The organism is Bacillus massilinigeriensis, assembly GCF_900111815.1.
Classification (GTDB): Bacteria; Bacillota; Bacilli; order Bacillales; family Cytobacillaceae; genus Mesobacillus_C; species Mesobacillus_C mediterraneensis.
Genome location: NZ_LT630004.1, coordinates 1455010 through 1570352 on the forward strand (window position 1 = coordinate 1455010; position 115343 = coordinate 1570352).

Genomic DNA, 115343 nt, shown 5'->3' on the forward strand with positions numbered 1-115343 from the left:
TTCTTATTTGTCCAAAACTGATCATCTCTTGAAATCTGCTGGTTCCGTTGTTGGTCTAAATATTTTCATTTCCCTACTTGCAGGGCTCGTTATTTTTCCAGCAGTTTTTGCATTAGGCTTTGAACCAGATTCAGGTCCGGGACTTATTTTTGTTGTCCTTCCTGCTGTATTTAATAAAATGGCATTTGGCACCGTATTTCTTGCAATTTTTCTTGTACTTCTGTTGTTTGCAACGCTTACTTCGGCATTTTCCATTTTGGAAATCCTTGTTGCAGCAGTAATAAAGGATAATAAAGAAATACGGAGAAAAGTTGCTTGGATTTCGGGTATTACAATCTTTATCGTAGGCATACCGAGCGCTTTGTCCTTTGGCGTTCTTTCACATGTATTCATTGCTGGTAAATCAATCTTTGACTTTGCGGATTTTATCACAAGCAATATTGGTATGCCACTAGGGGCATTGTTCATTTCTCTTTTTGTTGGTTACAGGCTCCCTAGAAACATTGTAAAAGAAGAACTGAAACAGGGAGCTAAAGGACTTGGAATACTTTTTGATATATGGTATTTTGCCATTCGATATATCGTTCCTATAGGAATCATTCTTGTCTTTTTACAATCTTTTAATTTAATCTAGAAAAGAAAGCTGAGCAGCCTATAACGGCTGCTTCTTCTATTTTACGATTCTTAAATTTTCTAAAGGGAACATGACAGCCTGACACTTTCCAACCAAACGGTCTTCTTCAATCAACCCAAGTCCGTTACGGCTGTCCATACTTTTTATTCGATTATCACCCATTACAAAATAATGTCCTTTAGGCACGATTACCTTTTTTAAATTCCCAGTAAGCAGTAAACCCATTTCTTCGGCTGCCTTTTTATTCTCTTCAAGATATGGCTCTCGTTTCAGTTCTCCGTTAATGAGCAACTGATCATTTTCCATTTTAATATGGTCTCCTGGAAGGCCAATCACTCTTTTGACATAGTTTTTATTATCTCCTTTAATAATGACAATATCACCTCGTTGGAGATTGTCTGCGCTAACCAACCTATTTACAACAATTCTCTCTTTATGATGCAAGGTTGGTTCCATAGAGGCACCTTTCACAGTATAGGGAGCAAAGATATAGTTTTTTATTATCCATGCAAGCAGAAAGGCGAGAATCAGTACTCTTATCCATTCCCATAAAGCTAAAGATAACCTGTTCGTCATGAAGGAGCCTCCATCCGTTTTTATTTATCTTAACATAAAATTCCATAAAGAAAAAAGTTGAATGGAAAATTCCCTCATAATTCTTCTCTTTTCTTAGCATACTCTACATGATGTATCCTTTTATAACAGCAATAACGGATATGACATTTGTCATATTAAGAGCATGACAGGTGCTACTGCAAAGATTTCTTTTTATCAACTATCATTACAGTAATAACAACCAAATAGGAAGGGGAATTTAATATCGCAATGACGGACCAAAATTTGAAGAATTTAAGAAAACAGGTAGCCCCTTATGAGAAATCGGAAATGAAAAACAGTATTTGGCAAGTCATCAATACGCTGGGACCGTTCTTTCTTCTCTGGTATCTTGCATATAAAAGTTTGTCTGTATCCTATCAATTGACACTACTGCTTGGAATAGCCGCAGCAGGATTTGTAATTCGAACGTTTATCATTTTTCATGACTGCTGCCATCACTCCTTCTTTAAAAATAGGAAAGCAAACAGAGTACTTGGAACAATAACAGGAATTCTTACCCTCTTTCCGTACAGCAGATGGGGACATGAACATTCCGTCCATCATGCGACAAGCAGCAACCTTGATAAACGTGGTACAGGCGATATATGGATGATGACAGTAGAAGAGTATATGCAAGCATCTGTATGGAAGCGAATTGCTTACAGGCTTTATAGAAATCCGATTGTCATGTTTGGTATCGGACCAATTTATCTTGTGCTTATAAGCAACCGTTTCAATCGAAAAGACGCCAAAATGAATGAGCGGTTGAATACCTACTTGACAAATATAGGGATTGTCCTAGTTGTTGCTCTCCTTATTTCTGTAATTGGCTTGAAAGCATTTTTGCTTGTGGAGGTACCTATTTTCCTTGTTTCTGGTTCTCTCGGCATCTGGCTTTTTTATGTACAGCATACATTTGAAGATTCCTACTTTGAAGCGGATGAAGAATGGGAATATGTTAAAGCTGCAGTCGAAGGGAGTTCTTTCTACAAGCTTCCGAAAGTTTTGCAGTGGGTGACCGGGAATATCGGCTTTCACCATGTGCATCATCTTAGCCCGCGCGTTCCCAACTATAAACTGGAAGAAGCCCATAATAATTCAGCACCATTGCAGAAGGTTCCAACCATTACATTGAAAACAAGTCTTACATCTCTAAGATTCCGCTTATGGGATGAAGAAAACAAAAGGTTTGTGGGATATAAGGCTGTCAAAATGATGGTACAAAATGGTGTTCCAAGAAAAGCATAGCACTAATCGGGCCTGGCCCTCTTATTTTGAGGGGCTAGGCCATTATTTTATGGTAAAATATAGTTGCCATAATACTTGGCGAATCGTTTTGTTTGAAAGGATTTTTCTATGAAAAAAAAGCTTTCACTATTAAAAAAAAGTTATGGTAGCTCCCCTTATTTTTGGGCTGTATTAAGCATTCTGCCTTTTTATTTCATTTTCCAATCTTCATCAACAATGGAAATGGCTGTTGGTCTGCTTCTAACATTACTATTTTTCATTACATACCGGTTTGCCTTTCTTTCAAAAAAATGGCCGGTATTCTTATGGTCTTTCATTCTAATCGGAATTTCTATCAGCTCTGTTTTCTTATTTAATTATGTGTATTTTGCTTTCTACATCGCCTATTATATTGGGAATATCCGGAACAGAGGAGCTTTTTTCACCATATATGTTGCTCATTTACTGGCAACTACGGTAGCGATCAATTATAAGTTAGTAGTGGAGGAAGAAGTATTCCTGGCTCAAATCCCGTTCATTATTATAATTGGCATTTCTATGGTTCTCCTGCCTTTCAGCATTCGTGGCCGAAATGCACGTGGACAGCTTGAAGAAAAGCTTGAATTTGCAAATAAGAGGATTGAGGATCTTGTTAAGCTCGAGGAGCGACAAAGGATTGCAAGAGACTTGCATGATACGTTAGGGCAAAAGCTATCCTTGATTGGATTGAAAAGCGATCTTGCTAGAAGGCTAATATCAAAGGATCCTGAGCAAGCTAAATTGGAACTGTTGGATGTGCAGCAGACAGCAAGAACTGCTCTTAATGAGGTTAGGAAAATGGTTTCAGAGATGCGTGGAATAAGATTGACGGAAGAAGTAGTACGAATACAGCAGATACTTCAAGCAGCTGAAATAGAGTCAGTTCTTAATGAGAAGGATTTTGAAGTAGAGGATATCCCTCTATTGACAGAAAATATTTTAAGCATGTGCCTAAAAGAAGCAGTTACGAATGTCGTCAAACACAGTAAAGCCACAACATGTCACGTCACTATTGATCAATCATCAAATTTTGTCAGGATAATAGTGAAGGACAATGGAAAAGGGGATATCGGCGAAAAAAGCTTTTCCAAGGGAAATGGACTTTCAGGAATGAGGGAACGGCTTGAATTTGTGAATGGAAGCGTTGAAATTTGTCAGCGAGCCGGGACTGAATTAACTATAACTGTTCCAACAATTGCTAGGCAGAAGAAGGAGGGAGAAGTTTGATCCGCATTGTAATAGCAGAAGACCAGCGAATGCTGCTGGGGGCGCTCGGCTCCTTGCTTAATCTAGAAGAAGATATGGAGGTTGTCGGAAAAGCTGCAAATGGAGAAGAAGCTATAAATCTTGTTGAAAAACAAAAACCCGATGTGGTGATAATGGACATAGAAATGCCAGAAAAAACCGGACTAGATGCAGCGGAGGAATTAAGAGATTCAGGTACAAAAGTGATTATCTTGACAACTTTCGCAAGATCTGGTTATTTTCAGCGTGCACTAAAAGCGGGAGTAAAAGGATATTTACTAAAAGACAGTCCTAGTGAGGAACTAGCTAGTTGTATCAGAAGCGTCATGACAGGACGAAGAATTTTTGCTCCAGAGCTGGTGGATGATATGTACAGCGAAGAAAATCCTTTGACGGACCGAGAAATGATGTGTTTAAAACTTGTAGCAGAGGGAAAGACGACAAAAGAAATAGCAGAAGAACTAATGATTACGAATGGGACTGTAAGAAACTATATTTCCACGATTCTAGATAAATTGGAAGTAACCAACCGAATTGAAGCCATTACCAAATCGAAGGAAAAGGGTTGGTTCAAATAAAAATGAATTAGCAGCAGGGAGAAATTTCCCTGCCTTCTTTTATTTATCATGATCCGTCATTCTTAGCTTTTTTAAAATAATTTTTTCTAGGAATGACCAAGGCAGAATGGATTTTAAACCAATTGTCTGTTTTATCCCCTTTCCTATGGGATAGCGGAATTTGGGGCGTTTCGCAGAAGTTGCAATCATAACAATCAGATCAGCAATTTCTTGTGGATCACCATGACTACTCTTCCTTTTATTTATGAAATGGAGAATTGCTTCGTTATAAATGTGATAGGATGAGTTTTCCGAATTCCTAGTTTGGTCGATAGCTGACCAGATATTTGTTTTATAAGATCCTGGTTCGAGGATGCTTACATCTATTCCAAAAGGCAATAGTTCCAGACGCAGACTTTCACTGTATCCTTCAAGTGCATGTTTTGATGCAGTATAAGCACTTAGACCTGGAAAACCGACTTTTCCACTTATGCTCCCCATGTTGATAATACGCCCTTTTTTTTGCGCCTTCATATAAGGTAGTGCCAATTGGGTAATGGAAATGACTCCAAATACGTTGGTTTCAAACTGTCTTCTATAATCGTCAATGGAAAGTTCTTCACTGAATCCCCCAAGCGCAAATCCTGCATTATTGACAAGGACTTCAATATTGCTCATTTCTTTCATCTTGTTTTTTAGTTGAAATATTGATTGGGAACAGGTTACATCGCAGTGTTGAATAGCAATGGAACCTAAAACACCTCTTTTTTGTGCTTCCAAAAGAAGGTTCTTTTCCTTTTCTTCATTCCTGACAGTCGCGAGGACTTGAAAACCTGCTTGTGCCAGGCCTAGTGCAGTTAGAAGGCCAAATCCACTTGATGCACCTGTAACAATTGCTGCTTTTTTGTTCATGCTTTCTCCCTTTTTATTTATTTTGTGATTTTATCATAACTTAATTTTCAATGTAAAAGGGAGAGGCTAGTGAAAAATAATGATGATAAGAAGGCTTGATCTAGCGGAACTACCAAGTCTTAATACGCATTCTAGTTTTAGAAGTTCTTCCTAGCCCTTATTGCCTCAATCATGGTAATTTTTAACACTAATTTTTTTTACTCTTCATGCTTTCCGATGCAGCGCTCACATTCATAAAGGAATGATTCATGTTTTTCCTTTATCTCACAGCCGCATTCACGGCATTCTTTCTTCAATCCTGTATGCATCAATGTTATTCCTCCATTCAGTTGTAATTTACACTTATTGTACTATAACAGATAAATAAAATAAACACTGTTATATAAATTAATTTATACTTTTCTGTAAATGTTTCTCTTGTTGGACTTGCACGGTTGGACTAAAATCATGCAACGGTCTAAAAAATGAGACATCAAAAGCTCCTGAACAGTTTGTCCAGGAGCTGTAATACATCAGGCGGATTTTCTTTGCGATAACAAAAAAAACAGCCTTATGTAAAGGCGGAGGTGATTTTTTAAGTCTGGCAATCAATCGCACTTAGCCATATCCATTATTGCTAATGCAAGTGCATCCGTATTTCCTTCATAAAGGTGGAAGTTTAAGGAATGTTTTAAGTGGTTGAATTGACATTCTGACTGATCGCATTCATGAAATTTTGCAGACCAATGGATATCAGGAATTGCAACAATGCAACTGCCATCAGCTGTCTTATGCATGAACACCTCTGATAGCTTATTGCCCGAAATGTTTATTTTCTCATGAGAATGGATCATGTTTTGTCGAACCCCTCCCCCTTGTGGTTATAGCTTCATTATATCCTTTGTCAAGAGGAAAAACTAGATAAAATTCATAAAAACACTGGAAAACCCTACAAAAGATAGAGAGAATTGCCGATATATTTTCTTCTTTCTCGAAATATGCCGAACTATATATAAAGAATAGAAAATAATCTAAAAAATGGTAAAATATTATGGCAGGTATTTATACTTAGTGATACCATACTTATTAAGAAAACAATTAGGAGCGCTATATGGAAATTATCGATTTGCATTGTGATGTATTATTGAAGCTTCAGTACGGCAAAGGAAATATTCGCTTTTCGAATGATGCACGATTAGATGCCAATAAAGATAGACTTAAAGAAGGTAAAGTGAAAATCCAGGCTTTTGCTATTTTTATCGACCCAAAAGTCAAGCAAGAAAAAAAGTGGGACGCAGCATTACAACAAATAGAGCTTTTTCATAAAGAGGTGTTAGGAAAGAATTCAGAAATGAAACTGCTGAAATCTTGGAAGGATTTTTCTTCTCTAAAAGAGCACGATATTGGTGCTTTTCTTACATTGGAAGGAGTGGATCCAATTGGAAACGACCTAGCAAAGCTCGAGCAACTTCATAAAAATGGTGTCCTTTCAGTGGGTCTAACATGGAATCATGCGAATCTTGCAGCAGATGGGGCAGGAGAGCCTCGAGGAGCGGGTCTGACAATGTTCGGCAAAGAAATTGTAAACTATAATAACCGTAACCGTATTTTTACAGATGTTTCTCACTTAAGCGACAAGGCGTTTTGGGATGTCTTTGAAACAGCAGATTACCTGATTGCTAGCCACTCAAACAGCAGGCAACTTTGTAATCATCAACGAAACCTGACAGACAGCCAAGCATCTGCACTTTTCAGGAAGGATGGTATGCTTCATATTGTTTTCCATCCACCTTTTCTATGTTATTCGGAAAAAGCGGATATTCAAGATATCATACGCCACATTGATTATTTTTGCTCACTTGGAGGAGTAAAAAACCTTGGGTTTGGATCAGATTTTGATGGTATTTCAACTCACGTAGCAGAACTGGAAAATGCATCCAAATACCAGAATCTTATCAATGAATTACTAAAATACTTTTCAGAAGAGGAAGTCAGAGGATTTGCGAGCAGAAATTTCTTCGAACACCTTCCAAGGTAAAAATGGATTATATGAGAGCACATAAAACTCGAGAGAGAGGAGAGGAAGCGAATAGATGGAAAGAACAATTATTAAAAATCCAGCAGTACTAGAAGAGCTTTTGGGAAAGCCTAGCGAAGTAGTGAGCAATAAAGCCATTCCATTTATTGATCGCCATTGCAGGGAGTTCATCTCCCATTCTCCATTCCTGGTTATAGCTACTGCTGATTCGTCAGGACGTACAGACGCTTCGCCAAGGGGAGATAAACCGGGGTTTGTAAAAGTATTGGATGACCATACAATAATTATTCCTGAGAGAAAAGGGAATAAGCGAATGGATACATTGCGAAACATTCTGCAAAATCCCCGAGTCGGTTTAATATTCTTTATTCCAAACTTAGGGGAGACCCTCCGAGTGAATGGAACTGCAATTATATTTCAAGATGAAGGATTATCCGAAGACTTAGCTGTTAATGGAAAAAGGCCAGAAGTGCTAATAGAAATTAGGGTGGAAGAGGCTTTTATCCATTGTGCGAAAGCAATCATCCGCTCTAGCCTATGGATATCTGACAGTTGGCCATCCCCTGAGGAACTTCCTTCGGCAGCAAATATACTTGCTGATCATGTAGGAATGAAAGGGGTATCCCAAGAATCAATTGAAAAAAATCTTAAAACTTCCTATGTTGAGCGGCTTTATTGATTTAACTTTATGAAAGAAAATCTCTTTTTAATGGATGTTTTTGCCTGTTTGCTTACAAAATGGTAAATTGGTATATGAAGAGCTGTATTGGACGAACAAAAGCAAAAGACTGAAAACCTTCAAAAATGTTATTCATAAAAAGGAGGCTCTCAATAGCACTTTATAAGAGTGCCTCCTTGTAAATTGTATCGAGTTTTTTAAACTCAGTATCTCATTTTCCCCAGAATTTCCACCAAGCACTTTGACCATCTTTAGCAGAGGCGGTTTCTCGGAATGTCAGGACGAGATTTTTGAAAACTTCGTCTCTTTGCTGAATTTCTTGACGAAATTGTTCCCGCTCCATTTTCAATGATTCTATATAGTATTCACGATCCATAAGGAGCTGTTCATTTAATGAGCTAAGCTCCTGATTGATCGTTTCTTTGCTTTCAGACAAATAATCAGTCATCAGTCGAAATTCTTCGCTTGTTTCCTCCATCCTAGAAGACAAGGCGGCCATTTCTTCAGAAGCTCCCTCCGAAAGCTTTGTAACCTTTGCTGAAAGGGTCGTCATTTCCTTTGAAGTTCCGTTTGCAAGCTTATGAATCGAAGTAGCAAGAGAAGCTATCTGCTTATTCGTTCCAGTAGAAAGCTTTGAAACATTTTCGGAGAGCACTGCAACATCCTTTGAGCTGCCTTTTGAAAGTTTCACAAGATTGTCCGCAAGCTTTTCGAGTTGCTTTTTCGTAACAGAAGTTATTTTTGTCAAGTTGTCTGTAAGCGTAGAAAACTCTCTTTTTGTTCCTTTTGATAAGAAGGAAACCTGGTCAGCTAGTGCGCCAACACGCTCGGTTGCTGCTGCTGCTTTTGTGACTCCCGCCGATACTGTTACGAACATTTCGGAAGTTCTTTCGGAACTTTCTTTTATTTGTTCCGTTAACTTCCCGACCTCCTTTTTCGTTTTCATGTTCGAACGTTGTATAGACATGGAGAGTGCTTTTACCGTTTCCATTGAACCTGTGGTTATCTCCTTTTTAACTTCCTCGACTAGTTCTTCCTTTCCAGATTTCAATTCCTTTCTGATCCCTGAGATCAAATCAAGTTTGTAATTTTCCAGCGCATCAAAAAGTAAATCCATATTCATTTCCAACGGTGTCGCAATTATATCTTGGGGAGTTTCTACTCCTTTCGGAGTGGGGGGAACTGCCGTCATTTCATTTTGACTTGATTTATTTTCCATCGTGGCATGCTTTTGCATGAGTTCACGAATCATTTCTTTGCTCAAGTTTTTGCTTCTCATTTCTTTGATTGTTTTTAAATCTTCAATTTCTTTATCCGTATAAAACCTAGCTCCCTGTCTCGTCCTTGGGATAACTAACAACCCGTTCAAGTCCTTTTCCCATTGTCTAATCGTTCCGGATGGTACATTTATTTTTCGTGATACTTCTTTTATCGTATACGCTTTTACATATTGAAAGTCTTTCATTTCGCCAACCCTTTCTGTTTTAAAAATAATGAAATGCTACCCATATTGCCATGTTATTGTATTCACCGCAGCAGCCCCATTTTTCCTGCAACCTGACAAAAGCTGTCAAAAGAAGTGGGCTTTCACCACAAGGAGGAAGAATACAACAGTTGCATTGTTTTTTAGACAGAAAGTTCAGGGAAAATGAAAAACAGGTACCATTTCTGGCACCTGTAAAGTGAAAAGATATTTATCCATCTATAAAGTCTTCTGAAAAAGACTCATCCTTTGTAGCATAGTAATTCATGCCGGCAGCAGCTGCAAAAGCAAATCCTAGCATTATCAATGTTGTCATAATGTAACCGCTCCTGTCTTTGTTGTTATTAGTATACTTTTTCCCAGAGCAATAGTACCCTAAACACCCGAAGTGAAATATTTAAATATTTTTACTATTAAACTAACGGGAGTCCACACATGAACTATTATGAAAGATTCGCTACAATATAGGCAGGTATAGTATTTATTATGCCGCAATGGAACACTCGGCTAGGGAGGTGCTTCCTGGTTCGTATTTCCTTATTATCAGGAGGGATTTATATGGGAGAAACAAGGCTTGAGAAAGACTTCCTAGGAACAAAGGAAGTCCCGAGAGGGGCATACTACGGTATCCAGACAATGAGGGCAGTGGAAAACTTCCCAATAACAGGTTATCGGATTCACCAGGAATTGATCACTGCCATGGCGATGGTCAAGAAGGCTGCTGCCAAGGCAAACATGGAAGTAGGAAGATTATATAGCGGCCTAGGAGACGTTATCGTTATAGCTGCTGATGAAATTATTGAGGGGAAATGGCATGATCAGTTCATCGTTGACCCAATACAGGGTGGAGCTGGAACCTCTATCAACATGAACACAAACGAAGTAATCGCTAACAGAGCGCTTGAACTACTCGGGGAAAATAAAGGTGACTATGCAAAACTGAGCCCAAACTCTCATGTTAATATGGCTCAGTCCACTAATGATGCGTTCCCTACAGCAATACATATATCCGTACTAGCATTATTAGAAAAGCTGCTAATCACAATGAAACGAATGCATCAAGTGTTTGAACAGAAAGCGAGAGAATTCGATTCTGTTATCAAAATGGGGCGTACTCACCTTCAGGATGCAGTTCCAATTCGTCTCGGTCAGGAATTTGAGGCTTATAGCAGAGTGCTAGCAAGAGATATCAAAAGGATAGAGGCCACTCGCCAACATCTATATGAAGTTAATATGGGTGCAACAGCAGTAGGCACAGGATTGAATGCGAACCCTGCCTATATTAAGAATGTTGTGGAGCATCTTGCAGAAATTTCAGGATTCCCGCTAGTGAATGCAGAACACCTAGTTGATGCAACACAAAATACAGACGCATATACGGAAGTTTCAGCAACTTTGAAAGTTTGCATGATGAATATGTCTAAAATAGCTAACGACTTAAGATTAATGGCTTCTGGTCCACGTGTTGGCTTCAATGAAATCTTTTTGCCTGCACGTCAGCCTGGTTCTTCCATCATGCCAGGAAAAGTAAATCCTGTTATGGCCGAAGTTATTAATCAGGTTGCTTTTCAGGTGATAGGAAATGACAATACAATCTGTTTGGCATCTGAAGCTGGACAGCTAGAACTCAACGTTATGGAACCGGTACTAGTGTTTAACCTGATCCAGTCTATCAGCATAATGAATAACGGTTTCAATGTTTTTACAGAGCACTGCCTATCAGGAATACAAGCAAACAAGGACAAATTATTGAGTGATGTGGAAAAAAGCGTAGGTATCATTACGGCTGTTAATCCGCATCTAGGTTATGAAACTGTATCTAGAATTGCGAGGGAAGCCATTCTTACAGGTAAATCAGTTCGCGAACTTTGCCTTGCTTACGACGTACTCACAGAGGAAGAGCTTGATTTAATTCTAAATCCTTATGAAATGACTAACCCAGGAATCGCTGGAGAAGAACTACTTAATAAAGAATGATGTAATCAAAACGCGCACAACTCTATTTAGGGCCATGCGCGTTTTTTGTTAAATCAATCCAAGCGATTTTAAACCGTTATAAATACCTGAATCTGTTACTGCGGTTGTTCTTCTATCAGCATACTTGAAAAGGTCAGGGCTGCTATTGCCCATTGCAATCCCGATCCCTGCAAATGAAAGCATTTCTTTGTCATTCATTCCATCTCCAAATGCAATGGTTTCGCTTTGATCAATTCCCAGTCGGTCGATTAGACACTTAATTCCTGTCCCTTTATTTATATTTTTACGAATAACATCATAACAGTGATTCATGTCTTCCACATTTACTTGAGAAAAGTATAGATCACCTTCTTTCCCGAATGATTGTGAGCCATTACCGTTTGTGGTAATGATAGTCATCCCTAGTATGCTACTATAGTCATTTAAGGAGAGGTTTTTGTTTTTCTTCAAATGGAATTTCTGCGCAAATTGCTTGGAGAGAGTTGATTCCCTGTCTGTAAACAAGTTTTTGTCTTCTGTATATAGCACTGCTTCATTGTGCCGTTCTTCTATTATTGCAATTAATTCTTTCACGGTCTCTTCATTCATGGGAGAGGCAAAGACCCTAGTGCCCTCATCGATTCCAAGTGCTCCATTGTAGCCTATGTAGGATGAAATACCTAATTCTTCACCAATTTCCTTTATTTCATGGATCGGCCTCCCAGTTGCTAAAACCGACCTAATCCCTTTTTCTTTCATGATAAATATCGCTTCCTTTGTCGATTCTTCAATCGTATCGTCATGTCTTAGTATAGTGCCATCGATATCAAGAAAAAGCATCCGGTAATTTTTCATTTCTGCATCTCCTTATCCGTGTTTTTTTCGATTTTATTTCTTTCTGGTTACAAAGACCATCGAATACAGGTTTGTTTTACCCAAGCCAGATAGGGGTATGCTAAAACTATCTATATTATTAAAAGAGGGGATGTTTGGCATGCTTTGGACGCTTGTAGGCATTTTAATATTTTTTTGGGTATTAGGTTTAATTTTCAAAATAGCTGGAGGTATTATCCACATTTTGCTAATTGTCGCCTTGCTTATCATTGTTTATAAAGTTATGAAAGGCAGAGTAACAGGCTCTTAAAGCAAATAGAATCTCTGGCCCCTTTAAAGGGGTCTTTTTCAATTAAAGCATGTATAATGGCAAAAACGGTATGGGAGTGGTTGTATGCTTGAGAAAATGATGAAGGTCCTAGAAGAACGGCGTCCGGGAATACTAGGTGGGAACGAATATCAACATTTTTCCGTATTGCTCCCATTGACCGAGGTAAATGGAAATACAGCTGTGTTATTCGAAGTAAGAGCAAACACATTAAGGCGACAGCCGGGTGAGATTTGTTTTCCAGGAGGAAAGATGGACCCTACAGATAGTGATGAAGCCACCTGTGCTGTCAGGGAAACTTGTGAGGAGCTTGGTATCAATCAAAGTGAAGTAAAAAAGCTTGTTCCTCTTGACTATATTGTTTCCCCATTTGGAACGATCATCCATCCTTTTGTTGGTATACTAGAACAAGGAGCAGTTTTCAAACCTAATCCCGAGGAAGTTCAATCTTTTTTCACTGTGCCGCTTGAAACGTTGCTATCGCAAAAACCTGAAAAGCACATGATTCATTTTCATGTTCAGCCTGATGAAGGTTTTCCTTACGATTATATTATAGGCGGAGAAAACTATCAGTGGCAAACAAGGAGAATGGAAGAACACTTTTATTTTCATGACGGAAAGGTGATTTGGGGGTTAACAGCAAGAGTTCTTTCTCATTTTTTAGAGCTCATTCAGGAAAATTGCGTTCAAGCTTAAAAAACATTTGTATTCATATTTATGTTTTCTCTTACGTCTTTCTGATCATGCGTGTTGGCGAGGGTATGCGATCCAATGGACAAACAATGGCGAGAGCCTCACAAGGCAAATGTAAACAATGAAACGATCAATATTTCAGTGATTTTAGGTACCCAATCATAATGGGTGCTTTTTTTCGTGATGTTTCTCAAACGGGAATACGATTAGTTTTGGAGTCGACTGAATATATATAGAAGTGGAGAGGAGGAGAGTAGGATGAAAAAACCACCATCTTTAAAAGCTGGTGATACTGTTGGAGTGATTGCACCAGCTAGCCCTCCAGATGAGGCAAATTTGGAGAGAGGAATAGACTTTTTGCAATCGAAAGGGTTAAAAATTAAAAGAGGGGAATACCTTCTGGATAAGGATGGATATCTAGCTGGTCCAGATGAGGCAAGGATAAAGGATTTACACCGTATGTTTGCTGATGAAGAGGTCAAAGCAATATTTTGTGCAGGCGGAGGTTATGGGGCGGCAAGAATTGCAGCCCATCTTGATTATGAGTTGATCTCTAATCAGCCGAAAATATTTTGGGGCTACAGTGATATCACTTTTTTGCATATAGCACTGCAGCAAAATGCTAACCTTGTGACCTTTCATGGCCCAATGCTTGCATCTGATATTGGCAAACCAGATGCTTCCTCGATATCTAAAAGTTTTTTTCAACAGTTATTTTCCGAGATGCCTCTGGTATACAGTTCAAAGATTTCTCCATTAGAAGTTTTTATTCCTGGGATTGCGGAAGGAACCCTTACAGGAGGAAATCTTACGTTAGTTTCAAGCACACTTGGAACGTCCTTTGAAATTGATACCGAAGGAAAGCTACTATTGCTGGAGGATCTTAATGAGGAACCTAGAGCAGTGGACAGGATGATGAATCAACTGTATATGGCGAAAAAACTTCAGACAGCAGCAGGAATTATCATAGGAGATTTCCTCAATTGCGTTCCGAGACGGAAAGGCAGCACAAGCTTATCGCTTCAGGAAGTGCTTTGTCATTATCTTTCGCTTGCAGGCAGACCTGCTATGGGAGGGTTTTTATTTGGCCATAGCTCTCCAAACATTGGCTTGCCACTTGGGGTGAAGGCGATTTTGAACACAAAAACGAAACAGCTGAAGGTTGATAGTGGAATATCTCTGAAATAACACATAGTAGGTTAATGCAGACATACTGAATCTCCCGAAAACTCTGGGGGTAGGCAAAAGTTCAGAGCATTCGCCAGATAAATGAAAAAGCAACTAAAGAAAGGCGTATACTTGATTACGAAAGAGAAGAAGATGGTATTCATGAACATGTTACCCTAGGCTTTCTTTCCTGACGAAAGACAGTAATGAAGACAAGCTCTATCTAAAGGAATTGAAGGAGGATGGATAGGATGAAAGAAAAATACGAAATTTACCCAATGTTAATTGGTGGAGAATGGGTTGGGCGTGATAGCGAATTTTTAACGGAAGTCGTAAACCCTGCGACAGATAAAGTGATTGGCGCTGTTCCAACAGGTGGAAGTGAAGAAGCTGTCCGGGCTGTAAATGCTGCTCATCAAGCATTTAAGAAATGGTCAAAGAAAACAGCTGATGAAAGATATAAACATTTGATGAAATGGCATTACCTTATTAATGAAAACCGCGAAGAAATCGCAAAAATCTTGACTACCGAACAAGGTAAGCCGCTTAAGGAAGCACTCGGCGAATTAGACTATGCCAATGGTTTTATTTCTTGGTATGCAGAAGAAGGAAAGAGGATTTATGGTGAAACAATACCTGCTTCCCATCCAAACAAGCGAATTCTTGTCAGAAAAGAGCCTGTTGGGGTTATTGCGGCAATAACTCCTTGGAACTTTCCTGCTGCAATGATCACAAGGAAGGTTGCACCTGCGATTGCTGCTGGCTGTACGGCTGTCGTGAAGCCTGCAAATCAAACACCTCTTACTGCTTTAAAGTTGGGTGAACTAGCTATTCAAGCGGGTATCCCTGCGGGAGTTATCAATATCGTCACAGGCAAATCATCAGAAATTGGAGATGCCTGGCTTCATGATTCTCGCATAACAAAACTTACTTTTACAGGGTCAACAGAGGTTGGAAAGCATTTGATGAGGGGAGCAGCTGAAACAGTTAAGAAGGTATCGCTTGAGCTCGGTGGAAATGCACCATTCATCGTTATGGATGATGCAGATATTGCAAAAGCAGCAGCAGGTTTAATACAGTCTAAGTTTCGTAACGCTGGTCAAACTTGTATTTGCACCAACCGTGTCTATGTACAAAAGAGCATTGCTGATGAATTCACCAGTTTGTTCCAAGGTCAATTAGAGAAGTTAAATGTTGGGGACGGACTGGAAGCAGGTGTGGATATTGGTCCGCTTATTGATGAAGCAGCGATTTCGACAGTAAATTCCCTTGTTGAGGATGCCGTTCAAAAAGGTGGGGAAGTTGCGTACACAGGCGAAAAACCTACCGGGAAAGAAGGCAAATTCCTTGCTCCAAGAATTCTTACAAATATTACAGATGACATGCGTTGCATGTCAGAGGAAATTTTCGGACCTGTCGCACCAATTGCCACTTTCGAAACAGAAGAAGAGGTATTAAGAAGAGCGAATAATTCCAACTATGGTCTTGCTGCCTACTTGTTCACAGCCGATTTGAGCAGGGCATTCAGGATGAGTGAATGCTTGGAATATGGAATTATTGGGTTGAACGATGCGCTTCCTTCCGCAGTGCAAGTTCCATTTGGTGGTTATAAGGAAAGTGGACTTGGTCGTGAGGGTGGACATTATGGGATAGAAGAATTCCTTGAAGTAAAATATATTTCGATTGGACTTTAATATATGAAAAAGGTAAGCCGCCCCTGTTTTTAGTGCTGGTTTGGCTTTTTGATCTAAGCGAGAATTGTATGCTAAAAAGGAAGTAACCCCGGTACCACATTTTTCTTGTTTGAAGGGAACTCCATTCGTCTAAATAAGGAAAAAGGGTGATGGAGGGTGCGGAATGGAAATTTCAAAAGCGGCAGAGATGATCAAGAAGGAAAGTTATATCAAAGGGGTAGGGGAAGAAGAGAATATCATTTTGTTGTTAGCAGAGACGAAAGGACTTAACCTTCTGACAGCTAGGCGCTTATTGTATGACAAGAGACCAAATTAAATTTTTTGCCTGAATGCGAAAAAATACAGGCGCATTCTTTTTTTGTATTCCCCAGAAGGACACAAGAAACCGCGATTGGCACCAGGTACTAAATTCGTCCTTTTTTTATTTTGAGAATTATTATTCCAGAAAACTAAAATGGTTGTTGTGGTATAAAGATATAATTATGCCTCCTTTTTGCAAAAAAAGCACCTTTATGATATCCTCGGAAAAATAGATTCACTGATTTTCCGTTACGAAACGAAAGGAGGGGCAGCATTGATGAGGGATGTTACATTGCTGGACATTTTCCATCATCCCATAACGCAAAAGTATGTAAAAAGATCCGGTTTTGCCCACGCGATTGCCGTAGCCTATCATGCTTATTATCTTGCGAAGGAGCATGGCGAAGATGTAGATATTGCGGCAAAAGCTGGCTTTCTCCATGATATCGGCCACTTCACCTGGTATAGAAACGGGAAATGGGATTATGAAACTTACCGAAAAAATGATATCCATGCCATCAAAGGTGCAGAAAGGGCACATAAACTTTTAATACGACTTGGTGAAAACCCAGTAACTGCCAAAACCATTTCTCTCGCAATTTTGTTTCATACAGACTCTTTTTTACCCTCCAATGAAATAGAGCGAACAGAGTTGCAAAAAATTGTTAAACTTGCGGATGAAAAGGATGAAGAAGAAGGCGGACTTCACCATTACCGTCAAATAGATAAAGAGCGCGCAAAAAAGAGCTTGTTGAGACTTGATGCTATGATAGACCACGAAATTACACAGCATGACAGGGCTGCAGAGTAAAAGGCATGGAGACATAATGCATTGTCTCCATGCCTTTTCTGTACATCTTTCATTTTTCATTGCTGAAGCAGTTCTCTTTTTTGTCTAAGTCGATAAAATTTTCGAATATCCTTCAATACAATTTTTAGGACAGAATATGCTGGGATGGCCAGCAAAATTCCAATAAATCCATATAAAGAGCCAGCCGCTAGGAGCAGCAGAATAACTGTCACTGGGTGAAGGTCGAGTCTTCTTCCCATTACTTGCGGAGTGACAAGATTTCCTTCTAGCTGCTGTACTACAGCAAGGATTACCAATACTTTAAATGCCATAACCGGACTATGCAGTAATGCAATGAGAAAAGCAGGGATTATACCCATCACAGGTCCAAAGAATGGAACAATAGTCAATAGCATCGCAAATATTGCTAATATCAAGGCGTATTCCAGGCCTATAATCTTGTATCCAATGTACATTAATACTCCATCTGTAAATGCGATGATGAACTGCCCAGTCACATAAGTAAAAATTGCTTTGTCGATATCCTTCAGAATGCGACTACCTTCTTCCTCATGCTGAGCAGGAACCCATTTAATAATTTTAGGCAAAAGCTTATCATCATCTTTTAAAAAGAAAAAAGCAAGAAAAGGTACTACCACTAATACGGTCGCAATGCTCGTAATCATTGATAGGATTGCAGCTGCATTCTCCCCGAGCTGCTTCGTAAGAGTGCGTCCATACTTATAAGCTTTTTCCTTCAATTCATTACTGTCGATAAAACCTATATGATTTTCCTCCATTGCTTTTTTTGAATCTGTAGCTGCTTGTTCTACTTTTTCCGGGAATTGTTTTGAAATTTGTCCTAATTGATCGCCAAGTACTGAGCCCATCATATAGAAAATCCCATAAAGGATGGATGCAACTATTGTAAAGACAATTAAAATACTCATTACCTTTGGCATTTTTTTCTCGAGCAGCCTGACAGGGGTGCGCAAAATATAATAGAGCAAACCTGATAGAAGGACGGGAAAGAATATCGCAGCAATGAATTCTTGCAATGGCCAGACGAAATAATCGATTTTACCCAACATAAAGATTACAAATAAAACGAGAAGCGTTCCCGTCGCATATTGAAAAAAGGGTTTATGTATCCACATGATTTCCTCCAAAATTAAATAATGATATTCTATTACTTCTTTCCTTTATGATGAAAAGTTAAACCAACTATAAATGCAATCATCTACGGTTAACCAAAGCTTCTCTTCATTACAGAAAAAGACAGCCGCAAAAACGGCTGTCATACTAAAATTGAGAGTTCATATTTTTATAGAAATGTTTATTTGCCTGCCCATTCTTCTACATTCCATACTTTTGTCACCCAATCCTCATAGAAGTCAGGCTCGTGGCTTACAAGCACAATCGTACCTTTATATGCTTTTAAGGCTTTCTTCAATTCTTCCTTCGCTGTCACATCAAGATGGTTGGTTGGTTCATCAAATACAAGCCAGTTACTCTCGTGCATCATAAGCTTACATAAGCGAACCTTCGCCTGTTCTCCCCCGCTGAGCTGATTCAATGGACGGGAAATATGCTCGTTTTTCAACCCGCAGCGGGCAAGTGCTGCTCTAACTTGGTGTTGATCAAGGGAAGGGAATTCATTCCAAACATCATCAATGGGTGTCAGGTTTCCTGCTTTGACTTCCTGTTCAAAATAGGATGGATGAAGGAAATCGCCTCGTTCAATTTTACCGCTTAAAGGCTGGATTTTGCCTAACATGGTTTTCAATAGTGTAGATTTACCAACACCATTCATACCGACAATGGCAATTTTTTCGCCACGTTCTACAGTAATCGATATTTTCGGAAGAAGAGGGTGATCATAACCGATTTCAAAATCTATTCCTTCAAAAACGTACCTACTGCTGCTTCTTGACTCTTTGAATTCGAATGAGGGCTTAATGGCTGTTTCAGGACGATCAATCCTCTCCATCCGATCAAGTTGTTTTTGTCGGCTTTTCGCACGTCCTGTTGTCGAATAACGAGCTTTGTTCTTTGCAATAAACTCTTCTTGCTTTTTAATAAATTCACGTTGCTTCTCATATGCATTGATATGCTGATTTTTGTTCAATTCGGCTAGTTCAAGGAATTTTTCGTATGTCGCAGTGTAGCGAGTAAGCTTGGAAAATTCTAAATGAAAAATGATATTAGAAACCGAATTCATAAATTCAGTATCATGGGAAATTAAAATAAAAGCGTACGGGTATTCTTTCAAATATCCCGATAGCCATCGTATATGCTCCACATCAAGATAGTTTGTCGGTTCGTCAAGAAGAAGAACTTGAGGCTGTTCCAGCAGCAGCTTGGCAAGTAGTACCTTTGTCCGTTGTCCGCCGCTAAGTGCAGCTACATCTCTGTCTAGTCCAATAGCATCAAGTCCTAAACCTCTCGCTGCTTCCTCAACCTTTATATCTAGAGTATAAAACCCTCCCGCATCTAGTTCATCTTGGATTATAGCCATTCTTTCCAGCAGTTCTTCCAATTCCTCTGGAGAAGCTTCACCCATTTTTCCTGTCACTTCATTCAATTCTTCTTCCTTTTTAAAAAGAGGAAGAAAGGCATCACGCAGCACGTCTCGAATCGTTTTTCCTGGAGTCAACACTGTATGCTGGTCGAGATAGCCATATACAACACCCGGTGTCCATTCGACTTTACCAGCATCATGGATGAGCTGGTTTGTAATAATATTCATCAAGGTGGATTTTCCAACACCGTTTGCTCCAACTAAACCAGCATGATCCTCTGCTAGCAGTCTAAAGGATACTTCTTTAAAGAGCGTTCTATCTCCAAAAGTGTGACTTAATTTATCTACAGTTAAAAGGCTCATAATAACATCCTCACTTTAATCTTTAAATACTGAACAGTGTTTTCCATAATAGATGATACTAAATTCACAGCTTACAAGCCAGCACTTTATAGCATGGAACGAGAATACAGGACATCCGATAAAGAAAGATGGCGATATTTATCGAAAATTGAAATTAAAATTATTATTTTAGTGCCAAAATATACCTAGCTTTGATATAATTGTATATAGAAAGGGAGGGGTTGTGATGAAAGCGACAGGTATTGTCAGAAAAACTGATCAACTTGGCAGAATTGTCATCCCCATGGAATTAAGAAAAAAAATGGGCATCCATGAAAATGATCCGCTTGAAATTTTTGTGGATGAAGAGACTATTATCCTTCAAAAGTATCAACCTGATATGACATGTATGGTTACAGGAAAGGTCAGCACCGACAACATTACGCTTGCAGGCGGAAAGATTTGTCTGAGTGATGAAGGGGCGGAACATTTAATGAAAGAACTGCAAGATTATTTGACAACTACAAATTTTCCATCATCATAAATAATAGCACGCCCTGCAAAAAAGCCTTCTCTACGAAGGCTCAGCTTGTGGAGAAAGGCACCTTTATTTCTTCCACAAGCTTTTTTATTTTAATTCCATTTAGCTTTTTTACTGTTTAATATTTCCTTTTCATAAAAAAACAAAGATCGCCACTCACTTTCCTAGCCTTGCTAGGTGTGTGACGATCTTTTTTATATTCTGGCACGCTGCAGTGAGTAGGACCTGCTCACTCGCATTGTGCAATCCCCGTAACCGGCAATAGCGAAGCCCATGCAGTTCTTTTGAATCTGCGAAGCTTCGCTCTACTTTTTCTTTTCTGAACTTATAAAGCATCTTTCCAGAGAGGGAGAGCCTGTTTTGACGAACCTTCTCCTTGAATTCTTCCCACACATGGCGCGTAACAATCTTTTGTGTATTCCTTGATCGGGTACACTCCTTTAGGAGGGGGCATACGGAACATCTCTTTGGATCTGACTTATATTCACGGTAACCTTCTCTTGTCGTTGTACGATAAACTAACTCCTGTCCATTTGGACAAATGTAAACATCTTTCTCTTTATGATAGGTAAACTTCCATTTAGGAAAAAGTCCTTTTGTCGGCTGGTATCTACGATGGGCGATCACTCCAAAAACCTTACGGTCATGAAGTCCTTTACAAATTGGATTTGTTAAATATCCTGAGTCGAGTGCCACTGCTTCTACCTTAAATCCAAAACGATCCATCTGACGGTCAAGCCTAGAAAGATAAGGGACAGAGTCATGGACATTTCCCGGAGTAACATAAGCATCAGTAATGATATTGAACTTCATATCGGTTGTTCGATGATCAAGATAACAGAACATCTCCTGCTTATTTTCCCTGGACATGAAGCCACAATCTGGATCGGTTGTGCTTTTTCGAATTTGTTTGGTCTCTGTCACCTCCTCTCTTTCTTTTAGTGCTTTTTTCCGTGTTGGAATCTATCCTCTTCCACAGCTCTATTGAGTTCTTCTATGTATTCCCGAGTCTCCACTTCGACTTCTTCCCGTGTAAACTTGTGCTTATTGGCATTCGCTTTAAGGTGAGTAGAGTCAGTAAACAGAACTCTTCCACCAACCATTTTATGATTCATGGCTAACAGGACAATCTCATCAAAAATTTCTTGAAAGATATTCGTATCTTTAAAACGGGTTCTTCTATTCCAACTGATGGTCGAGTGGTCCGGCACAGGATCATTGAGCTTCAAGCCAAGAAACCATCGATAGGCTACATTTGTTTGCACTTCCCGTTCTAATCGGCGTTCCGAACGGATGCCATAAAAATAACCAATAAACATCATTTTAAATAGAACTAGTGGATCCGAAGGACGCCCGGTACTCTCGGAATAATAAGGACGCAATTTCTCCCCGATAAAAGAAAAGTCTATGTACTGGTCCACCTTTCTTAAAAAGTGATCCTGGGGAACCAAATCCTCAATTAAAACAAATTCTGCTTCTCCTTGTAATTCCCTTTTCGGTTTGAACATCGCATCCACCATCCTAAGTGTCATATTAATAATATTATATCAAATTAACGCGGTGAATGGTTAAAGAAATCGGATAAAAATTAGGCTGTCGAGAGTTTCTCGACAGCCTGAGCCTTCTCTACGAAGGCTTTTTTGCTATTTTCCTGTATCATTAGAATTTCTGTCACTTTTCTTAAATTCGTCATCTAAAACCGGCTTTTCCTTATCATCATCACCATCAGTATTGCAGCCAGACATTCCCAAGGTTAATAGTGCAGATGCCGTTAAAGCTAAACCGTATTTTCTCCATTTTCGTCTCATATTTCAGCCTCCTGGTTTGTATATCTTATGTTACTATGCCCATCTTTTTGAAGCTTTAGTGGCGAATTATGATCGTACTGGTGGAAGAGGTAGTTTTGACCAATAGCGATTTGCTGTTATAATTGTGTACAGGGACTAATCAATACGCATTTTCCTTTAATATTTTTGTTTTCATGCCGAAATTTAAAGGGAAAATAATATTTTTATGGAATATTACATTGAGTATAGAATGGGCCTATTAGATAAGGTTTCGAAAAAAAGCTATCAGGAAAGGGCAGCGTGTAATGAAGAAACATATACCAAATCTTTTTACGTTCGGGAATTTATTTTGTGGTTATTTATCCATCCATTATATGATGAATGATGATGTTAGGAACGCTACAATTCTGATTTTCATTGCTATCATGCTTGATGCCGTTGACGGAAGGGTTGCCAGGATACTAGGCGTATCTAACCCAATTGGTAAGGAACTGGATTCACTCGCGGATATTGTTTCTTTTGGTGTGGCTCCGGCATTCCTAGTATCTCATACATATTTTAACGACTTTACCATTTATGGGACAATGTTGGCTGGATTGTTTCCAATTTTCGGTTCTTACAGACTTGCTCGCTTTAACATTACATCTTCCGATGAATCACTCAAACATTTCACAGGTATTCCAATAACACTTGCTGGAGGAGTAGTCACGTTCCTTGTAGTGCTTCATCACTATATTCCTTTGGTTATATTTACCGTCCTGTTCTACCTTCTATGTTTCTTGATGGTCAGTACAGTGAAGATACCAAGCTTTAAGAAAGTCGGAATGCCGAAAAACAGCATTTTGATAACATTGTTCATTTTTTATATGTTTTATTTTGCAGCAAAAACAAAGTTTGAGCAGGTTCCTTTCTTCTTTTATGTGGCACTTGGAACCTATATTTTATTCATCATCGTCAGGTATATGAAGGAGAAGGAAACTAGGATTACTTTTATCCGGATGCCGCTGCCAAAACGCCTTAGAATAAAAGGCTTTAAGTTCAGAGGAAAAAAACGAAAGCCGAAATGATTAAGAAGAGGAGCAAATCATTATGCTCCTCTTTTTTATTTTTCCACTTTCCAGATAATAAAGGAAAGCAGATATTTTACCTAAAATGTCCCTCGTGTGTGTACAGCGAGGATTTTTATGTTAAAGTATACATGTTGAATAACTGTGATTACAGTCTTTCACTGTTTTTCTCAGAAGGACAAATGTAATTTAACGAGGAAGGGGATTGGCATGACTAGTAAAAATTTGGATCACTTTTTGAAGGTAAACCTTGCCGACTTGAAAGAAAAAGGTCTTTATAATGTGATTGACCCTCTTGAAAGTCCAAACGGCCCTATGATTACCATTGCTGGAAAGGAATTGATCAACCTATCATCAAACAATTACCTTGGACTTGCAACTGATGACAGATTGAAAGAAGCAGCGATAGATGCAGTGAAAAAGTTTGGAACTGGCGCTGGGGCAGTAAGAACCATAAACGGTACGCTTAAAATTCATTTGGAACTTGAAGAAAAACTGGCTAAATTTAAGAAAACAGAAGCAGCAATTGCTTATCAATCAGGATTCAACTGTAATATGGCAGCCATTTCAGCTGTAATGGACAAAAATGATGCTATTTTATCCGATGAATTAAACCATGCATCCATTATCGATGGATGTCGTTTGTCTAAAGCAAAAATTATTCGTTTTAATCATTCTGATATGGAAGATTTACGAGCACGAGCAAAAGAGGCAAAAGAATCTGGTCTTTACAATAAAATCATGGTAATTACCGATGGTGTTTTCTCGATGGACGGGGACATTGCAAAGCTTCCGGAAATCGTGGAAATCGCAGAGGAATTTGATCTCATCACATACGTTGACGATGCTCATGGATCAGGCGTGTTGGGAGATGGAGCTGGAACGGTTAAACATTTCGGCCTATCCGATAAGATTGATTTTCAAATCGGAACTTTGTCAAAGGCAATTGGAGTAGTAGGTGGATATGTTGCAGGTAAGCAAGATTTGATTGATTGGCTTAAAGTAAGAAGCAGACCGTTTCTTTTTTCCACTTCATTAACACCAGCCGATGTAGCAGCCTGCATTAAAGCGATTGAAATATTAACAGATAGTACTGAACTGAATAAAAAACTTTGGGAGAATGGAGATTATTTGAAAGCTGGACTAAAAAAGCTTGGCTTCAATATTGGCGCCAGTGAAACTCCAATCACGCCATGCATTATTGGTGACGAGGTACAAACCCAGGAATTCAGCAAAAGATTGAACCAAGAAGGTGTCTACGCAAAGTCGATTGTGTTCCCGACAGTCCCTAGAGGGACAGGAAGGGTGAGAAATATGCCTTCTGCTGCCCATACGAAAGAGATGCTGGACAGGGCCATCTCTATATACGAAAAAGTGGGCAAAGAGATGGGCATCATTTAAGGAAATGATTACTTGCAAAAAAGAGAGAATAGGTGGGGGAAATAGTCATGAAAAGAATCATGATTACGGGTGCTCTTGGCCAAATAGGCTCAGAGCTAACGATCAAACTTAGAGATATTTATGGAGCAGATAATGTACTGGCTACCGATATTCGAGAAAATGATAGCGATGCTGCAAAAGGAGGGCCATTTTCCATCTTAGATGTGATGGATGGAAAGAAGATGGCCAGTCTAGCTGAAAACCATAAAGCTGATACGATTATTCATATGGCTGCACTTCTTTCAGCCACAGCGGAAGCCAACCCTGTATTTGCTTGGAATCTTAATATGGGGGGCCTAATGAACGCACTTGAAACCGCTAGGGAACAAAAGTGCCAATTCTTTACGCCAAGCTCTATTGGAGCTTTCGGTCCGAGTACGCCAAAAGATTTGACACCGCAGGATACCGTTCAGAGACCTACGACAATGTATGGTGTGAACAAGGTTGCAGGAGAACTGCTTGCTGATTATTACTATCACCGTTTTGCAGTCGATACACGAGGACTTAGGTTTCCTGGATTGATTTCCTATGTAGCTCCTCCAGGTGGAGGCACAACTGACTATGCGGTAGAAATCTACTATGAAGCAATCAAGAACGGCCGCTATACTTCCTATATTGAGCAAGGAACCTATATGGATATGATGTATATGCCTGATGCCCTAGATGCTATTATTAACTTAATGGAAGCAAGTCCAGAAAAGCTGATACACAGGAACTCGTTTAATGTTTCCGCAATGAGCTTCTCACCAGAGGAAATTTCCGCGGAGATAAAAAAACATATAACTGGATTTGAAATGAGCTACGATGTCGACCCGATTAGGCAAAGTATTGCTGATAGTTGGCCGAATTCCATTGATTCTTCAGCTGCAAAGGAAGAATGGGGCTTTAAAGCTAAATATGACCTATCCTCGATGTCAATCGATATGCTTAATAAATTAAAAGCTAAGCTTGGATAGTGTGAATGAAGAGTGGTTGAGATAATTTCAACCACTTTTTTCTATGAGTAAACATATAATAGGATCCAAAAAAATACTGATTTCTCTAAATAATTATAAGAAACTATTAAGTTTACAACCGTGTTCGGGCTTTGTATTCTCATTATATAAAGAGAATAATAATGGGGGAAGATGAAATGCAAATCATGGGAATCTTAGTTGGATCATTAATTTTGGCTGCTTCCTTTAATCTATTTCTGATTCCACACCATGTCCTCAGTAGCGGACTGAGCGGCATTTCAATGATGATTGGCATGTTGACACCAATGGATACTGGACTTGCTAATTTATTGCTAAACTTACCTTTACTTGTGCTTGGCTATTTTAAGCTAGGCAAAACATTCATTGGGAAGACGATATTATCCGTTATGGTCATTTCGGGCGCGCTTTCTATCATACCAGTATATATGGTGTCCCATAATGATATTCTCTCCTCTATATTCGGTGGCGCTGCAGCTGGCCTCGGTATCGGCATTGTTTTTCGCAGCGGGGGTTCAACAGGCGGGATTGATATTATTGGGATGATTGTTACTAGAAAAAAAGACTTCCCAATTGGAATGCTACTTTCAGTAATGAACGCAGTCATTATTCTGGCGAGCGGTTTCCTGTTTGACTGGGATACTGCACTTACAACCCTTGTCTCCATTTATACAACAGGAAAAGTTATTGACACGGTTTATACACACCATATGAAATTAACCCTCACCATCATAACCGGAAAAGGTGAGGAGATGAAAAAGCAGCTTTTACAAAACATTTACCATGGATTAACGATAATGGATGGAGTCGGGGCTTACTCTAATGAGCGAAGAAATGTCTTATTGACCGTCATTTCCCGTTATGAACTCGCACAGGTGAAAATACTTATTTCGAAAGTTGATCCAACCGCATTCGTCAACATTACGGAAACAGTAGAAATAGTTGGACTTTTTCATAGGGAAACAGGTTGATTTAAAAATAAAGAGTAAGCGAAAAAGGTGAAATTACAATATTTCACCTTTTTTGCTTACTCTTATCAGTTTTCCATCAAAGTCCTGTACTTTGCCGATAATTGCGGCGTAAGTCAGGCCCGCAGCCTTGGCAACATGAACATAGTCTTGTGCTTCTTCAGCAGGAAGTGCAACAAGCAATCCACCTGAAGTAATTGCATCTGTTAATACAAGTTGAACATCAAGAGGAATGTTTTCATAGTGAACATCATCATCGACCCATGAATGGTTGGCTTTCGACCCGCCTGGAACTACACCTTCTCCGGCCAGTTTATAGGCCCCGTCAAGTACCGGAACAGATCCCTCTTCAATATGAAGGGTAACATTGCTTCCTCTCGCCATTTCACTAGCATGTCCAAGAAGTCCAAACCCAGTTACATCCGTTACAGCGTGTGGATGAAAATCAAGCAGCGCTTTTGCAGCTGATTTGTTTAATAGCGCCATCGTCTCTGTCACTGCCTGTTCCTGCTCCTTCGTAACAACCCCTCGCTTGATTCCAGTAGTCAATATTCCGACTCCAAGCGGTTTTGTTAATACAAGAACGTCGCCAGTCTGGGCTCCAACATTTTTCCAAATATTATCTGGATGGGCGATTCCTGTTACGGATAAGCCGAACTTTGGTTCCTGATCATCAACAGAATGACCACCAACAGTTATAGCCCCAGCCTCTTTCACCTTATCACCTGCACCTCGCAGTATCTCGGCCAGCATGTCAGGACCAAGCTTTTTAACGGGATATCCGACTATATTCATTACAGTTTTCGGTTCTCCACCCATTGCGTACACATCGCTAAGCGCGTTTGCGGCAGCAATTTGCCCAAACATATAAGGATCATCAACGATCGGTGTGAAATAATCGACTGTTTGGATCAATGCAATGCTATCTGTCAGCTTATACACACCTGCATCGTCGGAAGTTTCATGTCCCACAAGCAGTTCAGGTACATGGTTTTGTTTTGGTAATAGACGCAAAACTTGCGTCAAGTCCTCAGGACTGATCTTGCATCCTCAGCCAGCTTTCGTGGAAAGGGAAGTCAGGCGGATTTTTTCTAGTTCGCTCAAAGTGTGTCACCTCCAAAAACAAGTATACAGCAGAAGCTATTAGAAAGCATCAAGCATAACGGAAAGATTGAATAAGCTGTTCATATAAGGAAAAAAGCTGAATACATATAGAAGAGAGCTTATCCAAATACTGTTTGGCATGTCGGAATAAATAGCGGGTTGATGATTTTGCGCCACTTTTTCAAGAAAAATGGCCTGGTGATTGCGGGAGGGATCATACAAGGTTTTGGTATGGGTGTTTTCTTGTTCCCGCATTCCATCCCTTCAGGAGGAGCCGGAGGTCTCGCCGTTTTGTTGAATTACTGGGTTGGTATTGATATGAGCATTGCCCTTTGGCTTGTTAATTTTTCGCTGCTTGCCATTGCAGTCCGTTTCCTTGGAAACAGTACTGCCCTATGGACAATGGCATCTATCACAATGACATCTTTATCCGTTTATTTTTTTCAGGAAAATCTTTCCATACCTGAAAGATTTGTTTGGACTGATATCCTGTTCGGGTCTCTCTTTTTAGGTGCTGGTGTAGGTATATTGTTGCGGGAAGGCGTATCGAATGGAGGCATCGGAGTTGTTGCACTCATCATTTCGAATTACAGAAATACGCTTCCAGGGAAACCGCTTTTCTGGATGAACGGAGTTATTTTCCTCCTTACTGCTTCTATCATTAATTGGCAAATTATTATCCAAGCTTTATTAAGTCAATGGATATCGACAAAAGTAGTGGATCTGGTTTGCAGTGCTGACTTTTATGGAACATACACGCTCGGAATGAGGAAAAAATGAAATAGCGGCCGCTATACATATTTATAGCGTACCGCTGATTTTTTCTTTTTCCCGTCGGATTTTGAAACGTGTATCAACAGCAATGAAAGCAACCCAACAACCAGCGTCAGCGAAGCTAGTGAGAGGAACAAGCCTACCCGAGACCAGTCCATTAGCCTTGTCAGAATAGGAGGACCAATTGCAACTCCCAAAAATCTTACCGAACCATACAGAGAAGTAACAAAGCCTCGCCGTTCTTTCCCGACGGAACCTGTTATCAGACTGTTTATACATGGCAGGACTAAGCCTGTTCCTACGCTGCTAAGCACCAATATAAATAAGAAGGGAACAAGCCTTTCCACAAGTGTTAACAATATATAAGAAATAGTCATCAAAACAAAGCCAAGGACAATCAGCCGCTTCATTAAGTACATATTTTTGCCGATTTTGGCTCCTGTAATATAAGATGTAGTCCCCATCACCAAAAGAGGAATAGCTAATATTAACCCTTTGATCACTCCATCGATTCGATACTCTGTTTCAAGAAAATCTGATAAATAAAAGAGGATTCCAAAAAGGGTAAATAGACAAGTCGCACCTGCAAGGTAAGTGGTAAAGAGCCATCTTCCTTCATGCTTAAAAACACTAAGTAACCCCTTAACATAATTCGCAAAGGGAGGCGGCGCCTGTCGGTTTCTTTTTTCTTTTATGAAAACCCATGTAAGAAAAATAGAAATAATACAAAAGACAGGAAAGGCAAAGAATGCTGCATACCAGACGACAAGTCCTAAAAGTGACCCGATGATTGGAGATAGCACTTTTCCGAATCCGTTTGAAGCTTCCACAAGGCCCAAAACCCGACTTTCCTCTCCACCTTTGAATAGGTCTCCCGTAAGTGCCATCGCAATAGGCGCTGTTCCTGCTGCACCGATTCCCTGCAGAATTCTCCCCGCAAGTATCCATATATATGCATTATTCCAAGAAGCGGAGGCAATCCCCGCAAGCAAAGCTCCCGCACCATATAGTACAAGAGCAGGAATGATCACAACTTTTCTGGAAAACCGATCTGACAAATAGCCTAGTATTGGAATAAAAATAGCAGCAGCAATTGAAAAAACAGTGATCGTTAAGCTAACTTGCATTTGGGTCAGTCCTAGTTCCGATTTCATTTGCGGCAGTATTGGAATCAGCATGGAATTACCGAGAGTCATGATTAGGGGAATCGAACCAATCGCGGCAATCGACATACTATTATTTTTTGATGACAATGTATACCAGTCCCTTCATCATTGGACGCTCCCCATTATTTTATATTGAGCGGCGGAGCTACTAGCCACCCTTTTTCTTTCTTTATTTTTAGGAGTTTTTCATGGTACTCGGCTTTCTGTGTATGAAATTCGTTATACATTTCCGTAATGTCTTCACGTATTGCAATGCCCATTATATAACTGCAAAGAACTTTGCCTGCCAGAAGCTCTCTTCCAGTCAATGCAGCAATTTCCGGATCGTTAAATCTTGCCCCAGCAGGAATATCTTCCACATGAACCATAGGTCTATCAGGAGGTGCAGGGGGGAGCCTAATACCGTTTTCCTTAAGAATGGATTCTACCTGTTGTTCCTCCTGTTTAATGCAATTTTCGGATAAATCTCCGAGAAAGACTTTTAAGTCATGATCTCCAGTATGGTTGATAAAGACTTGCAATGTCACGAGAGTAGCTTTAGTGTCAAGTAAATGCGACCACAGGCTGAATACCTCACCTGCATGCAATGGTTCTTCTTTCGGATTACCGCTTAAAATCCCCAAAATCATCCCTCCGTTTATCATCTATCTCCTATTGTTCCTAGATCATAGGTTTTTTATGATAAAAAATTGAGGGAGACGGTTCGTCAGTTGCTTTTTACACCGTAAAGAATACAACCTACACCAAGAAGCACCCAAAAGAGCTTAGCAAACGCAATTTTATCTGCAAGACCAAGTAAACCTATTGTGGTGGTCAATATAAGAATCACTGGGCCGACAAATGCGAGTGATCCGTTTACTATCATTGCTTTGCCAACATCATTTAACTTCAACATCAGAAATGCTGCCATTACTTCGATGGTCCCGGACAACAACCTTAGGAAAGCCATGCCTAGTACTGCTTTTTCGATTAAATTAAACATATAATCCTCCCGGTGTTTTATTCAGTGTATTATATGCAAGGAAAAGGCAGGAAAGGACAAGTGACCCTTCATTTTTCACTTCAAGTGATTTAGGAGGCAAGAGTAAAGTGATATAATGGAGGACATCCATAGTAACAGGAGTTGAAACTGGATGAAACATTTATTGAGACAGCTGCCAGCAGTGCATGAATTGCAAAAGGCACCCCAATTCCTCCATACTTTATCCGATACTGGCTTTCAATCAACAGAGCTTACGAAGACAATAAAGGATTTGCTGACAGAAATACGGGAAGAGTTAAACGAGGGAAAGTGGGAAGGACCTATTCCAGGTACGACAGTTTTTTCCGAGTATATATTTTCGGAGGCCAGAAGTAGGCTTGGAAAGAGAGCGAGTTACACATTAACTAGGGTCATCAATGCCACCGGGACAATCCTCCATACCAATCTCGGAAGGGCAAGATTAAGCCGCAGAGCTTTAGAACATGTTGCGGAAATAGCTGAAAACTACTCTAACCTTGAATACAACTTACAAGAAGGCTCAAGAGGCTCAAGACATCTTCATGCAGAAAAGCTGATCAAAGAAATCACTGGTGCCCAAGCAGCAATGATTGTTAATAATAATGCTGCTGCAGTGTATCTAATATTAAAGGCACTCGCATTTGGAAAAGAAGTAATTGTTTCAAGGGGGCAATTAGTGGAAATAGGAGGAAGCTTCCGCATTTCTTCCATTATGGAAGAGAGCGGTGCAAAACTTATAGAGGTGGGCACAACAAATAAAACGCATTTATTTGATTATGAAAATGCTATTAATGAAGACACAAGCATGCTGCTTAAGGTCCATACAAGCAACTTCCGAATTACTGGTTTCACTAAAACCGTGGAAAGTGATGCGTTAGCCTCCCTTGCAGCGAAACATGATAATATTCTCTTTTACGAAGATTTAGGCAGTGGCGTTCTTTATGACTTTAAGTCAAAAAATATTGGCGAGGAGCCAATCGTCTCCGAAGTACTGAAACAAGGAGCCGATATAGTGTCCTTTAGCGGGGACAAACTCTTTGGAGGTCCTCAGGCAGGAATAATTGCAGGTAGGAAAGAAATCATCGATAAACTAAAAAAGCACCAGTTAGCACGCGTTTTACGGGTAGATAAAATGACACTTGCCGCTCTTGAAGGAACACTAGCTGATTATGTGAAGGGAAAAGAAGGTGTTGCGCAAATTCCCGTTGTCAGAGATTTGCTTAAGGAACCTCATGAATTGAAAGAAACGGGGAATGTTTTCATTCGTCGGTTACAGGAACGAAGCAGTTCTTACTCGGCCACTTTGCGGGAAGATTTTAGCCAAGTAGGTGGAGGAACGATGCCAGATGTTGAATTACCCGCCTACTCAGTGGCACTTTCACATGTTTCTTTGACAGCGGAGGAATTGGCTCGAAAGCTTCGGCTTGAAAATAACCCTCCCATAATTGTAAGAATAAAAAAAGAGGAACTCCTCTTTGATTTTAGGACAGTGGACGAGAGGGAGGAGGAGGAAATTATTCAGGCTTTGACTCGATTAGGCTAAAAAACCAGGGAACAGCTCCCTGGTTTTTTTACATATCGTGTCCGCCACCGTGTTTTTGACGAGTGTGGTTTCGGTTCTTTACTTTTTTCGATCCGCTTAAAGGTGCTGGCTGGCCTGTTTGATCGCCCTTTGGAGCATTTTTTCTCATATCTTTTCCATTGTTTTTATTGGTCATCTTTATCCCTCCTTGTTGTTAGGTTGTTTAGGGCTGGCAGGTTTTATACTGAATAAAAGATTCTTCAGGAGTACAATTTAACATTGTATTACGATCTACATCAGGAGGAACACAACATGCCATACAAGAAAAATAAACAGCAGGCTTTTCAAGCTGCACAACAAGGATATGAAGAAGTCCAAGACCTTTATTTTGAAATAGTCCATGATAGCGCCAGCTATGGCCACCAATTGAAACATGTGAAAAATGAAGTGAATGAAGCATACCAGCAGATTGAAAAAGCGCTTGAAGTTGCTTCGGAAATCCAGCGTAGACAACTGCTGCAATATATGGACGATTTGCAAAAAATCGTAGAAGAAGTCAACGAAAGTTAACAAAAGAAACCGAAGCGAGTTCGTCTCCTTCGGTTCCTTTTGTTCATTTACTGGTTCTTCTTTCTTTTTTTATTGTTTTGCTTTTGTAGTTCTGTTAAAGGTTCATTGGACATTTCTTCGTTATACCCCGTTCCCTTTCCTTGAGCCGCAGCTGCATTCATTCCCGGAATGATGTGGTTCGCCTTTCTCTTGGACAAAAAATTCACCTCCACATATGCTTATCTTTCCCTTTTTATCCTTATACATGTACATCTTTTTACTTTTGCACAATAGCATGAAAAAAGGTAATAGTGCGATTTAATCAAAAATGAAAATGCTAAATACACTGAAAAAGGCTTTTTTAAAGAAAGATGAGATAAAAGTATAAGTTTTTCTTATCAACAACAATAACATTCTTGATATTTACTTATATACTATAATAGAGTAAGATTTTAATTGTAAGGAGAGTTCGAATAGCAAGATATTATGTTCAAACTTTTCGACATTTGCATTTATTTGGTATATGATTATATCGATAAGGGGGTAGATTTATGTCAAATCATGACGTTTTTAACGCCCGCAGCAATTTTGAAATTGACGGAAAACGCTATCATTATTACCGTCTTGCTGCGCTAGAAGAAGCAGGTGCTGGCACTGTATCCAAGCTGCCTTACTCTATTAAAGTATTGCTTGAATCCGTGCTTCGCCAGTATGATGGCCGCGTCATTACAAAAGAGCATGTAGAAAATCTAGCAAAATGGGGAACAAGCGAAGTAAAAGAAATCGATGTACCTTTCAAACCATCCCGAGTTATTCTGCAGGACTTCACGGGAGTTCCGGCAGTAGTCGACCTTGCATCGTTGCGTAAGGCAATGGCGGACCTTGGGGGAGACCCAGACAAAATTAATCCAGAAAAGCCAGTGGACCTAGTAATTGACCATTCTGTCCAAGTGGATAAGTATGGAACTCCAGATGCACTTGATGTTAACATGGAGCTTGAATTTGAAAGAAATGCGGAGCGCTATCAGTTCCTTAGCTGGGCGCAAAAAGCATTTAATAATTATCGTGCTGTTCCTCCTGCAACGGGAATCGTACACCAAGTAAACCTTGAGTTCCTTGCAAACGTTGTCCATGCAGTAGAATCAGAAAATGGCGAATTTGAAGCCTTCCCAGATTCTTTAGTAGGAACAGACTCCCATACAACGATGATCAACGGAATCGGTGTACTTGGATGGGGTGTCGGAGGTATTGAAGCAGAGGCAGGGATGTTAGGACAGCCATCTTACTTCCCAGTACCTGAAGTTGTTGGTGTTAAGCTGACAGGTAATATGCCTAATGGCGCAACAGCGACAGATCTTGCATTGAAAGTAACACAAGTGCTTAGAAGCAAGGGCGTTGTTGGTAAATTTGTAGAATTCTTTGGCCCTGGTGTTGTTACCCTTCCACTTGCAGACCGTGCAACCGTTGCCAACATGGCACCAGAGTATGGAGCAACTTGTGGATTCTTCCCGGTTGATTCGGAAGCGCTAGACTATATGCGTCTAACTGGTCGCACTGAAGAACATATCAAGGTAGTGGAAGCGTATTGCAAAGCGAACGGACTGTTCTTCCATCCTGAAAACGATCCAGTATATACGGATGTTGTAGAAATCAACCTCTCTGAAATTGAGGCAAATCTTTCTGGGCCTAAGCGACCACAAGATTTGATCCCACTATCAGAAATGCAACAAAGCTTCCGTGAAGCCTTGACTGCTCCTGCCGGGAATCAGGGCTTTGGCTTTAACGCGAAAGAAATAAAAAAGGAAACTGTAATTGAGTTTAATAATGGCGATAAAACGGTCATGAAGACTGGCTCCATCGCCATTGCAGCTATCACCAGCTGCACCAATACTTCCAACCCTTATGTTCTTGTAGGAGCAGGGCTTGTTGCGAAAAAAGCGGTTGAGCTTGGAATGGAAGTCCCTAAATTTGTGAAGACATCCCTCGCACCGGGATCAAAGGTCGTTACAGGATATCTCCGCGATTCAGGATTGCTTCCATATCTTGAAACGATTGGTTTTAACCTGGTTGGCTATGGCTGTACAACTTGCATTGGAAATTCAGGACCGTTGCGCCCTGAAATTGAAAAGGCAATTGCAGATGCAGACCTTATGGTCACATCCGTCCTTTCCGGCAACAGAAACTTTGAAGGCCGGATCCATCCGCTTGTTAAAGCAAACTATCTTGCATCGCCTCCTCTTGTAGTGGCTTATGCCCTAGCAGGAACGGTTGATATTGACCTTCAGAACGACCCTATTGGTAAAGATAAAGATGGAAACGATGTATTCTTTAAGGATATTTGGCCATCCACTGCAGAGGTAAATGAAGTAGTACACAAGGTTGTTACACCAGAGCTGTTCCGTCGTGAGTATGAACATGTATTCAGTGATAATGAGCGTTGGAATGAAATCAAAACTAGTAATGAACCGCTATATACATGGGATGAAGAATCAACATACATTGCGAATCCTCCATTCTTTGAAGGGTTGTCACCAGAAGCTGGGGAGGTTGCTCCTCTAGAAAACCTCCGTATTGTCGGTAAATTCGGAGATTCCGTAACAACGGATCATATTTCGCCGGCAGGAGCTATTGGCAAAGATACACCAGCGGGACAATACCTTCGCTCAAAAGGCGTCGAGCCTCGTGATTTCAACTCTTACGGCTCACGTCGTGGAAACCATGAAGTTATGATGCGTGGTACATTTGCAAATATTCGCATCAAAAACCAAATTGCTCCAGGAACAGAAGGCGGATATACAACTTACTGGCCAACTGGCGAAGTCATGTCTATCTATGATGCTTGTATGAAGTATAAAGAGGAAGGCACTGGCTTGATGGTTCTTGCAGGAAAAGATTACGGAATGGGATCTTCCCGTGACTGGGCAGCCAAAGGAACCAATTTGCTTGGTATTAAAACAGTCCTTGCGGAAAGCTTTGAGCGTATTCATCGTTCAAACCTCGTACTGATGGGAGTATTACCGCTCCAATTCAAGGCAGGCGATTCAGCTGAAAGCCTTGGACTCACTGGCAAGGAATCATTTGCTGTAAAGATTGACGAAGAGGTAAGACCACGTGACCATGTTACCGTCACTGCAACATCAGAAGATGGTACTGTCAAAACATTTGATGTTCTTGTCCGCTTTGATTCTGAAGTGGAAATTGACTATTATCGCCATGGCGGTATCCTTCAAATGGTACTGCGCGAAAAACTGAAAAACTAACTAACTAACAGAACCCTGCGAGGATAATCGCAGGGTTTTTGTCATTTTTCTCTCATAGGTATAATATTCACTGAATTCTCATTATTTACTTTCTTAAACTATTGATAAAGAACAGAAATAGAGTATGGTTAAGATAGGGAACAGAAAAGGAGGAAGATTATGATGAATCTTTTTTCAATCGTTGCCAAAAAAGACTTTTTATCATTTGTAGCTGAAAACTCATTGCCCAAAATGGGCCATGCTCCAATTTTTCATATCCATATCCTCTCTCCAAATGAATCCTTTATGATTATGCCGATAAACACCTCGGATAGTGAAGCTGCAGTATCCCTTGCTTCCCAAATGATCAAGGAAGGAAACACCTTACTTCAAACCGCAAAGACAGTTAACATCCATTTCCAACTCGATGCAATTATCGGTGGTACAACAAAAAGGGAGCCAATCTCCTACCATATCGTGCAGAAAGATGGTAGTTTGCAGTCCTTTTATCCGGAGCAAGGAGAGAGCCTTTATTACGCTAGATATGAAGATGATGAATCCAATGCTATGATGATATTAAAGCAAAACCTGATGATGAAAGGAATGTCCAATATTCACCAAGCTCAATCAGCGCAGCTTAGCTTTCTCCAAGCCTATATTGGAGAAAAAGTACCCGCAGAAACAATGCTCGTCGAGAAACCTGCATAACAGAAACCCCATGTTATTAAACACGGGGTTTTTTCAATATTAAAGAGCATACTGCAGAACAAAGCTACTCAAAAACAGCAGTGCAATCATATACAGAGCAGGGGAAATTTCCCGGCCTTTTCCAAGCAGAACCTTTGTGACAGGATATAGGATAAACCCAATCGCCATTCCATCCGCAATGCTATAAGTCAATGGAATCAGGACAATAATCAATAATGCAGGAAAACTCTCTGAAAGGTCATCGAGCGGTATTGCAGTAATTCCCTGGAGCATCAATATCCCAATCAAGATAAGTACTGGAGATACGGCACTTGGAGGAACTAACTTAATGATTGGTATGAGTATTAAGGAGACTAGGAAAAGAACTCCGGTTGTGATACTTGTCAGTCCAGTACGGCCCCCCGCAGTAATTCCTGCAGCGCTCTCGACAGAAGCTACCGTTGGGCTTGTTCCCAATACACCGGAAAACATAGCAATAAGAGCGGTTGCTTCAAGTGCCTTTTTTGACGACTCCGGACGTCCTAATAATTTAGCATGTCCATGAACTAAGCCGATGTTTTCAAAGATTACGACCATTGCAAGGGAAAAGGCTGTAAGCCAAAATACAAAATCGCCTGTTTTAGCCCAAGAAAGCTGGCCAAACACTGAAAAATACTCACCAAAATCAGGCATTTCAAATAGAGGGCCGGTAGCCTTTCCGCCTGTAAACATTAGGGAAAGGGCGGTTGTTATGACGATGCTAAGGAGCAGGTTTCCCTTTACGTTTTTTATGAACAAAACAATTGTAATAATCAGTCCTGCAAATGTTATTATTGCTTCCGGGCTACTAAGATCTCCAATAGCTAAAAGGGTATGTTCTGAGCTGGTGATGATACTGCTATTATCAAACCCAATAAGGATCAAAAGGATACCAATACCAACTGATATAGCCTCTTTTAAAGAATCAGGAATAGCTTTAATAATGATTCTTGCCAAGGGAGTGAATGCAAGAATCGTAAAAATTGTTCCGGCTGCAAATACCATTGCTAGAGCTTCTTGCCAGGCAAAACCTCCAGATTGAACAATCGTATAGGTGAACATTGCATTTAATCCCATGCCAGGGATCAAGAGCATCGGTGTGTTACTCCAAAATCCAATCAAAAGACATCCAACAAATACTGACAAGATTGTGGCTATAATTCCGGCTTCTAGAGGAATGCCAGCAACAGAAAGAATGGTAGAGTTAACCACAATAATATATACAACGGTAATATAAGAGATCAGCCCTGCTGATAACTCTTTCCCTATTGTTGTATTATTTTCATTTATCTTAAAAAAATTCTCCAAGGGGTGATGCTCCTCTCTATAAGGAAAAAATAACAATTAGAACGAATGAAATGATCGTAGCATAGACAAATATCATTTGAAAAATATATAATTTAAATAGAAATTATATATTTTTCGAATGGTGGAAAATAAGATGGATATCAGAAATTTGCGTTATTTCATTGCAATTGCAGAAGAAAAAAACATCACCGCTGCTGCCAATCGCCTACATATTTCGCAGCCTCCTCTCAGCATGCAACTAAAACAGCTGGAAAGCGAGCTGGGCGTCAGGCTGGTTGAAAGGAGCGGGAAGAGATTAGAACTTACAGATAAAGGCCGATTGCTTTATCAGCATGCACTGCATCTTGTCAATTCCCTGGAGGAAGTGAAAAATGAACTCGCAGAAGTAGAAGAAGGAAGAAAAGGGGTGCTGTCAGTCGGAATAAATACTCTTTCCTTCCCAAATTTCTCGAAACTGCTTCATGACTTTCATCTTCAATATCCTCAAGTCACCTTCAAGATAGTTCAAAATGACTCCGCTTTCCTTTCTGAGCAGATTCGAAACCGAAGTATTGAATTAGCACTTATCAGGCTGCCCCTTGAACAAAAGGATCTCACATACCAACACCTTTATAGCGATCCCTTTGTTTTTGTTACAAAAGAAAAGAAGACAGGAACAATTTCATTAAAGGAAACAGCAGGATATCCCATTATCCTTCCAAGTACAGAAGGACTTGGCATTTATCATACGATCGCTGAATCTTTTTCACGGGAGCATTTGACTCCTGTCATTGTTGGGGAATGCTCTGATACAAAAGTATTAATTGAACTTGTATCTGAAGGAATCGGTTCCACATTTCTGCCTAAGTCCGTTTTATCGTCACACAGTCTTGAAGGTCTATTTACTGTGCCATTGGAGGAGCCAGCCATGAACTCCTCGATGGGTATCATCTGGCTGGAAAACCATTTTTTATCCTCTCCTGCTAGGCACTTTATTGATCTTGTTCAAGACAAGAAAAGCGGCGAAACTTACGAGAAAGGGTTCAAATAAAATGGAGATAATAATGATTGGACCTTTCATTATTAAACTAAATTGGATATTCAGCTTAGGGGCAATTTTTTCTGCGTATTATGTAGTTAAATTCAAACTTAGAGAAGAACCAGAGTTCTCCAGTAATTTTCTGGATGTTTGTACGAACGCAGTATTTATAGGAATAATTAGCTCAAAATTATCAAGTTTTCTTTTTGAGATTGAGCAGACCTTAACAGATCCTCTTTCGGTCCTGTTTCTTGCTGGGGGATGGAGAGAATGGTTTGTGGGTATTTTCCTTAGTTTTGCGTATCTGTTTTGGCAATACAAAGAAAAACAATGGCCCCTTGCTTTAACCATTCAGGGATTTGTTTACGGAACTTTCACTTTTGTTCCATCGTACTGGCTTTTTCGAACGCTTTATTTTTTGTTTGTTTAGGGTAAACTATTTTGAACCTAGTTCATTCGGAGGAAAAAATGATTAAAAAACGAATTGTTGTCCTAATATTTCTTCTGTCTTTTCCATTTGTTGCAGGGTTTCCAATAAACGGAGAGGCATACACTATACAAAAAGCACCAAGTTTCAACCTGAAAAATCTTGATGGCAATGAAATAAGCCTCACCGACTACAAAGGGGAAAAAATTTTCCTTAATTTTTGGGCTACATGGTGTCCGCCATGTCGGCAGGAATTGCCTGCTATAGAAAAGCTGTCAAAGGAGAAGAACATACAAGTATTGACAATAAACCTTGACCCAGAAAATAATATTCCAGCTTTTATGAACGCACACAAGCTTTCATTTCCTGTTCTCTTAGATTCATCCGAAAAAGCAAGAAAAGATTATTATATTGTTTCGATACCGACTACGTATCTAGTTGATGAAAAAGGATATCTGGTCAAGCGGCATATAGGTCCAATGAGTTATCAACAAATGCAAAACTTCATAGAAACCCGTGAATGACACTCTTTGAGTGTCATTTTCCATTTCTTTGTCACGAAAGGATTAAATTTTCAAAAAGTTGTAATAATTGCACCCGTTTCAGGGCATAATAACTGTTAATATGATATTAAAGGAAGGTGAGTTTCATGAGAAAACCGAGAAAGCGTTCTTTTGCGGAGTTGGTTCTTGAAAATAAACGGCAAATATTGAATGATCGTGCTGCTTTAGAAAAGCTCGAAGAAAAAATCGAAAAGCGTCTTGGCAAAGCAGAATAAAAGCCTGTTATTTACCATTCATGCGAACCTTCGTGCTGGCAACAATAACAGTGAAGGAGGGATAACATGGGTAATCCTAAAAAGGACAGCAAGCATTATGTTCCTAGCCATCTAGGTACACAACCCCGAGGATTCAGCGGTAATAAAGGAAAGCAAATGCAAGACACTTCCGGTAAGCATGCGCAAGTAATCCAAACAAAAGGGGAATAAATGTTTATCCTATCCCGCCATTTTGGCGGGATTTTTTCTCGCTGTTTTTCGCTTGCATATAACTATTTAAATTTCCTCATACTAATCCTGTACTTTTGAAGGAGGGAATATGATGGGATACACTAAGCCAAACCCTGATGACAGAAGCGATAATGTTGAAAAGCTGCAACAAATGATTCACAACACATTGGATAATATCGAGGAAGCAGAAGAAGCGATCGCTCATTCAAATCAGAAGGACCGCGCAAACATAGAAGCAAAAAATGAGCGCCGACGAGACAGTATTGAGAGTTTCCGTTCGGAAATCAAAGACGAAAACAATGCGAGAAATGGAGAAAACCTTTAAAGGAAAGGACCTGCCGATTAAAGGCGGGTCTTTTTTCGTTTTTGCGAATCTATGTTAAGATACCGATTATAAACTAAATTAAAGAAGGTATATTACATGGCATCAAAGCATCGAGACAGTACGGATATTCAAAATAAAATAAATAGTTGGAAAACAGAACTTAAGCAGTGTGGCACTATATCTGAGGAAGCAGATTTGCTCCTCTTGATTGGCGAGACAGATAGAGAAAAGCAGCCACAACTACTCTCTTCTCTCCTTTCACTCGCCGCTACCTCTAGGCTCAACAAGAGAGGAATCGATGCAGTAGCAGAGAATTGGATGCAATTAGCAACCGAACTAGGCAATGTAAGTATCGAAATTCAGGAAGCACTTGCTGAACAAAAGTGGAGAAGTAAAGCAGATATATTATCAAGCCTCCATTTTCCTCCATTAAGAGAAACGGATAATCGTGCGGCAAAGCAAAATACTGCAGAACACTTCATCAATATTTGCCGAACTTTTCTATCAAAAGGTAACCGCCATCTTCATGATTTGAAAGCATGCGGATCGGAATCTGAAAAGAATGTTCGTCTCATAAGCCTACTTGAGAAAATAATAAAGGAAACTTTCGTTCTTTTGAACGCATCCATTGAATACGAAGCATCCATTTCCGGTGTCTTCCATACTTCTGTTCATTACGAAGAAATGAAAAAAACCCTAAAAGAACTTGGAAAGCTTAAATCGGAATGGAAAAAAGAATTTGAAGCAGTAGAAATACCCCTCTTAGAAGAAACAGGACCATTAGAAGAATTGAACAAAATGATTGGGCTTGCAGCAGTGAAACAGAGGGTAAACGATCATTACAAGTATCTTTCTTATCAAAAGAAAAGAAAAGATCTTGGATACCGGACAAAAGAAGCATTAAATTTAAACATGGTCATAACAGGAAATCCAGGTACAGGGAAAACAACCATTGCTAGGTTGTTGGCTAAAATATATAAAGATTTAGGAGTGCTTTCCAGCTCCGAAGTCATTGAAACAGACCGTTCTCAGCTTGTCGGGGCCTTCGTTGGACAAACGGAGGAAAATGTAAGATGCACTGTGGAAAAAGCGCTTGGCGGTGTGCTTTTTATTGATGAGGCATACAGTCTGAAACGTGAGGGACAATCAGGTAACGATTACGGTCAAACGGCCATCGATACCCTTGTCTCCCTCATGACAAGCTATGAATATGGGGGTAAGTTCGCCGTCATTCTGGCAGGCTACACGGAAGAAATGAGGGCATTTCTTCATACAAACCCTGGGCTTCGCAGTCGTTTTCCAGCGTCATCACAAATTCATCTCCCTGATTATACAGAGGAAGAACTTGTAGCAATTGGTTTACAAATAGCAGAAGAAAACGATTATGTTTTAACATCAAAGGCACGGGAGGAATTAAAGAGAAGAATATCAAGAGAACAGGTGGATGAAACTTTCGGCAATGCGAGAACGGTAAAAAATATAATTAATGATGCCATTTTTAAGAAAGGCTCGAAGGCAGTCCAGTTCTCTACCATTCCCTCGCTATCTGTTCTCGATGCTCAAGATTTCACGTGTGCTTTACCGACCTCTGTAACGAGCCCGAAGAAAGAATTGGAAGCGCTGATAGGGCTTCATGGTGTGAAAGAAGAAGTGAACAACCTTATTGCATTTATACGCATTCAGAAATTCCGCAGGGATCAAGGCTTTCCCGAGGTTCCAATCCAGCTTCACTCTGTTTTCAGTGGTAACCCGGGAACAGGAAAAACCACTGTAGCAAGAATTTATGCTGAGCTGCTCAAAGAATACGGCATGCTTAAGCGTGGTCACATGGTTTCAGCATCAAGAGCGGATTTTGTTGCAGGATATGTTGGCCAGACTGCTGGGAAAACAAGAAAAAAGATAAGGGAAGCTCTAGGCGGTGTCCTTTTTATCGATGAAGCATACTCTCTTCTTGGAGAAAGCGGAGGGGATTATGGCAAGGAGGTAATTGAAACCCTTGTAGAGGAAATGACAAGGCATAATGAAAATCTTGTTGTTATTCTCGCAGGGTATCCTCATGAGATGGACGCTCTTCTTCATTCCAATCCAGGATTAAAATCTCGTTTCAAAAAATATTTTACATTTGAAGACTATACAGCGGAAGAACTGTTCAAAATTATCGAAACAAGAGCCTCCAAATACGGATACATTGTTTCAAGCGAAGCAAAAACGTTTTTACTACAAAACCTTGATAGAGAAAGGAATAACGGAAATGGTCGGTATGCTGTGAATATCTTGGATGAAGCAATTCAAAAGCAAGCATATAGATTGATCAAAGAAAAATGGAGTGAAAACCATGGGGATGATTCATCATTACTAACGGAGCAGGATTTTCATATTGCTTTTAAAAAATTAGGTTGAGGAGGATCGATATGATAATTTCCACAAAGGAAATAGAAGTAAGATATGCAGAGACAGATCAAATGGGAGTCGTATACCATGCTAATTATTTAGTATGGATGGAGCTTGGTCGTACTAGTTTAATTGAAAAGCTCGGCTTCAATTATGCTGAGATGGAAAAGGAAGGTGTTCTCTCACCGGTGATTGATATCCAAGTCAGCTATAAAAAGCCTGTTCGATATGGCGAAAAAGCAATTGTAAAAACTTGGGTATCCGAATATAACGGTATTAAAGTTGTGTACGGATATGAAATCGTCAACGAATCCGGTGAGGTATCTTTGACTGCTTCGTCTTCCCATGTATGTGTAAAAAAAGAAAATTTTCAACCTATTTCTATGAGAAAAGCCTATCCAGACTGGCATGATGCTTACAATAGGGCAAAAGCGCCTGTTGGGGACTGTTGACATTTGGAATTAAAAAACCGAGAGCAACTAAATTGCTCTCGGCATTTTTGTGTGCCCGGCATGGGTACAGGCTCTAAGGTGAAAGTCCTGAACAGTGAAGGCAGTAGTAGCTGTAGCTCAAGACAAGGGTATAAGGGGCGACCCTTATATCTGAAGGAAGTCGGCGGCAAACTTCCGCTCCGAGGAACACGAACCTCATATAAGGCTAGGTGGCATTGGGTGAGTCTGCAAAACAAAACAAAGCCCTTACTGCCGAAGGTGCCACAGAGTAAATGAGGCGGAGACGTGGAAGGAAAGTCTGTACTCTTACCCGGGGAGAACCTGTCGGAATGCCGTACTCATGCGGTAAGCCTATCCGTGAGGGTAGGTTGAACGGCAGGCGTCAGCAGAAGCCATAGTACTTGTCCGCTTAAGAGGATAAGGAAGGGCTGAACCAGTTATGGAAAATAGGGGCTAGGCGAATCTTGCCATTCAGTGAAACAGAAAACAGAGAAACCTGTCTATTGAAAGAAATGGTGAATCCATGGGGGTCAATAGGACAGGGTGGAGAATGGAAGAACACAAACAGAAACCCTATTTACGCAGGAGGTTATATCAATGTTAATGGAACGAATCCTGTCACGGGAAAATCTACTTCATGCGATTAAAAGAGTAGAAAAGAACAAGGGAAAGCATGGAGTGGACGGAATGCCCGTCACCGCTCTGCGCGCACATATCGTGGATAACTGGAGCGAACTGCGCAAATCCCTTGCCGAGGGAACCTATGTCCCTTCCCCCGTCCGTCGAGTCGAAATCCCGAAACCAGACGGCAAAGGGAAAAGGAAATTAGGAATCCCGACCGTGACGGACCGTTTCATTCAACAGGCAATAACCCAGGTGCTTACCAGAATGTACGACCCAGGCTTTTCTGAAAGTAGTTTTGGGTTCCGGCCGAACAGGCGGGCGCACCAGGCAGTCAAACTAGCGCAAAGCTACATGGAAGAAGGATATAGATGGGTGGTAGACATTGACCTCGAAAAGTTCTTCGATAAGGTTAACCACGACAGGTTAATGAGTAAATTAGCCGGGAGAATAGAGGATAAATCCTTACTCCGTTTGATTCGACGATTCCTAACCGCGGGTGTTATGGAAGGCGGACTTCTCAGTCCGAACCAGGAAGGCACTCCGCAAGGAGGACCATTAAGCCCCCTCCTGTCCAATATAGTCCTGGATGAATTGGATAAGGAATTAGAGCGCAGAGGACACAGGTTTGTCAGGTATGCGGATGATTGCAACATCTATGTGAAATCCAAAAGGGCTGGAGAAAGAGTAATGAGAGCAATGACTCATTTTATAGAGGGGAAGCTTAAGCTGAAGGTGAACAAGGAGAAAAGTGCCGTAGACCGACCGTGGAAGAGAAAATTTCTCGGCTTCAGTTTCACAAGCAACCTAAAACCGAAGGTGAGAATATCACCTCAAGCAATAAAACGGTTTAAGGATAAAGCTAGGAAATTGACTAGCAGGCGAAGTTCAATCTCTATGGAGACAAGGATTCATATCCTAAATGAATATCTAGTGGGGTGGGTCAACTATTACCACCTGGCTGATACCCGGTCAGTAATTGTTAGCCTGGAAGGCTGGCTAAATCGAAGAATGCGAATGATTAGGTGGAAGGAATGGAAACTTCCTCGAACCAAAGTCAGGAAACTCATCGAACTGGGTGTACCAAGAGGAAAAGCTTACGAATGGGGAAATACGAGGAAAGCCTATTGGAGAATATCCAAGAGCCCAATTCTTCATAAAACCCTAGGGAAAGCCTACTGGCTTTCCCTAGGGTTAAAAAGTATTTCTGCAAGATATGACATACAGCGTCAGACATAACTGGAACCGCCGTATACGGAACCGTACGTACGGTGGTGTGAGAGGGACGGAGGTTAGTCACCTCCCCCTATCTCTATTTGATTCAGTTCTCTCCTGGTTCCATGGACATTTTCATATGCTCCATGATTTCTTGATATTTTTCTGAAGCATTTGTTAAACCAAAGTGACCCGCATCCTTTAAAGGGACAACTCGATAGTTAGTTTGATGGAAGCTTGAAACAAATGTTGGAAAGAAAGTTGGTTGTGAAATTTTTATAGACGTTTCATTTGAATGTACAGTTTTCGTTAAGTTTACTATTGCTAGCCCGCCGATGTCCTTATAATCCCAAACTTGGCCAGAAAGGAAGTTTCCAAGGGAGTATACAACAAGCGTCCGGTTTCCGTCTTTTCGTTCGATCCAATCCATAGGTTGCAGAACATGGGGGTGGTGCCCAAATATAACATCGACACCTTCATTTGCTATAAATGAGGCAAGCTCTTTTTGTTCTTCACTAGGAAATCTCTGATATTCGTTTCCCCAATGGATGCTCATAACAACTGCATCTGCAGCTTGGCGGGCACGGCCAATTTCTTCGTGCATAGTATTCTTGTCTATCAAATTTACTAAGTATTCTTTTCCATTTGGAACTGGGATGCCATTCGTTCCATACGTATAAGATAAATAGGCTATTTTTACACCTTTCTTTTCAAGAATTCTTAATGTCATTTTGTCCTTTTGATTCTTGAATGCTCCAACATACGGTAGTTTCACTTTTTGATAATAAGCAATCGCATTCTGTATTCCTTTTTCCCCTTTATCGAGGGAGTGATTATTCGCAGTGGATACGATATCTACACCAGAATCAATTAAAGCGTCGCCTGCTTCCTGCGGACTATTAAAAGTCGGATAACTCGACAATCCTATATCTTTGCCGCCAAGAACTGTTTCCTGGTTTGCGAGTAAGATGTCCGGCTTTAATAGCTCATCCTTTACCTCGGAAAGCATTGGCTTGAAGTCATAACTCTCGTTTGATTTGGCATCATTATAAACTCTATCGTGGAGAAGGATGTCACCAACAGCACCAATCGTCACGGTTTGCTGCCATTCTTTTGTGGGAATATCTGCTTTTCTTCCCGGGTTGTTTTGAATTTGCTTTACTTCTTCTCCTTTCTTTTTTTCATTGGCTAGCGGCGCTTGGAAATAAAGAAGGACAGTGCATAGCAACAAAAGGGAAAAGAGAATAATATATCTTATTTTTCGGTCTTTCATATAAAGTCTCCTGTCTTTAATGCTTCCATGTTGAATAACAAAAGGTATATGGTTAGTATAGTACAAAAGCTGACAAAAGAAGTATCTTTAAAATAAAGTTCCGGAAAATGTCTAATAATGTCATAAAAATAAAGGAGGGAACGACCGTGTTTTTTCTTTCAGAAAGTGCTGCATCTGCTGCTTCAGAAGCAATAGACAGAGAAAAACAAGGTGATGAACAGCTTTATTTGCGAGTATCAGTCGGAAAGGGTTGAGGAGGGCCCAAGCTTAATCTGTCTCTGGAAGAGCAGCCATTAAAAACTGATAATGTTATGCTGTCACACGGAATTCAATTGCTGATCAACAAAGAAGATGAAATTTATTTTCACCATTCGATTTTGGATTTTTCATCATTAAGGGGATTTTACCTCGTGCAAAATGAAAGAGACGACGGTCGAAGAAAGTTTTCTACTTAAACCTTTTATCGTATTAAAACAACAGTGGAATCTGGACCGTAACAATCGTACCATAACCCAACTTACTTGATATTTCTAGCTTCCCGCCATGGCTGTCTACAATATTTTTTGAAACAGATAGTCCGATTCCGCTCCCGCGTTCCTTTGTCGTATAGTGGGAATTTGTCACCATCGAGACTGATTCCTCTTTGCTTAAACCGATTCCATTATCTATTACAGTAATGCGGGCAAAGCCGCCTTTCTTCGCAACTTTCATTCTAACTTTGCCACAAGAAGAGCCTTTAGCTTCAACGGCTTCAAATGCATTTCTGACTAGGTTAAAGAGCACCTGGCGAATTTGTCCTTTTTCGCAAAGGATAAAAATTTCTTCGTCAGAGAAATCTGCGGAAAATTGTATATTACGGAGTATCGCTTCACTTTCAAACAAGAATGAAATATCTGCGATTAATAGATGTAAAGACTGCTTTTCATAGCCACTTCTTTCTTGTCGACGAATTCCCAAGTATTCATCAATCAATTCGTTTGTCCGATCTATTTCCTGAAGGAGCAATTCAGCATGTTTTTCCTTACCTAGCGCGATTAAATCTGGTTTCAGCAGCTGTACGAAGCCTCTAATTGCTGTAAGGGGATTGCGGATTTCGTGGGCAATTTGAGATACAGACTGATGGAGTAAAAAGCTGCTCTTCCTGGTAAAATCGTTATCATCAACTGGGGAAAATTTATTCTTGTTCATGGTTTCTCCTTTATGATTGTATTAGCCGAGCAAGGCCATGAAACAATCTATGAAGCTTATTCTGCCCTTATGACAAAAACAGACAACTTAACAGAAAAAGAGCCGGAAAGAATTCCGGCTCTTTAGGATTAGTTTTTCTTTTTTCGTTCCAGCCATGTCACCTTCGGCTCAGCCCCGTTAATGATCCTTCCGATGTTTGCTCTATGACGGTAAAACACAAAGGTCGAAAGGGCGCCCACGACAATTATCAATATCAGGTCTCCATCTACAATTGCATAAACAAGGGTAGCCACTGCTGTGAGCATAGATGAGAGGGAAACAATTTTGGTTACTTTCAGGCTGATAAGAAAGAAAGATAGCATGAATAAAAACATAAGCGGAGAGAACGCCAACAAGATCCCACCTGAGGTAGCGACAGCCTTGCCACCTCGAAAACCAGCAAAGACAGGATACATATGCCCTAGTACAGCAAATACTCCTGCTAGCAGTATGGGCATATCTGGGTAATGAAGAATTATCGGCAAGCATGCTGCCAATGTACCTTTTAGGATATCGGCCAGTGTTACGGCAATCCCAGCTTTTGCTCCTAGCGTTCGGAAAGTGTTCGTCCCGCCTAGATTTCCGCTCCCATGCTCGCGGATATCAACTCCATGAAACAGCTTTCCCCATATAAGACCGGAAGGAATGGAGCCGATCAAATAAGATAGTAAAATAATAAGTGCATAAACTCCCATGATATTTCTCCTTTTTCAATTCTATCGTCATTGTACCACGTTAAAACGAAAACAACATTTGAAAATTCGCCATTAAAAGGCCATCTTTCAGTAAATTTGAAATCCCCATTCCGCTATTGTGTTTGAAACGTACGTTACAGGGAATCAATTAACAGCAGGCCAAAACAGCATATATAAAGGAGCGATAATAATGATGGAAAACAATTCTACCAATGTAAATGAAAGAGTGGAAAAGAAACTAAGCAATCTTGGTGAAGGCCAAAAGGACGAAATTCTTTCCAGCTTTGGACATTTCAAATCCTACCTTAGTGACAAGGTATCCATCGGTGAAAAAATGGGTCTTGACGAAGAACAGCTTGCCAAGGCTGCAGAGAAAACAGCAAACTACTTAGCAAAGCATGAAGAGCCAAGAAATAGTGAAGAGAAACTTCTCCAAGAACTTTGGAAAGTTGGTACGCAGGAAGAACAACATAAGCTAGCGCATCTGCTCGTTAAACTAGTCGGCAAATAACAGTAAAAGGGTGGACAAAAGCAAAGCATCGAAAGGTGCTTTGCTTTTTCATTTTTCTGTAGCGAAGAAATAGATACCTGCTATTTTACCATAGGCTAATTTCTCTTCCAAACCGCTCCTAAGTGGGAAATCATCTGAAAAGCGAAGGATATATTATCCACTTTCCGTAACTTTTTGTTATGATAAGCATGAAAAGAGGAGGTAAAAGATGAAAAGCGATTCACATTGTAAAATGCTGTTGGAACTCTTTGCTGTTTCCTTAAGGCTGGGACTGACTTCCTTTGGTGGTCCAGCGGCGCATATCGGCTATTTTCGTGACGAATATGTAGAGAAAAAGAAATGGCTAGACGAGAAAGAATACGCCGACCTTGTAGCACTGTGTCAGTTTCTTCCGGGACCAGCAAGCAGCCAGGTAGGGATGGGCATTGGAATCATCCGCGCCGGGTTCACGGGTGGTATGGTATCTTTTTTAGGCTTTACACTTCCATCTGCCATACTTCTCGCGTTCTTTGCTGTTTTTATTGGGGTAATTAATCTTGAAAATGCCGGCTGGCTTCACGGCTTGAAACTTGTCGCTGCAGCAGTTGTCCTTCATGCTGTTATTGGAATGGGTAAAAGTTTCTCTTCATCCAAAGCCACAGCGAGCATGACTGTAGCAGCAACTGTTATATCTTTGCTTTGGACTTCACAAATTTCTCAAATTGTGATAATTCTTTTGGCAGCCGTTTTCGGTCTGACTTTTATTAATCAACCGTCAAGAGAGCATGGTTCATCAATGAAACTGCCTGTCAGCAGAAAAATCGGGTTAATCAGTCTTATCCTTTTTGCTGTTTTACTGTTCTTTCTTCCAGTCATTGCTGAAAAAACAGGATTCTTCTACATCAGCATGTTTGACAGTTTTTACAGAAGCGGAGCGCTTGTGTTTGGTGGCGGTCATGTTGTTTTGCCTCTTCTTGAACAAGAAACTGTCCCTGGATTATTGGACCGAGAAACTTTTCTAGCGGGTTATGGTGCAGCACAAGCAGTCCCAGGACCACTTTTCACCTTTGCCTCGTACATCGGCATGGCTGCAGCAGGCTGGAGAGGTATGATGACCTCTACACTCGCTATTTTTTTACCAGCTTTTTTGCTCATCGCAGGGATGCTCCCATTCTGGAATAGTATCCGACAATATAGTCTCGCCGCTAAGGCACTTACAGGAGTAAACGCAGCGGTTGTAGGCATCTTACTTGCTGCACTTATTGACCCAATTGTGATGACTACTATGACGAATAAAGGAGATATATCTTTTGCGGCAATTCTTTACCTTTTGCTCGCTTACTGGAAAGCACCGCCATGGGGAGTAGTTATAATTGGGATAACGTATGGTCATTTATTTTTTTAAAGATCTAAATACGATAAAACATAGGAGTTTTACTATATGAAAACTGTTTTGGCAGCCATCCAGTGGATGGCTTTTATGATTGCAGGCACCATTGTTGCTCCAATTGCAGTAGCAGATTTGTTTCACTTGAGCCCTGCAGATACAGAAGACTTTGTCCAACGCACCATTTTTGTACTTGGAGCCTCCACTTTCTTCCAGGCAATTTTTGGTCATCGACTGCCAATTAATGAAGGACCGGCAGGGTTATGGTGGGGTGTCTTTGCCATTTATGCTAGTCTTGGGGCAACCATGTTTCAGTCAACAACCGAGACGCTGCAGGCGCTTCAGGGGGCCATGATCATAAGCGGGGGAGTCTTCTTCATCCTTAGCCTCTTCAAGCTGATTGAAAAACTTGCCATGTTGTTTACACCAGTAGTTAGCGGCATTTATATAATCCTGCTTATTCTTCAATTAAGCAAATCGTTTTTAAACGGCATGTTTGGGATCGGATACAGAAAAGATGGCCTAGATGTACCTATTGCACTTTTCAGTGTCATGCTTGTACTTTTAACCTTTTATCTTTCCAGACACAAGACAAGGTTGATCAGTCAGTATTCAATTCTTATTAGTTTGGCAGCTGGTTGGATAGCTTTTTCCCTTTTTGGTTTCGGAATAGAGAAAGCCACTCACTCCAATGCCCTTATTCGATTTCCAGAATTACTTTCATTCGGTGACCCAATATTCCATCCGGGTTTAATTTTGACTTCCGCCTTCATTACCTTGCTTCTCGTAACGAACATGCTTGCAAGCATACGAGTAACAGAAGAAGTGCTCAAAAAGCAAGGGGAGACAGTCGATAGTAATCGTTATAGGGCGGGGGGATTCATCGCTGGAATCAACCAACTTCTTGGAGGGATGTTCTCTGCAATCGGTTCAGTTCCTATTTCCGGAGCTGCTGGATTCATTGCTACTACTGGTTTCTCTAAGACCCTTCCTATCGTTTTAAGCTCTTTATTCATCATGGCAGCAAGCTTGAATCCTGCCTTAATGTCCTTTTGTGCCTCTCTGCCAGCACCTGTAGGCTATTCCGTTACCTTCGTTATTTTTTCGAATATGGTTAGAATTGCTTTCTCTGAATTCGATAGAGAAGAAGAAAAGCACCGGACAAGACTAGTCATTGGCGTTTCTCTTTTGAGTGGGACTGGGGCAATGTTCGTAAGCACTTCTGCCTTTACAGAAGTATCCCCAATCCTCACTTCCATTTTAAATAACGGATTAATCTTAGGGACCCTTATTGCAATTTTTGCGGATCAGTGGACTAAAAAATTTGGTAAGAGACTATAAAAAATTCCCGGTAGGATACCGTATTTCGCCTTGGTATTGTTTCACAATACTGATTAATGTCATTGCTCTATGATACATTTACAATGTTGCATAATTTTAGCGTATATTGCCAAATCAGTGTTACAATATACAGCAATACCGTTACAATTATAGGAGACTACAAAAGAAAGGGTGTTGTAGTATGACCATCCATAATCCTTCACGCGGGGAAATAGGAAAGCTGTTGAAAAACGCAAAGAGAATTGCAGTAGTAGGATTAAGTGATAATCCCGAAAGAACGTCGTATATGGTATCGGAAGCAATGCAAAAAGCAGGGTATGAAATAATTCCGGTAAACCCCAATGCTAAGGAGATTTTAGGAGTTCCATCCGTTGGCTCTCTCAAGGAAATCAAAGGGCATGTCGATATCGTTAATGTTTTCCGTCGATCACAATTTCTCCCTGAAATTGCTAGAGAATTTGCCGAAATAGATGCTGATATTTTCTGGGCTCAGCTAGGCGTTGAAAATGAAGAAGCATATGGCTTCTTAAAGGAAAAAGGCTACACTGTCATTATGGATAGGTGTATTAAAGTGGAACATGCTATGACGAAATGAACGAGGAAACTACAGCATTCCTCTCGTTGAAAAAGCCGCCACTCCGTGTTAAACACTATTTAAAAAATGACGGCTTATATTCAAACGATAGGTGTGAGAAAGGATGGTTTAACGGGATAGGCGCAGCCTTTCGCGAAATCCATCCTTTTTCGATTTTTTTTCAGATACGCTCAATAACGACTGCTGAACATCAATCATTCCAAACCCAAAATCATTGTCTTTCCCTCGTCTCCCCAAATCGATGGCAGAGTTTTTAATGATATGTGCAACCTCCTGATTAGACAGTCTTGGATTCGCAGATAAAATAAGACCTGCAAGTGCCGTTACATGCGGTGCCGCCATAGAAGTACCTGAAAGTGAAGCATATCTGCTGCGGAAATAGGTGCTAGGAATTGATACACCTGGAGCAGCAATATCGATATAAGCTCCGTAGTTTGAAAAATCTGCCCGCCCGCCGGTATGATGAACAGCCGAAACGCCCATCACTTCCGGGTAGGCCGCTGGGAAGGAAGGTTGGGCGGAATTGTCATTCCCTGCCGCCGCGACCATTACTGCACCTTTAGAATAAGCATAGCGGACAGCCTTTTTAAGCACTTTAGACGGCTGATAATTTCCAAGGCTAAGATTAATGACATCCGCGCCATGATCAACTGCCCAAATGATTCCTTTAGCAATATCGAAGGTAGAGCCGTATCCGTCTTTTCCCATAGTCTTTACAGGCATAATTTTGTTGTACCAAGTCAATCCTGCTACACCTTCTCGGTTATTCGTTTCTGAAGCAATTATTCCTGCGACATGTGTTCCATGTCCGTTGTCATCAACTGGAGGCTGATCTGGATAAAGTAAATTGTATCCTTTAACCAAGCGGTTTTTTAAATCTGGGTGTTCAAGATCCACGCCTGTGTCGACTACGGCAATCGTGACTTCCTCGCTTCCACGTGATACAATCCAGCCTTTTTCCGCTCCAATTGCAGGGAGATTCCATTGATATTTTTCTTTATATAAAACATCATTGGGCAGCGGGGCAGCATTCTGCATCAAAATATAATGCGGCTCTGCGAAAACTACATTCTTTTTTTGATTAAAAAAAGCTAATAATTGTTCCGTACTGTATGCAGGAGAAGCAAAAAGATAGGTGGAGTGAAAGCTCTTAACTGCTGTTCCTCCAATTTCTTTACATAATTTTTGAATTTCGTCTTCTGTTAGATCATTTGTGAAATTTACAGCGGCTTCATGATCATAAAAATGACTTTTATCTTTCTTGTTATGTTGGATAAAAAGGACATCCGCGCTGTTCTCCAACCTGCTTTTAATTTTTTCTCCCATCTCAATGTTATTAACTTTCGCCATGAGCATGGGTCTTGATTCTGTATACATCTTATCGCTTCTATTTTCATTATTGTGTGTGGTTGTTGTAGGGAGAACAGTAAAAAATCCAAGCGCACATGCTAGAAATAGTAAACCTATTGCCTTCAAAATCATTCACCTCCTTTCTTAGGGTGGAAGTAATCAAAATTTTTAAAGGCGGGAAGATATGGAACAATAAATCAAGGAAGAAATGAGTCATGTTTGTGTATAAAAACCACAAAATTAGTACAAATTCGTGGCCTATCGCCAGATTCAATTTGCCAAATTGAGATTAATCGCTACAATAAAGCATAGTATGATAAAATAAACACACAAGAACATCCGTTCCTATCGTCCTTTTTCCCTTACAGGAAGGGAATAGAGGCATGGAGGATGAATACTTATGAGAAGCATCGACAAATAAAAAAATAATTCGATGCGCTGTATTGAGTTGAAAGGGGTATGTATGTGGCAGTAAAACAATCCTATGAATATAACGATGATGCCATCCAGGTACTCGAAGGCCTGGAAGCAGTCAGGAAAAGACCAGGCATGTATATTGGCAGCACGGATAGCCGCGGGCTTCATCATCTCGTTTATGAAATTGTCGATAATTCAGTTGATGAAGCACTGGCTGGATTTGGCAGTGTCATCACTGTTAAAATACACAATGATAATTCTATTTCCGTTCAAGATAAAGGACGGGGAATGCCAACCGGAATGCATAAACTTGGCAAGCCGACGCCGGAAGTCATCCTAACAGTTCTTCATGCCGGAGGAAAATTCGGTCAAGGGGGCTACAAGACGAGCGGCGGTCTACATGGTGTCGGTGCGTCAGTAGTAAACGCTCTTAGTGAATGGCTTGTAGTAACGATTAAACGAGATGGATCGATTTATGAACAGCGGTTTGAAAAAGGCGGAATTCCTGTTACAACGTTGATGAAAGTCGGAAACACAAACCAAACTGGAACAACCATTCATTTTAAACCTGATTCAGAAATCTTTTCGACGCTCACTTATAATTACGATACCTTATGTGAGCGCCTAAGGGAGTCAGCATTCCTTTTAAAAGGACTAAAAATTGACATCATTGATGAACGTAATGATGTGAGGGAAACTTTCCATTATGAAACAGGCATACAGGCATTTGTAGAGTATTTAAACGAGGAAAAGGATACACTTCATCCAGTAGTCAGCATGGAAGGAGAGAGCGGTGACATCAAAGTGGAGTTTGCATTTCAATTCAACGATGGTTATTCCGAAAACATGCTCTCCTTTGTTAACAATGTACGTACGAAGGATGGAGGCACTCATGAAGTGGGGGCCAAAACGGCGATGACCAGGGCCTTTAACGAATATGCGAGAAAAGCAGGATTGTTAAAGGAAAAAGATAAAAACCTGGATGGAGCAGATATACGCGAAGGGCTCTCCGCCATTGTTTCCGTTAGAATTCCAGAACAAATTCTTCAGTTTGAAGGGCAAACAAAAGGAAAGCTTGGTACAAGTGAGGCTAGGTCAGCTGTTGACTCTGTAGTGTCCGAGCACCTTTCATACTTCCTTGAGGAAAATTCAGAATTTAGTTCTCTTTTGGTGAAAAAATCAATAAAAGCATACCAAGCACGAGAGGCTGCCCGAAAGGCAAGGGAGGACGCGAGGAGCGGAAAGAAGAAAAAACGCTCCGATACAATGCTTTCCGGCAAACTTACTCCAGCACAATCAAAGAACCCAGCAAGAAATGAGTTATACCTTGTTGAAGGTGACTCAGCCGGAGGTTCTGCTAAACAAGGTCGTGACCGAAAATTTCAGGCCGTCCTTCCTCTCAGGGGAAAAGTTATTAATACGGAAAAAGCAAAGCTTCAGGATATCTTCAAAAATGAAGAAATCAATACTATTATCCACGCAATTGGAGCAGGTGTAGGCACTGATTTTTCAGTCGATGATATTAACTATGATAAAGTAGTGATTATGACGGATGCGGACACAGATGGCGCGCACATCCAAGTGTTGTTATTGACATTCTTTTACCGCTATATGAAGCCGCTAATTGAGGAAGGCAAAGTATTTATTGCGTTGCCGCCTTTATATAAAGTAAGTAAAGGATCAGGTAAAAAAGAAGTAATAGAATATGCATGGAGCGACGATGAACTTCAAGGTGCAATCAATAAAATCGGTAAAGGCTACATGATTCAGCGGTACAAGGGACTTGGTGAAATGAACGCAGACCAGCTTTGGGAAACTACCATGAACCCTGAAACGAGGACGCTAATACGTGTAAGAATCGATGATGCTGCAAGAGCAGAACGGCGGGTCACTACATTGATGGGTGATAAAGTAGAGCCGAGAAGAAAATGGATTGAATCCAACGTTGCTTTCGGTTTAGAAGAAGATGGCAATATTTTAGAGAATGAAAATATCATGGTTACTGAGGAGGTTTCCGAAGGATGAGTTCAGCAGAGACATTCAGAGACCTTCCGCTTGAAGATGTCCTCGGCGACAGATTTGGACGCTATAGTAAATATATCATTCAAGAGCGAGCGCTGCCTGATGCTAGAGATGGCTTGAAGCCTGTACAGCGGCGAATATTATACGCAATGTACGCAGAAGGAAACACCCATGAGAGGAATTTCCGAAAATCAGCAAAGACAGTCGGAAATGTTATTGGTAATTATCATCCGCATGGCGATTCCTCTGTATATGATGCAATGGTCAGAATGAGTCAAGACTGGAAGGTTCGCAATCTTCTTGTCGAAATGCATGGTAATAACGGCAGCATCGACGGAGATCCACCTGCGGCTATGCGTTATACGGAAGCCAGGCTTTCCGCAATTTCTTCAGAACTTTTAAGGGATATCGACAAAAATACCGTGGAGTTTATCCCTAACTTTGATGATACTTCGAAAGAGCCGACGGTCCTTCCATCGATGTTCCCTAACCTTCTTGTCAATGGTTCAACAGGAATCTCTGCAGGCTATGCAACGGACATCCCGCCGCATACGCTTGGAGAAGTGATCGATGGAGTGATCATGAGGATTGACAACCCAAATTGTACGGTTGATGATCTTATAACAGCGATAAAGGGTCCAGATTTTCCTACCGGGGGAATCATACAGGGGATTGAAGGTATTAAAAAGGCTTACGAGACAGGCAAAGGAAAAATCGTTATTCGCTGCAAGTCTGAAATTGAAACGATTCGCGGAGGCAGACAGCAAATTGTCGTGACAGAAATTCCTTATGAAGTGAACAAAGCCAATCTTGTCAAAAGAATCGACGAACTTCGCCTCGATCGAAAAGTAGAGGGCATCATGGAAGTTCGGGATGAGACAGATCGCACAGGACTCCGCATAGTTATTGAAATGAAAAAAGATGCAGATGCGGAAGGTGTTCTCCACTTCCTATACAAGAACACAGATTTACAAGTTACATATAACTTCAACATGGTTGCTATATATAAAAAACGGCCAAAACTGATGGGACTCAAGGAATTGCTAGATGCATATGTGGACCATCAAAAAGAAGTAGTGACAAAGCGGTCAGAGCATGATTTGCAAAAAGCGCGTGAACGCCAACATATTGTAAAAGGCCTAATCAAGGCACTTTCCATTCTTGATGAAGTAATTGCTACAATACGGGCATCGAAAGATAAAAAAGATGCCAAGGCTAACCTTGTGAAGGAATTTTCGTTTACAGAAGCTCAATCTGAAGCCATTGTTTCCCTTCAGCTTTATCGTTTAACCAATACTGATGTAACAGCATTAAGGGCTGAGTCAAAGGAACTGGAAAAAAAGATTGAAGATTTGACAGCTATCCTTGCAAGTGAGAAAAAACTCTATTCAGTTATTAAAAAAGAATTGAAAGATGTAAAAAAGAAATTTGCAGATGACAGAAGAACAATGATTGAAGACGAAATTGAAGAAATTAAAATAAATCTTGAAGTAATGGTTGCAAGTGAGGATGTTGTAGTGACCATAACCAAGGATGGTTATATTAAGCGGACAAGCCTGAGGTCGTATGCTGCATCGAATGGACAAGATCTTGCAATGAAGGAGACGGACAGGCTCCTTGAGAAGCTTGAATTGAATACAAAAGATGTCCTCCTTGTATTTACAAGCAAAGGGAATTATCTCTATTTACCTGTCCATGAACTCCCGGATATACGGTGGAAAGACTTAGGACAGCATATCGGAAATATCGTTTCCATCGATAGGGAAGAAGATATCGTTAAGGCAATACCGGTAAAAGACTTTGAAACAAGTGCCTACCTTCTGTTTGTAACCAAAAAGGGCATGGTTAAGAAGACGGAACTAAAAATGTACAAAGCTCAGCGATATTCCAGAGCATTAACCGCAATAAACCTTAAAAAGGATGATTGTGTACTTGATGTTCATCTTACAGAGGGTATGAAAGAAGTATTTCTCGCTACCCATCTCGGTTATGCCCTATGGTTCAGTGAAGAGGAAATCGCTCCTGTCGGGATTAGAGCGGCAGGAGTAAAAGGAATAAATCTAAAAGAAAATGATTATGTCATTGGTGGAAAGGTCTTGGAGCAAGCCTCCAAGTCTGCCGTCGTGATTGCTACCCAACGAGGTGCAGCAAAGAAAATGAAGTTAGCGGAATTCGAGAAATCTACTAGGGCTAAACGGGGCGTTGTCATGCTTCGAGAATTGAAGACTCAACCGCATCGCGTTACAGGCTTTGTAATAGCAGATGCAACTGATATGATTTTTTTCCGTACTTCCAAGGGACAAATTCACCAAACTGTTGCAGCGGATTTCCGATTCAGTGATCGGTACACTAATGGTTCCTTCCTGTTTGATGAGAATGAAAGCGGACAGCTGACATGCATGTGGAAGGAATCAAATACAGAGAAACAAGGAAATGAAAAGTAAATTGTTTTTGGGAAACACTTTTGAAACCTCCTGTAACTTTTGGCAGGAGGTTTTTCCTTGCTTGCTAACGTGTATTATATTATGAGGGTCCATAGTAAATATCCCTAAGGCAAAGAAGGACAAAAAATTATTGTGTTGAGAAAAGAGAGATAATTTGTTATATTTAAAGTTATACTGATATATTACGGCAACAAAGGAGAAATTGAATGAATACTTTTTTAGACTTAACTAATGGCATTATCAACGATTTAAACAATTACCTTTGGACATATGTCCTTATCGCAGTACTCATCGTATTAGGCTTCTATTTTTCTCTTCGGACTAGGTTTGTCCAATTTCGTTATTTTTTCGAGATGTTCCGTATTCTTGGTGACAGAGAAACTGTTTCTGCTGAAGGGAAGCGGGGACTATCCTCATTTCAAGCTTTCTGCATCAGTGCGGCCTCAAGGGTAGGCACTGGAAATCTCGCAGGTGTTGCTACGGCCATTGCCACAGGGGGGCCAGGTGCTGTTTTTTGGATGTGGTTAATTGCTTTTATTGGAGCAGCTTCCAGCTTTATTGAAAGTACTTTAGCACAAATTTATAAAGTGAAGGACAAGGATGAATTCCGCGGAGGGCCTGCCTATTACATGGAACGTGGATTGAACAAACGGTGGATGGGCATCTTGTTTGCAGTAATTATCACGTTTTGCTTCGGGCTTGTCTTCAACTCTGTGCAATCGAATACTATTTCACTTGCATTTAATTCAGCATTCAAAATCGACAAACTTTGGATTGGAATCACGCTCTCTGTACTGACTGCCATTGTTATTTTTGGTGGTGTGAAAAGAATTGCACATGTCTCACAAATCATGGTTCCAATCATGGCTGTCTTATATTTAATCCTTGCACTGATCATTGTTATGATGAATATTGGAGAAGTGCCAAGCATGATTAAGATGATTGTTCAAGATGCATTTGACTTCCGTTCCGCTTCAGGTGGGGTCTTCGGTGCTGCTATTATGATGGGGATCAAACGCGGATTATTCTCCAATGAAGCCGGCATGGGAAGTGCGCCTAATGCCGCGGCTACTGCAGCAGTGTCACACCCTGCAAAACAAGGACTTATCCAAACACTTGGCGTATTCGTCGATACGATTCTTATTTGTTCTGCTACAGCTTTTATCATCATCCTTTCTGGGACAAATACAACGAAAAATTTGGATGGTATCCAGCTTACACAAGCAGCCTTGACCGAGCATGTAGGTTCATGGGCGCCGTCTTTTATTGGCCTAGCTATTTTCCTTTTTGCATTTTCTTCTATAATCGGTAATTACTATTACGGTGAAACTAATATTGAATTTATTAAAAACAGTAAGCCGATCTTGTTCGTCTACCGTCTTGCAGTAATTGGAATGGTTCTTTTTGGTGCTCTAGTTGACTTAAAGATTGTTTGGAACATGGCTGATCTATTCATGGGGATTATGGCTCTAATTAACCTTGCAGCAATCGTCATGCTTGCCAAGATTGCCCTTGCCGCTCTGAAGGATTATCGTGACCAAAGAAGGGAAGGGAAAGATCCCGTATTCTATTCTGATTCTATCCCTGGGCTAACAGGCATAGAAGCCTGGGAGCCTAAACCAAAACATAATTCGGAACAAGAAAAAGCACAATAATTTATAATGAATAATATTAATGCGAAACTACGAAAGAGCAGGGATTTACTCCTTGTTCTTTTTTGCATTTTTCTTCCTGCTTTGGACAGACTAATTACAAAACACCGCTAGGAGGATTGTACATGAAAAAAAGCTTACTTTTTGTATTTCTCCCTTTTCTGCTTTTAACTTTTTTTTGCATGACAGGAGTAAATGCAATAAGTGCATTGGAGGAGCCAAAACTTCTATTTAAAAAGCAAGGAGATGTTACTGGTGATAAAAAAAAGGATACTATTTTATTAAAGGGTATTCCTCATGAAAAGGATTCAGCCTACTTAAAAGCTGTTTTACTTGAGACAATTACTTCGCAAGGAAAAAAGATTACAGTAAAGCTCCCTGGTGGATATGAACCGACTCTATCCCTGAAAGATATGGATCATGATGGGGTAAAAGATCTTTTTGTCAGCATTCCAACAGGTGGAAGCGGGGGACTTGCAAATTACTTCTTATACACATTGAAAGATGGATCTGCAAAAAATATAACTATTCCTGAAACCCTTCAAATTTCCAGTCAGTTTGAGGATAACTATAAAGCATCTATCAAAATTGATCAAACTGGCAAAAAATTCACTGTTGATTTGTCTTCTCGAAAGAAGGAGTATGAACGTCTCGGTATATATCAGGATGGTAAATTAAATGAACCTACAGAGTTAATTGTCCAACCTTTTGGACTATTGAAACCTGTTAAATTACAAAACGGGAGATACGGCTTTAAAGGGTTACAGCAAATAAGCGGTGCTTATCGCGCAGATGTTATTGCAACAGCAGTTTCTTTATGGGAGTACAAGAACGGGGAGTGGGTGCTCTCAAAATCCTATTTAAAGAGAAAAGGAAAGCATTAGGAAAAGATATTACCATTTTAATAACAATTAGGATAGGCGCCTGTCACAAAATCACTTGTTCCAGCATAGGCTAGGATGAGAAAAGAGCTTGCAGGAAAGGAGTTCTTCAGCCTATGAGTAAATTTAATTCCGATAAATTGCACGTCCGCTATTTGCCGCCAGCCTCGTCCTTTTCACCTATTGAAGGAAGAAAATATACATTGACCCACTCGGACAGGACAGGGGAACTGTTCTTGTCAATTGGGGCACGCTTCGACACTGCAGCAATTGACTACACTTTAAGAGATGAAGTGTTGGGTGAGTGGACAACGAGAAATGGTGAGTATTTACTTCTATGTAAGGTACATGTAAACAACGGGGAGTTTGATGAAAAAGTATCAAAAATACGATATATGATATTCAAAAAGGAATTACAAATTGCACTAACAGGAATGATGTATGGAGACAGGCCATTTTTTATTAATCACCCATGGCTTTTAGATTGCCCGATTATTGTCAAATTCGAATCAACACTGCCAGAGTTTCAAGAAGTCAATTATTTTGGAACTCCGAGACAATTATTAAATTTTGCAGCGCAAGGATCTCAGCACATCATCCAAGCATAATAATTGGAAATTCACAGGGGAGTGTTTGTCATAACGATATTATGTAAAGTAATGGATGATAATAGTTCAGACAGTAATTAATATTATAGCTATGCATTACAAACGAATTTTAAAACGTCATGGAGAGTAGTAAGGAAGCAAATGGATAAAGAAAAAATTCCAGGATTAAATGATCGAAATCATTAGAGGGTTTTTGTTTAACAAATCAAAACAGTTAAAATGGATTTTTCTTTCTCGTCTCACTATTATAAGTATACTTAAATATTGAGACGAGAAACGAATTTTATACTATAACTTCCGAGAATATATATTATGTAAACTAAAAAAGAATATTTATTTCTCATTCTTCCCCTATCTCTTATTAATGTCCGGTGAAGAGAATCTGCATACATACTTAATTTAAAGAGATTTTCCTACATTAGTTTTTATTGTTTTGTCCGTATTAAGTTTAATGATTGCAATCTTTAAATCCGTATTTTTCAGAATCCGTAAAATAAACGGATTTCTTGTCTCGTACATCCCTTTTCCTTCCGCTAATTATGTTCACATGTTTACTCTCTAGGTTTTTGTATACCGTATCAAAATCTTTTTCATCGACAGAAAAGGCAATATGCGTATAGGAATTACACTCATTTCGTGGTATATCCTTTTCTACATTCAGCGCAAGCCACATCCCGGCCAAATCGAAATAAGCAGTATTCTGTCCTTTCACGAGTAGTTTGGCATCAAAAACGTCCTGATAAAATTGAATTGATGCCTCCAAGTCAGACACAGAAAAAAGAAAATGATTTAACCCCTTGATCATAATTTACCCCTCTTCAAGATTCTTCTATCAGATTTGTAACTACCCCTCTATCCGTATGTATAATTACTGGAGAGGCAACGGAGGTTTTTGTTGAAAAGAGCCATCGTCTTCCGATAGGAGCTAGCAGAATAAAGGAGCCGTCTTCATACTCTCCCATAAAATTTAATCTGTCTTTTAAATGCAAACTTCCACCATCCCGAACAGGTATTCCTAACGAGGCCATTCTATCTGCAACTTTTTTTATATGGTCGGTAGAAAGGCTAATTTCACTAATATTTAGTACATTATTTATTGTGAAATCGCCTTCTCTGGAGTTAGGCGAGGTCTTCCATCTCGCAATGAATTCCACTATATTTCCTGAAGGATTTTCAAAATAACAAGCATTTGCTTGAGTTTTGCCACCAAAGTCGATTTCATCTTCCCCGTCCTCGATGAGCAATTTTACTCGATCAGAAAGCCACTCTTTTGCTTTTTGAAACATATTAGAATGAATATTAAATGCAAAATGATAATAATGGTGGTTTCCCTTCTCATCCTTAATAAACTGGAGAACACTCTCCCCAATTTGAAAAGAAACTTTGTTCTCCTTTTCCTCCAATACTTCAAATAACAATATCTCACGGTAAAACTTCACGGTCTCCTCAAAATTAGAAATCAATAATTCTACATTTTGGATCTTCATGTTCACCCCTATTTCCTCATTCTTTATAGAATGTAAGTGTCTCTGCTTGGTCCTTCCCCATCTCGGCTTGATACAAGGTGATTTGTTCCGATTCTCTTTTAGGCTGATTTTGGTCCGCATTAAAGCTCTCTTTAAGTGAAATAGTATATTCAGCCTGGCCATCTTCGGATAAAACGATTGCTAAAGTCCCGTATTGCTTTATTTGTTCCCATGAAAAAATCTGGACCTTGCCATCTCGTTTGACAGTAATTCCATCGGACTTGCTGATTACTTCTGATTGGACTCCCTTCCAAGTACCGTAGATAGAAGGCCCAACATTATAATATCCTGCACCATCGCCGCGATCTCCGTATGTACCGATGAATTGCTGTATTTTATTATGATTATCTTTGTATGTTACTGCAGCAACATCGTCTTCAAGCCAATGTACTTTATAATCTGTACCAATTGGTACAGTAAGTCTTTCTTTTGGCAATGCAAAAAGAAGATAGCTGACTCGGTAATAAACAGACTCGCCTGTTTCCTTATTATTTTTGATTAGCAGTACGTTTAAATCGGAGGAAAAACTGATTATGTCTTTTACCTTACTGCTTTCCTTGTAGCCCAGCCAAATATTAGCGAGGGATAAGAATATGATCAGCATGATTCCAGTTCTTTTCGCATTGCGCTTCAATGGAAATAGCAGCAAAAGTCCGACTCCAATAGAAGAGAAAAAAAGGACGTTGATGATGTAAAACAGACCGCTATAGGCGTATTCCAGCCTGAAAGAATGGTTTAAGAAAAAGTAGCACATCTGCAGGATGAAAAGTAAAACCCCTATAAGAAAAAAAGCGTAACCAAGATACTTTCGTACATTACTTGTTAGCACTATCATCCACGTACACCTCCTCTTTAAACTCCCATGTTAAACCGTTATCTTTAGAGATAAACTTCCCCTTTACTTTCGCTCCTTTATAATCACCGTTTTGTCCCTGATTAACAAGCATGGAAAGATGACCTTTTTCTTTTATAGGCATTTCAGCAATGACAAAGATACCAAGATATTCTTGTGGAATATTGATTTGCGATTTACTCCAAGACTTTCCTCCATCCTTGGTAATAAAGAGTTCAGGGTCTGTTGGATTGAGGATCCCATAAGAGAGAAATCCCGTAATTTCATCAATAAATGCACCATCATAAATTAACCTTTCGCTTGGGGAAGGGCTCGTTTCAGTCCAAGTCTCCCCTCCATCTTGGGTTAAGAACACACTTGTCATTTCAGAAGACATCGTCCTGTCACGAGTGAGGATAACATAGCCAAAATCCTTATCTAAAAAAGCGACTTTGCGAAAACGTAAGACAGGATATTGTTCCGTAGGATACTCGGGGATAATAATCTGGCGTTTCCACTCTTTTCCTGCATCCTTTGAAATGAAAAGGTACACCCCTCTGTCACCATATAAAAATGCCGTAAGCGTATTTGATAAAAAATAGCTATTCTGTATGAGTTCGTCTTTGTCACCGTTATACTCCCCATCAAAAAGGCTTTCCTTGTCAACCGGAACAGTAATCCATTCTTTCCCTTTATTGAAAGTGATGCTCAGTGTATTGTTTGTCAATGAATAATCAGTCGTCTCATCAGCATACCTATTCTCTTGTTGTTTATATGGAGGATGGTATGGCTTCATCCTTCCGTTGGAAGAGTGCTTAAAATAATAGTAACTACCAAATATCATAATGAGGAACATGAATGAACTCACGAAAAGCATATATTTTTTCAATTTAAGGACCCCTAAAAGGTTAATTTGTGTTTTAATCGTTACTGCTATTAGATTCCCTACTAATTTACCATTTTTATTATAATAAAGAAAACAAATTTCCAAAAAGAAGGCCTTGCTAGGAAAAACGTCCAAAATAAGGGAAATGGGAAGATGATGTAACACTAGCAATCTTAATCCAATGGACTAATTCGCCACCTGCTATCTAAAAAGCTTTGTTATATGAATCAACGTTAGCAAACCAATAACAATGGAATTCGTGAAAATATAATATATAGTAAAAGACGCAAAAAGCGCCTTTTTTCCTGTTGCTTCACTCAAAAGCATGAGCCATGCAACCTTCGAGCACAAGCTCCCTTTTGCCTTTATCCAGTTCCATGATGGTTAGTGATGTTCCATGAATAAACGGAGGATCCCAGATTCGATCTACCGGTAAATTGCGGCAAAGGAGATATAGCGTTTTGATTACGATACCATGAGTGATAATAAGAACATTCCCCGTATAGCTCGAATGTGAAAGCTCATTCAAAAAAGCATCCAGCCTTGCCATCACATCTAGAAAGCTTTCTCCAGAACCTCCGTCATAAAGTTCCGGCTGGTTATAATAATGATGGTGAAACGATGGATAGCACTCTCTGACTTCTTCATCCGTCATACCCTGCCAGTCTCTCAAGTCTATTTCCATCAGGCGTTCATCTGTTGTAAAAGGCAGATCTCTCCCTTCAGCAATAATCGCTGCACTTTCCAACGTCCTTTCGCTAGGTGAAGAAAAAGCTTTTTCAAAATGAACCTCTTTCAATCGTTCCCTTAACGCAGCAGCGTCAGAGCGACCCTTTTCTGTCAAAGGAGAATCCAATCTCCCTTGTGAGCGTTTTTCAGTATTCCATACAGTTTCCCCATGTCTGACAAAATAACAATGCACCACTTTCACCCCTTCACTGAAACACTATGAAAGAATGTTCCAGCCATTTTTTTCATCTCTTCCTCTAAATCTTGATGATAGACTGCCAAAAAGCAAGTTGAAGGACCCGCAGACTGGTGAAGATTGTGCTCACAGCTGACTTCAGACTCGTGAAAGTTCCTGTTCGAAAACAAGCTATTGAGCTCCGATAATATTCCCTTTGAACCAACAGGAAGGGTGACAACCCCCTTCAACGATGTGATTTTTTTAAACAAATACAGCGGGACTACCTCTTCCTTTCGCTCTGTTACCTTCTCTCCAACAAGGGGAGTCCCAATGACAGCGATCCTTAAATCTTTGTCGTATTCTATATCTGCCGAATCATTTGCTGTCATTTCTCCTAGAACATTAATAGAGAGTGCGGATTGATATAGTGAAAAATTACTTTCACTACTTCCTGTTATTCTTACATTTTTCATTTTAAGTTCATTCAGTCCTTTATTCACCCCTTGGCATACTGCCTCCCATGCTGTTTCGCCACAGAAATTATGAAGCGTAACTGCAAATGGTATCCCTCCAGCAGCGATGACTTCCATAGCCGCTACTCTTAATGAATAATAACCGAGAACCTCGTATGGAACTCTCACTTCATCATTCGGTTTTAATCCAATACCTCCACTGTTGTCACTGCCGATCACAATGCTGTTACCTTCGTTAAACGGAACAATCAGTACATCTCTCATCGCCTGCTCCTTTCTTCGAAGCCAGTACTCTCGATAGCCTTGGAATAATAACTAGCGCGAATACAGTGTTCAGCAATGATGCGATGAAAAGATAAGGGACAAGCCCTTTATACATATTCGTTCCTAACAGAAAATAAAAAGGGAAAGGTGCCACAATGGAATTCCCTAAAAGAAATACGGTCCCGGCGAACCAATGTCTTCCTTTCCGATACAGAAACGAAAAAAGAGCACAGAGAAGCGCCATTTCGAGTGCAATTAAGTAATGAAAAGGTCCCATTACCATCCCTCCGGAAAGAGCCGATAAAAGGTGGCCAATTCCTCCAACAGCCGTTCCTGCCAGTGGGCCGAGAATAGCGGCTGCGAGAAGTGCCGGAAAAGAATCAAGTGCAATACTACCAACAGGTGAAGGAACCTTAATGAATCCCCCAATTACAGAAAGTGCGGAAAACAAGGAAATAAGGATTAATCGCCTAAGATTCTTGTTTGTCATCTTTCCTCTTCCCTCCTCTGAATACTTTGCCGCTTCTGCAATATTCTACATCCTTCACATGCATCCTGAAGTTAATGACTCTTGCCAAAGCAAAAAAGTAATCTGATAGACGATTAAGAAAATGCAAGGAAGTAAGAGGCATATCAGCGTCTTCTTTCATCAAGGATACAACAAGCCTTTCCGCTCTCCTTGTTACCGTTCTGGCAAGATGAATGGAAGCAGCTGCTGGCGTACCGCCTGGAAGGATAAACCGTTCCAATTCGGGAGCTTCTTCTATCAATGTATCAATTCTAGCTTCCAGTGCAGTCACAGCTTCTTTCCCTAGTTTAAGCGGTCTGCTTTTCGAAACATTGGCTAAGTCCCCGCCACAGTCAAAAAGCTCGTGCTGAATCTTTTCTAAATCCTTTAGGATATCGGGAAACAACTCAGGATTTAGCTGAGAAAGCGCTTGACCGACAAAACAGTTTACTTCATCTACCGTTCCATAGGCTTCTACTCTAATATTATCCTTATCAACACGTCCCCCAATGATGCTCGTTTTCCCTGTATCTCCTGTTCTTGTATATAATCTCATGATCATACCTCCTATTTAATCCTCTTGTTTAACCCGTACATAATGAGGTCCGTTCTCTCAGATTTCGCAACTGTTTCCTGATATACCCACCCTGCTGCGTCGCGCCAGTTTCTATCCTCTTTGGATGCAGGGACAATTCCTTTTGTTATATCGCTTGCAATGACTACTGCTTTTCTATTGTGATTACTTTTTTCCCACTCTAGTAGGGAGTGTAGATAGTTCTTCCATCGCTCTCTTGCATGATGCGGGTTAACCATGCTCCATTTTCTAAGCCATAACTCTATCCCAACTAATACAATAGCATCATGATTCAAAAAACCAGTCGAATCTAGTAATTTCTCTCCCTTATAGGCAGATACCCAGATACAATTTTCCTCTGTAAATTGATAAAAGGATTTCACCCATTGTCCTTTGCCGTTGAAACAGCCTCCTGTAACAAAATGCATCTTTCACCCCTCCTTAGCGCCGACCTGTTCCAAACCAATTCATACCCTTTGCCGTAAGGAATTAGCCAGTCCCAAAAATCCTTGCTCTCAGATGCATACTTAGAAAGCAGATAACGGATAACGCCCCCATGAGTAACAATGGCTGCGGAGCTTTTTTCTTCCTCTAAAATTCGCTCGATAGAATCACGCCAAGCGTTTTCGATTCTTGAAGTGAAGTCTTGAAAAGATTCACCGCCTGGTGGCTGATTTGAGTATGGGTTCGCAACCCAACTGCGATATTCCTGGAAGGATTTCAGTTCTTCATAAGTTTTGCATTCCCAATCTCCAAAGCTAAGCTCTCTGTATCCGCGACATTTTATCTTTCTTTGTTCTGGGAAGAGTTTTTCAGCTGTTTTCATACATCTTCCGAGATCGCTAGTGAAAATAAGATCGTATTCTTTTCCACAAAGGGACCATTCTGTGTCTATAAGCTGCGAATCCGTCCAACCAAGATAGGCTTGTCTCTTATTTGCTTCAGTCATCCCGTGACGGAATAATGCAATAACCACAGTGTCATCCATAAGATCAATTCGCTCCCCTCTACTGTCGCTCCAAGAACGTCACCTGTAATACCACCGAACCATTTCTTTACTTTCCTGTTTAAAAACAGAATCATTGCCAAACTTATGATAATAAAAGCGAGTGCTCCTGCCAAAAGATCCTGTGATAACATCAGGAAAGCAAAAAGTACTGCATAAAACGTATATATAACGAAAGTGTCATTTCCTGATGCTTTTTTAAACATCTCTCCAAGTCCGTCTTTTTTGGCAGAAGGAACCGTAATCATCAGCACCCCCATTACCATGCGGCTGCAAAGAGGGATAAATGCAATCAATATATAACTCTCTGGACGTATCATTGTAACGATTTCATAAATAAATAAAAACTTCGCTGCAAGGAGCACAATTACGGATAATACGCCAAATGCACCTGTACGTGGATCTTTCATGATTTCAAGCCGCTTTTCCCGATCACGGTAGGAGAAGAAAGCATCGCTGCAATCAATCCAGCCATCTAAGTGAATTCCTCCTGTCAGCAAAATCCACAACAGCCAAACAATAAAAGAAACAGCCAAGGATGATAAGAAACTATAAGATATCAGCGAATAGAGAAGACCGGAGAAAATCCCGCCAAGCAATAGACCAACAATCGGAAATAACTTCATTGCTTTATTTAAGGTAACACGATCCATCGGCAGCTCGAACGGAACAGGAATGCTTGTGAAAAATTGAATCCCAACGAGAAACCCTTTAAGCATCTTCACATCTGTAACTCCAATGCTCGATAATGCCTTTCAATCTTTCCCAATCCAAGTGTTCTTTCATACCTGCAGCCAAATCATTGTACCGCTGTTCTTTTTGTTCATTCCAAGGCTCCATTTGCTTTTCTTGTAGCCCTTTGTTTACTCGCAGGATATTCAGCCATGCTGTGCGCCATTGATCATTATGGAAAAGGTGGTGAAGATATGTGCCAATCACCCTGCCCCCATCACAGCAATAGCCTTCTTCCTTGCCGGATAGGATTAAAAATGGCGAGGAGTCTCCTTCACTGTATACTGTTTCTCCAAGGTGGATTTCATAACCATCCATAGCAATGTTTCCAAAACCGGCGGCATTATGAAGGTATCCCGTTGCACGCACCGTTTTCTTTTCCTTTGAGAAAGTAGTTTGGCAAGGTATGATTCCAAGTCCTTCTAAGATGGCGCCCGGTGTTCCAGTATCTGTACCGTCTGGATCCTTCAGCAACGTTCCTAGCATTTGATAGCCCCCGCAAATGCCTGTAATAAAGCCGCTCCGCTCATGAAATTTCTTCAACCAATCGCTAATCCCCGAATCATTTAAGAATATTAAATCGTTTAATGTGCTTTTCGTGCCAGGAAGGATGACAGCATCTGGTTCTCCCATTTCCTCTAATTTGCTTACCCAGCGGATAGAGACATCACTTTCTTGATAAAACGGTTCAAAGTCTGTGTAATTTGATATGTATGGAGGCTTGATAATGACGATTTCTATATGGTCACCATTGCTATTTTCCTTTGCAGGAGGAATGGAAAGGGAATCCTCCCCGTCAATTCCGTGTCCTTCCATGTAAGGCAATACGCCCAGCACCGGAATTCCTGTATTCTCTTCCAGCCAGTTGATGCCATCTTCGAAAAGAGACAGATCACCACGAAATTTGTTAATAATTAATCCTCTAACTCTTGATCGTTCCGTCTCTTCCAGCAGGGAAAGGGTACCGACGATACTTGCGAAAACCCCGCCTCGGTCGATATCTGCGACGAGAATGACAGGGACATCAGCCATTTCCGCTACCTTCATATTGACCAATTCACGGTCTTTTAAATTAATTTCTACAGGGCTTCCCGCACCTTCCATGACAATAACGTCATATTCCTCTGTAAGCCTTGCCAGTGCTTTCCCTATTACATCGATTCCCTTTTTATAAAAAGAATGGCGGTAACCTCTTCCAGAAAGCGTCTGAATTGCTTTTCCTAGAAAAACTACTTCAGACTGGCTATCAGACCGAGGCTTTAATAGAATGGGATTCATCCAAACTGTCGCTTCCGTTCTTGCTGCCTCTGCTTGGATTCCTTGTGCACGGCCAATCTCTTTCCCATCGACTGTCACATAGGAATTATTGGACATGTTCTGTGACTTAAATGGCGCTACTCGCACACCTTCATTAGATAAAGCCCGGCAAATCGCAGTAGCAATCAGGCTTTTCCCTACATCAGATCCTGTTCCAACAATCATAATCCCTTTCATTCCACTTCTTCTCCTTTCAGAAATAGCGGCATGCCAAATTCCACAAAATAAACTTGTTGAGCAATCCGCGCTAACTGTTGATGCAAACTACCAAGTGTTCTTGTATATTGAAGGACAAGGCGATTATCCAAAACCGGCTCATGAAAAATGTCATTGCTTACGATGACAAGCCCACCAACCTTGCTGGACAGATTTTTAATACTATTTGCTACCCTGGCTATCAGTTCCTTTTGAAATTCAGCGTCATCCCAATTCTTCTCTTGTTGAAAAAACGCTTCATTGACAAGCGTAGTGAGGCAATCAAGCAGGACAATATCCTTTTCCGTAAATGAGTATTGTAGTCGGTCAAGCCGATACTCTTCCCACGTTCTCCAATGAAATCCGCTTTTTCTTCTGGTTTCCTGGTGGTGCTCTATCCTCCGCTCCATCTCCAGGTCGGTTCGTTTTCCTGGTGCGATATAATGTAGTCTGCTTTCTTCCAACTGTAATGCGTGCCTTGTTGCAATTTTTTCAGCAAAGGAACTTTTTCCGCTCCTTACTCCACCTGTAACTAGAATCAAATTGTTCGATTCCACCATTTTTCTATCCTTTCCATCAGCTCTGTATTGTCCTCTTCTCTTTTAATAGCAAAACGCAGCCAACGTCCATCTAAGCCGGGAAAGTTCACAGTATGCCTCGGTACTAATCCTGCACCCATCAAATAATGAAATAAAGACTCCTTGTTTTCTTCAGAAGGGTCCCTTAAAAGATAGAAATTGATACTCGATGGTGAAAATATCAGGCCGTTTTTCTGATAGAAAGAGAAAAGGCGTTTCCGCTCAGCTGAAATATAATCAACTGTAAGCTGTACATGAGAGCTATTTTCCAGGCAAAGCATTCCAGCATGTTGTGCAATTGCATTGACACTCCAATGCGGCTGATAGGAAGCGATAGATTCTATTATTCTCGAATCTGCAAGGAGATAGCCGAGTCGAATCCCAGGAATTGCAAATATCTTAGTCATAGAACGAAGAAGGATGATATTCGGATTATTCTTCATTGCTGGAACAAGTGACTCATAAGCTTCCAGAAAATCGTAGAAAGCTTCATCAATAATAAAGAGGCAATTATTTCTCCTGCATTCTTCCATCAGTTGCATCACTAGTTCAGCTGAAAAATGCATACCAGTCGGATTATTGGGATTGCAAAGAAACAATGCGTCGTTATATCTTATTTTTTCCTTTAACCCTTCAATTTCTAGCCCCCATGGTTCTTGCTTCATAAAGTAATGCTCAACCTGACAAGAATTCGCACGGCAGGCAGCTTCATATTCCGAGAAAGCTGGTTGGACAATCACAGCTTTTTTTCCTGCAAGCAGCCTTCCAATCAATGAGATTAATTCAGCACCGCCATTTCCAACAAGAACTTGCCCTGGTTCCAAACCTTCTCTTTCAGCAATGAAGGTTTTTAATCTATTCGCCTTAGGGTCAGGGTATTCTAGAATGGAATCATAAAAGGATGACCAGTTTTCTTGCAATACAGCCGGTGGTCCAAGGGGATTAATATTCGCACTGAAATCTTTCATGACTACGGGAGGCTTCATCCCAACAGTTTCATATAGTGTTAACGGATTAGCTCCATGTGGCGGCAAGTTCAATCAGCAGTCCTCCTAACCATAAAATAATGACGAATATCGGTACCGTTCTCGAGACAATCCCGTTCGCTTTCAGGATATGCCCTTTTTCCATGATGAAAGTGGGGTCACCCATCGTCGCTCTGTCAGATTTGATTCCTTTATAATAATTGGTTCCGCCTAGGCGGATTCCAAGGAGAGAAGCAACAGCCGCTTCGCCCCAGCCGCTGTTTGGGCTTGGGTGTTTTTTTGCATCCCGAAGAACAATTCTCCATGCCTTCCGTCTTGTTCCTGTTACGGGCTTTGAAGACAGCATCATGGCAAGTGCTGTCATTCTGCTTGGAATGAAGTTAACAACATCATCGAGCTTTGCAGACGCCCAGCCAAATTCAGCGTATTTTTGATTTTTGTAGCCAACCATCGAGTCACAAGTATTGATTGCCCTGTATACCATTGCAAGTGGTGCTCCACCGAGCAATGCCCAAAACAATGGTGCGGTAATTCCATCGCTTGTATTCTCCGCAATCGTCTCGATGGTACCTCTGACAATTTCCGATTCTTGAAGCTGATCGGTATCACGGCCAACGATATAAGAAAGCTTTTTTCGTGCATTTTCAACATCGCCGCATGCCATAGGCTTATAAACCTCTAATGAAGAAATTTTCAGGCTTTTCTGGGCAATGGCTGTTGTGATAAAAAGACTTTCCACCATGATGCCCGCAACGAGATGGAAAGAGTAGCTGATAGTAATGATGAAATAAGAGATTCCCCAGACTACAACAAGGACAACAAATAACATGATGATACCTTTTTGCTTTTTAAAGGTTCCTTTATTCAGCAGGTTATCGAGCTTTATAATAAGGGAACCCATCCATTTGACAGGATGGGGAAGATTGGGCGGATCGCCAATAATAGAATCGAGGATGACAGCGATTGTCAAGGCAATCAAATGATGGAGTATCATCGGTTATGCCTCCTTCTGCTTTTTCTGATTGCTGCCGATGTCATTTCATACACTCCTTGTCCAATTACTCTACCTAGAGGAGCAATAGGACCTGCATATTGTAAAAATTCACCCTGTTGGGTTGCCGCGACCATGATGCTGTCAGTCGAAGTCCCCGTGGCAATCGTCCCTGTAATTTGATCGATTACATCTAAATCTGCCATTGCTTTTGACTTTGCTTCTGTTGCCGTCATAATGGTTTGGATAAAGGCTTCATCTGACAGCGTACCATTAACAAATATCCATATATTGATCGTACCCGGTTTCATTTCCCCAGAATGGCAGTAACTCCTTGCTGCATCGACACTATTGCCAACCCCCGCTGTAACAACAATCAGCACGGAAAAACCATCATTTTCATAAAAACAGTGACATTCATCTTCCAAAATGACTGCAGTCATCATCCCGATTGTTTCGGATACTTCCAAACCAGAGGAACGTATGTAATCTTTCATATCATTCTTATGATCCATACAAGCATAATTTTTATCAACATGTCTGTTTAAAAAATTTTTGAACCAGCCGTTTCCCGCACCAATAACTCCAGATGCCAGAGTTTTCAATGGGAATGGGGACTTAACAAGAATATGATTTCGTGCAATTTGCAGCATATTGGTTTCTATTACACCTTGAGCTGCATGCCGCTTATCGGGGACCAAAGCTAGCTGCGGAGCCGGCACTGCAGGGTGAGACTGCTTTTTCACGTGCGTCTGATAGACGGAAGAAATGACTTCCTCCTTCAGCACCTCATTCGGCAAACCAATCATTCTTACTTTTCCTTGTTCGAGGAGTAAGAGACGATCACAATATAATCCAGCTAAATTCAAATCATGAAAGATAGATATAACCGTCAATCCCTGCTCTTTCGTCCAGTGCTTCAAAGAATCAAGAAGACTGATTTGAAACGATAAATCCAAATGGTTGGTTGGCTCATCCAAAAGGAGAAATTCTGCCTTCTGGGCAAGTGCTTGGGCAAGGAAAACGCGCTGCTGCTCTCCCCCTGAAAGGCTATGGATGGACTGATTTCGGAAGCGCTGTACTCCCGTCTTTTCCATTACTTTTTCTATATATTCTTTCTCTTCTGCTGAAATCTGGGGAAACAAACCTCTTTGATGGGCATAACGACCAAGCGTCACTATTTCCCTCACAGTGTAAGAAAAATTTTGGGAAGAAAGCTGCGGTAGGATGGCAACTGTTCTTGCCAATTCCTTCGGCGAATAATCCTTAATGGATTTTTCATTGTAACGCACTTCACCTGCTGAAAAAGGAAGGACACCTGTCAACATTTTCAGCAAAGTGGTTTTCCCACTGCCATTTGGCCCTAATATGCCGAAGAACTCCCCTTTTTGGACCTTGAACGAAATGTTCTCCACAACATTACCACTCGTGTAACCGCCGGCCAGCCTATCTACTTTAAGCATGCTTCATTCCTCTTCTTTCTCTTTGTTTTTTCATCAGAATAGCAGCAAAGACTGGTGCACCAACAACGCTTGTGATCACACCAATTGGCAGTTCTACCGGGGAAGCTACCATCCTCGCAGCCAAATCAGCGAGTATAAGGAAGCCGCCTCCTGTTAGGATGGAAAGCGGAAGAAGGTGTTTATGATCTGGTCCCCAAAGCATTCTAGTTAAATGCGGGATAACTAGTCCAACAAAACCAATTGTGCCCGACACCGAAACAGCGGCTCCTGTCAAAATAGATCCGCCAATAAGGATGACTAGCTTCCTGCTTCTAGTATTGACGCCAAGATGGTGTGCCCTTTCTTCTCCTAAAGACAATGCATTTAATTCTCTTCCATTTAAGAGCAGCAACAGTGATCCAAACAGAAAAAACGGCAATAAGAGACTGATATAATTCCACCCTCTCATCGAAACGCTGCCCATAAGCCATCCGATAATCGCTCTGAGTTCATCGCCCGTCAGCGCTATGAATAGAGAAATGACCGCTCCAAGAAAAGAACTAAAGATAATTCCGGTAAGGATGATAGATTCTACTTTCATAGCGGGATCAACAGCCCTGACAAACAGGAGCACTAACATAATGGTGATAAAAGCAAAAACTACACCCATGACTGGAAGCGTGAATCCGCCCGCCCTAGGTATGCTAATACCGAAGAATAGCGTAAGGACAGCACCAACCGATGCTCCTGATGAAACACCAAGCGTATATGGGTCGGCAAGTGGGTTGCGCAATAATCCTTGGAATGCTGCGCCGGCAATGGCAAGACTTGCACCAACAAGGCCTGCCAAGATTACTCTTGGCAGCCTTATATTCATGATGATGTTCGCGTTCATGCTATATGCAGTTGTGTCTACAGGGAGATGAAGAACTTCCCTGCCAATAATGAAAAGGATATCACTTATCGGAATCGAGACAGTACCAATTGATAATGCGAAGAGCATCGAAGCGACGAGAAATATTACAGCGAGGAAGTAGGGACCAGCTCCATTACTTAAAAACTTCAGGGTAAACCGCTTTCGCAAGCTCCTCTACTCCTTCAACAAGTCTTGGACCGGGACGAGCCACTTTGTCCGAATGGACATCCGCTACAGCCTTATTCTTAACAGCATTTATATCCTGCCATCCTGAACGGCTTGTCACGTTCTTGATGGGATCGGATGTATCATATCCATATGTTGTGATAATCGTATCTGGATTGCTTTCTATTACTGCTTCAGGATCTATTTTCGGCCACCCATTCGCTTCTACCGCATTTTTAGCCTGTATTAATCCAAGCATGTCATCAATGAAAGTTTTCTTGCCCGCAGCAACAATATTCGGCGCCGGTGAAACTTCGATGAATACCTTTTTGACTTCACTTTTATCAATAGATTGTGCCTTTTTCTCTATTTCTTGAAGTCTATCTTTCATATCAGCAGTGATTTTCTTTGCCTTATTGTATGTACCCGTTGCTTTCCCAATCATTTCGATGGATTCATATACTGTATCGAAGTTTTCCGCTTCATTGACAATCAAAACAGTTATACCCGCATCGCGCAGCTGGTTGAGCCCTTCTTTTGCATTATGTGCTCCTGAAGCATGTGCAAGGACAAGATCTGGTTTTAAAGAGACAATCTTTTCTACATTAAAATCCCTTTCGCCTATCTTTGTTTTTTTCTTTACTTCTTCAGGATAATTATCAAAGTTGGAAACCCCTACAATCTGTTTATTCAATCCAAGGGAAAAAGCTATTTCGGTATTGCTTGGAATCAGGGACACTATTTTTTGAGGCTTAGACTCTATCGTTACTTTTTTATTAACCCCATCTACAATCGTAACTGGAAAAGATTCATTGCCTTTTGCTTGCTTGTTTTCTTTCTCGCCAGCGCTGTTGCCGCTGCAGCCGGATATTATGAATACCGTAATGAATAGCATTGTAATCAATAGTGGATAGAATTTTTTCACCTGTTGTTCCTCCTAGTATGTTGTAAAAACTATTGAAAAAAGTAAAAACACCTCCTGCATTATGGAGATGTTTGTATTGGAATGCACAAAAATTGCAAGCCTTCCAAACACCCCCTATCCTCGTAGGTTGTTGTGCACTAAGAACTGGCAGGTCTCCTGGCTCAAGGTCATTGCTTCTGGCGCCTTCCCATACATTATGTACAGTGGCGTTTTGCCTAAGCTACCTTTTACAGTGGCGGGACCGCATTGGAATTGCACCAACTTCCCTTTTCAGCCTATGAGATTATTCATAGACACCTGTTCTTTTGATATGGAGTTTTCCACTCACTCCATTATTATACACGAAGGATTTTCGTTAATGGCTAGTTTTTTATCGAATACTCAACCTTTAGACAACCTTCTAGTAAATAGAGGAAGTAATGACATGACACTAAAAAGCAGTCTGATAAGGAAAAGTACCGCTTCTTTGCGGCACTTTTATTGCTTATCCTTTTCATACGCTATAAGGATGATTTCCTTTTCTCCTTCTTCTTGTAGCCTAGATTCAAGCGATTGCACCCTGTCTAATGCTTGTTGTGATAGTCGGGCTGTCCGATATTCCTCTTGGTTTCTCAATTATATCACCACCTTTCATAATTATTGCCAAGAATTACACTGCTCTATACACAATAAACAAAACAGCCTGAGAGTTTGTCACAGGCTGTTTTCGAAAACTTTATTTAACTGGAGGGACATCTTTTCGTACGACGTCAAATAAACCGGAGCCAATAATGTCAAGGGCAGATTGCATCCTTTCAGGGGAAACATTATCGGCAATTGTATCCTGCGGTGTATGGTAGACTTTCTCAATATGATAGACAAGAGGCTCCCAACTATCAACACCCATCCAGATGAATAGCGCTGCAGGTATTCCTGCCCGATGAAATGGAACATGGTCACTAGACCCGAACGTTCCAGGAAGGATGTCAGAATTTCCAAGCCTTGCACCTGCTGACATCGTGGATTCCGTAACAGTATTCCTGCTGCCATCCACTGTCATGGCATAAAGATTTTTTGCCTTATCGTAATTTGTTGCTACCATATCTGGTACAAACACAGCTTCAATATTCTTCTTTTCTTCCTTGCTAAGCTGATCCACATAATGTGTAGAACCAAGCAAACCACGTTCCTCGGAACCAAAGGAAATAAACTTCAAGTCTTTATCCGTATTGTATCCTTTATACACCCTTGCGAGCTCCAACATTAATCCTATACCGGAGGCATTGTCGTTTGCGCCTGGAGCACCAACAACACTATCATGGTGAGCACCAAGAATGACTTCTTTCGTTTCATGAGATTTGGTTTTTGCTTGTTTCGTAGCAATCACGTTCACGGATTGTAAGTTAGAATAATGTTTGGCAGTCAGAGCAACTTCCTTATTTCCTTTTGCTATTTCCTCCTTCAGCCATTGACCGTGAATATAGGAAGCACCATAGACAGGAATTCCAACCTTCTGAGAAAGATTCGGATTGAAGGCTTGTCCGTAATTCCCTCTCCCTCCAATAAGACTTTGCAAGATAACACCCTTGGCACCAGCTTCTTCTGCCAACTTCACTTGTGCACGGTAGTCCGAAACTGTTGCTCCTCTTGGCATCAATACTATTTTTCCTGCAGCATTACTAAAATCTTTTGCATTTTTTCCTTCAGGTACAAAGATAATTTCCCCTTTTACACTCTTCTCACTGATGGACCCGTTTGGAGCTGCTCCCATCTCCCATACCTTTCCGTCCGCCAATCTTACATTCGCAATGAATTGATCTGCAACAGGGAAGTATTGATATTCGACGTCATATCCGTAACTTTTAAGAGTCTTGGCAACATAAGCAGCAGCATTATGTTCTCCATCCAATCCCCCTGGCCTTGTACCAATGATTTCAGATAAATACTTAACATGTCCAATTGCCCTTTCAGCTTCTACCCTAGCGACAATTTTCCGGTCTTGTGAACTCTCAGATTTTCCGGTATCCACTTTTTCCGCTGCATAACCAGCAGATCCAAATGCCAATGACGCTGCCAAAAGTGAAGCAATTACTTTGGAAGTTGTTTTCAACTCAAATCACCCATCCTTTACTAGATTAGTATCATTAACGTGAAGTTATGTATGTTTCTATCAAAAGTGTTCACGTTAAAGAGAATTATAGTAAATCCCTTTGTTCTGAGAAAGGATATTTTATACTAATATTTAAAACATTTTAAATACATAAACTAGGGATAAACTCACACCTTCATACTATCCTGTCGTTATAGTGTTAGAAGCTGCAAAAGAAAATAGGAAAGCTGCAATTATTGAAGAGCAGGGAAATACACTTATTCGGCAGTTTACAGCTTGCAGAATTTTTATGTTGATGTTTAACCTGTTTCAATAAAATTTATTTCATAATGCAATGAATATTGGACATCATATTACATGTGTGCTTACAAAAAACGAGGAGGATACCGATGGACAACACACATTATCTTGCACCACATGAAACCTATGAACTGCATGAACTTTTGACTTTTAAAAACGTTTGTTTGACGAAGGCTACTATGATGGGCGGCATTGCAAAGGATCCTGAGCTAAAAAGTATTTTGCAGGAAGATGTTAGCATGACGCGTGACCAATTGCAACGCATCCAAGAATTCATGACGAACAGGGGAGAGAATCAATGAATGAAAACATGCAGAATTCCAGCGGAATGGGTGCTATGACTGATCAGGTAATTGCAACGGATTTTTTACTTTCGGCAAAAACAGGTGTCAAAAACCTTGCAGTTGCTGTAACGGAAGCTTCCACTCCTGAAGTAAGAGAGGCATTGAAACAGTATTTGAATGATGCTGTGGAGACGCATGAAAGAATTTCAAACTATATGGTGGAGAAAGGCTATTATCATCCTGATAATTTAAAGGAACAGTTAAATGTTGACTTACAAGCAGCTCGGACTGCAATGAACCTGCACCAACAATAATAAAGAAGAAGCTGCAACGGTTGCAGCTTCTTCTTTATTATAGATCTGTTCGCTTTCCTGGCTCGGCTTTTCCATTCGTTTCATTCCCCGTACTTGCAGTATAACCAACCCGATAGTGAAAATCCTTTCTTTTCCGAAGCGCTTTTGGCATTTTATACTGCTCTCCATTTGTTTGAAATTCTCCACCATGAGACATATATTTTCCTCCTCTAGCAAGTCATACTCATCAATGGGAAGCGCGGGTGAAATAAGCAAGCATTAATTATTTTGCAAACTTAATGCACTGGAACCGTAGAATACTTCTTGAAGAAAGCATTTCTATTATTCCCTGTCTGAGACAACGCATCATAAAAAATCTTTCATTATTGGCTTACTTGTAGTCTTTTCTTTTCACAGGGATATCATGACCATTTGCATCATCTATCACTGGCCTGATTTCTCCCTCTGTATAAGCATCGCTAACCTGTTCATGTGTTACTTTTAGTCCCTTTGAAAATGTTCCTTTTTCATCGCCAGCTTCTCCGTTATAACACTGCCCTGCCATTTTAAGGTTCTCTTGTCCTTGTATGTCTTTTGCCAAGATGAACACCTCCCTGCTATTTGGATTTATTCAGCCTGATAAGAATTGGCCCAGCATGTACAGAAAGCAAATTCTCCGGAAAGCCGACAAGCCTGTTCACAATTTCATCGCCACTAAAATACCTGGATTTTCCTGCAGGATTTCACCTCCTGCTTCATTTATTTTTCCCTCCATATAGTTTGTTTATGAACTTTGTTGTTAATTTCTATGGTATGATTTTTTATAACACGAATTTGGAGGAAGAATATATGGATGTCCATAAAGCACTAGCACAGCATGCCAAGAAGCAAAATGAAAAATACAACCGATTTCTTGAACTAGATCAAATGAGGGAAAAATATATCAGTGAAGCAGTCTCTCTTTGTAAGGATGGAAAATTATTCAGCACTGATAATATAAACAGGGTTACAGCCGAAATAAATAATATTGGTCTACGTTTTACACCAGAAAGGAAGTTTGTAACGAAAGAAATGGTGGAAGAGTACACAGCTAGATTGCTCTAGAACAGAAAAAGACCCGTCCGTAGCGGGTCTTTTTCAATATTCTTAGGAATCAGCGTCTTCAACCTTACACTTTTATTAAAATGAGGATAATGTTGGTTTAAAGGGCGATTCCTTTTTCCCTTTTGTGACCTTGATGAAATTTTTTACCTGAAAGAAAATGATAAATGGCAGTACCGCAGAAGAGGATATAAGCTGCACCAATAAGATATAGCTGTCTAAAGCTGATGATCGATGCTGCTGCACCGACAAGGTAGGAACCTAAGCCTATTCCAATATCGAAAATGGATAAGAATGTAGCCGTAGCCATCGCCTTTCGTTTTGGCGGGGCAGATTGAATGGCAATTGTTTGGTAAGTTGGAAAAAGGGTCCCCCATCCTAATCCCGCAAAAGCTGCAGCAAGAAGGAAGAGAATGATGGAATCTGCCATCCCAAGCAATACCATGCCGATTGAAAAAAGCAAAATAGCTGGATAAACAATTACATTTTGGCCATACAAATCATAACATTTTCCCGTAAAAGGACGGGATATCAACAATACAACTGCATAGACAACAAAAAAGTAACTCGAAATGCTGCCAAGTCCAAGTTCCCCCGCGTAAACAGATACGAAAGACAGTATGGACGAATAAGCCAGTGCAAAGAGGCTTCCGGTAATAGCTATAGGAACAGCTGAAGTCTCAAATAAATCTTTCCAAGAAAAAGTAGTTGAAACGTATTCAATTCTGTCTTGTTTTTTCTTGGATTTGATTAGAAGACCAGTAAACAAACAAGCGAGTGCAGAAATTGATGCTAAATCAAGCATTGTACTGACATCCCATTCCTGCATAGCAGTAAGTCCAAGGAATGGGCCAATAACCATTGCGAGTGTGGATGAAAGAACGAAATAGCCCATGCCCTCTCCCCTTCTTGAGTCAGGTATAATGTCAGCAACGATTGAACCGGTGCAAGTGGTAGCCATTCCGAATCCTATTCCATGCAAAAAGCGAACCGCCAACAATGCGGAGATGCTTGAAACAACGAAATATAGTAGTGTTGCTCCAAGAAATAGAAGCAAAGATAAAATAAGGATCTTGCGGTTTCCATATCCTTCAATCCAGCGCCCTGCGAAAGGTCTAATTAAGATGGCCGAAAAAAGAAAAATCGTCGTCATCAACCCTGCTTCCGACTTATTGCCTGCAAGATCATTAACGACGTATATGGGAAGCGTAACAAGTAGAAAATAAAATGTCATGAACAGAAAGAAATTAGTACCTGAAACACTGATAAAATTCCCGGTCCATAATTTAGGCTGACTTTTCATAAAGCTCATCTCCTCTATACTAAATAATGCGCTTAGCCAGGAAGTATTTCGTGACCCTAAGAAATCCAATAGAGAAGAGTATAGCATAAAATCTTCAGTGAAGTAAGGAAATTAACTTGAAATTAACATAAAAGAAAAAAAGCTGCCAAAAGCAGCGCTTCTGGACAGCCTTCCTTTTCCATTTGTATTCTCAAAGCTCTCCTAAAACGCTATAAGGCTTAAGCAAGGAGATCTTGATACTCTTGTCGCCTTCTTAAGTATTCGTCAGCATAGGAACATACTGGGTTAATCTTTTTTCCGGTTTCTCTTGCATATTCTGCTGCTTCCTTCACAAGTAGTCCTGCGTAACCTTTTCCCCTCTCATTTTCCTCAACAATCGTATGGGTAATCGTCATAGTATTTTTATCCTCTTCATACTGAATATATCCTACTTTATCCCCATCTTCCTTTATGATGATAAATTCATTATTTTCTTTTTTTATCTTTGCCAATGAAATCCCTCCCATTAAGGTGTACTATCTTTATTCCCTTTACGTTTATATCTTAATCGCAACTGAGGTAAGTTCAAAAAAAAATACAGCATCATTAGATGCTGCACCACTATTTTTCCGTCTTCTCTTCTACCTTCACTATTCCACGTCCGGCATTACCTTTTTCAAAGTAGCAGATTACTTTATCATTTTTCTCAATATTATTACCGGGTATAATAACATTGCCGTTAAAAGAGATACCTGTTCCATCATTTGCTTTTCCTAGGTAGGTTGTCCCTTCAATTTTTGAAATGGTATATTCTTTTGTAATATATTTTGTTGATCCATCTTTCTCTTCCTCTACAGGTATACCGACTGCTGGCTTAGAACCATTGTACTCAACGAGCAAGAATAAAACTCCAAGCAGAGAGAGAAGGATGATCAGTCTTTTCACCATTGCAATCCCTCCAAATTACTATTGTAAGCAAAAAGAACAGAAAGCGCATCCTTCCATTCTCCCCGGTCACAAGACCTAAAACGGAGGTAAAAGAGAGGGATAAAACGAAATATAAGAGAATTATTGCACAAGAAACTTATCTTCCTTCTTCTAAAACTCTATCACTTTTTCAAGCTTTTCGACAAACACGACGCATTTATGGTCGTCGATAAAATAAATGTACATTTTTTGGCCTTTCTCCTGAAGAAGCTTCTTGAAACGAATAGTTCCTTCAATTTGAAAGTCTTTAGCAAGATTAACGAGCTTTTCCATGATTTGTTCCTTAGATGGTTCGTACACGGAAGCAATTTGGGTTGGTATTGCATCAAAACCAGGAATCTTAAAAGTTATTAGAATAACAGTATCCAAATTATTCAGCTCCTTAATTATAGAAGCTATTCGACGTTATTAGCTTTTTTCCTGCTAATCTGGCACTTCGATTTTTACTAGCCCGTCTACACGGCTACTATCTGAAAAAAAGCAATTACTGTATCGTCTACCTTCAGTCTTACTCCTTCTTCAAGATGCTCTTTTTTTATCACAATCCCCTTCCCATTACGTGACTTTGCATAATATCTGTTTGCACGTACCTCTGTAACTGTAAATTCCACTTTTATATATTTTTCTCTGGTACTGCTTGACGCCTTTTCTGCTTTTCCAAGCGAAATAGCTAACCAAGAAACTAGGCCAAGCATCATGAGCAGCAAAACTAGAATTACCCATCTCAAGGAATCATTCCCCCATTTAAATAAAGTCAACTGCATTATATGCATAGACCCTATTTAAATGACGGGGCTTTTTTCAAAAAACAGCCCCTGCAAAAAGGACTGCTTTTCAGTAATTTTATTCTTCTTCCACCATTTCCGCGAATGCTCTCGACACTTTATTAAACTCTTCCTCCGACTCTATTGCTGCAAGATCATTCTCTTCATCCATTTTCAGAAAAAAAACGTCTATATCTTGATCATCAGCTTGGAGTAAATCTTCCACAAAGCTTACCGCCGCATAGTCCGTCCCATCGATTGATAAGACTGCTAAAACCTCTACTTCCTGATCCTCATTATGGTCATCACTGACTGTAAATATTTCTCCTGCTTCTAGCTTTTCCATTTTGGTACCTCCCATTAATTGAATATATACATGATTCCCCAATAACTGAGGAATCATGCCGTATATTGATAAAAAATAAGAGCAGCTTTACTGATTAAATATTTTATGCTTCATTTTCCTTAACCTGATGGTTATCACCATTTTTAATAAATACGGATTCATTAACATTTTATTGATTGCCTTACCCAATTTTCGATCCCTAATCCACCTATCTGTTTCATAATAGTCAGCAATCCGTGTAAACGCAGCCTTGCGTTCTTCCAAAGCATTTTTCACATCTACATTCAACTCATCATTATATTTACCGATTATTTCCTGTGCGGAATCAGCGCATTGTTTTGCCAGAGCAGCCATATGGGTTACCAAAGATCCTTCTCTCGTCAAATAATAATAAAAACCTTGTGGCATAAGCCATGCCTGTCCGCCTTTCAGCAATATCTCCAAATAAAAAATAAAGTCTTCTCCGTACTTCACATTTTCCTCGTATTGTAAGTGATACTGCAGCAGTATTTCCTTTTTAAAAACGGCTTTCAAAATACCGAGATCCCATGTAATGAACTTTTCCGTTGTTACTTTTGTCGGTTCATTGATAGACAAGTTTTTAAATTCATAATAAGTCTGCCAAGGAGCCTCCTCGGCCTCCCGGATATAAAGCAGATTATCGAAGACAATATCCGCATTCTTACATTCAAGAAAATCTAGCATCTCTTTCAATCTTTCAGGTGCCCACCAGTCATCGCTGTCCAGAATTGCAATATACTCTCCCACTGATAAGCTGATGGCCCTGTTTCTCGAAAAGGATGGCCCTTTATTCTCTTCATTGATAAATGCTTTAATTCGTGAATCCTGATATCCTTTAATAATCTCCATTGTATTGTCGGTCGAACAGTCGTCAACAATAATTACTTCAAAATTCTCATAAGTTTGTTTTAGAATCGAATCAATGCACTTTTTTATGTATTTGCTCGTATTATATGCAGCAATAATTATTGAAACCTTTACAGTCATCTCTTCCTCCTAATTCATACATCAATAGAAAAACTTGTTTTATACAGAATACAATACTTGAAAAATATTGGAAAGTAATTTACATCATATTTAGACATTATTAACAACCATTTTACAAAAGAATGAAATAGGGTCCGTTTCTCTCGGACCCCACAGAAACATTTATTGATAACAAATTTAATAGAAGCAACTGCATCCAACGATTATCAAGAGGATGAAAAGGACAACAATTAAAGCGAATCCGCCTCCAAAACCTGCGCCGTAGCCTCCATAGCCATAACCATAGCCGAAGCAACCCATTCCGAGCACCACCTTTCAAAGTCAGGTTACTAATACAATATGTTTTACCTGCAAATATGTATGGGCAAAAGCGGAAAAGAAGATATTTTAGGCATAAAAAGAATCCGGCCTTTGGCCGGATTCTCTTACTTTCCAATAAACATCTGGGTCCAATGGTTACCCGAAGACTCGTATCCAACACCGATATGGGTAAAATTACGGTTCATAATATTTTGTCGATGGCCTTCGCTGTTCATCCAGGCATTTACAACTTCCTGCGGTGACTGTTGACCTTGTGCAATGTTCTCCCCAGCTGTTGTATAGGAAATTCCTTGGTCCCTCATCATATCAAAGGGAGAACCGTAGGTCGGACTTGTATGGGAGAAATAACCTTTTTGTTGCATATCAACAGACTTCAGTTGAGCTACTTTACTCAATGCTTGCTCTTCCTTCAATGGAGGAAGACCGCTTTTAGATCTCTGTTCATTCGTCAAATCAATAACCTGGCGGACGAACTGGCTATTATTTCCGGGCTGCGCATTTTTTCCTGCATCTGATTTTGGCGGAACAGGAGCATTTTGGTTACCAAGATTAGGTGTTGGAGATGTTCCCCTTGTAAAATCTTCAGGCGGAGGTGCTTGCCCTGCTGTGCCAGTATTTTCTCCAGGCTGACATGGAACAAATTGGTACTTTGCCTCTTGAATTAATACTGCTTTTGTTTGCGGATAACTATCACTGCCTTTTGACGTGTGGTAGCTGGAAATTGAATCGTTTAAATCCATATCATTTTTCTTTTTTCTATCATCAAAAAGATTATCATCACGATTCTTGTTATCCCCATTGTCATTATAATCGCGTGTGAGTGGACCGTTATGATCTATTCCTTCATCTTTGCCATCCCCTGGATTTTCCCGACCAAGAATATTTAACCTGTTATCACGCTCATCCGCGGCATTATTGTTCATTCCACAAGCGGAAGTTCCTAAAAGTACCCCAGCCAATAGCATTGTTCCGGCCGTTTTTTTGAACATTTTGCATTCCTCCTTAAAAAAATCTTATAACAGGAATAGCTTTTCACCGGCCGGTTAGAAATATTGATGGTAATTATCTCAAATCAACTTATGTCTGTAAAAATGGCAGCACTTGCTCTTTATTATTGTGAAATGCATCATATCCATGTTCTACCATATTCTTCAGGAAGACTGGTTCATCGAAGGGTACTTCTCTCCCTAAGTCGTGATTAATCCGTAAGTATCTTTCCCCTAGCATCAATTGACATTGATGAGAAACCGCTTCAGATGATAAATCAAGTGCAAGATCCAACAGTTTCGGTACAGGTTTCATGACGGGTAGAGGCATAGGAAGCCATGATCGTATTCCCCAACTGCCATCCTTGTCATTGGAAAAGTCAATGCATTGTCTGCCTGTTCCTAACGAAAGGATGTTGATATTTTCCACCTTTTCACTAAAACTGTGTATTGCTTCAGTTAGTCCAACAAGAGAAGGATTATTCGCCCAAAGTCCACCATCTGCAGTCATATATTTCCCTTCAAGATGATTTGGGGGGAAATATAACGGAGCAGCACAAGACGATAGAACGGCATCCCATAACTCAAGCTCATGATATTGCTCTATCTCGTCCACTTTACATGACTTAATTACGATAGGATTACCATGTGTTAAATCAACAGCAGGCAAAAGCAGCGGCATTTGAACATCTTTTAGCAACATGTTCCCAAAAGATTTCTTTAGCAGCCTTCTAAGAAACCGATCATTATATACACTTCTGAATATACCCCAATATGCTTGGGCAGTGAAAATTTTTTTGCCGAAGACTATATAATTTTCCAGTAGTGTCTTCATAGGTATTCCAACAGCTATCGATGCTGCAATAATGGCCCCGGTGCTTGTACCTGCAATCATATCGAAGTAATGTGAGGCTGGTTCCTTTTTTTCTTCTTCTAATTGAGCTAAAAAAGAGATTGGAAGTGCTCCCCTGATACCACCACCATCTATGCAAAGAATCCTCATTTCTCACCTTCCAAAAATTATTAGAATACCGACTCACTCACTTTATTAATCCTTCTTTTTCTAAATACTCTTTTGCAACCTCGACAGGCCGCTTTCCTTCCACATTTACACGATAATTCATTGCTCTCATTTCTCTGTCTGAGATTTTACCCGAAAGCTTTTCCAAGGCAGGCTTAATTTCTGGATATTTCTCTAAGGTTTCCTTTCTTAAAAGCGGCGCCCCCTGATACGGTGGAAACAATCCTTTATCGTCTTCAAGAGAGGTCAAATGATATTCTTCTAACTCACTGTCGGTCGAGTATGCATCTACAACGTTAATATCTCCGGATTTTATTGCGGGATATCGAAGCTTTGGCTCCATTGTCGTAACACTCAAAAAGTCAATTCCATAAAGCTTTCGTATCCCTTGATAGCCATCTTGCCGATCATTAAATTCTAAGGTGAATCCCGGTTTCATGATCTTTTGTATTTTTTTCAAGTCAGAAATAGTCTTCAATCCATAACGCTTAGCCATTGAATCCGGGACTGCAAGTGTATATGTGTTGTTGTACTGCATTGGTTCGAGAAGCTCCATCTTATATTTCTCCGCCATTCCCTTACGAGCTTGAAGGTACACCTCTTGAGAATTTGTGCTAATAGCGTTTGTCTTTAAAAATTCGTTAATGGCCGTACCAGTAAATTCTGGATAAATATCTATCTCTCCTGTTTTTAACGCATTAAAAATAAAAGAGGTTTTTCCTAGACCCGGTTTCAATTCCACCTCTATTTCTGTTTCCCCTTCAATCAAAAATTGATACATATTAATCAATATTTCTGGTTCTGACCCGAGTTTGCCAGCTATCACAATCTTTTCTTCCTTCTTTATGGTTATATATGGAAGTACGAGCATAAGCATTGAGACGGAGAAAAGTATACTTGAAATGTACATCACTCTTCTAAACGGAAACTTTTCAAGCTTCCGTAACATAACATCGAAGAAAATAGCTAGCGCAGCTGCAGGAACGGCACCGAGTATAATAAGGTTTGCATCATTGCGATCAAGCCCAAGAAGGATGATATCACCAAGCCCTCCCGCGCCTATTAAAGCGGCAAGCGTCGCTGTACCAATAATCAACACCGTCGCCGTCCTAATTCCTGCCATGATAACAGGCATGGCTAGCGGTAACTCAACCTTCATCAGTCTGCGCATACTGTTCATTCCTAGAGCAGTAGCGGCTTCAATTAGAGATGGGTCAATTCCATTTATCCCAGTATAAGTATTTCTTAATATCGGAAGAAGACTGTAAACTACAAGAGCGATGATTGCAGGCACCCTGCCAATACCCAACAACGGAATCAACAGACCAAGGAGCGCAAGCGAGGGTATTGTCTGGAGAATCGAAGTCATTCCAATAATAGGCTCTGCCAGTCTTTTATTTTTTGTCAAAATGATTCCCAGAGGTATTGCAATTGCAAGGGAGAGAATGAGAGCAGTAAAAGATATTTGCATGTGCTCGATAAGGGCTTTGATTAGCTCGAACTTTCTAGCCGAGAAAGAATTAGCAATTCCAGTCATGAGACTCCCGCTCCTTTTTTAGGAAGTCAACTGCATACTCTAATAGGTTATCTCTTTTCAAAACACCGATAAATTCCCCATCCTTAATCATTCTCACAGCATCTACCTGTTGGAGACAGGATAAGATTTTAGCCGTTCCATCTTCCACACGAACGCTTTTCATTCCTATATATTCATGGTTTCTGTCTGTATGGTTATTCAACAGTGAGAGTCCGTCTAAATGTTTACCCAGCGTCACCATTTCACCAATGAACTCTTTAATAAAAGGTTCTGCCGGAGAGTAAAGCAATTCATCTGGCCTTCCAACTTGGACGATGGCTCCTTCCTTCATCACACATATCCTGTCACCTAGCTTGAAAGCTTCTTTAATATCATGTGTTACAAACACAATAGTCTTCTTAATTTCCCTCTGTAGCTGCAACAGATCATCCTGCAGCTTCTCCCTGCTGATTGGATCTAAGGCGCTGAAAGGCTCATCCATCAGAAGTATATCGGGCTCAGCTGCCAACGCCCTCACTACCCCAACTCTTTGCTGTTGTCCCCCTGATAGCTCCTGTGGTTTTTTTTGCCGATATATACTTGGATCGAGCCCTACCATCATAAGGAGCTCATCAATCCTGACGTCGATTCTCTCTTTTTTCCACTTTCTCAGTTCTGGGACTACCGCGATATTCTCTTCAACTGACATATGTGGAAATAAGGCAATTTGCTGAAGTACATAGCCAATGCGCCAGCGCAACTCATCGATTTTATACTCACTCAACGTTTTCCCATTGATTGTGATGCTACCCTCACTTTGCTCAACAAGCCGGTTTATCATTTTAAGGGTTGTTGTCTTTCCAGAACCACTTGGTCCTACAAGGACAAAAAATTCCCCTTTTTTGATTTCTAGATCCATCGGTCTGATTGCAAACGTTCCATCCGCAAATCTTTTTGTTACATTTTTAAAAATAATAATTTTTCAGCCCTCTTTTCTTGATTATCCTTTTCAAGTAAAAACACTATGTCATTACATTATGAATGAAACAAAAGAGACAATCCACTTCTAGCACCCACCGAAGGAGACAAAAGGTACTGCCCACAAAAAAAGATGCCAGCAATTGCTGACATCTCTATATACATTCAATGTGAACGGATAGAATTGCTCCATCTATCTTTCCTTATAGGGATCCGCTACGGTCAGCTTCCTGAAAAAAGAATGTATCTTCCGTAACTGGTACTGTCCACCCTAATTCATTTTTTTTAAGCCATTCTGTCATTCTTTCGATATCCTTTGAAAAGATCCGATCCTCCTTAATGGATGGAACAACCTTTCTAGCCTCATCGTAAAATTTCCTTGTGACTGGAGACAAACTATCCATTCCCCGGTATTCTGCCGCTTGGAGGGCACAAATGCACTCAATCGCAAGAACCCTGCGAACATTCTGAATAATGCTGTATGCATGCCTAGCTGCAATGGTACCCATGCTGACATGGTCTTCCTGGTTGGCAGAGGAAGGGATGCTGTCAACACTTGCAGGGTGCGCCAACGTCTTGTTTTCAGATACAAGGGATGCAGCAGCGTACTGCATGATCATAGCGCCAGATTGTAGTCCTGGCTGCGGGCTAAGGAATGGCGGAAGATCATTCAACTGCGGGTTGACAAGTCTTTCAATTCTCCGTTCGGATATATTGGCAAACTCTGCGACAGCAATTTTCAGGAAATCCATGCTTATTGCAATCGGTTGGCCATGAAAATTACCGCCTGAAATGACCGTTTCTCCTCCATCAAAAATGAGTGGATTATCGGTAGCTGCATTAATCTCGATTTCCAGCTTTTCTTTTACATAATCAAGAGCCTGCCAAGAAGCTCCATGAACTTGAGGGATGCAGCGCAGAGAGTAAGCATCCTGAACTCTCTTCTCGCCCTGCCTTGTAATAAGCTTACTCCCTGAAAGGATTTTTCGCATCCTTTCTGCAACAGCCATTTGCTGAGGGTATCCTCGCGCCTCATGGATAGCTGGATGGAATGCATCGATGACCCCATGAAGACCTTCCATCGTCATGCTGGCAATATACTCGCTTATAACAGCGATATCATTTGCCTCAATCCAGTTCACAACCCCCATTGCAGTCATCGCCTGCGTCCCGTTGATAAGCGCTAAACCCTCCTTTGCATGGAGAACAATTGGCTCTATCCCTTCCTTTTTCAGCGCAACTTGTGCTTCCATTCTTTCTCCTTTATGGAAAACTTCCCCCTCACCGAGCAAAACAAGCGCGAGATGCGATAGAGGTGCAAGATCTCCAGAAGCTCCTAGCGAACCTTGCTGCGGAATAACCGGATGTATTCCGGCGTTTAGTAAATCGGCTAGTCTTTCGGCGACGATTGGTCTAATGCCAGAAAAACCTTTTAAGAGAGCATTCAACCGCAGAAGTACCATTGTTCTGGAAACGACTTCAGGGAAAGGCTCTCCTAAGCCACAAGCATGAGATCTTATCAGGTTCAGTTGCAAATCATCCACATCATGCTCCGAGATAATCACGTCGCTAAACTTACCGAACCCAGTATTGATTCCATAAATAGTCTTATTTTCCGAAACGATTCTTTCAACTGCAGACCTGCTTTCTTTCACTTTCTGCATGCTGATCGGATTAATTGTAACGACTTCACGGTCATAAGAGACCCGCTTTACTTCTTCAATAGTCAATGTATTTCCGTTCAATTCCAACACTTTTCCATCCCCCTGTTTTTGAAAATTAAAAGAAGCCGACAATGGGACAAATCACCATCATCGCCTCCTACTGACTAATGGACTATAGGCAATGTAAATATTAAATATGATTGATTCCCAGCCCAATTGCTTCATGTTCTGAACCTTTTACGGGTGCCCCGATTGTACCGTAAAATGCTACTGCTATCCATTCGCCTTCCGCTGGATTATCGTAAGGTTTGCCCCGTACAATGGCAAAACGAAGACCCACAGTTCTGCTCATTTCCCCGATCGCAGCCTGTCCTCTCGTAACGCCATTTAACCCTTCAAGAATGGCATGATACAAAGAATGAGTTTCCCTATAGTAATCAGCAGTGATAAGTGAGTTTCTTTTTGCAGCCGTTTCTACCGCCGAAATGACTTTTTGCATATTCATCGAACCAACTTTTCCTTGGCAGAAAGAAAAACTATGCAATGGTAGGTTTAAGGTTGTTAATTCCTCTTCCGAAAGGGAAGCAAGCAAAATAGCTATTTTTCCAATAGCAAGTTTCTTAGTCATACTTTCACCAATTTCCGAAAATTATCTATTCACTAATAACTTATTCCTATTTTATGCTTCTGCTATATGGTTGTCAATATTTTTGGGAAATTTCAGTATATTAACGCACTATTATGCTATTGCAGTAAAGTATTTTCATGCATTTAGAAAGGACATTTAGATTACTTAAACGTTACATTTAAGTAATTACTCTCAACAATCTTTATGTTTAGTCCTCCTATGTAGGGGAAAAATAAATGAAGTTCAAACTGAAGGAGGAAACTTAATGGAATCAAAGAAAACAGTGCTTGGGGCTGCAGCAGCTGGATCCCTGTTATATTTACTTCGAAACAAAGCATCTAGGGAACAATTGACGAATTCACTTCAAGTGGCTGTAAAGAGCGATGGAGTATTAGAACCAAACTGGAGTGGGTATACAAGCAGAGCAGAAGTTCCAAAACAGCAAAAAAACCCTGTAACAGGGTTGCCTTATAAAGGAATTCCGGAAGGAACGAGAGTATGCCTTGGGTCAAAGGGCAAAATAGCATGCATGATTGCCTTCGGGTCATTAGCTATGCTCCTTTTTCCGAAAAAGGCTGCTTCAGAGATAAGGCAAGAGTGGACTAGATAAAATAAAGGCTGCCTCACAACGATCTTACTGGGCAGCCTTTTAATGAAATTTATTATTTCACCGGTCTTGCTCTTATTTCATTTGCTTAAACATATCTTCTAAAAACTGATAAATTAATTGGTATGCCTCTAGGATGGTTAGATCCGGATGAAACCCGGCTACATCGTCAAGGGCAATATTCATATTCCATATTCCCTCATCAGCACTGAACATTAAATCATAAGATAATTTACCTCGTTTTAAATTATCTTCTAGAAAAGCTTCAATGAAAGGACCGAATTTCTTCTGTAGTTGCAGTCCAAGCATGACATCATAATTGCCAAAAACATCGTCACTTTCAAACGAGATCGCGTCTGCTTTAATACTATCAAATAACTCAGATTCTACATAAAGAAATTCCTCTTTATGCTTCTTGAAATAATCGATTCTTTGTTTTAAAAATTCACCGCTTTCTACAGAAAGGACTTCTTCCGTTTCTTTGTTTCCCCGTTCCATGTAGGCCTCGAAAAATTTGCTACCTGTTTCCATATCTTCCACTCCTGCTACTCGATTTCTTTTCACTTGGACGCTTGCTTATGTTCTTCTTCCTACTTGCACTTGCGAAAGCAGTTTTCTGTCGGCTTTTCCTATTTTTATCAAGCTTCCTCTTATCTCCATGTTTCCTATCCTTATCCTTATTATCTGAGATGTCTCGTGAATCTACAGCCTTCTCATTTGGTAACGCACTCTTTTTGTTAATGGTAATTTGGAGTTCTTTCTCTATCGAAACTAGCAGATCCTTGTCCTTTTGAGAGATAAGGGTGATGGCTACGCCTCCCATGCCGGCTCTTCCTGTTCGTCCAATCCTATGCACATAGCTTTGGGCATCTAAAGGAATATCGTAATTGATAACGTGGGTAACTCCCTCCACATCCAGCCCTCTTGCAGCAATATCGGTTGCAACAAGAAGCTGAAATTCCGCTTTCCTAAATCGCTGCATCACCTTTTCCCGCTTTGCTTGTGAAAGGTCACCATGTAGTTCCGCACAAGAGTATCCTTCCGCTGTTAATTGATCAGCAAGTTTTTCCGCTCTGCGCTTTGTACGGCAGAAAATGACTGCCATAAAGGGGCGCTGTTCATTGATGATTCCTTTCAAATCCCCCAATTTTGTTCGATCCGTTGTGTAGACTGCCGTCTGTTTCACACTCTTGGCTGGCCCCTGGGTTGACTCAAGTTGAAGATATTCTGGATTTTTTATGTACTTTTTGGCAAGTTTCCGCACTCCTTCTGGCATTGTGGCTGAAAAAAGCAGCGTTTGTCTTTCCGGTGAAGATGATTCGATAATTTTTTCCACCTCGGATAGAAAGCCGATATGAAGCATTTGATCCGCTTCATCAAGAATAAGAAATCGAAGCTTTTCGAGTTTGAGAGTGCCTCTCCTTAAGTGGTCCAAGATGCGCCCTGGTGTTCCAATTGCAATATCTACGGATTTTTCGAGCTTCTTTAACTGTTTTTCAACATCCTGACCACCGTAAACTGCGAGGACGTTGACATTGGGGCCAGAAAACCTTTTTGTTTCTTCGGTAATTTGTAATGCTAATTCCCTTGTAGGTGTGACAACCAGCGCTTGAATTTCTTGTGCACCTGGTTGAATTCCCTCCAGTATCGGCAGTATGAAAGAGAGTGTCTTACCAGAGCCTGTCATTGCTTGAACAATCAAGTCTGTTCCTTCAAATACTTTTGGGATTGCCGATTCCTGAACAGGCGTCGGAACGCTGATTCCTTCCTTTAAAAGCCTTTCCGTAATATGTTTACCAAGACCTAGCTGCTTGAAATCGTTCAAATGTATCCCTGCTTTCCATTTTTGCCAAGGCAATGATAATACGCGGGAAACCCGCGTATTATCATTGCCTTCAGTTCTATCTTTATTATTTTATCTTTTTCCTTGAAAACATTCCAACCTTCTTTAAAAAAGGTTTTGATAACCATCTTCCCTTGTATTATTTAGCCGATTCACTAACAGAACAAAGCTAGTTATTCCCATTAATCAATCCCGCCATATGAAGAAAGCACCTCCCATTTGGGGAAGGTGCAGTAGTGTTACTTCATACTATGTCTGATTGTTGCTTGAGCTGCTGCAAGTCTTGCTAGCGGCACCCGGTATGGTGAACAGCTCACATAATTAAGACCCGTTTCATAGCAGAACTCAATCGATGTCTTTTCTCCACCATGCTCACCACATATACCAGTTTTTAAGCCCGGTTTCGTGCTCCTTCCAAGTTTGACGCCTATCTCTACAAGCTTGCCGACTCCTTCCCGATCCAGAGCTGCGAAAGGGTTTTCAGGAAGCACTTTATTTTCAATGTATGATTGAAGAAACTTGCCTTCTGCATCGTCACGGCTGTAGCCGAAGGTTGTTTGTGTCAAATCATTCGTTCCAAAGGAGAAGAAATCCGCTTCCTCGGCAATTTGGTCGGAAGTTAAGGCTGCCCTAGGAACTTCGATCATCGTTCCAACCGTAAACTCAATTTTTATGCCTTTTTCTTTCTGAACATCTTCTGCCGCTTTTACAACAACTTCCCTCATTTGTTTTAGCTCATTGACATGTCCTACTAGCGGAATCATCACTTCTGGGGATGTTTCGATTCCTTTTTCTGTAAGTGCTGCTACTGCGTAAAAAATCGCTTTTGCTTGCATCTCATAAATCTCAGGGTGGATCATTCCAAGACGGCATCCACGATGGCCTAGCATCGGATTGAATTCATCAAGCTGACGGACTTTCTTTAACAGCATTTCTTTTTCTGCTAGTTTGGAAGATTGCGGGTCAGTCAGTTTTAATGTTGTTGTTTCCACAATTAATTCTTCCTTATCTGGCAGGAACTCATGCAGCGGAGGATCCAGCAAGCGAATAGTTACCGGGAGACCTTGCATTGCTTCTAGAATGCCTTCAAAATCTCTTTGCTGCATTGGAAGAAGTTTGTCAAGTGCTGATTTTCTCTCTTCATATGAATCTGCAAGTATCATTTCCTGAACTATTGGAATTCGTTTGCTATCCATAAACATATGTTCCGTTCTGCATAGGCCGATTCCTTCTGCACCGAATTCCCTTGCCTTTCCAGTGTCTTCGGGATTGTCTGCATTAGCACGAACACCCAAGTCTCTAATCTCATCTGCCCACGACAGCAATAATTGGAACTCCCGGGATAATTCCGGCTCAATCATCGGTATTTCCCCAAGCATAATTTCGCCTGTTCCACCGTCAATTGTAATAATATCTCCTTCTTTTACAACAGTATCTCCTATAATAAATTCCTTTGCATGCAAATCGATTTTCATTGCTTCGCAGCCACAGATACAAGCCTTCCCCATACCCCGGGCAACAACAGCAGCGTGGCTTGTCATTCCTCCGCGGCTTGTTACGACTGCCTGAGCCGCAACGATTCCATGGATATCATCCGGAGTTGTTTCCTGGCGCACCAGAATAACTCTCTTCCCATCCTTTGAAAGGAGCTCTGCTTCATCCGCATCGAAAACAACAGCACCAGTCGCTGCTCCAGGTGAAGCAGGAAGCCCTTTGGCCAGCTGATTCCTTTCGTGCTTATCATCAATCCTTCTGTGAAGGAGCTGATTCAATGCATCTGGGTCCACGCGTAAAACTGCTTCATTTTTATTTAGAATTTCTTCTTTAACCATTTCCACAGCAATCCTTATTGCTGCCTGGGCTGTTCTTTTTCCGCTTCTCGTCTGAAGAATAAACAGCTTGCCCCGTTCTACAGTAAATTCGATATCTTGCATGTCGCGATAATGCTGTTCTAAGCGACGGCAAGTGTTTGAGAATTGCTCGAAAACTTCTGGCATTTCTTCTTTTAGCGTATTGATTGGTTGTGGCGTACGAATACCAGCAACAACATCTTCGCCTTGAGCATTGATCAGGTACTCACCATATAATGTATGTTCTCCTGTCGAAGGGTTTCGTGTAAAAGCAACTCCAGTACCAGAGTCTCCTCCCATATTCCCGAATACCATACTTTGGATGTTCACTGCTGTTCCGAGGTGGGACGGAATCTTATTTAAACGGCGATAAACAATGGCACGCTGATTATTCCATGAATCAAAAACAGCATTAATAGAAAGGAACATTTGTTCAATAGGATTTTGCGGGAAATCTTTCTTCGTATGTTTCTTGACAATCTTTTTATATCCTTTGATCACTTCCATCCAATCTTCAGCAGTCAATTCTGGATCAGTCGCATATCCTTTTTCTTCCCTAATCTCTTCTAATAACTTTTCAAAATAGTACGTATCAACATCGAGAACAACATCAGAAAACATTTGGATAAAACGACGGTAGGAATCATAGGCAAATCGCGGATTACTTGTTAGTTTCGCCATTCCTTCGACTGTCTCATCATTCATGCCTAGGTTTAGAATCGTATCCATCATTCCAGGCATAGAAAATACTGCACCCGAACGTACTGATACGAGGAGAGGATTTTCTGGGTTTCCGAGCTTTTTTCCTGATTCTTCTTCAAGTATTGCTAAAGCGTCTAAAACTTGATCTTTTACTTCTACTGGTATTTTTTTATCCGCATCATAGTAGGCATTGCAAGCTTGGGTTGAAATGGTAAATCCAAAAGGAACAGGAAGGCTAATCTTTGTCATTTCCGCAAGATTTGCACCTTTACCGCCAAGGATTTCCTTCATTTCACTGTTGCCTTCGTTAAACATATATACAAACTTAGTCATTAATAGGAGCCCCTTTCACTTTTCAAAATATCGAGAATTTGACTTGCTGTCTCTTCTACTGCCTTGTTGGAGACATTAATGATTGGGCAGCCCACCCGCTTCATAATCTTTTCAGCGTAATCGAGTTCTTCTAGTATCCGCTCATAACTTGCGTAATTTGCCTGAGATGTGAGACCAAGCGCTTTTAATCGTTCTTTTCTGATTTCGTTCAGCTTATCAGGTGAAATGATCAGTCCGACAATCTTTCCTTTTGGTACTTTAAAAAGCTCGTCCGGTGGCTTCACCTCTGGTACCAAGGGTACGTTAGCAACTTTGAAACGCTTATGGGCCAAGTACATGGATAGCGGGGTTTTTGAAGTTCTGGAAACGCCCGCCAGCACAATGTCAGCTCGGGTAATTCCTCTTGGATCTCTCCCGTCATCGTACTTTACTGCGAACTCAATCGCTTCTATTTTTCGAAAGTACTCATCATCCAGCTTTCGCATCATTCCAGGCTGGTGATTCGGATCTTTATCAAATTTCCTCGTAAATGCATGGAGAAGCGGGTGTAAGAGATCAACTGCCATAATTCCTTCTTCGTCTGCTCTTCTATCAAGATAATTTTTGAGATCCTGAATAACAATTGTATAGGCGATAATAGACTTCGTTTGCTTTGCAAGTATAATCACATCTTCAATATCTTCGTGATCCTCAACATAGGAACTCCTTCGTATTTCAACCTGTCCCCCATTAAATTGGGTTGCAACCGCCTTGACAACAAACTCGGCAGTTTCGCCGACCGAGTCTGAAATGACGTACACTACTTCCTTACCGTTCAAAGCCATAATCACTTCCTCCAGAGTTATATTTCCAGCAGCTCTACGTAAGCTCTTGTTATTGTGGTTTTTGTGATGCGGCCAATTACTTCAAGCATTCCAGGAATCTCAGCACTTTCCTTCACAACAGGCAGTGAATCAATGTGGTTTTGCATCAGTTTCCTTGCTGCATCAAGAAGTGTTTCATCAGGCTTTACAGTCACAATATTAGGCATTCTTGTCATGATGACGCTTACAGGCAACTCATCCAGGTCCGAATTTCCTATTGCTGCTCGGAGGAGATCTTTTCGAGAAATGACTCCTGCCAAGAAACCATTCTCATCCACGGCATAAAGGGTTCCTACATCTTCCAAAAAAATTTGGACGATTGCATCATATACAGACGTTGACTTAAGTACCACGATAGGATGCGCTTTATAATCACTAACCACTTGACTAGCGATATCTGCTGCATGCTTCTTCAGTTCGGTTTTCGGGTTGAAATAATACCCTACCCTAGGCTTAGCTTCAAGGTTCCCAGCCATTGTTAAAATGGCTAAATCAGGTCTTAATGTAGCACGAGTAAGAGAGAGTTTATCAGCTATTTGCTTTCCCGTGATTGGCCCATCCTTTTTGACAATATGTAAGATTTCCTCTTGCCGTTTTGTAAGTTTAATCATAATCACCGCCTCTCCAATCCAAGATATATGCTATACATTATCGAAAGCATATGTATATGTGTTATGCTCTTTCGTATATAGTATATAACATTTAATGATCATTCGGAATATATTTTATGACAAATTTTAAAAAGATATATGATGACCAGATGAGAATGAATCCTCTTCAGACACAAAAAAACCGTCAATTCAAGTGACGGCCTAAATGATCATAATTTTAACTCCAAAACAATTGGGCAATGATCGCTTCCCATTATCCTGGGATCTATTGCTGCTTTCTCAATTTTTGGCGCAAACCTTTCGGACACGATAAAATAATCAATTCGCCAACCAATATTTCTTTCTCTAACTTTGTTCATATAAGACCACCAGGTGTAGGCCCCTTCCTGTGTCGGATGGAGATGACGAAACGAATCTACAAAACCACTGTTGAGCAGGTCTGTCATTTTGGAGCGCTCTTCGTCTGTAAAACCTGAGTTACCCCTGTTGCTCTTTGCATTCTTTAAGTCGATTTCCTTATGTGCTACATTTAAATCGCCGCATAGTATAACCGGTTTCCTTGTATCTAATTCCTTTAAGTACTCCTTTAACCTCTCCTCCCAAATAAGCCTGAAAGAGAGCCGTGCCAGATCACGCTGGGAATTAGGTGTATATACGTTAACTAGAAAGAAAGAATCATATTCCAGTGTAATAGCCCTTCCCTCCGAATCAAACTTCTCTAGTCCTATTCCATATTGAACCAAAAGCGGCTTATGCTTCGTAAAAACAGCTGTTCCTGAGTAGCCTTTTTTTACGGCATAATGCCAAAAATGTTCATAACCTTCCGTCTGCAAATCAATTTGACCTTCCTGAAGCTTCGTTTCCTGTATACAGAAAAAGTCGGCTTCTGATTCATTGAAATAATCAAGGAAGCCTTTCTTACAGCATGCTCTTAACCCATTAACGTTCCAAGAAACAAATTTCATTATGCTACCTCCCCGATGAAAAATCAGTCCATTGAAAAAAGGAAAGCCGGTGAACCAGCTTCCCCTACTATTATATCAAAGTTCTCTATTCTATTTTTCTAAACACCTCAGAAGATTTGCCATTTCAATAGCAGTAGCCGCTGCTTCCCAGCCTTTGTTCCCTGCTTTTGTTCCCGCCCTTTCGATTGCCTGCTCAATCGATTCCGTTGTAAGAACTCCAAAAATAACCGGTACACCGGTTTTCAAAGATGCCTGGGAAATTCCTTTTGCTGCCTCGTTGCAAACATAATCAAAGTGAGGAGTGGCTCCTCGGATCACTGCGCCTAACGTGATGACTGCAGCGTATTTCCCGCTTTCCGCAAGCTTTTGTGCGACTAGTGGCAACTCGAATGCTCCGGGAACCCATGCAGTATCAATATCTTCCTCGTTTACCCCATGTCTTCTTAAAGCATCGAGTGCTCCGCCTAGTAGCTTGCTTGTAATAAACTCATTAAATCGCCCCACAATAATTGCTACCTTTAATCCTGTTCCAACCAATTGGCCTTCATATGTTTTTCCCATTTCTATCTCTCCTTTTTTTCTCGTTTTATAGTGTTAACAAATGTCCTAGCTTCGCTTTTTTCGTTTTTAAATAGTGTTCATTGCTCGTATTATGCTCCATTATAATAGGGACACGCTCTGTCACTTCAAGCCCGTAGCCGCCAAGACCACTGATTTTCCTAGGGTTATTCGTCAAAAGCCTCATTTTTTCGATACCCAGATCCTTAAGGATTTGCGCACCGATTCCGTAATCACGTAAATCTGCCGCGAACCCCAATTTTTCATTTGCTTCAACGGTATCGTAACCCTCCTCTTGCAGCTTATATGCACGCATTTTATTAAGGAGACCGATGCCCCGCCCTTCTTGTCTCATGTACAGTAATACCCCGCTTGCGGACTCGTCAATTTGACGAAGAGCAGCATGGAGCTGAGGTCCACAGTCACATCTGCATGAACCAAATACATCCCCTGTCAAACATTCAGAATGCACCCTGACGAGAATATCAGCACCCTTTTCTAGGTTACCTTTGACCAATGCAACATGTTCCTTGCCATCGATGATATTTGAATATCCAATCGCTTTAAAGTGTCCATATTCTGTCGGAAGGTTTATTTCGACTTCCCTTTTTATAAATTTTTCCTTTCTATGCCTATAGGCAATCAAGTCTTTAATCGTAATGATCTTGAGATTAAACTCTTCTGCTATTTTCATTAATTCAGGTACTCTTGCCATCGAACCATCTTTCTTCATAATCTCGCAAATTACCCCAGCAGGAGCAGCTCCCGCAATTTTTGCGAGATCGATAGCTGCCTCTGTGTGTCCTGCTCTTCTTAAGACACCGCCTTTCTTTCCAATAAGGGGGAAAATATGTCCAGGGCGCTTAAAGTGAGCAGGCTTGGAATGTGGGGAAATCAATTCCTTCACCGTCCTGCTTCGCTCTTCCGCTGATATACCAGTACTCGAGCTGGCATGATCCACGCTTACAGTAAAAGCCGTACCATGAGGGTCCGTATTTCGGACAGTCATGTAATCGAGTTCAAGCCTTTCCGCAATTTCCTCTTCAATTGGGACGCACACCAATCCTCTTCCGTTCGTAACCATGAAATTAATTGTTTCGGGAGTAGTACTATCTGCTAATGCAACGAAGTCTCCTTCATTTTCTCTGTTCTCATCATCACAGACGATAATGATCTTTCCTGCTTTCAAATCATTGACTGCATCTTCAATTGAATGAAACATAAGATTGCCCCCTTTAATAAAAACCATTTTCCGTTAGAAATGATTCGTTTATTGCAGATGCTTTTACAGGATTACTAGCTTGGAGATACCGACGTATGTACTTTCCGATCATATCTGTTTCGATATTCACCATATCCCCACGTGTTCTCTTTCCTAAAACAGTTTCTTGTAACGTATGCGGAATAATCGATACGAAAAAACTTCCTTTCTGAATCCGAAAAATAGTCAAACTAATTCCGTCAACAGCGATTGAACCTTTTTCAATCATCCCATTCACCAAATCTGAGGATACTTTAATTTCAAAAAGGATGGCATTTCCACTCTTTTCACTGCGGATAATAGTTCCAGTTCCGTCAACGTGTCCTGAAACAAAGTGACCTCCAAATCGTTCACTGGAAGCAATTGCCCTTTCCAAATTCACAGGAGTGCCATTTTGAAAACTGCCAATATTTGTTGCTTTGAGTGTCTCAGGCATCACATCAGCGCAAAAGGAATTAGAAGTCATCTCTGTGACTGTTAGACATACACCGTTTACAGCAATGCTATCTCCGTGTTTGGTTCCTTCCATTATCTTGTGAGCCTGAATCCATAACTTAAACGCGTTGTTACCCTTTTTGATCGATTTCACTTTTCCAACTTCCTCAATAATTCCCGTAAACAAAGCTTCACCCCCATATCGGTTCTGCTGTAATTTTGATGTCTTTCCCAATGGTCTCTATTTTCTTGAATATCAGGGAAGGGGCATCTTCAATTGACGAGAAACCCTCGCCTCCAAAAACTGTTCTTGCCTCGCTTCCTCCGAAAAGCTTTGGAGCAAGATATGCAATCACTTCTTGAAAGGCTTGCGCTTTTAAAAAGCTCCCTTGAATTTCGGCTCCGCCTTCAACTAGAAGTGAAGTAATGCCTCTCAAACCTAATTTTCTTAAAGTTGAGCTGATTTCCGGTTTAGGCTCTCCTTGTTGGATGACTTCGACACCTATTTCTGTTAACTTTTCTAATTTCTCTTTGTTATAATTTTTTCCCGTAACTACAATTACTTTTGCAGCTCCATCATGCAGAATTATGGATTCCATCGGGATTCTTAAAGTGGAATCGAGAATGACTCGAATAGGATTTCTGCCGCCTCCCGGTATCCTTGCAGTTAAAGAGGGATTGTCTTTAATAATGGTCTCCACCCCGACAAGAATGGCATCATGTCTATGTCTTAACCACTGAACATCCGCCCTCGCTTCTTCCCCAGTAATCCATTTGCTTTCTTCAGAAACAGTTGCTATTTTTCCGTCCAACGTTGTTGCAGTCTTTAAGGTAACGTAAGGCAACCCTGTCCGGATTGTATGGAAAAACACTTTATTTAAATCCAACGCCTCCTGTTCACAAAGTCCAAATTCCACCTTTATTCCAGACTGTTGAAGCTTTTCGACTCCCTTCCCGGATACAAGTGGATTCGGATCCATCGACGCAATAAAAACTCTTCTAATTCCCCGTTCAATAATCAGATCTGCGCAAGGAGGCGTTTTTCCATGATGGCTGCATGGTTCAAGAGTAACAAATAGGTCTGCACCCTTTGCTTCTTCCCCAGCCATCTCTAAAGCATAGACTTCAGCATGAGGCATTCCTGCCTTTAAATGGGCACCTATTCCTAGGACGGTTCCTTTTTTCACAACGATTGCTCCTACTGCCGGGTTAGGCGCAGTCTGTCCAATTGTGCTATTCGCTGCTTCAAGTGCAACTTTCATATATTTGGAGTATTCCACCCAATTTCTCCTCCTTTCTTCAATAAAAAAACCCCGCGGAAGAAAAAACTTCCATCGGGGTTTTAAAAAAGACAATGTGAAATTAGAGGATTGACCTAAGGTATTTTTTACCCTGTTCATCCCTAATTCGAAAAATTTCCTTCTCCCATCCAGACTATACTGTCGGCTCTGGAGTTTCACCAGATCCACCGTTTAACTAACGTTAACCGGGTCACGGACTTAGAAGCTGCTAGCTTCATCACCGCCGGTTGGGACTTTCACCCGGCCCCGAAGGAATATATATTGTATTAAAATAGCAAGATAATACATCGCTTATATTTACAAACTTATTGTTATATATCTACAAATTTCGGAACTTTAACTACAAGTGAAACTCTTACCTTTATCCTTAGCGCGCTGTAAAGGATTGTCTGAATTTTATCACGATCCTATAAAAAAAGCAAAAAGGCTTTTAATAATTATCAAAATAATAATCATTTCACCTATTTTATAAGGTTCTAACTGAACATTAAGGGTATCCTCTATTAGGACAGCAAAGGATACCCGATTTTCCTCTAAGAATTATTAGAAACGTTCGCGTCTCTTGCTTCTGCTGTGTTTCTTTTGAAACCGCCCTTCAAAGCAGCTATCGCAAATACTGAATTTCACATCATCACCCAACTTTTTACCACATCGCTTGCATTTTTTTCTAAAATGCTGTACTTCATTTTTCAAATGCTCATGGACATCCTCGCTTAATCCCATCCGGACACGTTCCCAATAAACAGCTTCGGTCCTTCTATCAAGCCTGTACAGAAACAAGAGATGAAGACCAATTTTTTTATAGGAAAGCTCTAGGTCTTCCAATGTTCGCTTTCGGATGACCGGCTCGGGGATATCATATTCATGGACAATGCTATGCATCGTATCTAGCCACTGCTGTACAAGTGCACTCTCCTTAGAGTCAAATGGGAGATGCAAAAAACCGTAAAGCTCTCTCATTGGCAGCCTTGCTTCCATTTCCGTTCCTCTAACATACTGGTATAATTCTCTCTCTTCAGAAAGAGAAGCCTTTTTCGTTCCGAGAGGGGGATTAAATTTTTCCCATAGTTCAAAAAATGCGCCAAGATCACGATAGTAACGCTGAAACCTTTCAAAGACACCAGCCGTCGGAGCAACCGAAAATGTCAGCACTGGTTTATCTTCCTTGGATAATAAACTTTCCATCTCAGGAATGTTTTCTGTAAAGGCTACCTTCCCTACTTCGTACATTCCTTTTCTCCCAGCCCTGCCAGCGATTTGCTTTACTTCCTGTGATGTGAGCCTCCGCCGTCTTGTTCCGTCAAATTTTTCGTTTTCAAGAAAAACAATTCTCCGTATGGGCAAATTCAAGCCCATCCCAATAGCGTCCGTTGCCACCACAATATCACTTTCCCCTGAGATAAAACGCTGTATCTGTCGCTGTCTCGTCTCGGGAGGCATGCTTCCATAAATCATGCTGACATTATGCCCATTCCGCTGAAGCCTAGAAGCTGTTTCGAGTACTCGTTTTCGCGAAAAACAAACGAGAGCATCACCTCTTTTCGCATGGTTCATTTGAAACTCTCTCTGTTCTACCACAAGGGGCACTTCCCGTTTATACTCGATTACTTCTACCTCTTCTCCCGATAAAAGTTCAAGCATCAGCTTTTTCATGTTTAGGCTGCCTATTATATGAACTTCCCTGGCATTCGCATTTGTTATTGCTCGATACCATGAGTATCCTCTTGCTTCATCGGCAATCATTTGAGCCTCATCAATAACTATCACATGATAATAATCCTTTTCCCGAAACATCTCTACAGTGCTCGATAAATGCGATGCATGCATGACACTTTTCTCTTCTTCACCAGTTTTCAAAGAGCAAGGGACACCTTCCTCATTCAACTTTTCATACACTTCAAGTGCCAGCAGGCGGAGAGGCGCCAGATAGAGACCGCTGTTTGCCTGCTTCAAGCGTTGCAGTGCTTGAAATGTTTTTCCCGTGTTTGTTTCTCCTACATGCAGGATATAGGGGATGCTCCTTTTCGTAGTGGCAGCATATTCCTCAGCAAAAATCTCCCTCAAAATTTTTTCTTCTTCTTCTCGCTTTCGCGTTTCCTCTTCCTTTATTTTTTGCAGCTTGGTTTCTCGAACCTCTTCATCTTGTTGCAAAACTTCCAAATGAATTCCTTCCACAAATGGAATAGCGGCTACTTCCAACAAATCAGCCACAAATTCTTCTTGAAGCCTAAAAAAAAGTGAATCTGCAGCATCCATAAAATCATCGTCCAATTTTTTTGCAAGTAAAGAAGCAGTCAGTTCCTCACCATGTGTCAGCTTGAATTGAGCCTTCAATCCTTCAGAAAGACATTCCATTACTTTTAGGGGGAGCTCCTCAAAAACATAGTTATAAACTATATCCTGATAGACATCATCGTACGACTCGTATTCAAACGTCTTTCTTCCCCAATCAATAACGGAGCGAATTCCTCCTGTTAATTCTTCAAGAAATTCGGATAGGAAGATATAATCATTGGGAGTAAACAGCCCTTCTTCAACAAGTCGTTCTTCTAGCATGGAGGGTTCGATATAGCTATACTTTATCCTCGTTTCAAAATCCCTTTTAAGCTGAACTCCTGCTTTGTACCTTAATTTAGTATAGATAGATAGAGAGTACTGTTCCATCATCACCCTTACAGCAGAACAAAGCTTCATTTCAATTTGTTCTTTCTTGACTGCCAGCTTTTTCTCTTCCTCTTTGTTCAAATGGTGTTGCCTAGCTTTTACATAGAGCTTCTCCCATGCGTCATCTTTCATCATAAGGCTGCTCATCACCCAAGATTCCACATCAAATGGTTTATAGCTCTTTATTTCTTCTCGAAAAAGCTTGTTCACGAGCTTTCTCTCAAATCCTTCCGTTTCGATTCCTCGTTTTATTAAATATTCCTTTTTTAATTTGCCTGGCAAACCATTAGATGCTTTAGTCAACCATACATTCAGCCATATTTGCTTTAAATAATTTGAACGCTGTTCCAAGTAATCACTAAAAAAAGGAATTTTTTCATTTTTACCGAGAAAAAAGCGGATATCCTCTTGGATTTTAACTTTTGCATGCTGGACCGCATCTTCATAAACTTCTTCAAAACGTCCCATGACCCTCTCCTTTCCTATCCACAATCCATTCTTTTTATTTTATCCTATTGCTACCACATTATCTTCTTTCTCATTATATCAATGCTACACATCAATAACCGCAGATTCTTGTTCATCAAATGATTATCAATTTCACCAATTCTCTTGAGAATATACAACAGCCCGTCATTCCTTCCTGACGGGCTGTTGTATATCATCCTATTTTAGCAATAATGCCTTCGTCCTCGTCCAATACCAATTGAATACCCGAGTATGGATCCATGCGTAGTTCTAAATCAAGCCACATACGAAGAGCTTCGATAATATTCTGGGAAATTAAAATCTGGCTCCTCCCGCCTACATGAGTTTCAGCAGAAAATCCGTAATCATCATCAAACATTAGTTCCACGCCAACTTCTTCCAGATTCACTTGCTTTTTGTCTGCCGTATAAAGGCAAAGTGCATTCACAATATCCTGTTCAGAGATGATCAGTTGCGCCATTGGTTCCTCTCCTCTTCATATCGGTTGCGACGAGTAAAGAAAATTCTCTTAACAAGTGCGATAATGAGCAGGATGCCAAGGACGTTCAGGATCATACCAAAGAGAGGTCCCATCGGCCCAAGGCTAGAAAGAAGACCTCCAAAGAGTAGGCCGGCAATACCTCCATACATTAATCCACCCAAAAAACCACGACGCTTGCTGTCTTTTCGATAATTAGAACTCTTATTATACGCCTTATTTTGGTTGCTTTTGTTTGGTGATTTTTGATAGTTTGATTTATTGCTGTTATACCTCTTCACACCAGATTTGTAGCCTTTTGCACTTACAGAAGCAGGCTGTTCGCCCAATAAATGGGTACCAACCGGCGATAAAATAACCATTAATGCTATTAGAGATGCTGCTATTTTCTTCCACATATTTTGTTCCTCCTATTGGTGTAATGATTAATCTGTCCCACTATATACGGTGTAAGAAGATAAAAGTTTCAATTTTATTCACATTCCCAGATTTATTTTTTCAAAACGCATTCATTCTCGTTTAAAAAATAACCTTAAATACAGTATCTATACAAATAGAGTTATTCCCCTATAATATCAAGTTAATTAATTCACAAATTGTTCATTATTTTGACACCAAATCCTAATAATTTCTATGTTAAAATCATTTTAAATTAAAGTGTGACAAAAATCACACTAAGCAAATTAGGAGATATTTGTTTTACAAATTGTTCGCAAAATTTTTTTTGCTTACATTGTGATGGTTTGAACAAATATATCTCCCTTTTATTCAATGTTATCAACATTTTTGAGAGGAGCTGCAATAAATGAAAGGATCCAGAAAGTTACTGGCCTTCATATCTTTGTTCTCGGCTGTACTGCTGAGCGGATGTGAAAATAATTTGGTTGTGTTCCAGCCGGGAGGGCCCGCTGCCAGAAGCATCCTAGACCTAATTAACTTCTCCATTGTCATGATGCTTGCAATCATCATCGTTGTATTTGCTCTGTTCGGCTACATTGTCTGGAAGTACCGAGAACGGAAAGACACCAAAGACTATGAGCCGCCTGAAGAGCATGGAAATACTGCGCTCGAAATTATATGGACCATTATACCAATTATCATTGTAATTGCACTGACCATTCCGACAGTAAAGACGATTTACGCTTTAGATAAGGTTCCAAAAGGATACGAGAAGAAAGAACCACTTGTCATTAATGTCACATCTGCCGACTGGAAATGGATTTTCAGCTATCCTGAGCAAGGAATTGAAACTGTAAACTATGTTAATATCCCTGAGGATAGGCCTATCGATTTCAGGCTTACATCAGCAAGTACGATGCAAAGCTTCTGGATTCCGTCTCTTGCCGGTCAAAAGTACTCAATGGCAAATGCAGAAACACAGCTTTACCTTGTAGCAGACAAACCAGGATCTTATATGGGCAGAAACACAAACTTCAACGGCAAAGGCTATGCAGAAATGGAGTTTGAGGTGCTCGCCCAAACTCATAAAGACTTCGAAGAATGGATTGAAGAAGTGAAGGAAACTGCGCCAAAGCTTACAGAGAAAAAGTATGAAAAAATGCTGGAGCCTTCCCATCTTGGTCGAGAAACCTTCTCGAACACCCACCTGGAATGGGTAGACCATTCTAAGGGACAATCCGAAAAATATATTAAACCAGAATTATACAAACGTGAGCACGGATATCAGGGGAAAATATTTAAAGAAGATCACTCCAAATCTAATCATGATCAACATGAAATGGACAAAATGAACGAAAACCACGGAGGTGGACATAGTGGGCATTAAATGGGATGAGTTTTTTGTTACAGGCGATCCATTGATTTTGGCTTCACAAATCGCCATTCTCTTAACATCAATCGGAGCAGTTGCAGCACTAACGTACTTTAAAAAATGGAGATGGCTATGGACAGACTGGCTCACTACAGTTGATCATAAAAAAATCGGGATTTTATATATATTAGTTGGTATTGTCATGTTTTTCCGCGGTGGTGTTGATGGGCTAATGATGAGAGCTCAAACAGCTGTACCGGAAAATAATTTCCTTGACGCACAACATTATAATGAAGTATTTACAACTCATGGCGTCATTATGATTCTTTTTGTTGCGATGCCTCTCTTAATCGGTGTAATGAACTTTATTGTTCCTTTACAAATTGGCGCTCGCGATGTGGCATTCCCACAACTGAATGCTCTAAGCTTCTGGCTAACCTTCAGCGGTGCGATGCTTTTCAATATTTCATTCGTTATTGGTGGGTCTCCTGATGCTGGCTGGACCTCCTACTTCCCTCTCGCAGGTAAGGAATTCAGTCCAGGTATCGGGAATAACTTCTATGCCATCGCCCTACAGATAGCAGGAGCTGGAACGCTCATGTCAGGGATAAACTTTGTTGTAACAATCTTGAAAATGCGCACTAAAGGTATGACGCTGATGAAAATGCCAATGTTTACTTGGACATCCTTCATCACGAGCATCATCATTACTGCCAGCTTTCCAATATTCACGGTAGCACTCGCATTGATGACCTTTGACAGAATCTTTGGTACACATTTCTTTACCGTTTCTGGAGGCGGCATGGATATGCTTTGGGCCAACTTGTTCTGGCTTTGGGGTCACCCGGAAGTTTACATTGTTGTTCTGCCGGCTTTCGGTATTCTTTCAGAAGTTATTTCTACCTTTGCTCGTAAGACATTGTACGGTTATAAGAGCATGGTATTGTCTATTACGATTATTGCGGTATTGAGTATGCTCGTTTGGGTTCACCACTTTTTCACAATGGGCAACAGTTCCGCAGCCAACTCGTTCTTTTCCATTACAACGATGATGATTGCCATTCCAACAGGAGTGAAAGTATTCAACTGGCTGTTCACCATGCGAAAAGGCCGGATAAAATTCACTACTGCCATGCTTTGGGCACTCGCTTTTGTTCCAAACTTTGTGATCGGCGGGGTAACCGGCGTCATGTTAGCAATGGCAGCGGCTGATTATCAATACCATAACACTTTGTTCCTTGTTGCTCATTTCCACTATGTGCTGATTCCTGGAGTAGTGTTCCCACTGTTTGCAGCTTTCTATTACTGGTGGCCAAAAATGTTCGGTTATATGCTGAATGAGCGAATCGGAAAATGGCACTTCTGGCTGTTCACCATCGGTTTTAACCTGACATTTATGCCAATGTTCTTCCTGGGACTAGATGGAGCGGTCCGCCGGGCTTACACTTATTCAGAACAAACTGGTTTTGGTCCGCTTATGTTGACATCTGCCATTGGTGCTATTATTTTGGCCGCAGGTTTTGCAGTCCTTTTATATAACATCTATTGGAGTGCGCGCTATGCAGACCGCAATATTTCCAATGATCCATGGGATGCAAGGACCCTTGAATGGGCTACAGCATCACCAGTCCAGCATTATAATTTCGCATCCCTCCCTGAAGTGAAAACATTGGATGCATTCTGGCATATGAAAAAGAACAATGAAATTAAAGAGTTAAACGAAGATGAAATTCAAGAAATCCACATGCCTAGCAATACATGGATTCCATTCTATATGGGCAGTGTTTTCTTAATAGCAGGCTTTTTCCTTGTCTTCGAATGGACGATTGCTGCCGCAATTGCCACAATTGGTATCATCGCAGGGTTGATTTTCCGCTCATTTGACTATGATGAAGGCTTCCATGTCCATAAAGACGAAATTATTGAAACAGAACAAGGCTGGAGAAAAGTCGGCAAAGGAGTGAAAAATCATGTCAGCTAAAGGAAACGCCGCACTTCCGATAGAATTTCAAACACAACAAAACAGGATGAATATTCTAGGGTTCTGGATCTTTCTTGGGGCTGAAATTGTCCTCTTTGCAACATTATTTGGTGTTTATGGTGTACTTGGCCACCGTCATGCTGGAGGGCCGATGCAGCAGGACCTCTTTATCATCAAGGATGTCATGATCCAGACAATGCTGCTTTTAACGAGCAGCTTCACAATGGGAATCGCCATTTTTGAAATGCGCAGGGAAAATACAAAGGGTCTGCTCATTTGGTTCATCATCACCTTGCTCTTGGGCGCAGGTTTCCTCTACATGGAAATTCAGGAATTTAGCCATTATGTCCATCAAGGAGCAACCATGCAAACTAGTGCGTTTCTTTCCAGTTTCTTCGTGCTCCTTGGAACCCATGGATTGCACGTGACACTTGGAATAGGATGGGCCGTCTTACTGATCATCCAGCTTGTGCAACGAGGACTCACACCTGTAACGGCAAGAAAAACGTTCATCATTGGTCTTTACTGGCATTTCCTTGATGTTGTTTGGATTTTCATTTTCACATTTGTATATTTAAGAGGGTTGGTGTCTTAAATGGATAAAACAACGAAAAGCTTCCCTATAAGTCACGTCATTGGATTTTTCCTATCACTAGCCCTTACATTTGGAGCCGCATTTGTCGCTCTTCAAGCTGGATTGCCGGCAAATACGGTTTTGTGGATTATCGGCTCATTAGCGGTTATCCAGGCAGCATTACAGCTGTATATGTTCATGCATATGAACGAAGGTGAAGACAAGGCAGCACAATCAATCAATATCCTTTATGCAGTTTTCATTGCGGTTGTGATTGTTGCAGGTTCAATTTGGGTCATGTTCTCTGGCCACTCGCATTAGAAGGTAAAAAGAGCAGGTATCCAGCCGGAGCCTGCTCATTATCTTTTATAGCCTTTTATCAACCTAAGCTCGGGCACTCTGCCTTCTTTTCGAAAAATCAAGAATAGTGCCATATTGAACATCAAAAGGAACAGTGACAGAATAGTATGCTGGTATTGATGTGATACTATCGTTAGAAATACGCTTACAACACAGTATCCGGCAATGGTTAAATAAAAGTAGGTGAGAAGTTTACTCAAAACCTTTCCCTCCAAATTCGTTTTATTTAACATCATTTTACCAGAAATTACACCTCTTGGACACAATTTGTTCACAAATTAACCATATTTTTTTCACAAGTATTTTCATATTAAAAAAAGGACCCAAAGGCCCTTTCTACAGTATTAGTCTTCTACTACCACTTTTTCCATAACGTCTCCATTGCTCATTGCCCTTGCTGTTTCAAGGCCTGAAGTAACTTTTCCAAATACAGTGTGAACACCATTCAAGTGTGGCTGCGGCTCATGAACGATGAAAAATTGGCTGCCGCCAGTGTCTTTGCCAGCATGCGCCATTGAAAGAGCCCCTGCTTCATGTTTATGAGGATTGCCTTCTGTTTCGCATTTAATTGTATAGCCCGGCCCACCTGTTCCTGTACCGTTGGGGCACCCCCCTTGGGAAACAAACCCTGGAATAACGCGATGGAATGTAAGCCCATTATAGAATCCCTCTTTAGCAAGTTTTTCAAAGTTAGCAACTGTTCCTGGAGCTTCATTCGGGTATAGTTCAAACTCGATTTTTTCGCCGTTTTTCATTAGAAAGTATCCTGTTTTTGTCATATGTATCATCTCCTTGAAATTAAAAAATCACAGTTATCATACCATCTTTTCAAATGAAAAGAAAAGCTTCCGCATTAATATGCAATTTACATAGAATGTGTTAAAATAAAAAAGCCTCCTCCGGACATTCGCTCGTTGCGGGACACTTAACCACTGTACGGACGGAGGAGGCCCTGCTATAGCAGGCTTTTTTTTATGTTTTCAACGCTCTTTAAATCGCCACATTATCCCTTACCCCTACCGCTATCTGTACATCTTTCCATTGATCCTAAGCTAAGGTGATAATAATCCGTAGCAATACAAAAAACGGATACCATAATGGCACCCGTCAGTGATCGTTACTCGCATATTCATCTTCCTGATTTTCACGTTGCATATACCATTGCTTTATATGAGTCAAAATAGAAAAGACCCAGAAGAAATTCATCGCCCAGACGCTAACAAAAGGTGATATTCCACCGAAATCAATCGACTGGTATCCTTTTATCCACATGACGATAGCTGATTCAAGAAAAACGAGTATAAATCCAAAAATACTGGCAACCGACATGCGAATCAATGAACCCACACTCCTATCCATTACTTGTAAGCTAATAATAACAGGAATGTACATTGGAAATCAATTGAAAAGTTCACACTTTTGACAAATATGATAAGAAAACTATTAAAAATGCAGATTTATTCTTGCAGATTGACCATATTTATGAATCTCAATATCTTATTCTCTTTTGCTTTTGCATTAGTTCATACGATTTCTCTATTATATCTGTCAATACATCCCCTTTGTAAATTCGTCCAACTCTTGTTTTGTCCTGGTAATATTGAACAATTTCATCAAGCATATCAGAAGTTTTTTTCGAAACTCTTACGTTCAATTGTATTTTTTGGTTTTCCTCCATGTTGAACCTCCATTAATATGTATTGCTAGCAATCGCTAACAGTATGCTAGTACTTATATAGTTATCGCTATTTTTTATTCTATCATTTAACAGCTTTTTTTTCATTTTTACGGAAACAAAAAAAGGGCATTCGGCCCTTCAGTACTTTTTATATCGTCCATGAAGCATAGTCAAAAAGTACAAGAACCATACTGCATGGTTTTGCTCATCCCCAGCGGCTCTTCGGAAAACTTCTTTAATATATGTTTCTGTCGTTCTTTCAGCTATATCCAGATATAAATCGACTGTCTCTTGTTCGTCGGTAAAGGCAGACTCCAGACCAGATCTGTACTGACTAGGGCAAGCTTCTGTCAATTTAGGATGATACTTTTTTCCTGTAAGGTTTTGATAGATTGCAGCAAATTGATGAAAGTGCTTTGACTCGTCCTGTCGTATTTCCTGGATCCTCTTTTTTGCTGCTGCATCCGGGGCAATTAACGCTAGCTGTTCATAGCATAATATCGCGCTATACTCACCATCAATTGCTTTTTGAATATCTTTCAACAGATCATTATTTTGCCGATGAAAAACATCTTGGTAATAGTAACTTCGGCTCATGTATTTATCCCCTCCTGCATGCAATTTATTCTATGTAGCAAGGGCTTGTGGTGTGCCTAAATCACATATTATCGTTTGTAAGCCTGCCTTTTTTTTCACTTCTCCTTTAATTCCGCAAATCAGGGATAACCCTCAATAATGTAGTACATAATACATATGGAAGTGTGAAATTTTAAGGCAATAAACACGGAAACGGAGGGGTGCTCAATGGATAAGACACTTGCTTATCTTAGAGAAACAATTGCCAATTATACAGAAAAAGATCCAATAGCCGAAAGGATATATAGCAAGATCGAAAGCGGGATCAATCAGTCAGAGGAACATTTTATCCGCCGCCTCACATTGAAAGAAGAACGCTATCTCAACAAAATCCTCGCGTGGGAAATTCAATATGCAAAAAATGAAATGGATGAAACAAGAGCAAAGCAGCTCAATGAGGTATACGAATTGCTGTTGTGAAAAACCTGGTAAACCTTCTGTATATGCTCCTATTTCTCCCTGCCTTGTATTATAATTGTATAGTGACATATACCCGGCTTTATTAATGGCCGGGTCATTTAGCTTGGTTTGGAGGGTAAATTTCATGTACACATTCGGACAGATGGTTTACA

126 protein-coding genes and 2 riboswitches (2 of these 128 only partly in view) are annotated in these 115343 nt (G+C 40.5%); of the genes, 51 read left to right on the forward strand and 75 right to left on the reverse strand.

What is annotated here, in order from left to right; genetic code table 11:
- Positions 1-634, forward strand: the final stretch of a protein-coding gene (locus BQ5796_RS07625) for a sodium-dependent transporter (protein ID WP_071459689.1). 710 nt of this gene lie to the left of the window's left edge; 634 of the gene's 1344 nt are visible here — the last part of the coding sequence; its start codon lies beyond the left edge, outside the window; the stop codon is at positions 632-634.
- Positions 635-670: 36 nt separating this feature from the next.
- On the opposite strand, the gene lepB is transcribed toward BQ5796_RS07625, so the two are convergent.
- Positions 671-1210 (reverse strand): signal peptidase I, encoded by a 540-nt coding sequence (gene lepB, locus BQ5796_RS07630; RefSeq protein ID WP_071459690.1) that lies wholly within the window; start codon positions 1208-1210, stop codon positions 671-673.
- Positions 1211-1459: 249 nt separating this feature from the next.
- On the opposite strand from lepB, the gene desA reads away from it, so the two are divergent.
- The 3 genes from desA to BQ5796_RS07645 all read left to right on the forward strand — a co-directional run bounded on the left by desA (position 1460) and on the right by BQ5796_RS07645 (position 4320).
- A complete protein-coding gene (gene desA, locus BQ5796_RS07635; protein ID WP_071459691.1) occupies positions 1460-2479 on the forward strand; it encodes a Delta(5) desaturase DesA in 1020 nt (339 codons plus the stop codon).
- 108 nt (positions 2480-2587) lie between these two features.
- Positions 2588-3724: a sensor histidine kinase gene (locus BQ5796_RS07640; protein ID WP_071459692.1), complete on the forward strand. Its 1137-nt coding sequence runs from the start codon at positions 2588-2590 to the stop codon at positions 3722-3724.
- The gene (locus BQ5796_RS07645) at positions 3721-4320 is read left to right on the forward strand and encodes a response regulator transcription factor (protein WP_071459693.1); all 600 of its coding nucleotides are present in this window, start codon (positions 3721-3723) and stop codon (positions 4318-4320) included. Before BQ5796_RS07640 ends, BQ5796_RS07645 begins: the two co-directional genes overlap by 4 nt.
- A gap of 39 nt (positions 4321-4359) precedes the next feature.
- On the opposite strand, the gene BQ5796_RS07650 is transcribed toward BQ5796_RS07645, so the two are convergent.
- The 3 genes from BQ5796_RS07650 to BQ5796_RS07655 all read right to left on the reverse strand — a co-directional run bounded on the left by BQ5796_RS07650 (position 4360) and on the right by BQ5796_RS07655 (position 6044).
- Positions 4360-5211, reverse strand: coding sequence for an SDR family oxidoreductase (locus BQ5796_RS07650; RefSeq protein ID WP_071459694.1), 852 nt, complete (start codon positions 5209-5211; stop codon positions 4360-4362).
- Between the two features lie 197 nt (positions 5212-5408).
- Entirely contained in the window at positions 5409-5519 is a 111-nt protein-coding gene (yhfH, locus tag BQ5796_RS17815; RefSeq protein WP_074033927.1) for a protein YhfH, read from the reverse strand.
- A gap of 279 nt (positions 5520-5798) precedes the next feature.
- Entirely contained in the window at positions 5799-6044 is a 246-nt protein-coding gene (locus BQ5796_RS07655) for a YueH family protein (protein ID WP_071459695.1), read from the reverse strand.
- A gap of 257 nt (positions 6045-6301) precedes the next feature.
- Here BQ5796_RS07655 and BQ5796_RS07660 point away from each other — a divergent pair, with 257 nt between their 5' ends.
- Positions 6302-7228 carry a dipeptidase gene (locus BQ5796_RS07660; protein ID WP_071459696.1) on the forward strand — a complete coding sequence of 309 codons (927 nt, stop codon included), beginning with the start codon at positions 6302-6304 and terminating at the stop codon, positions 7226-7228.
- A gap of 55 nt (positions 7229-7283) precedes the next feature.
- Positions 7284-7907 carry a pyridoxamine 5'-phosphate oxidase family protein gene (locus BQ5796_RS07665; protein ID WP_071459697.1) on the forward strand — a complete coding sequence of 208 codons (624 nt, stop codon included), beginning with the start codon at positions 7284-7286 and terminating at the stop codon, positions 7905-7907.
- A 211-nt stretch (positions 7908-8118) separates the two neighbouring features.
- Here BQ5796_RS07665 and BQ5796_RS07670 read toward each other — a convergent pair whose 3' ends face one another.
- Complete coding sequence (locus tag BQ5796_RS07670) at positions 8119-9372, reverse strand: MerR family transcriptional regulator (RefSeq protein WP_071459698.1); 1254 nt, start codon at positions 9370-9372, stop codon at positions 8119-8121.
- A gap of 576 nt (positions 9373-9948) precedes the next feature.
- Between BQ5796_RS07670 and aspA the strand changes: the two genes are divergently transcribed.
- Positions 9949-11367, forward strand: coding sequence for an aspartate ammonia-lyase (gene aspA, locus BQ5796_RS07675; protein ID WP_071459699.1), 1419 nt, complete (start codon positions 9949-9951; stop codon positions 11365-11367).
- A 48-nt stretch (positions 11368-11415) separates the two neighbouring features.
- Here aspA and BQ5796_RS07680 read toward each other — a convergent pair whose 3' ends face one another.
- Complete coding sequence (locus BQ5796_RS07680; protein ID WP_071459700.1) at positions 11416-12201, reverse strand: Cof-type HAD-IIB family hydrolase; 786 nt, start codon at positions 12199-12201, stop codon at positions 11416-11418.
- A gap of 139 nt (positions 12202-12340) precedes the next feature.
- Between BQ5796_RS07680 and BQ5796_RS17955 the strand changes: the two genes are divergently transcribed.
- The 6 genes from BQ5796_RS17955 (at position 12341) to BQ5796_RS07700 (ending at position 17173) form a co-directional block, all read left to right on the forward strand.
- Complete coding sequence (locus tag BQ5796_RS17955) at positions 12341-12490, forward strand: lmo0937 family membrane protein (RefSeq protein ID WP_141769931.1); 150 nt, start codon at positions 12341-12343, stop codon at positions 12488-12490.
- An 84-nt stretch (positions 12491-12574) separates the two neighbouring features.
- Positions 12575-13204: an NUDIX hydrolase gene (locus tag BQ5796_RS07685; protein WP_071459701.1), complete on the forward strand. Its 630-nt coding sequence runs from the start codon at positions 12575-12577 to the stop codon at positions 13202-13204.
- A 255-nt stretch (positions 13205-13459) separates the two neighbouring features.
- A complete protein-coding gene (locus tag BQ5796_RS07690) occupies positions 13460-14389 on the forward strand; it encodes a S66 peptidase family protein (RefSeq protein WP_071459702.1) in 930 nt (309 codons plus the stop codon).
- A gap of 257 nt (positions 14390-14646) precedes the next feature.
- Positions 14647-16062: an NAD-dependent succinate-semialdehyde dehydrogenase gene (locus BQ5796_RS07695; protein ID WP_141769951.1), complete on the forward strand. Its 1416-nt coding sequence runs from the start codon at positions 14647-14649 to the stop codon at positions 16060-16062.
- Positions 16063-16225: 163 nt separating this feature from the next.
- Complete coding sequence (locus BQ5796_RS18100) at positions 16226-16378, forward strand: hypothetical protein (RefSeq protein WP_159430988.1); 153 nt, start codon at positions 16226-16228, stop codon at positions 16376-16378.
- Positions 16379-16639: 261 nt separating this feature from the next.
- A complete protein-coding gene (locus BQ5796_RS07700) occupies positions 16640-17173 on the forward strand; it encodes an HD domain-containing protein (RefSeq protein ID WP_071459704.1) in 534 nt (177 codons plus the stop codon).
- Positions 17174-17229: 56 nt separating this feature from the next.
- Here the strand turns inward: BQ5796_RS07700 and BQ5796_RS07705 are convergent, their stop codons facing one another.
- Both BQ5796_RS07705 and BQ5796_RS07710 read right to left on the reverse strand, forming a co-directional pair.
- Entirely contained in the window at positions 17230-18309 is a 1080-nt protein-coding gene (locus BQ5796_RS07705; protein ID WP_071459705.1) for an AI-2E family transporter, read from the reverse strand.
- A gap of 179 nt (positions 18310-18488) precedes the next feature.
- Complete coding sequence (locus BQ5796_RS07710) at positions 18489-20036, reverse strand: ABC-F family ATP-binding cassette domain-containing protein (RefSeq protein WP_071459706.1); 1548 nt, start codon at positions 20034-20036, stop codon at positions 18489-18491.
- A 226-nt stretch (positions 20037-20262) separates the two neighbouring features.
- Here BQ5796_RS07710 and BQ5796_RS07715 point away from each other — a divergent pair, with 226 nt between their 5' ends.
- Positions 20263-20559 carry an AbrB/MazE/SpoVT family DNA-binding domain-containing protein gene (locus BQ5796_RS07715; protein ID WP_071459707.1) on the forward strand — a complete coding sequence of 99 codons (297 nt, stop codon included), beginning with the start codon at positions 20263-20265 and terminating at the stop codon, positions 20557-20559.
- A gap of 153 nt (positions 20560-20712) precedes the next feature.
- On the opposite strand, the gene BQ5796_RS17355 is transcribed toward BQ5796_RS07715, so the two are convergent.
- A protein-coding gene (locus BQ5796_RS17355; RefSeq protein WP_097677987.1) for an IS1182 family transposase occupies positions 20713-22064 on the reverse strand; the annotation gives its coding sequence in 2 pieces (ribosomal slippage) (positions 20713-21500 and positions 21500-22064; 1353 coding nt in all).
- A 135-nt stretch (positions 22065-22199) separates the two neighbouring features.
- Positions 22200-22364, reverse strand: a complete 165-nt coding sequence (locus BQ5796_RS18105) for a hypothetical protein (RefSeq protein ID WP_159430989.1) — start codon at positions 22362-22364, stop codon at positions 22200-22202.
- A gap of 284 nt (positions 22365-22648) precedes the next feature.
- Here BQ5796_RS18105 and pssA point away from each other — a divergent pair, with 284 nt between their 5' ends.
- The 4 genes from pssA to BQ5796_RS07745 all read left to right on the forward strand — a co-directional run bounded on the left by pssA (position 22649) and on the right by BQ5796_RS07745 (position 26795).
- Complete coding sequence (gene pssA / locus BQ5796_RS07730) at positions 22649-23410, forward strand: CDP-diacylglycerol--serine O-phosphatidyltransferase (protein WP_071459709.1); 762 nt, start codon at positions 22649-22651, stop codon at positions 23408-23410.
- 210 nt (positions 23411-23620) lie between these two features.
- Positions 23621-24811: a glycine C-acetyltransferase gene (locus BQ5796_RS07735; RefSeq protein ID WP_071459710.1), complete on the forward strand. Its 1191-nt coding sequence runs from the start codon at positions 23621-23623 to the stop codon at positions 24809-24811.
- Between the two features lie 47 nt (positions 24812-24858).
- Positions 24859-25806, forward strand: a complete 948-nt coding sequence (locus tag BQ5796_RS07740; RefSeq protein ID WP_071459711.1) for an L-threonine 3-dehydrogenase — start codon at positions 24859-24861, stop codon at positions 25804-25806.
- A gap of 161 nt (positions 25807-25967) precedes the next feature.
- On the forward strand, positions 25968-26795 hold the full coding sequence (locus tag BQ5796_RS07745) for a YitT family protein (RefSeq protein ID WP_234969320.1): 828 nt from the start codon (positions 25968-25970) through the stop codon (positions 26793-26795).
- Positions 26796-26828: 33 nt separating this feature from the next.
- Here the strand turns inward: BQ5796_RS07745 and selD are convergent, their stop codons facing one another.
- On the reverse strand, positions 26829-27896 hold the full coding sequence (gene selD / locus BQ5796_RS07750; RefSeq protein ID WP_083413076.1) for a selenide, water dikinase SelD: 1068 nt from the start codon (positions 27894-27896) through the stop codon (positions 26829-26831).
- Positions 27897-28064: 168 nt separating this feature from the next.
- On the opposite strand from selD, the gene BQ5796_RS07755 reads away from it, so the two are divergent.
- Entirely contained in the window at positions 28065-28676 is a 612-nt protein-coding gene (locus BQ5796_RS07755) for a YitT family protein (protein WP_234969321.1), read from the forward strand.
- Between the two features lie 11 nt (positions 28677-28687).
- On the opposite strand, the gene BQ5796_RS07760 is transcribed toward BQ5796_RS07755, so the two are convergent.
- The 3 genes from BQ5796_RS07760 to BQ5796_RS07770 all read right to left on the reverse strand — a co-directional run bounded on the left by BQ5796_RS07760 (position 28688) and on the right by BQ5796_RS07770 (position 30818).
- On the reverse strand, positions 28688-29902 hold the full coding sequence (locus BQ5796_RS07760) for an MFS transporter (protein ID WP_097677988.1): 1215 nt from the start codon (positions 29900-29902) through the stop codon (positions 28688-28690).
- A 56-nt stretch (positions 29903-29958) separates the two neighbouring features.
- The gene (locus BQ5796_RS07765) at positions 29959-30459 is read right to left on the reverse strand and encodes a DUF3231 family protein (protein ID WP_071461200.1); all 501 of its coding nucleotides are present in this window, start codon (positions 30457-30459) and stop codon (positions 29959-29961) included.
- Positions 30460-30542: 83 nt separating this feature from the next.
- Positions 30543-30818 (reverse strand): YqhV family protein, encoded by a 276-nt coding sequence (locus tag BQ5796_RS07770; RefSeq protein WP_071459715.1) that lies wholly within the window; start codon positions 30816-30818, stop codon positions 30543-30545.
- Positions 30819-30969: 151 nt separating this feature from the next.
- Between BQ5796_RS07770 and selA the strand changes: the two genes are divergently transcribed.
- Positions 30970-32379, forward strand: a complete 1410-nt coding sequence (gene selA / locus BQ5796_RS07775) for an L-seryl-tRNA(Sec) selenium transferase (RefSeq protein WP_071459716.1) — start codon at positions 30970-30972, stop codon at positions 32377-32379.
- Positions 32380-32407: 28 nt separating this feature from the next.
- Here selA and BQ5796_RS07780 read toward each other — a convergent pair whose 3' ends face one another.
- Entirely contained in the window at positions 32408-32554 is a 147-nt protein-coding gene (locus tag BQ5796_RS07780; protein ID WP_071459717.1) for a small acid-soluble spore protein P, read from the reverse strand.
- A gap of 116 nt (positions 32555-32670) precedes the next feature.
- Here BQ5796_RS07780 and BQ5796_RS07785 point away from each other — a divergent pair, with 116 nt between their 5' ends.
- Positions 32671-32928: a hypothetical protein gene (locus tag BQ5796_RS07785; RefSeq protein ID WP_071459718.1), complete on the forward strand. Its 258-nt coding sequence runs from the start codon at positions 32671-32673 to the stop codon at positions 32926-32928.
- A gap of 47 nt (positions 32929-32975) precedes the next feature.
- Here the strand turns inward: BQ5796_RS07785 and sspO are convergent, their stop codons facing one another.
- Positions 32976-33125 (reverse strand): small acid-soluble spore protein SspO, encoded by a 150-nt coding sequence (sspO, locus tag BQ5796_RS07790; protein WP_071459719.1) that lies wholly within the window; start codon positions 33123-33125, stop codon positions 32976-32978.
- A gap of 333 nt (positions 33126-33458) precedes the next feature.
- Between sspO and acnA the strand changes: the two genes are divergently transcribed.
- Positions 33459-36167 carry an aconitate hydratase AcnA gene (acnA, locus tag BQ5796_RS07795; protein WP_071459720.1) on the forward strand — a complete coding sequence of 903 codons (2709 nt, stop codon included), beginning with the start codon at positions 33459-33461 and terminating at the stop codon, positions 36165-36167.
- Between the two features lie 159 nt (positions 36168-36326).
- Positions 36327-36854, forward strand: coding sequence for a hypothetical protein (locus BQ5796_RS07800; RefSeq protein WP_071459721.1), 528 nt, complete (start codon positions 36327-36329; stop codon positions 36852-36854).
- 39 nt (positions 36855-36893) lie between these two features.
- Here the strand turns inward: BQ5796_RS07800 and BQ5796_RS07805 are convergent, their stop codons facing one another.
- Positions 36894-38180, reverse strand: a complete 1287-nt coding sequence (locus BQ5796_RS07805) for an NCS2 family permease (protein WP_083413077.1) — start codon at positions 38178-38180, stop codon at positions 36894-36896.
- 133 nt (positions 38181-38313) lie between these two features.
- Between BQ5796_RS07805 and BQ5796_RS07810 the strand changes: the two genes are divergently transcribed.
- From BQ5796_RS07810 to ltrA, 9 genes are all read left to right on the forward strand, one after another.
- The gene (locus tag BQ5796_RS07810; protein ID WP_071459723.1) at positions 38314-39210 is read left to right on the forward strand and encodes a LysR family transcriptional regulator; all 897 of its coding nucleotides are present in this window, start codon (positions 38314-38316) and stop codon (positions 39208-39210) included.
- A gap of 1 nt (position 39211) precedes the next feature.
- Positions 39212-39628, forward strand: a complete 417-nt coding sequence (locus BQ5796_RS07815) for a hypothetical protein (RefSeq protein WP_071459724.1) — start codon at positions 39212-39214, stop codon at positions 39626-39628.
- 38 nt (positions 39629-39666) lie between these two features.
- The gene (locus tag BQ5796_RS07820) at positions 39667-40149 is read left to right on the forward strand and encodes a TlpA family protein disulfide reductase (protein WP_071459725.1); all 483 of its coding nucleotides are present in this window, start codon (positions 39667-39669) and stop codon (positions 40147-40149) included.
- A gap of 125 nt (positions 40150-40274) precedes the next feature.
- Positions 40275-40403, forward strand: coding sequence for an FbpB family small basic protein (locus BQ5796_RS07825; protein ID WP_071459726.1), 129 nt, complete (start codon positions 40275-40277; stop codon positions 40401-40403).
- A gap of 66 nt (positions 40404-40469) precedes the next feature.
- Positions 40470-40613 (forward strand): acid-soluble spore protein N, encoded by a 144-nt coding sequence (locus BQ5796_RS07830; protein WP_071459727.1) that lies wholly within the window; start codon positions 40470-40472, stop codon positions 40611-40613.
- Positions 40614-40725: 112 nt separating this feature from the next.
- Positions 40726-40959: a small acid-soluble spore protein Tlp gene (gene tlp, locus BQ5796_RS07835; protein ID WP_071459728.1), complete on the forward strand. Its 234-nt coding sequence runs from the start codon at positions 40726-40728 to the stop codon at positions 40957-40959.
- 96 nt (positions 40960-41055) lie between these two features.
- Positions 41056-43359, forward strand: coding sequence for an AAA family ATPase (locus BQ5796_RS07840; protein WP_071459729.1), 2304 nt, complete (start codon positions 41056-41058; stop codon positions 43357-43359).
- 11 nt (positions 43360-43370) lie between these two features.
- Positions 43371-43802, forward strand: coding sequence for an acyl-CoA thioesterase (locus BQ5796_RS07845; protein ID WP_071459730.1), 432 nt, complete (start codon positions 43371-43373; stop codon positions 43800-43802).
- A 597-nt stretch (positions 43803-44399) separates the two neighbouring features.
- Positions 44400-45662 (forward strand): group II intron reverse transcriptase/maturase, encoded by a 1263-nt coding sequence (ltrA, locus tag BQ5796_RS07850; protein WP_071459107.1) that lies wholly within the window; start codon positions 44400-44402, stop codon positions 45660-45662.
- Positions 45663-45744: 82 nt separating this feature from the next.
- On the opposite strand, the gene BQ5796_RS07855 is transcribed toward ltrA, so the two are convergent.
- The 3 genes from BQ5796_RS07855 to plsY all read right to left on the reverse strand — a co-directional run bounded on the left by BQ5796_RS07855 (position 45745) and on the right by plsY (position 48833).
- Positions 45745-46911: a CapA family protein gene (locus BQ5796_RS07855; RefSeq protein WP_071459731.1), complete on the reverse strand. Its 1167-nt coding sequence runs from the start codon at positions 46909-46911 to the stop codon at positions 45745-45747.
- A 468-nt stretch (positions 46912-47379) separates the two neighbouring features.
- Entirely contained in the window at positions 47380-48099 is a 720-nt protein-coding gene (locus BQ5796_RS07860) for a two-component system sensor histidine kinase NtrB (protein ID WP_071459732.1), read from the reverse strand.
- Between the two features lie 128 nt (positions 48100-48227).
- A complete protein-coding gene (plsY, locus tag BQ5796_RS07865; protein WP_071459733.1) occupies positions 48228-48833 on the reverse strand; it encodes a glycerol-3-phosphate 1-O-acyltransferase PlsY in 606 nt (201 codons plus the stop codon).
- Between the two features lie 193 nt (positions 48834-49026).
- On the opposite strand from plsY, the gene BQ5796_RS07870 reads away from it, so the two are divergent.
- The 4 genes from BQ5796_RS07870 (at position 49027) to BQ5796_RS07885 (ending at position 52646) form a co-directional block, all read left to right on the forward strand.
- On the forward strand, positions 49027-49344 hold the full coding sequence (locus BQ5796_RS07870; protein ID WP_071461201.1) for a DUF3243 domain-containing protein: 318 nt from the start codon (positions 49027-49029) through the stop codon (positions 49342-49344).
- Positions 49345-49552: 208 nt separating this feature from the next.
- Positions 49553-50728, forward strand: a complete 1176-nt coding sequence (gene chrA, locus BQ5796_RS07875; RefSeq protein WP_071459734.1) for a chromate efflux transporter — start codon at positions 49553-49555, stop codon at positions 50726-50728.
- A gap of 36 nt (positions 50729-50764) precedes the next feature.
- Positions 50765-52051: a purine/pyrimidine permease gene (locus BQ5796_RS07880; protein WP_071459735.1), complete on the forward strand. Its 1287-nt coding sequence runs from the start codon at positions 50765-50767 to the stop codon at positions 52049-52051.
- A gap of 181 nt (positions 52052-52232) precedes the next feature.
- Positions 52233-52646: a CoA-binding protein gene (locus BQ5796_RS07885; RefSeq protein WP_071459736.1), complete on the forward strand. Its 414-nt coding sequence runs from the start codon at positions 52233-52235 to the stop codon at positions 52644-52646.
- 108 nt (positions 52647-52754) lie between these two features.
- On the opposite strand, the gene BQ5796_RS07890 is transcribed toward BQ5796_RS07885, so the two are convergent.
- On the reverse strand, positions 52755-54128 hold the full coding sequence (locus tag BQ5796_RS07890; RefSeq protein ID WP_071459737.1) for a S8 family peptidase: 1374 nt from the start codon (positions 54126-54128) through the stop codon (positions 52755-52757).
- 333 nt (positions 54129-54461) lie between these two features.
- Here BQ5796_RS07890 and parE point away from each other — a divergent pair, with 333 nt between their 5' ends.
- From parE to BQ5796_RS07915, 5 genes are all read left to right on the forward strand, one after another.
- Positions 54462-56438, forward strand: coding sequence for a DNA topoisomerase IV subunit B (parE, locus tag BQ5796_RS07895; protein WP_200792869.1), 1977 nt, complete (start codon positions 54462-54464; stop codon positions 56436-56438).
- Positions 56435-58879, forward strand: a complete 2445-nt coding sequence (parC, locus tag BQ5796_RS07900; RefSeq protein WP_071459739.1) for a DNA topoisomerase IV subunit A — start codon at positions 56435-56437, stop codon at positions 58877-58879. The genes parE and parC overlap by 4 nt, the downstream gene beginning before the upstream one ends.
- A 206-nt stretch (positions 58880-59085) precedes the next feature.
- A complete protein-coding gene (locus tag BQ5796_RS07905; RefSeq protein ID WP_071459740.1) occupies positions 59086-60534 on the forward strand; it encodes an alanine/glycine:cation symporter family protein in 1449 nt (482 codons plus the stop codon).
- 122 nt (positions 60535-60656) lie between these two features.
- Entirely contained in the window at positions 60657-61415 is a 759-nt protein-coding gene (locus BQ5796_RS07910; protein WP_071459741.1) for a hypothetical protein, read from the forward strand.
- 113 nt (positions 61416-61528) lie between these two features.
- A complete protein-coding gene (locus BQ5796_RS07915) occupies positions 61529-62020 on the forward strand; it encodes a staygreen family protein (RefSeq protein WP_071459742.1) in 492 nt (163 codons plus the stop codon).
- A 448-nt stretch (positions 62021-62468) separates the two neighbouring features.
- Here BQ5796_RS07915 and BQ5796_RS07920 read toward each other — a convergent pair whose 3' ends face one another.
- The 20 genes from BQ5796_RS07920 to BQ5796_RS08010 form a co-directional block, all read right to left on the reverse strand.
- Positions 62469-62828, reverse strand: coding sequence for a VOC family protein (locus BQ5796_RS07920; RefSeq protein WP_071459743.1), 360 nt, complete (start codon positions 62826-62828; stop codon positions 62469-62471).
- Between the two features lie 10 nt (positions 62829-62838).
- Positions 62839-63507, reverse strand: coding sequence for a VOC family protein (locus BQ5796_RS07925; protein ID WP_071459744.1), 669 nt, complete (start codon positions 63505-63507; stop codon positions 62839-62841).
- 16 nt (positions 63508-63523) lie between these two features.
- Entirely contained in the window at positions 63524-64381 is an 858-nt protein-coding gene (locus BQ5796_RS07930; RefSeq protein ID WP_071459745.1) for a hypothetical protein, read from the reverse strand.
- A complete protein-coding gene (locus BQ5796_RS07935; RefSeq protein WP_071461202.1) occupies positions 64362-65267 on the reverse strand; it encodes a WD40/YVTN/BNR-like repeat-containing protein in 906 nt (301 codons plus the stop codon). Before BQ5796_RS07935 ends, BQ5796_RS07930 begins: the two co-directional genes overlap by 20 nt.
- A gap of 310 nt (positions 65268-65577) precedes the next feature.
- Positions 65578-66195 carry a histidine phosphatase family protein gene (locus BQ5796_RS07940; protein ID WP_346190283.1) on the reverse strand — a complete coding sequence of 206 codons (618 nt, stop codon included), beginning with the start codon at positions 66193-66195 and terminating at the stop codon, positions 65578-65580.
- Positions 66192-66908 carry an ATP-binding protein gene (locus BQ5796_RS07945; RefSeq protein ID WP_071459747.1) on the reverse strand — a complete coding sequence of 239 codons (717 nt, stop codon included), beginning with the start codon at positions 66906-66908 and terminating at the stop codon, positions 66192-66194. Before BQ5796_RS07945 ends, BQ5796_RS07940 begins: the two co-directional genes overlap by 4 nt.
- Positions 66880-67398: an ECF transporter S component gene (locus BQ5796_RS07950; RefSeq protein WP_071459748.1), complete on the reverse strand. Its 519-nt coding sequence runs from the start codon at positions 67396-67398 to the stop codon at positions 66880-66882. Before BQ5796_RS07950 ends, BQ5796_RS07945 begins: the two co-directional genes overlap by 29 nt.
- Positions 67379-67972 carry a cob(I)yrinic acid a,c-diamide adenosyltransferase gene (locus BQ5796_RS07955; protein WP_071459749.1) on the reverse strand — a complete coding sequence of 198 codons (594 nt, stop codon included), beginning with the start codon at positions 67970-67972 and terminating at the stop codon, positions 67379-67381. Before BQ5796_RS07955 ends, BQ5796_RS07950 begins: the two co-directional genes overlap by 20 nt.
- An 11-nt stretch (positions 67973-67983) precedes the next feature.
- Positions 67984-68418: a bifunctional adenosylcobinamide kinase/adenosylcobinamide-phosphate guanylyltransferase gene (locus BQ5796_RS07960; RefSeq protein WP_071459750.1), complete on the reverse strand. Its 435-nt coding sequence runs from the start codon at positions 68416-68418 to the stop codon at positions 67984-67986.
- Positions 68370-68978 (reverse strand): histidine phosphatase family protein, encoded by a 609-nt coding sequence (locus BQ5796_RS07965; protein ID WP_071459751.1) that lies wholly within the window; start codon positions 68976-68978, stop codon positions 68370-68372. Before BQ5796_RS07965 ends, BQ5796_RS07960 begins: the two co-directional genes overlap by 49 nt.
- Positions 68936-69715 carry an adenosylcobinamide-GDP ribazoletransferase gene (gene cobS, locus BQ5796_RS07970; protein WP_071461203.1) on the reverse strand — a complete coding sequence of 260 codons (780 nt, stop codon included), beginning with the start codon at positions 69713-69715 and terminating at the stop codon, positions 68936-68938. The genes BQ5796_RS07965 and cobS overlap by 43 nt, the downstream gene beginning before the upstream one ends.
- Entirely contained in the window at positions 69708-71222 is a 1515-nt protein-coding gene (locus tag BQ5796_RS07975) for a cobyric acid synthase (RefSeq protein WP_071459752.1), read from the reverse strand. The genes cobS and BQ5796_RS07975 overlap by 8 nt, the downstream gene beginning before the upstream one ends.
- Positions 71219-71800 (reverse strand): bifunctional adenosylcobinamide kinase/adenosylcobinamide-phosphate guanylyltransferase, encoded by a 582-nt coding sequence (locus BQ5796_RS07980; RefSeq protein ID WP_071459753.1) that lies wholly within the window; start codon positions 71798-71800, stop codon positions 71219-71221. The genes BQ5796_RS07975 and BQ5796_RS07980 overlap by 4 nt, the downstream gene beginning before the upstream one ends.
- Positions 71779-72858 carry a threonine-phosphate decarboxylase CobD gene (gene cobD, locus BQ5796_RS07985; protein ID WP_074033931.1) on the reverse strand — a complete coding sequence of 360 codons (1080 nt, stop codon included), beginning with the start codon at positions 72856-72858 and terminating at the stop codon, positions 71779-71781. The genes BQ5796_RS07980 and cobD overlap by 22 nt, the downstream gene beginning before the upstream one ends.
- On the reverse strand, positions 72833-73798 hold the full coding sequence (gene cbiB / locus BQ5796_RS07990; protein ID WP_071459754.1) for an adenosylcobinamide-phosphate synthase CbiB: 966 nt from the start codon (positions 73796-73798) through the stop codon (positions 72833-72835). The genes cobD and cbiB overlap by 26 nt, the downstream gene beginning before the upstream one ends.
- A complete protein-coding gene (locus tag BQ5796_RS07995; protein WP_071459755.1) occupies positions 73795-75258 on the reverse strand; it encodes an adenosylcobinamide amidohydrolase in 1464 nt (487 codons plus the stop codon). Before BQ5796_RS07995 ends, cbiB begins: the two co-directional genes overlap by 4 nt.
- Positions 75251-76321 carry a FecCD family ABC transporter permease gene (locus tag BQ5796_RS08000; RefSeq protein WP_071459756.1) on the reverse strand — a complete coding sequence of 357 codons (1071 nt, stop codon included), beginning with the start codon at positions 76319-76321 and terminating at the stop codon, positions 75251-75253. Before BQ5796_RS08000 ends, BQ5796_RS07995 begins: the two co-directional genes overlap by 8 nt.
- Positions 76287-77243, reverse strand: coding sequence for an ABC transporter substrate-binding protein (locus tag BQ5796_RS08005; RefSeq protein WP_071459757.1), 957 nt, complete (start codon positions 77241-77243; stop codon positions 76287-76289). Before BQ5796_RS08005 ends, BQ5796_RS08000 begins: the two co-directional genes overlap by 35 nt.
- A gap of 129 nt (positions 77244-77372) precedes the next feature.
- A riboswitch (cobalamin riboswitch) is annotated at positions 77373-77559 on the reverse strand.
- Between the two features lie 161 nt (positions 77560-77720).
- Positions 77721-77858, reverse strand: coding sequence for a hypothetical protein (locus tag BQ5796_RS18110; protein WP_159430990.1), 138 nt, complete (start codon positions 77856-77858; stop codon positions 77721-77723).
- Positions 77859-77958: 100 nt separating this feature from the next.
- Complete coding sequence (locus BQ5796_RS08010; protein ID WP_071459758.1) at positions 77959-79332, reverse strand: M28 family peptidase; 1374 nt, start codon at positions 79330-79332, stop codon at positions 77959-77961.
- 389 nt (positions 79333-79721) lie between these two features.
- On the opposite strand from BQ5796_RS08010, the gene BQ5796_RS08015 reads away from it, so the two are divergent.
- Together BQ5796_RS08015 and BQ5796_RS08020 are read left to right on the forward strand one after the other, a co-directional pair.
- Positions 79722-79934: a hypothetical protein gene (locus BQ5796_RS08015; RefSeq protein ID WP_071459759.1), complete on the forward strand. Its 213-nt coding sequence runs from the start codon at positions 79722-79724 to the stop codon at positions 79932-79934.
- A complete protein-coding gene (locus BQ5796_RS08020; protein ID WP_071459760.1) occupies positions 79931-80230 on the forward strand; it encodes a spore coat protein in 300 nt (99 codons plus the stop codon). The genes BQ5796_RS08015 and BQ5796_RS08020 overlap by 4 nt, the downstream gene beginning before the upstream one ends.
- A gap of 37 nt (positions 80231-80267) precedes the next feature.
- On the opposite strand, the gene BQ5796_RS18275 is transcribed toward BQ5796_RS08020, so the two are convergent.
- Positions 80268-80426, reverse strand: coding sequence for a hypothetical protein (locus tag BQ5796_RS18275; RefSeq protein ID WP_200792870.1), 159 nt, complete (start codon positions 80424-80426; stop codon positions 80268-80270).
- 174 nt (positions 80427-80600) lie between these two features.
- Complete coding sequence (locus BQ5796_RS08025) at positions 80601-80810, reverse strand: YozQ family protein (protein ID WP_071459761.1); 210 nt, start codon at positions 80808-80810, stop codon at positions 80601-80603.
- 248 nt (positions 80811-81058) lie between these two features.
- Here BQ5796_RS08025 and BQ5796_RS08030 point away from each other — a divergent pair, with 248 nt between their 5' ends.
- Entirely contained in the window at positions 81059-81313 is a 255-nt protein-coding gene (locus BQ5796_RS08030; protein WP_071461205.1) for a DUF2533 family protein, read from the forward strand.
- Positions 81314-81410: 97 nt separating this feature from the next.
- On the opposite strand, the gene BQ5796_RS08035 is transcribed toward BQ5796_RS08030, so the two are convergent.
- From BQ5796_RS08035 to hutP, 14 genes are all read right to left on the reverse strand, one after another.
- Positions 81411-82613 carry an MFS transporter gene (locus tag BQ5796_RS08035; protein ID WP_071459762.1) on the reverse strand — a complete coding sequence of 401 codons (1203 nt, stop codon included), beginning with the start codon at positions 82611-82613 and terminating at the stop codon, positions 81411-81413.
- 218 nt (positions 82614-82831) lie between these two features.
- Complete coding sequence (locus tag BQ5796_RS08040; protein WP_159430991.1) at positions 82832-83104, reverse strand: GNAT family N-acetyltransferase; 273 nt, start codon at positions 83102-83104, stop codon at positions 82832-82834.
- Between the two features lie 109 nt (positions 83105-83213).
- Positions 83214-83540: a hypothetical protein gene (locus tag BQ5796_RS08045; RefSeq protein WP_071459764.1), complete on the reverse strand. Its 327-nt coding sequence runs from the start codon at positions 83538-83540 to the stop codon at positions 83214-83216.
- A gap of 150 nt (positions 83541-83690) precedes the next feature.
- The gene (locus BQ5796_RS08050) at positions 83691-83948 is read right to left on the reverse strand and encodes a hypothetical protein (protein ID WP_071459765.1); all 258 of its coding nucleotides are present in this window, start codon (positions 83946-83948) and stop codon (positions 83691-83693) included.
- Between the two features lie 86 nt (positions 83949-84034).
- On the reverse strand, positions 84035-84307 hold the full coding sequence (locus tag BQ5796_RS08055; RefSeq protein WP_071459766.1) for a hypothetical protein: 273 nt from the start codon (positions 84305-84307) through the stop codon (positions 84035-84037).
- Between the two features lie 115 nt (positions 84308-84422).
- Entirely contained in the window at positions 84423-84689 is a 267-nt protein-coding gene (locus BQ5796_RS08060; RefSeq protein WP_071459767.1) for a DUF1292 domain-containing protein, read from the reverse strand.
- A gap of 87 nt (positions 84690-84776) precedes the next feature.
- A complete protein-coding gene (locus tag BQ5796_RS08065; protein WP_071459768.1) occupies positions 84777-85697 on the reverse strand; it encodes a glycosyltransferase family 2 protein in 921 nt (306 codons plus the stop codon).
- 177 nt (positions 85698-85874) lie between these two features.
- Positions 85875-85997, reverse strand: coding sequence for a YjcZ family sporulation protein (locus BQ5796_RS17360; protein ID WP_074033933.1), 123 nt, complete (start codon positions 85995-85997; stop codon positions 85875-85877).
- Positions 85998-86122: 125 nt separating this feature from the next.
- Positions 86123-87007, reverse strand: a complete 885-nt coding sequence (locus BQ5796_RS08070; protein ID WP_234969323.1) for a CAP domain-containing protein — start codon at positions 87005-87007, stop codon at positions 86123-86125.
- An 88-nt stretch (positions 87008-87095) separates the two neighbouring features.
- A complete protein-coding gene (locus BQ5796_RS08075; protein WP_071459769.1) occupies positions 87096-88007 on the reverse strand; it encodes a CBASS cGAMP-activated phospholipase in 912 nt (303 codons plus the stop codon).
- Between the two features lie 37 nt (positions 88008-88044).
- Entirely contained in the window at positions 88045-89562 is a 1518-nt protein-coding gene (locus BQ5796_RS08080; RefSeq protein WP_071459770.1) for an ABC transporter permease/substrate-binding protein, read from the reverse strand.
- Positions 89546-90520 carry an ABC transporter ATP-binding protein gene (locus tag BQ5796_RS08085; RefSeq protein WP_071459771.1) on the reverse strand — a complete coding sequence of 325 codons (975 nt, stop codon included), beginning with the start codon at positions 90518-90520 and terminating at the stop codon, positions 89546-89548. The genes BQ5796_RS08080 and BQ5796_RS08085 overlap by 17 nt, the downstream gene beginning before the upstream one ends.
- Before the next feature lie 202 nt (positions 90521-90722).
- Positions 90723-92273 (reverse strand): histidine ammonia-lyase, encoded by a 1551-nt coding sequence (gene hutH / locus BQ5796_RS08090; RefSeq protein WP_071461207.1) that lies wholly within the window; start codon positions 92271-92273, stop codon positions 90723-90725.
- A 100-nt stretch (positions 92274-92373) separates the two neighbouring features.
- Entirely contained in the window at positions 92374-92811 is a 438-nt protein-coding gene (hutP, locus tag BQ5796_RS08095) for a histidine utilization transcription antiterminator HutP (RefSeq protein WP_071459772.1), read from the reverse strand.
- 265 nt (positions 92812-93076) lie between these two features.
- On the opposite strand from hutP, the gene BQ5796_RS08100 reads away from it, so the two are divergent.
- Positions 93077-93421, forward strand: a complete 345-nt coding sequence (locus BQ5796_RS08100) for a hypothetical protein (protein ID WP_071459773.1) — start codon at positions 93077-93079, stop codon at positions 93419-93421.
- A gap of 72 nt (positions 93422-93493) precedes the next feature.
- Here the strand turns inward: BQ5796_RS08100 and BQ5796_RS08105 are convergent, their stop codons facing one another.
- The 13 genes from BQ5796_RS08105 to BQ5796_RS08165 form a co-directional block, all read right to left on the reverse strand.
- Positions 93494-93949 carry a hypothetical protein gene (locus BQ5796_RS08105; RefSeq protein WP_071459774.1) on the reverse strand — a complete coding sequence of 152 codons (456 nt, stop codon included), beginning with the start codon at positions 93947-93949 and terminating at the stop codon, positions 93494-93496.
- Positions 93936-95243 carry a DEAD/DEAH box helicase gene (locus tag BQ5796_RS08110; RefSeq protein WP_071459775.1) on the reverse strand — a complete coding sequence of 436 codons (1308 nt, stop codon included), beginning with the start codon at positions 95241-95243 and terminating at the stop codon, positions 93936-93938. Before BQ5796_RS08110 ends, BQ5796_RS08105 begins: the two co-directional genes overlap by 14 nt.
- A gap of 257 nt (positions 95244-95500) precedes the next feature.
- A complete protein-coding gene (gene ppdK / locus BQ5796_RS08115; RefSeq protein WP_071459776.1) occupies positions 95501-98146 on the reverse strand; it encodes a pyruvate, phosphate dikinase in 2646 nt (881 codons plus the stop codon).
- Positions 98146-98964, reverse strand: coding sequence for a pyruvate, water dikinase regulatory protein (locus tag BQ5796_RS08120; protein ID WP_097678021.1), 819 nt, complete (start codon positions 98962-98964; stop codon positions 98146-98148). The genes ppdK and BQ5796_RS08120 overlap by 1 nt, the downstream gene beginning before the upstream one ends.
- Positions 98965-98987: 23 nt before the next feature.
- Positions 98988-99620, reverse strand: coding sequence for a transcriptional regulator CcpN (ccpN, locus tag BQ5796_RS08125; protein ID WP_282956855.1), 633 nt, complete (start codon positions 99618-99620; stop codon positions 98988-98990).
- 209 nt (positions 99621-99829) lie between these two features.
- On the reverse strand, positions 99830-100585 hold the full coding sequence (locus tag BQ5796_RS08130) for an exodeoxyribonuclease III (protein WP_071459778.1): 756 nt from the start codon (positions 100583-100585) through the stop codon (positions 99830-99832).
- A 90-nt stretch (positions 100586-100675) separates the two neighbouring features.
- A complete protein-coding gene (gene ribH / locus BQ5796_RS08135; protein WP_071459779.1) occupies positions 100676-101146 on the reverse strand; it encodes a 6,7-dimethyl-8-ribityllumazine synthase in 471 nt (156 codons plus the stop codon).
- A gap of 25 nt (positions 101147-101171) precedes the next feature.
- Complete coding sequence (locus tag BQ5796_RS08140) at positions 101172-102365, reverse strand: bifunctional 3,4-dihydroxy-2-butanone-4-phosphate synthase/GTP cyclohydrolase II (RefSeq protein ID WP_071459780.1); 1194 nt, start codon at positions 102363-102365, stop codon at positions 101172-101174.
- Between the two features lie 13 nt (positions 102366-102378).
- Positions 102379-103026: a riboflavin synthase gene (gene ribE, locus BQ5796_RS08145; protein WP_071459781.1), complete on the reverse strand. Its 648-nt coding sequence runs from the start codon at positions 103024-103026 to the stop codon at positions 102379-102381.
- 4 nt (positions 103027-103030) lie between these two features.
- Positions 103031-104119, reverse strand: coding sequence for a bifunctional diaminohydroxyphosphoribosylaminopyrimidine deaminase/5-amino-6-(5-phosphoribosylamino)uracil reductase RibD (gene ribD / locus BQ5796_RS08150; protein ID WP_071459782.1), 1089 nt, complete (start codon positions 104117-104119; stop codon positions 103031-103033).
- Between the two features lie 133 nt (positions 104120-104252).
- A riboswitch (FMN riboswitch) is annotated at positions 104253-104398 on the reverse strand.
- A gap of 285 nt (positions 104399-104683) precedes the next feature.
- Positions 104684-107272: a helicase-related protein gene (locus BQ5796_RS08155; RefSeq protein WP_071459783.1), complete on the reverse strand. Its 2589-nt coding sequence runs from the start codon at positions 107270-107272 to the stop codon at positions 104684-104686.
- A 193-nt stretch (positions 107273-107465) separates the two neighbouring features.
- Positions 107466-107753 (reverse strand): DUF2653 family protein, encoded by a 288-nt coding sequence (locus BQ5796_RS08160; protein WP_071459784.1) that lies wholly within the window; start codon positions 107751-107753, stop codon positions 107466-107468.
- Complete coding sequence (locus BQ5796_RS08165; RefSeq protein ID WP_071459785.1) at positions 107741-108169, reverse strand: hypothetical protein; 429 nt, start codon at positions 108167-108169, stop codon at positions 107741-107743. The genes BQ5796_RS08160 and BQ5796_RS08165 overlap by 13 nt, the downstream gene beginning before the upstream one ends.
- 407 nt (positions 108170-108576) lie before the next feature.
- On the opposite strand from BQ5796_RS08165, the gene qoxA reads away from it, so the two are divergent.
- Genes qoxA through qoxD form a run of 4 tightly spaced genes read left to right on the forward strand, consistent with a single transcriptional unit; the run spans position 108577 to position 112418 of the window.
- Positions 108577-109557, forward strand: coding sequence for a cytochrome aa3 quinol oxidase subunit II (qoxA, locus tag BQ5796_RS08170; RefSeq protein WP_071459786.1), 981 nt, complete (start codon positions 108577-108579; stop codon positions 109555-109557).
- Positions 109547-111523, forward strand: a complete 1977-nt coding sequence (qoxB, locus tag BQ5796_RS08175; RefSeq protein WP_071459787.1) for a cytochrome aa3 quinol oxidase subunit I — start codon at positions 109547-109549, stop codon at positions 111521-111523. The genes qoxA and qoxB overlap by 11 nt, the downstream gene beginning before the upstream one ends.
- The gene (gene qoxC / locus BQ5796_RS08180; protein WP_071459788.1) at positions 111513-112118 is read left to right on the forward strand and encodes a cytochrome aa3 quinol oxidase subunit III; all 606 of its coding nucleotides are present in this window, start codon (positions 111513-111515) and stop codon (positions 112116-112118) included. The genes qoxB and qoxC overlap by 11 nt, the downstream gene beginning before the upstream one ends.
- Positions 112119-112418: a cytochrome aa3 quinol oxidase subunit IV gene (gene qoxD, locus BQ5796_RS08185; RefSeq protein ID WP_071459789.1), complete on the forward strand. Its 300-nt coding sequence runs from the start codon at positions 112119-112121 to the stop codon at positions 112416-112418.
- A 38-nt stretch (positions 112419-112456) separates the two neighbouring features.
- Here the strand turns inward: qoxD and BQ5796_RS08190 are convergent, their stop codons facing one another.
- The 5 genes from BQ5796_RS08190 to BQ5796_RS08210 form a co-directional block, all read right to left on the reverse strand.
- Positions 112457-112657, reverse strand: a complete 201-nt coding sequence (locus BQ5796_RS08190; RefSeq protein WP_071459790.1) for a hypothetical protein — start codon at positions 112655-112657, stop codon at positions 112457-112459.
- Positions 112658-112801: 144 nt separating this feature from the next.
- Positions 112802-113236 (reverse strand): peptidylprolyl isomerase, encoded by a 435-nt coding sequence (locus BQ5796_RS08195; RefSeq protein WP_071459791.1) that lies wholly within the window; start codon positions 113234-113236, stop codon positions 112802-112804.
- Positions 113237-113564: 328 nt separating this feature from the next.
- Positions 113565-113786, reverse strand: a complete 222-nt coding sequence (locus BQ5796_RS08200; RefSeq protein WP_234969373.1) for a hypothetical protein — start codon at positions 113784-113786, stop codon at positions 113565-113567.
- Between the two features lie 160 nt (positions 113787-113946).
- Positions 113947-114135: a hypothetical protein gene (locus BQ5796_RS08205; protein ID WP_071459793.1), complete on the reverse strand. Its 189-nt coding sequence runs from the start codon at positions 114133-114135 to the stop codon at positions 113947-113949.
- A gap of 138 nt (positions 114136-114273) precedes the next feature.
- Complete coding sequence (locus BQ5796_RS08210) at positions 114274-114732, reverse strand: ferritin-like domain-containing protein (protein WP_071459794.1); 459 nt, start codon at positions 114730-114732, stop codon at positions 114274-114276.
- A 207-nt stretch (positions 114733-114939) separates the two neighbouring features.
- On the opposite strand from BQ5796_RS08210, the gene BQ5796_RS08215 reads away from it, so the two are divergent.
- Both BQ5796_RS08215 and BQ5796_RS08220 read left to right on the forward strand, forming a co-directional pair.
- Positions 114940-115191 carry a sporulation protein gene (locus tag BQ5796_RS08215; protein WP_071459795.1) on the forward strand — a complete coding sequence of 84 codons (252 nt, stop codon included), beginning with the start codon at positions 114940-114942 and terminating at the stop codon, positions 115189-115191.
- Positions 115192-115315: 124 nt separating this feature from the next.
- Positions 115316-115343, forward strand: partial view of an MMPL family transporter gene (locus tag BQ5796_RS08220; RefSeq protein WP_071459796.1) — the 5' end (the start) only. Its footprint extends 2141 nt past the window's final position; only the first 28 of its 2169 coding nucleotides appear in the window; the start codon lies at positions 115316-115318; its stop codon lies beyond the right edge, outside the window.

Bases quoted from the DNA above. Each gene is read 5' to 3' on its own strand.
- BQ5796_RS07980 (WP_071459753.1), bottom strand. From the start codon at position 71,800: ATGGTGGAATCGAACAATTTGATTCTAGTTACAGGTGGAGTAAGGAGC.
- ccpN (WP_282956855.1), bottom strand. From the start codon at position 99,620: ATGATTAAACTTACAAAACGGCAAGAGGAAATCTTACATATTGTCAAA.
- BQ5796_RS07930 (WP_071459745.1), bottom strand. From the start codon at position 64,381: ATGATAGTGCTAACAAGTAATGTACGAAAGTATCTTGGTTACGCTTTT.
- BQ5796_RS07695 (WP_141769951.1), top strand. From the start codon at position 14,647: ATGTTAATTGGTGGAGAATGGGTTGGGCGTGATAGCGAATTTTTAACG.
- BQ5796_RS07965 (WP_071459751.1), bottom strand. From the start codon at position 68,978: ATGGATGACACTGTGGTTATTGCATTATTCCGTCACGGGATGACTGAA.
- BQ5796_RS08165 (WP_071459785.1), bottom strand. From the start codon at position 108,169: ATGTGGAAGAAAATAGCAGCATCTCTAATAGCATTAATGGTTATTTTA.
- BQ5796_RS07760 (WP_097677988.1), bottom strand. From the start codon at position 29,902: ATGTCGATTGCCGCGATTGGTTCGATTCCCCTAATCATGACTCTCGGT.
- BQ5796_RS07905 (WP_071459740.1), top strand. From the start codon at position 59,086: ATGAATACTTTTTTAGACTTAACTAATGGCATTATCAACGATTTAAAC.
- BQ5796_RS08215 (WP_071459795.1), top strand. From the start codon at position 114,940: ATGGATAAGACACTTGCTTATCTTAGAGAAACAATTGCCAATTATACA.
- BQ5796_RS07710 (WP_071459706.1), bottom strand. From the start codon at position 20,036: ATGAGCCTTTTAACTGTAGATAAATTAAGTCACACTTTTGGAGATAGA.
- BQ5796_RS07880 (WP_071459735.1), top strand. From the start codon at position 50,765: ATGAAAACTGTTTTGGCAGCCATCCAGTGGATGGCTTTTATGATTGCA.
- BQ5796_RS07820 (WP_071459725.1), top strand. From the start codon at position 39,667: ATGATTAAAAAACGAATTGTTGTCCTAATATTTCTTCTGTCTTTTCCA.
- BQ5796_RS07655 (WP_071459695.1), bottom strand. From the start codon at position 6,044: ATGATCCATTCTCATGAGAAAATAAACATTTCGGGCAATAAGCTATCA.
- BQ5796_RS07815 (WP_071459724.1), top strand. From the start codon at position 39,212: ATGGAGATAATAATGATTGGACCTTTCATTATTAAACTAAATTGGATA.
- BQ5796_RS07860 (WP_071459732.1), bottom strand. From the start codon at position 48,099: ATGAACAAGAATAAATTTTCCCCAGTTGATGATAACGATTTTACCAGG.
- BQ5796_RS07745 (WP_234969320.1), top strand. From the start codon at position 25,968: ATGGGGGAAGATGAAATGCAAATCATGGGAATCTTAGTTGGATCATTA.
- BQ5796_RS07975 (WP_071459752.1), bottom strand. From the start codon at position 71,222: ATGAAAGGGATTATGATTGTTGGAACAGGATCTGATGTAGGGAAAAGC.
- BQ5796_RS08105 (WP_071459774.1), bottom strand. From the start codon at position 93,949: ATGGAAACAGGTAGCAAATTTTTCGAGGCCTACATGGAACGGGGAAAC.
- BQ5796_RS07665 (WP_071459697.1), top strand. From the start codon at position 7,284: ATGGAAAGAACAATTATTAAAAATCCAGCAGTACTAGAAGAGCTTTTG.
- BQ5796_RS17360 (WP_074033933.1), bottom strand. From the start codon at position 85,997: ATGGGTTGCTTCGGCTATGGTTATGGCTATGGAGGCTACGGCGCAGGT.
- qoxC (WP_071459788.1), top strand. From the start codon at position 111,513: ATGTCAGCTAAAGGAAACGCCGCACTTCCGATAGAATTTCAAACACAA.
- tlp (WP_071459728.1), top strand. From the start codon at position 40,726: ATGGGATACACTAAGCCAAACCCTGATGACAGAAGCGATAATGTTGAA.
- BQ5796_RS08200 (WP_234969373.1), bottom strand. From the start codon at position 113,786: ATGTCGGTTGCCAGTATTTTTGGATTTATACTCGTTTTTCTTGAATCA.
- BQ5796_RS07855 (WP_071459731.1), bottom strand. From the start codon at position 46,911: ATGAAAGACCGAAAAATAAGATATATTATTCTCTTTTCCCTTTTGTTG.
- BQ5796_RS07830 (WP_071459727.1), top strand. From the start codon at position 40,470: ATGGGTAATCCTAAAAAGGACAGCAAGCATTATGTTCCTAGCCATCTA.
- BQ5796_RS07955 (WP_071459749.1), bottom strand. From the start codon at position 67,972: ATGAGATTATATACAAGAACAGGAGATACAGGGAAAACGAGCATCATT.
- BQ5796_RS08045 (WP_071459764.1), bottom strand. From the start codon at position 83,540: ATGGTGAAAAGACTGATCATCCTTCTCTCTCTGCTTGGAGTTTTATTC.
- plsY (WP_071459733.1), bottom strand. From the start codon at position 48,833: ATGGGAGTTTATGCACTTATTATTTTACTATCTTATTTGATCGGCTCC.
- parC (WP_071459739.1), top strand. From the start codon at position 56,435: ATGAGTTCAGCAGAGACATTCAGAGACCTTCCGCTTGAAGATGTCCTC.
- BQ5796_RS07685 (WP_071459701.1), top strand. From the start codon at position 12,575: ATGCTTGAGAAAATGATGAAGGTCCTAGAAGAACGGCGTCCGGGAATA.
- BQ5796_RS08205 (WP_071459793.1), bottom strand. From the start codon at position 114,135: ATGGAGGAAAACCAAAAAATACAATTGAACGTAAGAGTTTCGAAAAAA.
- BQ5796_RS08160 (WP_071459784.1), bottom strand. From the start codon at position 107,753: ATGGCGCAACTGATCATCTCTGAACAGGATATTGTGAATGCACTTTGC.
- BQ5796_RS18100 (WP_159430988.1), top strand. From the start codon at position 16,226: ATGGAAATTTCAAAAGCGGCAGAGATGATCAAGAAGGAAAGTTATATC.
- BQ5796_RS07945 (WP_071459747.1), bottom strand. From the start codon at position 66,908: ATGAGAGATGTACTGATTGTTCCGTTTAACGAAGGTAACAGCATTGTG.
- desA (WP_071459691.1), top strand. From the start codon at position 1,460: ATGACGGACCAAAATTTGAAGAATTTAAGAAAACAGGTAGCCCCTTAT.
- BQ5796_RS08140 (WP_071459780.1), bottom strand. From the start codon at position 102,365: ATGTTTCATTCAATTGAAGATGCAGTCAATGATTTGAAAGCAGGAAAG.
- BQ5796_RS07700 (WP_071459704.1), top strand. From the start codon at position 16,640: ATGAGGGATGTTACATTGCTGGACATTTTCCATCATCCCATAACGCAA.
- selA (WP_071459716.1), top strand. From the start codon at position 30,970: ATGAAACATTTATTGAGACAGCTGCCAGCAGTGCATGAATTGCAAAAG.
- acnA (WP_071459720.1), top strand. From the start codon at position 33,459: ATGTCAAATCATGACGTTTTTAACGCCCGCAGCAATTTTGAAATTGAC.
- BQ5796_RS07680 (WP_071459700.1), bottom strand. From the start codon at position 12,201: ATGAAAAATTACCGGATGCTTTTTCTTGATATCGATGGCACTATACTA.
- BQ5796_RS07735 (WP_071459710.1), top strand. From the start codon at position 23,621: ATGACTAGTAAAAATTTGGATCACTTTTTGAAGGTAAACCTTGCCGAC.
- BQ5796_RS17955 (WP_141769931.1), top strand. From the start codon at position 12,341: ATGCTTTGGACGCTTGTAGGCATTTTAATATTTTTTTGGGTATTAGGT.
- BQ5796_RS08035 (WP_071459762.1), bottom strand. From the start codon at position 82,613: ATGAAAAGTCAGCCTAAATTATGGACCGGGAATTTTATCAGTGTTTCA.
- BQ5796_RS08070 (WP_234969323.1), bottom strand. From the start codon at position 87,007: ATGTTCAAAAAAACGGCCGGAACAATGCTATTGGCTGGGGTACTTTTA.
- BQ5796_RS08130 (WP_071459778.1), bottom strand. From the start codon at position 100,585: ATGAAATTTGTTTCTTGGAACGTTAATGGGTTAAGAGCATGCTGTAAG.
- qoxA (WP_071459786.1), top strand. From the start codon at position 108,577: ATGAAAGGATCCAGAAAGTTACTGGCCTTCATATCTTTGTTCTCGGCT.
- BQ5796_RS08030 (WP_071461205.1), top strand. From the start codon at position 81,059: ATGGATGTCCATAAAGCACTAGCACAGCATGCCAAGAAGCAAAATGAA.
- cbiB (WP_071459754.1), bottom strand. From the start codon at position 73,798: ATGATACTCCATCATTTGATTGCCTTGACAATCGCTGTCATCCTCGAT.
- BQ5796_RS08080 (WP_071459770.1), bottom strand. From the start codon at position 89,562: ATGACTGGAATTGCTAATTCTTTCTCGGCTAGAAAGTTCGAGCTAATC.
- BQ5796_RS07715 (WP_071459707.1), top strand. From the start codon at position 20,263: ATGAAAGCGACAGGTATTGTCAGAAAAACTGATCAACTTGGCAGAATT.
- pssA (WP_071459709.1), top strand. From the start codon at position 22,649: ATGAAGAAACATATACCAAATCTTTTTACGTTCGGGAATTTATTTTGT.
- BQ5796_RS07650 (WP_071459694.1), bottom strand. From the start codon at position 5,211: ATGAACAAAAAAGCAGCAATTGTTACAGGTGCATCAAGTGGATTTGGC.
- BQ5796_RS18105 (WP_159430989.1), bottom strand. From the start codon at position 22,364: ATGAGACGAAAATGGAGAAAATACGGTTTAGCTTTAACGGCATCTGCA.
- BQ5796_RS07640 (WP_071459692.1), top strand. From the start codon at position 2,588: ATGAAAAAAAAGCTTTCACTATTAAAAAAAAGTTATGGTAGCTCCCCT.
- yhfH (WP_074033927.1), bottom strand. From the start codon at position 5,519: ATGCATACAGGATTGAAGAAAGAATGCCGTGAATGCGGCTGTGAGATA.
- BQ5796_RS07870 (WP_071461201.1), top strand. From the start codon at position 49,027: ATGGAAAACAATTCTACCAATGTAAATGAAAGAGTGGAAAAGAAACTA.
- BQ5796_RS07690 (WP_071459702.1), top strand. From the start codon at position 13,460: ATGAAAAAACCACCATCTTTAAAAGCTGGTGATACTGTTGGAGTGATT.
- BQ5796_RS07960 (WP_071459750.1), bottom strand. From the start codon at position 68,418: ATGCATTTTGTTACAGGAGGCTGTTTCAACGGCAAAGGACAATGGGTG.
- lepB (WP_071459690.1), bottom strand. From the start codon at position 1,210: ATGACGAACAGGTTATCTTTAGCTTTATGGGAATGGATAAGAGTACTG.
- aspA (WP_071459699.1), top strand. From the start codon at position 9,949: ATGGGAGAAACAAGGCTTGAGAAAGACTTCCTAGGAACAAAGGAAGTC.
- BQ5796_RS07670 (WP_071459698.1), bottom strand. From the start codon at position 9,372: ATGAAAGACTTTCAATATGTAAAAGCGTATACGATAAAAGAAGTATCA.
- BQ5796_RS07995 (WP_071459755.1), bottom strand. From the start codon at position 75,258: ATGCTTAAAGTAGATAGGCTGGCCGGCGGTTACACGAGTGGTAATGTT.
- BQ5796_RS07885 (WP_071459736.1), top strand. From the start codon at position 52,233: ATGACCATCCATAATCCTTCACGCGGGGAAATAGGAAAGCTGTTGAAA.
- BQ5796_RS07785 (WP_071459718.1), top strand. From the start codon at position 32,671: ATGCCATACAAGAAAAATAAACAGCAGGCTTTTCAAGCTGCACAACAA.
- BQ5796_RS07800 (WP_071459721.1), top strand. From the start codon at position 36,327: ATGATGAATCTTTTTTCAATCGTTGCCAAAAAAGACTTTTTATCATTT.
- ribH (WP_071459779.1), bottom strand. From the start codon at position 101,146: ATGGGAAAAACATATGAAGGCCAATTGGTTGGAACAGGATTAAAGGTA.
- hutP (WP_071459772.1), bottom strand. From the start codon at position 92,811: ATGACTAAGAAACTTGCTATTGGAAAAATAGCTATTTTGCTTGCTTCC.
- BQ5796_RS07780 (WP_071459717.1), bottom strand. From the start codon at position 32,554: ATGACCAATAAAAACAATGGAAAAGATATGAGAAAAAATGCTCCAAAG.
- BQ5796_RS07825 (WP_071459726.1), top strand. From the start codon at position 40,275: ATGAGAAAACCGAGAAAGCGTTCTTTTGCGGAGTTGGTTCTTGAAAAT.
- BQ5796_RS08065 (WP_071459768.1), bottom strand. From the start codon at position 85,697: ATGACTGTAAAGGTTTCAATAATTATTGCTGCATATAATACGAGCAAA.
- BQ5796_RS07705 (WP_071459705.1), bottom strand. From the start codon at position 18,309: ATGTGGATACATAAACCCTTTTTTCAATATGCGACGGGAACGCTTCTC.
- cobS (WP_071461203.1), bottom strand. From the start codon at position 69,715: ATGCTTAAAGGGTTTCTCGTTGGGATTCAATTTTTCACAAGCATTCCT.
- BQ5796_RS07915 (WP_071459742.1), top strand. From the start codon at position 61,529: ATGAGTAAATTTAATTCCGATAAATTGCACGTCCGCTATTTGCCGCCA.
- qoxD (WP_071459789.1), top strand. From the start codon at position 112,119: ATGGATAAAACAACGAAAAGCTTCCCTATAAGTCACGTCATTGGATTT.
- BQ5796_RS07925 (WP_071459744.1), bottom strand. From the start codon at position 63,507: ATGAAGATCCAAAATGTAGAATTATTGATTTCTAATTTTGAGGAGACC.
- BQ5796_RS18275 (WP_200792870.1), bottom strand. From the start codon at position 80,426: ATGTCTCATGGTGGAGAATTTCAAACAAATGGAGAGCAGTATAAAATG.
- BQ5796_RS08100 (WP_071459773.1), top strand. From the start codon at position 93,077: ATGGAATCAAAGAAAACAGTGCTTGGGGCTGCAGCAGCTGGATCCCTG.
- BQ5796_RS07910 (WP_071459741.1), top strand. From the start codon at position 60,657: ATGAAAAAAAGCTTACTTTTTGTATTTCTCCCTTTTCTGCTTTTAACT.
- BQ5796_RS08015 (WP_071459759.1), top strand. From the start codon at position 79,722: ATGGACAACACACATTATCTTGCACCACATGAAACCTATGAACTGCAT.
- BQ5796_RS08195 (WP_071459791.1), bottom strand. From the start codon at position 113,236: ATGACAAAAACAGGATACTTTCTAATGAAAAACGGCGAAAAAATCGAG.
- BQ5796_RS07770 (WP_071459715.1), bottom strand. From the start codon at position 30,818: ATGTTTAATTTAATCGAAAAAGCAGTACTAGGCATGGCTTTCCTAAGG.
- chrA (WP_071459734.1), top strand. From the start codon at position 49,553: ATGAAAAGCGATTCACATTGTAAAATGCTGTTGGAACTCTTTGCTGTT.
- BQ5796_RS07840 (WP_071459729.1), top strand. From the start codon at position 41,056: ATGGCATCAAAGCATCGAGACAGTACGGATATTCAAAATAAAATAAAT.
- ppdK (WP_071459776.1), bottom strand. From the start codon at position 98,146: ATGACTAAGTTTGTATATATGTTTAACGAAGGCAACAGTGAAATGAAG.
- BQ5796_RS07950 (WP_071459748.1), bottom strand. From the start codon at position 67,398: ATGACAAACAAGAATCTTAGGCGATTAATCCTTATTTCCTTGTTTTCC.
- ltrA (WP_071459107.1), top strand. From the start codon at position 44,400: ATGTTAATGGAACGAATCCTGTCACGGGAAAATCTACTTCATGCGATT.
- BQ5796_RS08075 (WP_071459769.1), bottom strand. From the start codon at position 88,007: ATGAGGATTCTTTGCATAGATGGTGGTGGTATCAGGGGAGCACTTCCA.
- BQ5796_RS07740 (WP_071459711.1), top strand. From the start codon at position 24,859: ATGAAAAGAATCATGATTACGGGTGCTCTTGGCCAAATAGGCTCAGAG.
- BQ5796_RS08020 (WP_071459760.1), top strand. From the start codon at position 79,931: ATGAATGAAAACATGCAGAATTCCAGCGGAATGGGTGCTATGACTGAT.
- BQ5796_RS08210 (WP_071459794.1), bottom strand. From the start codon at position 114,732: ATGAGCCGAAGTTACTATTACCAAGATGTTTTTCATCGGCAAAATAAT.
- BQ5796_RS07660 (WP_071459696.1), top strand. From the start codon at position 6,302: ATGGAAATTATCGATTTGCATTGTGATGTATTATTGAAGCTTCAGTAC.
- BQ5796_RS07810 (WP_071459723.1), top strand. From the start codon at position 38,314: ATGGATATCAGAAATTTGCGTTATTTCATTGCAATTGCAGAAGAAAAA.
- BQ5796_RS07845 (WP_071459730.1), top strand. From the start codon at position 43,371: ATGATAATTTCCACAAAGGAAATAGAAGTAAGATATGCAGAGACAGAT.
- BQ5796_RS08155 (WP_071459783.1), bottom strand. From the start codon at position 107,272: ATGGGACGTTTTGAAGAAGTTTATGAAGATGCGGTCCAGCATGCAAAA.
- BQ5796_RS07890 (WP_071459737.1), bottom strand. From the start codon at position 54,128: ATGATTTTGAAGGCAATAGGTTTACTATTTCTAGCATGTGCGCTTGGA.
- BQ5796_RS08060 (WP_071459767.1), bottom strand. From the start codon at position 84,689: ATGGAAAAGCTAGAAGCAGGAGAAATATTTACAGTCAGTGATGACCAT.